This is a genomic window from Mesorhizobium sp. C089B (assembly GCF_030323125.1).
GTDB lineage: Bacteria > Pseudomonadota > Alphaproteobacteria > Rhizobiales > Rhizobiaceae > Mesorhizobium.
This window is the reverse complement of the sequence record NZ_CP100469.1, coordinates 4,293,026-4,404,699: the sequence shown is the minus strand read 5'-3', so window position 1 is coordinate 4,404,699 and position 111,674 is coordinate 4,293,026. Positions and strand designations below refer to the sequence as shown.

The following is a 111,674-nucleotide window of genomic DNA, read 5'->3' as shown; positions in this document are numbered from 1 at the left end:
ATGATGATTTCCCGTGCTATCCCAGATATCGACCCTCACCATAATGCAAGTCGCCCAAAAGTCCTTTGCGTTTTGGGCTTCCAAATGCACGAACGGCGCATATCGAATGAGCGTAAAGCCGATAAATTCCATACTCTTCGTCTGCCTCGGCAACATCTGCCGTTCACCCCTGGCCGAAGGCGTGTTTCGCGCCGTGCTGGCGGAGCGCGGCCGCGACATGGTGCTGGACGATATTGTGCTGGACTCTGCGGCGACCGGCGGCTGGAACCTCGGCGAAGCGCCCGACCCGCGCTCGATCGCGATTGCGGCCCGCCACGGCATCGACATATCAGGGCAGCGGGCACGCAAGGTCAGGCCGGGGGATTTTTCGCGTCCTCGGCATGGATCGGCAGAATGTCCGCGACCTCAAGGCGTTGGCGCCGGCCGGTGGGCGCGAACGTATTCATCTCTTGGCAGAGTTTGCGCAGGGCAAAACCCGCGACGTGCCGGATCCCTATTATGACGGGGCCGAAGCGTTCGCTTCGGTCTACCGCATGATCCGCGAAGCGTCGGAGGCGCTGGCGACGAGATTGGTGGCGCGGGCGTCGACGCCGGAGAGCGGCCACGCCTCCTCGACAATGTAGGGACCGCCGCCGACCGAATCGCGCGACGACATCAGCACGAAGCGGCCGACGCGAAACGGTAGCGTCGCAAAATTGCCGCGCGCCGACAGGTACTGGGCGACGTCGAGCGGGCTCGAATTGCGCAAGCGTGCCAGCGTAACATGCGGGGTGAACTTGCGCGGGTCGGCGGGCAGGCCGAGCCGCTGGCAGATGCGGTCGATTTCGCTCTGCAGCGCCGAAAGGTCGGGCGAGGCGAAGACGCCGGCCCAGACGGCGTGCGGCTTCTTCTGGCCGAAAGCGCCAACTCCGGACAGGGTGAGCGAGAAGGATGGGCGGTGCACCCGGTCGAGCGCGTTGGCGATTTCGTCGGCGATATGGCCTTCGACGTCGCCGATGAAGCGCAGCGTCAGATGGTAGTTTTCGACATCGATCCAGCGGGCTCCGGGCAGGCCGCCCCTGAGCAGGGACAGCGAAAGAGCGGCGTCACGCGGTATTTCGAGGGCGGTGAAAAGACGCGGCATGGTGAGCCTCCCTTCCTCGAATCGAACTGTGCCCCTAGCGAATCATCGATAGTCAAACGGGGCAAGTGGTTTGTTGGTTGCAGGCATTTTTACGAACAGGCGCCTCCAAGCGATGAATAAGCACTATTGCCGTGCCGCTTCGGCGCTTGCATTACCCAGATGCTGCATATGCTCTTCGAGCGCAGCATGAATGACTCGGGTCATCGGCAGCCCGGTCTTTTGTTTCAAAGTTCGCGCGAGGCGAACGCCGCGTTATTCTCGTCAGGCCGGCGTTCAACCGCCACCCTGAACTGCCGCAACAGCCTTCTCCACGGCGGGCAGGATGCGCTCGACCATCACTGCGACGCCCTTCGGATTGGGATGCAGGCCGTCCTCCAACTGCAGGCCGGACTGTCCGGCGACGCCATCGAGAAAGAACGGATAGAGCGGCACATCGTATTTCGCGGCCAGCTTTGGATAGATCGCATCGAAGGCGTTCTGGTAGTCGGCGCCGAGATTGGGAGCGGCGCGCATGCCGGCCAAAAGCACCGCGATCTTGCGCGCTTTCAGCTTCGCCAGCATGTCGTCCAGGTTCTTTTCCGTGATGCTGGGCGAGACGCCGCGCAGCATGTCGTTGGCGCCGAGTTCGAGGATAACCAGCCTTGTACCATCCGGTACCGACCAGTCAAGCCGTGCCAAGCCGCCGCTCGAGGTGTCGCCTGAAACGCCGGCGTTGGCTACGGTGACGTCATGGCCTTTGGCCCGCAGCGCAGCTTGCAATTTGTCGGTAAAGCCATCGCCAGGCCCGAGGCCGAAACCGGCCATCAGGCTGTCGCCGAACCCGACGATGGTGAACGTCTCGGCGCGAACCGACGAAATGGCGCCGCAAAGGGTGACGAAAAGGACGAGCCCTGCGGCATTCAAGCGTTTGAAAGACATGTGGCAGGCCCCATATACCCGAGGAATTCTTCCGGCGGCGGCTTCCGGCAAGCAGAGCCTTCATCCTGATATAGGACGCTTTAATTGTGACAGAAGCCGTCATCGCGCTGAAAGACATATCCCTGACCCTGGGCCAAGGGGCTTCGTCGGTGCATGTGCTGAAAGGCGTCAGCCTTGACGTGACGCGCGGCGAGGCGACCGGCATTGTCGGCCCTTCGGGTTCCGGCAAGTCGACCTTGCTGATGGTGCTTGCCGGGCTGGAGCAGGTCGATTCGGGGACGGTGCGGATCGCCGGCGAATTGCTGAACGGCAAAAGCGAGGACGAGACCGCATCGTTTCGGGGCCGAAACATCGGCATCGTCTTCCAGTCGTTCCATCTCATTCCCAACATGACGGCGCTCGAAAATGTCGCGGTGCCGCTGGAACTGGCCGGCCATGCCGATCCGTTCGGTGTCGCGGCGCGCGAGCTGGCAGCGGTGGGCTTGAGCGACCGCGTCACCCACTATCCGGGCGAGCTGTCCGGCGGCGAACAGCAGCGCGTGGCGATCGCCCGCGCGCTGGCGCCGTCGCCGCGCATTCTCATCGCCGACGAGCCGACCGGCAATCTCGACCAGGCGACGGGGCGGCAGGTTGCCGACCTTTTGTTCGCCAAGGCGGCCGAGCGCGGCATGACCTTGGTGCTGGTCACGCACGATCCGGCCCTTGCGGCGCGCTGCTCGCGCCAGGTGTCGATGCGCTCGGGCCGCATCGAGGATGCGCCGGTAGCGCAGGTCAAGGTGCCGGCCTGATGCCACTGTCGCAGACGCTGAAGCTCGCGTTCCGCTTCTCGCTGCGCGAGATGCGCGGCGGGTTGTCGGGTTTCCTGATCTTCCTTGCCTGCATTGCGCTCGGCGTCGCTGCAATCGGCGGGGTCAATTCGGTGGCGCAGGCGATCACCGCAGGCGTTGCAGACCAGGGCCAGACGCTGCTTGGCGGCGACTTGCGCTTCCAGCTCAACCAGCGCGATGCGACGCCAGCCGAAAGCACCTTCCTCGACCGCCTCGGCACTGTGTCGCACAGCGCCAATATGCGCTCGATGGCGCGGCTGGATGACGGCTCCGACCAGGCGTTGGTTGAGGCCAAGGCCGTCGACGACGCCTATCCGCTCTATGGCGCGCTCGATACCGCGCCGCAGCTTGGCAGAAAGGATTTGTTCGAGGAGAAATCAGGCGTCTTTGGCGCCGCCGCGCCCGACCTGTTGTTCGACCGGCTGAATGTGAAGATCGGTGACCGGCTGAAGGTCGGCAGCGCGACATTCGAATTGCGGGCCAGGCTGGTGAGCGAACCGGATGCGGTGTCGGACGGTTTCGGCTTCGCGCCACGGCTGATGGTCTCGACCGCGGGGCTTGCCGCGTCCGGCCTGATCCAGCCGGGCAGCCTGGTCGAGAATGCCTACAAGGTTCGGCTGCCGGCCGGCGCCAGCGAGGCCGATCTCAAGACCATCCAGGATCGGGCGGCGAGCGATTTCCCTGAAGCCGGCTGGTCGATCCGCACGCGTTCCAATGCGGCGCCGGCGCTGTCGGCCAACATCGAGCGCTTCTCGCAATTCCTGACGCTGGTCGGGCTGACGGCGCTGGTGGTCGGCGGCGTCGGCGTTGCCAATGCGGTGCGCGCCTATCTCGACGGCAAGCGCGGCGTCATCGCCACCTTCAAGAGCCTTGGCGCCTCGGGCGGCTTCGTCTTCACCGTCTATCTCGTGCAAATCCTGATGATCGCCGGCCTCGGCATCGCGCTTGGCCTCATCCTCGGCGCCGCCATGCCGTTTGCGGCGAGTGCGGCGCTTCAGTCGGTCATTCCGGTGCCGGCGCAAGGCGGTCTCTATCCGGACGCGCTGGCTATGGCGGCGCTGTTCGGGCTGCTGGTGACGCTTGCCTTCGCGCTGTTGCCGCTCGGCCGCGCCCGCGATGTGCCGGCGACCGCGCTGTTTCGCGAAATGGGTTTTGAGGGCCGCGGCTTTCCACGCCTGCCCTATCTTGCCACGGCGGTCGGTATCGCGCTCGCTTTGGCGGCGCTCGCCATCCTGTTTTCCGGCGACCGGCGCATCGCCTTGATCTTCGTCGGCGCGACGATCTTTGCCTTTCTGGTGTTGCGCCTGGTCGGTGCGCTGGTGCAGTGGGTGGCGCGCAAAAGCCCGCGTGTGCGCTCGGTCGCGCTCAGGCTCGCCATCGGCAATATCCACCGGCCCGGCGCGCTGACGCCGTCCGTCGTGCTGTCGCTGGGCCTCGGGCTGACGCTTTTGGTGACGCTGGCGCTGATCGATGGCAATCTCAGGCAGCAGATCTCCGGCAGTCTGCCGGAACGGGCGCCGAATTTCTTCTTCGTCGACATCCAGAATAGCGAGGTCGATGCCTTCTCGACACTGATCGGCAAAGAGGTGCCGAAGGGAACGCTGGTCAAGGTGCCGATGCTGCGCGGCCGGGTGATGGCGCTGAACGGCGTTAGTGTCGACAAGGCCAATGTGCCATCGGAAGGCGCCTGGGTGCTGCGCGGCGATCGCGGCCTGACCTACCACGCCAAACAGCCGGCCAATGCGACATTGACAGAGGGCAGCTGGTGGCCGGAGAACTACAGCGGCGAACCGCTGGTCTCGTTCTCCAACGATGAAGGCAAGGCGCTCGGCCTGAAGCTCGGCGATACCGTCACCGTCAATGTGCTCGGACGCAATGTGACGGCCAGGATCGCCAATTTCCGAGAGGTGCAATGGGAGACGATGGGCATCAACTTCGTCATGGTGTTCTCGCCTAATACTTTTGCAGGCGCGCCCCATGGCTGGCTGGCGACGCTGACCGAAAAGGATGCCACGGCAGCAGAGGATGCCCGCCTGCTTAACGCCGTCACCCGCGCCCTCCCGGCGGTGACGACAGTTCGGGTCAAGGACGCGCTCGATGTCGTCAACCGGCTGGTCGGCCAGCTCGGCACGGCGATCCGGGCGGCGGCCGGCGTGGCGCTGATCGCTTCGGTGCTGGTGCTGGCCGGCGCGCTCGCCGCGGGAAATCGCGCCCGCATCCACGATGCCGTGGTGCTGAAGACGCTGGGCGCCACGAGGCGCACGCTGATCGCGGCGTTTTCGCTGGAATACATGCTGATCGGCCTGGCCACCGCGGTGTTTGCGTTGGCTGCCGGCGGCATCGCCGCCTGGTACATCGTTGCCCGCATCATGACGTTGCCGTCGCATTTCATGCCGGAGGTGGCAGTGGCGACCTTGGTGTTTGCGCTGGTGATCACGGTCGGCATCGGCCTTGCCGGCACCTGGCGGGTGCTCGGGCACAAGGCGGCGCCGGTGCTGCGCGACCTCTAGGCCCCAAACGGCAAGGTTGGCCGAATCTGCCGTTTCCGATTAAATCTTGGTAATGTGCAGTCATGGAAGCCCAAGAAAACCGGCTTCCGGAGATTCACCAAGCGTTGCAGCCCGTTACGGTCTTGTTCTTGACGTCAAGAACCATCATATTTCGCCACAGGCATGCTGGAGCCCCGCCAGCGGCGCCCAGGTCCGAAAGGGCCTGACACCGTACGGGGCAGAAGCAACAGAGGATTCCAATGGCTGAGCCCATTCGCAACTACCAGACTTCGGCCGTGCCGGGCGCGCGCGCCGACATCGACCAAGGCCTGCGCACTTACATGCTCAAGGTCTACAATTTGATGGGGCTTGGCCTCCTCATCACCGGCGTCGCCGCCTGGGGCGCTTTCCAGCTCGCCGTCACCGGCGACGGACAGCTGACCGCTTTCGGCACGCTGATCTATGCCAGCGCCTTCCGCTGGGTGGTCATCCTGGCTCCGCTCGCCGCCGTCTTCTTCCTGTCGTTCAGGATCCAGTCGATGAGCGTGGCCGCGGCGCAAACCACCTTCTGGGTCTATTCGGGCCTGGTCGGCCTGTCGCTGTCGACCATCTTCCTGGTCTACACCGGCGCCTCGATCACTCAGACCTTCTTCGCCACGGCGGCCGCCTTCGGCGCGCTGTCGCTCTACGGCTACACGACCAAGCGCGACCTTTCGGCGTTCGGCTCGTTCCTGGTCATGGGCGTGGTCGGCCTGGTGATCGCCATGCTGATCAACATCTTCCTGCAATCGTCGGCGCTCGGCTTCGCCATCTCGGCGATCGGCGTGCTGATCTTCGCCGGGCTCACCGCCTATGACACGCAGACCATCAAGGAAATGTACTACGAAGGCGATCAGGCCGACGTTGCCGGCCGCAAGGCGATCATGGGCGCGTTGAGGCTATATCTCGACTTCATCAACCTGTTCATGTTCCTGCTGCAGTTCATGGGCGATCGCCGCTAGGCGGTCTTCCCATCAGGCAACTGGACCAGCTGATATCAAGAGGGCGGCCAACGGCCGCCCTTTTCTTTTGTGCCGGCCTTTGCTGTCATGGAGGCAGATGAATCGTCTGCATAAATCATGAGCACTATTTCCATCCGCGCGGCCTTGGAAGGCGACCTCGGCCGAATCACCGAGATCTACGGCGATGCCGTGACGCATGGCACCGCGAGCTATGAGCTGGAGCCGCCCAGCCGCACTGAGATGGGTGGGCGCTTCGACAGCCTGACGGCGGGGGGCTTTCCCTATCTGGTGGCGGAACGAGATGGCGCGCTGCTCGGCTACGCCTATGCCGGCGCGTTCCGGCCGCGCCCGGCCTACCGCTTCATCGTAGAGGATTCCGTCTATGTCGCGCCTGATGCGAAGGGCCAGGGCGTCGGGCTGCTGCTGATGCAGGCGCTGATTGAAGCCTGCCGTATGGCGGGCTTTCGCCAGATCGTCGCGGTGATCGGCGACGGCCATCCAGACAGCGCCTCGGTGCGGCTGCATGAAAAGCTCGGCTTTCGCCATTCCGGTCGCCTGGAAGGCTCCGGCTACAAGCATGGGCGCTGGCTTGACACGGTGTTCATGCAGCTGTCGCTGAATGGCGGCGTAACGGTTCCGCCCGATCCGCATTCGCTGCCGGAGCGGAAGTTTCGTGAGAGCCTGAGGAGGGGGAATTGAGGAGTTGAAGAACTGAAGAATTGAGGATTTGAATAGCTGAGAACAAACCCGGCGGTATTTCGACCGTTACATCCTCTTTCTTCAATTCTTCAGTTCTTCAATTCCCCAATTCTCAATTAGGCCTGGACAATCTTCAGCTTAGCATCGAAGACGTTGAGCACGCGACCGAGTTCCTGGCCGCGCTTGAGGATTCGGCCGCCGGCGGCGATGACGGCGAAGGCGCCTTGCCGGCGTGCCAGTTTCGGATCCTTGACGATCTGGAACAGCGGCACTTCGCTGGCCCGGCGGAAGACTGAAAACACAGCCCGATCAGACAGATGATCGATGGCATAGTCGCGCCATTCGTTGGCGGCGACCATGCGTCCGTACAGCCTCAGGATCTCGTCGAGTTCACGCCGGTCGAAACGGACCGGCTGGTCGAGGCGTTCGCGTCGCGCCTCGTGCAGCGGGATCAATATTGCGGATGCGTCCCCATCCTCCGTCCCACCGCTGCGATCGGTCATCCCGCGATCCCTTTGAAAATGAATATCGCTTGCAGAAGTTGGCGTGTTCGCCGGGGAATTGCAAGGCCCGGCTAACCATCCCGGGACTGCGCTGTTTTCGCAACGTCCAGTCACTTTTATAAAACGCGGTGTTTGAATTGGTGATGCCTCGCCACATTTCCGCCATTTTTTATCCGCGCTCATGCCCCAATGTCCGACGAATTTACCGGCGTTGCCTGAGACGGTTCGGTCCGGCACCGGCTCGTAAACCCCAAGCCCCCCGCCCACGGGTCTGCGTCGGATCGAACCAACCTCGGACTTTCCTCAGGGAGAGACCGGGTGCGACGATCCCAAAACCTAAATGACCGACGTCAGAAGCAAGCTGACGTCGGTTTTTTTGTTTTTGGCTGCTTGAAGAATTTGCTGGAGCTGCGGTGCCCAGTTTGCGGGCGCATCCCCTCACCCGGATTGCCAGCCGAATTGCAACAGCAATTCGGGCCAATCCGACCTCCCCCGAGCGGAGAGGAGTTCGCGCCAGCGCTGATTCAGCCTCTTCTCCCCTCGGGGAGAAGGTGGCCGAGAGCGGCCGGATGAGGGGGCCTCTTAAGGCTTGTGAATAAACGCCGCGCCCAGAATAGGCCCCGGCAGGCCGTCCTTGCCGACCGATTGCAGCAGCACGGCGCAGCCGCCTTTCTTGGCGATCTCGGTCATCGGCAATTCGTAGCGCTGCGCCTTGCCGTGCCACATGCCGGCGGTCTGGATGCCGGTGACGGCGTTCCAGTAGGTCATGCTGCGGCCGGTGTTCTCGCCCTTGGCGATGGTCACCGTCTGCGGTGGTTCGAAATAGACGATGACGACATGGGCGTCGCTGGGGCCGCTACCGGCGTCGCCGGCATCGATCATGACGCGATCGCTGGTGCGGCTGACCTTGACGCTGACCCGCATGCCTTCACCGGATTTCTCCATGCGGGCAAGCGCGCCGTCGACCTCCTTGCGGCTGGCGCCGTTGACATGGCTGCGACCATTGATGACGGCTTGCGGCGTGTAGACGGAGCGGGTGCCGAAGGCGCGCATATAGTCATATTGCCGGTCAGTATTGTCCTTGCTGCTCAGCGTGTCCTGCCAGCCGAGATAGTCCCAGTAATTGACGTGGTAGGCGAGCGCGACGACGTTGTCCTTGGCCGCCAGCTCGGCAAAGAACGCGTCCGCCGGCGGGCAGGAATTGCAGCCCTGGCTGGTGAACAGCTCGACCACGCCCAAGGGCCTGTCAATCTGCGGTTTGTCGGTCTGGGTCGTTCCCGATTCCTCGGCGAACCCGGTCCCGGCAAGCGCCGAGAAGGCCAGCGCAAAAGCCGCAAGCCGCAGAGGGTGTCGAGGTGCCATGATCGTTCCGATTCCCGCCGGTGACGCCGGCCTTGTTCTGGTTGCCCAGATTTGTGGCAGAAGCGACAGTCAACGGGAAGTCACGTTGCGGTGAAATTTTTGCTGCCGCAACCATGGGTATGGCCATCACAGGGGGAGCACTTCACCGCCCGGTTCGATCGGGAGCATGGCATCAGGAGCGTGGGGCAGATCTTGCTGAGCCCAGCCGGTTTTTACTCCTGTCGTACAGGGCGGGGCTTCGATCGGGTCGGGCAATGCTTTGGAAAGACTGGGAGTAGGGAGTAGGGAGTAGGGAGTAGGGAGTAGGGGATGTCGTTCCCCGCTACCGCCCAATCCCTACTGCCTAAGCCCTGGCCGCTACGCGGCCAGATCGCGCAGCACGTATTGCAAAATGCCGCCATTCTTGAAGTAGTCGAGTTCGTCCAGCGTATCGATGCGGCAGATGATCGGCACGTTCTTCACGGTGCCGTCGCCATAGGTCACCTTGGCGATCATCGTCTGGCGTGGCTTGATGGTGCTTATGCCGTCGATCTCGACCAGCTCGTCACCCTTGAGGTTGAGCGAGGCCCATGAGGTGCCTTCCTCGAAGACGAAGGGGATGACGCCCATGCCGACCAGGTTGGAGCGATGGATGCGCTCGAAGGACTGGGCGATGACGGCACGGACACCGAGGAGATTCGTTCCTTTAGCTGCCCAGTCGCGGGAGGAGCCGTTGCCGTATTCGACGCCGGCGAAGATGACCAGCGGCACGCCTTCCTTTTTGTACCTCATCGCCGCGTCGTAGATCGATTCCTCTTCCTTCGACGGGTAGTGGATGGTGTAGCCGCCCTCGCGGCCGTTCTCGCCCAGCATATGGTTGCGGATGCGGATGTTGGCGAAGGTGCCGCGCATCATCACCTCATGGTTGCCGCGCCTTGTGCCGTACTGGTTGAAGTCGGCAACGCCGACGCCATGGTCGGTGAGGTATTTGCCGGCCGGGGAAGCGGCCTTGATCGAACCCGCCGGTGAGATGTGATCGGTGGTGATCTTGTCGCCGAACAGGCCGAGCACGCGCGCGCCCTTGATGTCGCCGATCTTGCCGAAACCGGAGGTCATGCCGGCGAAATAGGGCGGGTTCTGCACATAGGTCGAGTTGTCGTCCCAGGCATAGGTCTGGCCTTCCGGCGCCTTGACGTTCTGCCAGTATTCGTCGCCCTTGAAGACGTCGGCATATTTGCGGGCGAACAGCTCACGTGTGACGTTCTTCTCGATGAACTCCTGGATCTCGGCCGAACTCGGCCAGATATCCCTGAGATAGACCGGCTTGCCGTCACGGCCTTCGCCGAGTGGCTCGGTGGTCAGGTCCTTGGTGACGGTGCCGGCCAAAGCATGGGCTACCACCAGCGGCGGCGACGCCAGATAGTTCGCCTGCACGTCAGGCGAAACGCGGCCTTCGAAATTGCGGTTGCCGGAGAGCACCGCGGCGGCGATCAGGCCCTTATCGTTGATGGTCTTGGAGATCGGCGCTGGCAACGGGCCCGAATTGCCGATGCAGGTGGTGCAGCCGAAACCAACCAGGTTGAAGCCGATCTGGTCGAGCTCCTTCTGCAGGCCGGACTTTTCCAGATATTCGGCGACCACCTGGCTGCCCGGCGCCAGCGAGGTCTTCACCCACGGCTTCTGCTTGAGGCCGAGCCGGTTGGCGTTGCGCGCCAAGAGGCCGGCGCCGATCAGCACGCTCGGGTTGGAGGTGTTGGTGCAGGACGTGATGGCGGCAATGACGACATCGCCATGACCGAGATCATGGTCGGTGCCTTCGACGGCATAGCGCTTGTGGATTTCGGCAGCCTTCTTGTACTCGGTTTCCATCGCCTTTGCGAAGCCGGCCGGAATGCCTTCGAGCGGAACGCGGCCTTCGGGGCGCTTGGGACCTGCCATCGACGGCACGACGCTGTCGAGCTCGAGTTCGAGCAGGTCAGTGAAGACAGGGTCGGCCGAGCCGGCGTCACGCCACATGCCTTGCGCCTTGGAATAGGCCTCGACCAGGGCGATGCGGCTTTCCTCGCGGCCCGACATTGTGAGGTAGCGGATGGTCTCGCCGTCGACCGGGAAGAAGCCGCAGGTGGCGCCATATTCGGGCGCCATGTTGCCGATCGTGGCGCGGTCGGCCAGCGTCATGTTGGACAGGCCCGGGCCGAAGAACTCGACGAACTTGCCGACGACGCCCTTCTTGCGCAGCATCTGGGTGACGGTCAGCACCAGGTCAGTGGCGGTGATGCCTTCCCTGAGTTTGCCGGTAAGGCGGAAGCCGATGACTTCGGGCAACAGCATGGAAACCGGCTGGCCGAGCATCGCCGCCTCGGCCTCGATACCGCCGACGCCCCAGCCGAGCACGCCAAGGCCATTGATCATGGTGGTGTGCGAATCGGTGCCGACGCAGGTGTCGGGATAGGCGGTCGTTTCGCCGTCTTCCGTGTTGGTCCAGACGACCTGACCGAGATATTCGAGGTTGACCTGATGGCAGATGCCGGTGCCGGGCGGCACGACGCGAAAATTGCGGAACGCCTGCTGGCCCCATTTCAGGAATTTATAGCGCTCTTCGTTGCGCTCATATTCGAGCTCGACATTCCTGGCAAAGGCCAGTGGCGTGCCGAATTCGTCGACGATGACGGAGTGGTCGATGACGAGGTCGACCGGCACCAGCGGATTGATCTTCTGCGGATCCCCGCCGAGCGCCTTGAGGCCGTCGCGCATGGCGGCAAGGTCGACCACCGCCGGGACGCCGGTGAAATCCTGCATCAGGACACGCGCCGGGCGATAGGCGATCTCGACGCCGGCGGTGCCCTTGTCCGTCAGCCAGCCGGCCACAGCCTGGATAGAGTCCTTGGTGACGGAGCGGCCGTCTTCATTGCGCAAAAGGTTTTCCAGCAGCACCTTCATCGAATAAGGCAGATGGGCAATGCCGGTGAGGCCGTTCCTCTCGGCCTCGACCAGATTGTAATAGACATAGTCCGCGCCACCCACGGTGAGGGTGCGGCGGCAATTGAAACTGTCGAGGGATTTTGACACGTGCGGTCCGTCCTTGTCTGTTCAGCCTGAAAGGGAACGGACGCCGATGGGCATGCAATCACGCGCAAAGGTGCGGGTACGGCCATTTCCGCTGTCCGTTCCCAGCCAACCCGAGCCGTTCAAGGCGGCGCGTGCGCTGGTTCGGCGCAAATTCTGTTCCCGTGCCGACCGCTGGCACGGATGTCCCGCATATAGAGAATTTTCTGGAATAGTTCTAGACAGTTGCGGAGCAAATTTGTGCGATGCGGCAGCTATCGCGCGGTAAAGTTTTCGGGACGGGCAGGCATGCGGCTGATTGCCGAAAATCTGGGCGGCGAACGCGGCGGCGAGACGGTCTTTTCCGGCATCGGTTTTGCGCTCGACAAGGGCCAGGTGCTGGTCGTCACCGGGCCGAACGGTTCGGGCAAATCGACGCTGCTCAGGGTCATCGCCGGGCTGCTGCCGAAGGCGCAAGGCGACGTGCGCATCGAGGGCGGCGGCGAGACGTTTCCGACGATCGCTTCGGCGGTCCACTATCTCGGCCACCTCAATGCAATGAAGACGGCGCTCAGCGTGGCGGAGAATCTGCGCTTCTGGCGCGATTTCAACGGCGATGGGCAGTCGGGTGTCGAAGAGGCGCTGGAGACGGTTGGTCTCGGCGGCATCGGCCATCTGCCTTTCGGCTATCTGTCGACCGGGCAAAGGCGGCGCGCGGCAATTGCGAAATTGCTGGTCAGTCATAAGCCGCTGTGGCTGCTGGATGAGCCGACGGCCGGGCTGGACAAGGCTTCGGAGGCGCGGTTTGCGGGGCTGATGACGAGGCATTGCGCAGAAGGTGGAATCATTGTCGCGGCGACGCATTTGCCGCTCGGATTGGATGGGGCGAAGGAATTGAGGATGGGAGCAACAGGGTGATGTCGGCATTCCCGCCCACCCCCCTCTGCCCTGCCGGGCATCTCCCCCGCAGGGGGGGAGATCAGATGTCATGCCGGCTTTCGCCAATCACCGGCATTGAAAAAGAGGCGTCAGCAGTGGAGCTGCCAATCTCCCCCCTTGCGGGGGAGATGTCCGGGAGGACAGAGGGGGGTGTGAAGGAACGCCACCTTCGGCAAGATGGCGATCAAACCGCAGGCGCGGCTTGGCAATGCTAGCCCTCTTCCTGCGCGACATCCGCCTCTCCGTCCGCGCCGGCGGCGGAGCGCTCACCGGCGTCATCTTCTTCCTCGCCGTCATCGCCACCATCCCCTTCGGTGTCGGACCGGACCTGAAGCTGCTCGCCCGCATCGGTCCGGCGATCCTTTGGATCGGCGCTCTGCTCGCCTGCCTGCTCGGCCTCGACCGGCTGTTTCAGGCCGATCGCGAAGACGGGTCGCTCGATCTTCTGGTGCTGGGCAATGACCGCCACATGCTGGCGTTGACGGTGCTGGTGAAGTGCCTGGCGCATTGGGCGGGCAGCGTTCTGCCGCTGGTGGTTGCGGCACCTCTGCTGAGCCTGTTCATGAACATGGAGCCGCTCAGCATCGGCGCCACCGCGCTCACGCTGCTGGTCGGCACGCCGGCGATCACTTTCATCGGCGCGGTCGGCGCGGCGGTGGCGGTGGCGCTGCCGCGTGGCGGGCTGCTGATCTCGGTGCTGGTGCTGCCGCTGACGATCCCGGTGCTGATCTTCGGGGTGTCGGCGAGCTACGGCGCGGTGGCCGATCCTGATCCGTTCCTGCAGCCCTTCCTCATTCTTGCCGCGCTGACGCTGTTTCTTGCCGTGCTGGGTCCGGTGGCGGCAGCACTGGCGCTGCGGCATGGAACGGATTGATATGACCGCTGCGGCGCGACGATCAATTGCGAAGCCCCAGCCGCAAAGCTAAGAAAGCCGCAAAGCTATGGGAAGGCCATGATCGAGCACGACGAAGTGACGGTGGAAGGGGAGCGAAGCGCATGAGTGCACACGCACTCTATGTCGCGGCCGCCTATGGCATCACGGTGATCGTGCTGGCCGGGCTGATCGGCTGGATCCTGCTCGACCAGCGGACCCGCAAGCGCGAACTGGCAGACCTCGAAGCGGCCGGCGTGCGGCGTCGCTCGGACAAAGCCGGTACTGGGGCCAGCACTGGGGCCAGCAAGCCATGAGCACGGAAAGCGAAACGCCGGCGTCGCCGCGCCGCCGCCTGATCGTGCTGTTGCCGCTGCTGGTTTTTCTCGGCCTCGCCGGATTGTTCCTGTCGCAGCTTTTGTCGGGACGCGATGAGGCGGCAGTGCCGTCGGCGCTGATCGGCCTGCCGGCGCCGCAGACCAACCTGCCGGCGCTGGAAGGGTCAAACCTGCCCGGGCTGGATTCGAAAGCCTTCGCCGGCAAGGTAACGCTGGTCAACGTCTTTGCATCGTGGTGCGCGCCGTGCCGGGAAGAGCATCCGGTGCTCTTGCAGCTGTCGCAGGACAAGCGCTTCGTCATGGCCGCGCTAAACTACAAGGACCAAGCGCAAAACGCGCGCCGGTTCCTTGGTGATCTCGGCAATCCGTTCCAGGCGATAGGTGTCGACGAGGCCGGCCGCACGGCCATCGACTGGGGCGTCTACGGCGTGCCGGAAACCTTCGTCATCGGCAAGGACGGCAAGATTGCCTACAAGCATGTCGGGCCGCTGACAGGGGAGTCGGCGAGGGATGTTCTGTTGCCGCAGATTGAAAAGGCGCTCGCGGCACCGGGCTGACGTTGGCGCCATGCCCCCTCATCGGGCCGCTACGCGGCCCCCTCCTCCCCGTGGGGGAGAAGAGGGAAGCATCGGCACAGGCTAGCTCCTCTCCCCGGGGGGAGAGGTCGGATTGCCCGAATTGCTCATGCAATTCGGTTTGGCAATCCGGGTGAGGGGGCGGTGCCCCGCTGAGGTCTGAAATGCTCAGCCGTAGATCTGCCTGTGGACCTGGTAGAGCATTTCCGAGCGGTCGGCGCGCAGGTCGGCCAGATCGCGGCTCGTCAGGTTTTCGATTTCCGCGACGAGGCGGTTGTAGTGGCGGCGCTTGGCCATCGAGGAGCGCGCGCGGGAGAAGAGGTTGTCAAAAGCCATAGCAAGGGTCCTTTCGTGCCGCATATCAGCGGTGAATTTGTTCCTCCCTTGGTCGTTCGCACCATGACATAGGAATGGTGCGATGCAAAAAGAAGATGTTGCAATGCACCATTGCACAGGGCGCATAGCGGGTTAATACAGCGCTACAGCACCATAAACGGCCGGACAGGCTGGCGGGCCATGCCGGCCGGGCACCTTTTGTCTTACAAATTGCGCCTGCGCCACCTTGCCATCGCGCCCGCAGGCTGGCTTGATCCGCGCGTCACGTGATGCCCGGAGGAAATGCATGGCGACCGCAGACTATTACGAAATTCTGGATCCGCGTTTCGCGCGGCTGTTCAACGGCAACGCCCAGGTGGAAAAGCTGTTTACCGGATGTCAGTGGGCGGAAGGGCCGGCCTGGTTCGCCGCCGGCCGCTATGTCGTCTGGTCCGACATCCCCAACAACCGCATGCTGCGCTATGACGAGACCGACGGCAATGTCAGCGTCTTCCGTCAGCCCTCCGGCAATTCCAACGGCAACACCGTCGACCGCCAGGGCCGACTGGTGACGTGCGAGCATTCCGGCCGCCGCGTCAGCCGCACCGAGCATGACGGTTCCGTCACCACCATCGCGGCCGAATGGAAAGGCAAGCGGCTGAATTCGCCCAATGACGCGGTCGTGAAATCCGACGGCTCGATCTGGTTCACCGATCCGAGCTACGGCATCGACACCGACTATGAGGGCGACAAGGCCGAAAGCGAGATCGGCGCTTGCAATGTCTACCGGGTCGATCCGGATACGGGCGAGGTCGAGGCCGTCATCACCGACATGGTCCGGCCGAACGGGCTTGCCTTTTCACTGGATGAAAGCCAGCTCTATGTCGTCGACACCGGCCGCACCCATGGCGCGCAGAACCCCGCGCATATGCGGGTCTTCAACGTCGGCAAGCACGGCAAGAAGGTCTCGGGCGGGAAGGTGTTCGCTGACTGCACGGCCGGCCTATTCGACGGCTTCCGGCTCGACGAGGCCGGCCGCATCTGGACCAGTGCCGCCGACGGCATCCATTGCTACGATCCCGACGGCACGCTGATCGGCAAGGTCAAGGTGCCGGAAGTGACCGCCAATTGCGTGTTCGGCGGCAACAAGCTGAACTGCCTCTACATCGCCGGCACCACGTCGCTCTACATGGTGCGGCTGATGGTGAACGGGGCGAAGACGTATTGAGGCTGCTGCAAACGCTTCTCTGGCGGCCTTGATGGCGTTTCTGCGCCTGCCGGCGGCGCCTGTTGCGCTGCGGCCGCCGGAACCACCGCCAAGCGGTTCGCCGGAGCGGATTTCGGAGCCGCGGCGCGGCGGTATCAGACACAATTCAAGGGAGGACATCATGCCATTCGTCAACATCCGCATCGTCAAGGAAGTGATCGCCGCTGATCCCGCTGGCAAGAAGGCCGACATTGCCAAAAAGGTCACGGCGGCCATCATGGACGCCACCGGGCTTAGCAATGACGACGTCTGGGTGGTGTTCGAAGAGGTCAACGCGCGCGACTGGTATGTCGGTGGGACCGATGTCGAGACGTTGCGGAAGGGGTAGCACTGCGGCACGTTGGGGTGCGCCGCACCCTTTCGTTCGTCATCCTAGGGTCTGCGCCGCGTCGCTTCGCTCCTTGCTCCGCCCTAGGATGACGAGGCAACGTTTGCGCGTATAAAACTCGCGAAAACCTGCACCGCTTCGCGCATGGCCCGCAGGTTCTCGTCCTCTCCTAGGATCGCTTCTATCTCCGGCGGTTTCTTGCCGAGCAAGGCAATCTCCAGAACCGCATTCTCACAAAGCGCGAACGACATGGTGCGCATGATCTCGGCCAGCGCGGCGCGGGCGTAGAGCGAGCGCGCGGAGGCGTGGGCCAGCATGGCGGGCTTGGCGACTGCGGCGTCGCGCGAGACCAGCCAGTCGAGCGCGTTTTTCATGCCGCCGGGCACGCCATGGGCATATTCGGGGCAGGAGAGGATGATGCCGTCGGCGCTGGTGACGGCCTCGATCAGCCGCATGGCCTCAGCCGGTGTGCGCTCGCCTTCGTCATCCGGGTTGAAGATCGGCAGCAGGCCGAGCCCGTCATAGACAGTTACGCGGCAATCCGAAGGCGCGTTCGCGGACAGCGCCGCCAGCAGCGCCGAATTGGTCGAGGCGGCGCGCAGGCTGCCGGAGATGGCGAGGAGTTCGATCAAGGGCAAACAGGGCTAGCGAAAACCGGCAAAGGACCGCAATGGCGAATCGTACCCGAAATCTACCACAGGGTCTTGCTGTAGGCTTCGTCCAGCGAGCGGTCGAAATCGTCGGCAGTTTCGGCATGCGCCATCTGATCGGACAGGATCTGACCGAGCGTCGGCAACGTCGCGCGGTCGTGCCAGCTGTCCGGCTTCCACAATTCGGAGCGCATGAAGGCCTTGGCGCAGTGCATGTAAGCGGCCTTGACGCTCACCACGACGACGCTTTGCGGTTGCTTGCCGTCGACGGCGAGGCGCTCGCGCAAACCGGCATCGACGGTTATGCGGGCGTCGCCATTGATGCGCAGCGTCTCGTTCATGCCGGGGATGAGAAAAAGCAGCCCGACCGAAGGGTTGAGCAGGATGTTTTCCAGCGTGTCCAGCCGGTTGTTGCCGGGCCGGTCGGGAATGGCGATGGTCCTGTCGTCGAGGACAAGGGCAAAGCCCGGCCTGTCGCCTTTCGGCGTCACGTCGGCATTGCCGGCGCCGTCGGAAGAACCGATCAGCACGAAAGGGCTCTTGCCGATGAAGGAGCGGCAGTGGCCGTCAAGCGCCCGGAGTTCCTTGCGCATTGAGGCGTCGGTCGGCCGCGGGGTCTTGTAGATCGTCCTCAGCTCGTCGCGCGTGGTGACGAATTCCATGGCCGTCTCCGTTTATTCGGACGCAATTCCGGACGGAAAACCGCTTCACACTTTTCCTGGAATTGCTCTACTTGCCGGCTTCTTCCACCTTCTCGGCCTTATCCTCGATCGAATGGTGCAGGATCAGCGGCATCTGGCTGAAGGTGAACAACAGGGTGATCGGCATGATGCCCCAGACCTTGAAGGTAACCCAGAAGTCGGTGGAAAAATTCCGCCACACCACTTCATTGGCAAGAGCCAGGAACAGGAAGAACAGGCCCCAGCGGAAAGTCAGCTTGCGCCAGCCTTCGGCATCGAGGCGAAAGGCCGAATCGAAGACATAGCCGAGCAGCGATCGGCCGAAATACAGACCGCCGAGCAGCACGCCGCCGAACAGGGTGTTGACGATGGTCGGCTTCATCTTGATGAACACGTCGTCCTGCAGATAGAGCGTCAGCGCGCCGAAGATGAAGACGACGACGCCCGAGACCATCGGCATGATCGGCAAGGTGCGCAGCAGCAGCCAGGAGGCGATCAGCGCGATCGCCGTCGCCGCCATGAACAGGCCGGTGGCGACGAAGATCGGCCCGCCGAATTCGGCCAGGACAGGAAATTTCTGCACCAGCCAGGCGCCGCGTGCATTGGCGAAGAAGAACACCATCAGCGGCCCGAGTTCCAGCACCAGCTTGAGCAGCGGATTGACGCTTTCTTTCTTCTTTCGCGGGTCGGACGGGTCGCGTTCGAGGATGGGAGGGTTCATGACTTCCTTCTGACGCATGATCTTGTCCAAAAAAGCCTGCAGCTCTTCGGGATCGTGCTTTTTACGCTACGCCCGCGATCGCCCTGGCGAATTCGCTGGCCGAGAATGGTTCGAGGTCGTCGACCTGTTCGCCGACGCCGATGAAGTAGACCGGCAGTTTGTGCTTTGCCGCGATCGCGACCAGAATACCGCCGCGCGCCGTGCCGTCCAGCTTGGTCATCACCAGGCCGTTGACGCCGGCGACATTGCGGAAGATCTCGACCTGATTGAGCGCATTCTGGCCGGTGGTGGCGTCGACCGTCTGCAGCACGGTATGCGGCGCTTCCGGATCGAGCTTGCCCAGCACGCGCACGATCTTTTCCAGCTCCGCCATCAGTTCGGTCTTGTTTTGCAGCCGGCCGGCGGTGTCGATGATCAGCACGTCGGAGCCGGCCTCCTTGGCGCGTTCGAAAGCGTCGTAGGCGAGGCCGGCGGCATCCGCGCCTATCTTCGAGGCGATGACCGGCGACTTCGTCCTCTCGCCCCAGATCTTCAGCTGCTCGATGGCTGCAGCGCGAAACGTGTCGCCGGCGGCCAGCATCACCGACAGGCCACCATCGGTCAGTTTGGCGGCGAGCTTGCCGATGGTCGTGGTCTTGCCGGTGCCGTTGACGCCGACCACCAGAATGACATGCGGCTTGTGCGACAGGTCGAGCTCCAGCGGCATGGCGACATGGGCCAGCACCTTCTCCACCTCGGCCGCCATGATGGTGCGGACATCCGCGTCGGAGACATCCTTGCCATAGCGGCTGGCGGCGAGCGCATCGGTGACGCGCAAGGCTGTTTCCATGCCGAGATCGGCGCGGATCAGCACGTCTTCGAGGTCCTGTAGCGTCTCTTCGTCGAGCTTTCGCTTGGTGAAGACGCCGGCAATGTTGCCGGTGAGTTCTTTCGAGGAGCGGGCAAGCCCGTCGCGCATGCGCTGGAACCAGGAGCGTCGCGGCGCCGGTTCGGGCGCCTTTTGCGGCTCGGCTTTCTGCTCGACCTTTTTGGTGACGGTGACTTTGCCGGGAGCTGGTTTTGACTGTGGCGAAGGTTGCGGGGCCGGCGCGGGCGCTAGCTCGGCAACGATGGTCTTGGCTTCGACCGGCGCGGGTACAGCTTCAACCGACGTGCGCTTTACCTCCCCCTTGATGGGGGAGGTCCCAAGCGAAGCTTGGGGGTGGGGGTGATTTGCGCTGGCGTCGGCGCCATCACCCCACCCCGCCGCTTCGCGTCGACCCTCCCCATCGAGGGGAGGGTGGGGCGCCTCGTCCTTCTCCCCGTGGCTATACGGGGAGAAGGTGCCGGCAGGCGGATGAGGGGCGGCGCTGACCTCTGAGGTAGGCTGTGCGGGAGGCGCGGACGGTTGCGGCACTTCGATCGGGGCGGCCGGTTCTGCTGGAGTCTCGGCAGGCGTCGGCACTTCGACGGGAGCGGGCTCCAGCTGCGGTTCCGGACGCGATGGTTCGATCTCCGGCTCGGCCGGCGCCGGCGGCACTTCTTGGGGCTGCGGCTCGGGAGCCGGCTCCGGAACGGCTGGCGGCGCAGGAACTTCTTCCGGTGCAGGCGGCTCGGGTATCTCCGGCTCAGGCTGCGGTTCTTCTACCGGCGCGGGCTCCGGCAACGGTTCCGGCTCGGATGGGACGACCGGTTCCGGCGCGGGCGGGATGGTCGGCGCGGGTTCGGGCTTCGGTTCTTCTGGCGCCGACTGCGGCGCAGGCTTTACCTCCCCCTCGATGGGGGAGGTCCCAAGCGAAGCTTGGGGGTGGGGGTGAGTGGCGCCGGCGTCGGCGCTCTCACCCCTCCCCGCCACTTCGTGGCGACCCTCCCCATCGAGGGGAGGGTGGGGCGTCGGCGGCTCGGGCTCCTCGCGCTTCAAGAACTCCGGAACGACCTGCTCGGCCGCCGGCTTCAGCGCCTCAAGCGCATCCCATTTGATCGGCGGCAGGGGAGCGGTTTCGTCGATGCGCTCCTCGACGACTTCCTTCTTGCCGAACGAAAATATGTTCTTGAAAAAACCGGCCATGCTTCAATCGTCTCAGGCGGCGCGGGCAGTGAGCGGGGCTGCTATCAGGCGCGCGCCGTCATGGCCGGTGATGTCTGCCTCGACGATCTCGCCCGGCGCGCCCGTGTCGAGCGCCGCAAGCGTGAACCCTTCGGTGCGGCCGAGGCCGTCGCGCTCGACCAGGATCGACTGGCGCGTTCCCGGGAGTGATGACAAATGGCGGCGATAGGCGGCCTCGCCGACGGCGCGCAGCCGGGCCGCCCGCTGCTTGACCAGTTCGCGGCGGACTTGCGGCATGCGCGCGGCGGGCGTGCCTTCGCGCGGTGAAAACGGAAATACATGCAGATGAGTCAGCCCGCACTCCTCGACAATTTTTGTCGAATTCTCGAACATTTCCTCGGTCTCGGTCGGGAAGCCGGCGATGATGTCGGCGCCGAAGACGATTTCGGGGCGCAGCTTGCGCACATCCTCGCAGAAGCGGATCGACTGGTCGCGCAAATGCCTGCGCTTCATGCGCTTCAGGATCATGTCGTCACCTGATTGCAGCGACAGATGCAGATGCGGCATCAGCCTGGGTTCGGTGGCGATGGCGTCGAGCAGATCATCATCCGCCTCGATCGAATCGATTGAGGACAGCCGCAGCCGCTTCACATCAGGCACCTGCTTCAGGATGGTCTTCACCAGCTTTCCCAGCTTCGGCGCGCCCGGCAGGCCGGCGCCGAAGCTGGTCATGTCGACGCCGGTCAGCACGATCTCGGCATAGCCGTTGCCGGCCAGACGCTTGACCTGCTCGACCACGGCGCCCATCGGCACCGAGCGTGAGTTGCCGCGGCCATAGGGGATGATGCAGAAGGTGCAGCGATGGTCGCAGCCGTTCTGCACCTGGACGAAAGCACGTGCCCGGCCCTCGATGGCGTCGACCATGTGTCCGGCGGTCTCGCGCACCGAGAAAATGTCGTTGACGCGCGCCTTCTCGCTGTCGTTGACGCCGAAATCCGGCAGCGCGCGGTAGGAGTTGGCCTTCAGCTTCTCTTCGTTGCCAAGCACGAGGTCGACCTCGTCCATGGCGGCAAAATTCTGCGGTTCGGTTTGCGCGGCGCAGCCGGTGACGATGATGCGCGCCGCCGGATTTTCGCGGCGGGCCTTTCTGATCGACTGCCTGGCCTGGCGCACCGCTTCGGCGGTGACGGCGCAGGTGTTGAAGATAATGGCGCCGCCTTTGAGCGCGCCGAGACCTGCGCTTTCGGCCTCGCGGCGCATCACTTCGGATTCATAGGTGTTGAGACGGCAGCCAAAGGTGACGACGTCTATGCCTTGGGAGTTGGGGCCCTTGGTATCGGCAAGTGCAAACATCAGGCCGCGCTTTCGGTGTCGCGGGCCCAGGTGCCGGTCGACGGATCGAAATTGCCGGAAAACTCCCATTCGGCAGCGCCGGTCAGGATGACGTGGTCGTCGTCGCGCCATTCCACATGCAGCGAGCCGCCGCCGGGCGTCATCAGCGTAACGCTGCGGCCGGTGCGCCGGGTGCGGGCAGCGGCGACGACGGAAGCGCAAGCGGCCGAGCCGCAAGCCTTGGTCAGGCCGGCGCCGCGCTCCCAGGTGCGGATGATCATCGTCTCCGGCGACGTTACCTGGGCGATGGTGATGTTGGCGCGCTCGGGGAAGATCGGATGGTTTTCGAGCAGCGGGCCGAAACGCTCGAGTTCGTAGGACCAGACATCGTTGTCGACCCAGAAGATGGCGTGAGGGTTGCCCATCGAGAGAACCGAAGGCGAATGCAGCACCGGCGCGTCGATGGGGCCGATCTGCAACTCGATCATGCGGGTGTCGCGGAATTCCTCGGCCAGCGGAATGTCCTGCCAGCCAAAGCGCGGAGTGCCCATGTCGACCGAGATGGTGCCGTCGGCATTTTCGACGGCGTTGAGGATGCCGGCGCGGGTCTCGAAGGTGAAAGTCTTCTGGCCGGTTTCGGCGGCCAGCGCCTGGACGACACAGCGCATGCCGTTGCCGCAGGCCTGCGCGCCCGAGCCGTCGGAATTCAAAATGTCGATGTAAAAGGCGGTGCCCGGCGTGCGCGAATCGTGGATCGCCATGATCTGGTCGAACCTGGTCGCCGCATCGGCGTTCAGCGCGACAGCCGACGCCGCCGTGACCCTATCGGCACGGCCACGCATGTCGGCGACGATGATTTCGTTGCCGATGCCGTTCATCTTGGCGAAGGGGGCAGTGCCTGCCATGATCTGAGGTAATTCCTGTACGTTTCGCCGCTATATGGCGGAAACGGGCGGGAATTACCAGTGTGGGCTGCGTTTAGGTTACCGCGAAAACGCCGAGCACGATCAGCAGGAAGATGACGAGAACGATGCCGATCAGCACGCGCGCGCCGGTGGCGGCGGCACCGGCCAGCGCCGGCATGCCGAGCAGGCTGGCGGCGGCAGCAACGATGAGAAGAATGATGATCCATTTGATCATGGACAATGCCTCGCAAATTGACTGGCCTGCAGCCGGCTTAAGAACGCATCTGCGGCGCTCTGGTTCCGTTGCCGCGAGGCTTTTTCCGACTGGGCGCGCTATTCGGCAATCTCGAAGTCGGTCGTGAAAGGCGCCGTCTTTGGCGAGTTCTCGTCGTGCATGAGGAAATCCGCGCGGTATTTGCCGGGGGGAACGCCATCCAGGGAGACGTTTAATTTGAAGAACATCTCTCGGTTATGCGAGCGCGAGGCGAGCTGGACCCGACCAAGCTTTTCGACGCTGCCCAGCTTCTCGCCCGACTGGGAAAGCACGGTAAGGTCAACGTAAAGCGCGATCTGGTTGTTGCCGAGCCCATCCGAGCCGTAGCCGTAACCGACCGGCTCCATATAAAGCACAATCTCTTCGCCCGGCTTGTAGACATGGTTCGGGCGCTCGGCGTAGGCGCCGAACCCGCTGGCCGACAGGATATGCTTCACATTTTGCACGCCAAGCGGCATCGCTTGCCACAGAGCGTCCTCGGCGCTGCGGAATTTGTCCAGCGCGCCGGCGCCATCACCCGCCTGCAGTGCCTTTTCGGCTTCAGCGGCGCGATCGGAGATTTCGCCCGCGAAAGCGGCCGGCGTCGAAATTACCAGCGCGATCAAAACTGCCAAGATTGATTTCATCTGTTCCCCCTGTTGCGATAGAACATCGGCTAAAACCGCAGTGCCGTAAACGGCCAAATGCAGACTTCAGCCGCGCTCGATCTCGGGAACGTCCCAAAGCTCGCCCGGACGGAAGGCGCGAAACCGCTCACGCGCCAGGCCTTGCGCCTCAAGCGCTTCAGTCAGTTTTGCGCCGGCAGTTGCGCTCGACCGCCGATGCGCCGACCTGCTGCGGGCTCCGGTGCCGCTTTCGCAACCAATGTACCGGTTGGAACCGCGCTAGAGCGAAGACATGCCTTTTGTCCGCCAGCCATTTTGCGACAAATTTACAACAATTCGTGGTGCAAACCCTATTTTAACCATATCGGGTTGAAATTTCGCCACCTTCTCCATCTTGGTGAGGGTGAGATTGTGCGGACGGCTTCCCCCCAGCCGGATCCGACGGAGGTTGGAATGATTTTTTCGAGAAGCGGGCTGATGGCCGTATCGCTGGCAGCGCTCGTTGCGAGCGGCTGTTCGACCTCGCGTTTTTCATCGATGGATGACCAGCAGCCCGCCCCGCTGCAGCCCGCGCCCGCCGGCACGGTGAGCGGAAGCCAACTGCCGCCCCCGGCAGCGCCGGGCACCACCGACCCATCGCAATTCCCGACCGCGCCGGCAGGCGCGCAGGTCGCCTCGCTGCCGCCGGACGGATCGGCGCCGGCCGGAGCCTCCGACCTTACCGCTGCGAGCGTTGCCGGCGTTTGGAACGCCAGCGTGTCCGGACAGAGCTGCAAGGTGGCGACGCCGCAGACCAAATTCGGCGCCGGCTTCCGCGCCGGGCCGCTGCATTGCCCGCCGCCCATCGACGGCATCAAATCGTGGAACGTCGCCGGCAAGCAGCTGACGCTCTATGACGAGAATGGCGGCACGCTGGCGCGGCTCTATTCCTCGGGCGGTTCGAAATTCGACGGCCAGACTACCAACGGCTTGCCGATATCGCTTACAAGATAGGCTGCCTATCCCTAGACAGCGACGTGACCGATGCATCTGCGTGACGGCCTCCAGACCCATGCGACCGTCAGGCAGCGCTACGACCATCTGGTCGCAACCGGCGCCATCGAGCGCGATGCGGCGCAGGAGCGCATCGCCGCCGCGCTCGACCGGCTGACAGACGAGATCTCGGTCAAGCGGCTGGCGCACAAGTCGAGCGCGCTCGGCTGGCTGTTTGCCCGCAAGCGCGAGACGCGCGAGGTCGTCAAGGGCCTCTACATTCATGGCGGCGTCGGTCGCGGCAAGACCATGCTGATGGATATGTTCTTCGAGCTGTTGCCGGTCAGGCGCAAGCGCCGCGTTCATTTCAACGACTTCATGGCCGATGTGCAGGACCGCATCCAGAAGCACCGGCAGGCGCGCAAGAACGGCGACGTCAAGGAGGACGACCCGATCCCGCCGGTCGCGCTTCAGCTTGCCGAACAGGCCTGGGTGCTGTGCTTCGATGAGTTTTCGGTCACCGACATTGCCGATGCGATGGTCCTGTCGCGGCTGTTTTCGGCGCTGTTCGCCAATGGCGTGGTTCTGGTCGCCACCTCGAATGTCGCGCCGCAAGACCTTTATCGCGACGGGCTGAACCGCCAACTCTTCCTGCCCTTCATCAGCATTCTCGAGCGCCACGCCCATGTGCTGACGCTCGATGCCGACAAGGACTACCGGCTGGAAAAGCTCGCCCGCACGCCTGTCTATGTCACGCCGGGGGATGCCGAAGCCGATCGTATGCTCGACGAAGCCTGGCAGGCGATGACGCACGGGGCGGCAACGGCCGAGACCGCGCTGACGCTCAAGGGGCGGCAGGTGAGAATACCGGCTGCTTCCGGCAATGCGGCGCGGTTTTCCTTCGCCGATCTCTGCGAAAAGCCGCTCGGCGCGCGCGATTTCCTGGCCATTGCCGGCCGCTTCTCGACCGTCTTCATCGATCACGTGCCGGTGCTGGGCGAAGGCAAGCGCAACGAGGCCAAGCGCTTCATCCTCCTGATAGACACGCTCTACGATCATCACACGCGGCTGGTGGTAAGCGCCGATGCCTCGCCCCCTGAGCTCTATACGGCCAGGCGCGGCAACGAGGTGTTCGAATTCGAGCGCACGGCCTCGCGGCTGATCGAAATGCAGAGCCGGGATTGGCTGGAGGACTGGGCGGAACGGCAGAAGGACAACGCGGAAGCGCAGGTCTGAGGGTTCCAGAAAGGTCATTATGTAGTGATCCTTCGCGCCCCCTCTGTCCTGCCGGACATCTCCCCCACACGGGGGGAGATTGGCGGTTTCGGCGCTCCGCTCATTCCTGCGGCCATTGGAGATTGGCGAAAGGTCGCGTGACGTCCGATCTCCCCCCTCGTGGGGGAGATGCCTGGCAAGGCAGAGGGGGCGCTGTCCCGCCGACGCCTAAAGCTCGTACACATACATCACAAACGACTCCGCCGGCCCATGCACCTCCTTGCGCGATTCATAAAGCGCGCGCTGGGACATTGTCCGGTTCGGTGCCGACCCAGGCTTCGCCGCATCCCTGCTCGCGGCCGAGCGCGAACATGGCGTCGAGCATCTTTCGCGCGATGCCATGGCGCTGGTAGGCGGGTGAGACGCCGACCTCGTCGATGTAGAGTTCGCTGACCTTGTCCAGGTGGCGGTGGATGACGGCAGCACACTGGCCGACGACGCCATCGGCCAGTGCCACAATCATCATATGACCTGAGGAGGCGAGGTAGGCGGACAGTCTGTCGGCCCGTACCGGTTCATCGAACACGTCTTCGGCGATGCGCTTCACAAGGGCGTCATCGCCTGGATATAGTCTTCTGATTTCCACGTTCATTGTGTAAAATCTCTCAAGTCGGCTTACAAACTTTGACGTTTACGTAAAGCCTAATGTTTCTAACCGATTGAAATTATTCACTCGAAAATAATCGATTGAATATATTTTCCACCAGGGCTACTGGATGCGGCGAAATCTCGCTGAGACCACAGCATTCCGGCCTCTTCCTCGACGCCGTCAACCAGATCACCAGAGATTGGGCGTCGTCACAGACAAAGGGAAAATTTCCTCACATGGCACGCAACAAGATAGCGCTTATCGGCTCCGGCATGATCGGCGGCACGCTCGCTCACATGATCGGCCTCAAGGACCTCGGCGACGTGGTGCTGTTCGATATTGCCGAGGGCATTCCGCAAGGCAAGGGGCTCGATATCGCGCAGTCTTCGCCGGTCGACGGTTTTGACTCCCGGCTGACCGGCGTCAATGATTATGCTGGGATCGAGGGCGCCGATGTCTGCATCGTCACTGCCGGCGTGCCGCGCAAGCCGGGTATGAGCCGCGACGATCTGCTGGGCATCAACCTCAAGGTCATGGAACAGGTCGGCGCAGGGCTGAAGAAATACGCGCCCAAGGCTTTCGTCATCTGCATCACCAACCCGCTCGACGCCATGGTCTGGGCGCTGCAGAAGTTTTCCGGCCTGCCCAAGACCCATGTCGTCGGCATGGCCGGCGTGCTCGACAGCGCGCGCTTCCGCTATTTCCTGGCCGAGGAGTTCAAGGTCTCGGTCGAGGACGTCACCGCCTTCGTGCTCGGCGGCCACGGTGATTCCATGGTGCCGATGATCCGCTACTCCACGGTTTCGGGCATTCCGTTGCCGGACCTCATCAAGATGGGCTGGACCTCGAAGGAAAAGCTCGACCAGATCGTGCAGCGCACCCGCGACGGCGGCGCCGAGATCGTCGGCTTGTTGAAGACCGGCTCGGCCTTCTACGCCCCGGCAGCCTCGGCCATCTCGATGGCCGAATCCTACCTCAAGGACAAGAAGCGCGTGCTGCCTTGCGCTGCGCATCTCTCGGGCCAGTATGGCGTCAAGGGCACCTATGTCGGCGTTCCCGTTGTCATCGGCGCCGGCGGCGTCGAGCGCATCATCGAGATCGACCTCAACAAGGCCGAGCAGAAGATGTTCGACGCTTCGGTGGCGACGGTGCAGGGCCTGACCGAGGCCTGCGTCAAGATCGCCCCGCACCTCGCCTCGAAGTAATCCCCCAAAGCAGCCGATCCGGAGACCGTCCAGATGAACATCCATGAATATCAAGGCAAGGCGCTGCTGAAGTCGTTTGGCGCGCCGGTGGCCGAAGGCGTGCCGGTGTTCAAGGCAAGCGAAGCGGAAGCCGCGGCACAAGCGCTTCCCGGTCCGCTCTATGTGGTGAAGAGCCAAATCCATGCCGGCGGCCGCGGCAAGGGGAAGTTCAAGGAACTGTCGCCCGACGCAAAGGGCGGCGTGCGGCTGGCTAAGTCGGTTGCCGAAGTCGTTGCCAACGCCAATGAGATGCTCGGCCACACGCTGGTGACCAAGCAGACCGGCCCCGCCGGCAAGCAGGTCAACCGCCTCTATATCGAGGACGGCGCCGACATCGATCGCGAGCTTTATCTGTCGATCCTGGTCGACCGCTCGGTCGGCCGCATCGCTTTCGTCGTCTCGACCGAGGGCGGCATGGACATTGAAGGCGTCGCCCACGACACACCGGAAAAGATCATCACCCGCGCCATCGATCCGCTGGCCGGCGTGACGACCATCGACGTCGACATATTGGTGGAAGCGCTGGGCCTCACCGGCGATGCCGCCAAGGATGCCGGCACGCTGTTCCCGATCCTCTACAAGGCCTTTGTCGAGAAGGACATGAGCCTGCTCGAGGTCAACCCGCTGATCGTGATGAAAAACGGCCGCCTGCGCGTGCTGGACGCCAAGGTGTCGTTCGACAACAACGCTCTCTTCCGCCACCCCGAACTGATGGAACTGCGCGACACCACCGAAGAGGACGAGAAGGAGATCGAGGCGTCGAAATACGACCTCGCCTATGTCGCGCTCGACGGCAATATCGGCTGCATGGTCAATGGCGCCGGCCTCGCCATGGCGACTATGGACATCATCAAGCTCTACGGCGCCGAGCCCGCCAACTTCCTCGATGTCGGCGGCGGCGCGTCGAAGGAGAAGGTGACGGCGGCGTTCAAGATCATCACCAAGGATCCGGCCGTCAAAGGCATACTGATCAACATCTTCGGCGGCATCATGAAGTGCGACATCATCGCCGAGGGCGTCATTGCCGCAGTCAAGGAAGTCGGCCTGGAAGTGCCGCTGGTGGTGCGTCTTGAAGGCACCAATGCCGAGCTCGGCAAGAAGATCATCAACGACAGCGGCCTGAACGTGGTGTCGGCCGACGATCTCGATGACGCAGCCAAGAAGATCGTGGCGGCGGTGAAGGGCTGAAGGCGAATGCCTCCGCGCAAGATAAACCTGGTCGAGGCGGCGGATCGAACGATCACCAAGGTCTTCGATCCGCATATCGCCGGCGACGTCAATGACAGCCAGGCGAAGGTCGCCAAGTTCGGCGAGACCTTCGACTGGCATGCACATGAGCATGAGGACGAGGCTTTTCTCGTGCTGCGGGGCAAGATCGCCATCGATTTTCGCGACGGCCCGGTCGAGCTCGGCGAGGGCGATTTCATTGTCGTGCCGAAGGGCGTCGAGCACCGGCCGCGGTCGCTGACCGCCGAGCCGGTGGTGCTGATGTTCGAGCCGGCAACGACGCTCAACACCGGCAACGCCAAGAGCGACCTCACCGTCTCCGACCTGAAGCGGCTCTGACCCATGAACGCGTTCTCCTTGCTCTCGGCCGATCACCAGCGCCTGCAGGCGCTGGTCGGCGCGTGGCGCGGCGAGGAAGAGGTGGCGGAAACACAATGGGCCGATGGTGGACCGGCGACGTCGGAAGTGCTGGGGGAGGCACAGTTCGGCGGCCTGTTCGTGGTGCAGCGCTATCGCCAGCGCCGCGACGGCACGGTCTCGTTCGGCTCGCACTCAGTGTTCGGATTCGATCAGCAAAACAGCCTCGTCACCATGCACCAGTTCGATTCCATGGGCTTTGTGCCGGCCTCGCCGGCCACAGGCGCATGGAACGGCAGCGAGCTCACTCTTGATCGGTCGTCGCCGCGCGGTTCCGCGCGGGTCACATATATTTTCGACAATGCCGATGCCTACCGCATGCGATTGCATTTCAAACCTGCCGGCAGCGACAGCTGGCAAGACATGGTGAGCGGCGTCTACCGGCGCGTCTCGCCTTCCTCGATCAACGGTTTTTAGAAAAGGGCTCCGATGTCCATTCTCATCGACAAGAACACCAAGGTGCTGGTGCAGGGCCTGACCGGCAAGACCGGCACGTTCCACACCGAACAGGCGCTGGCCTATCACGGCACCAGGATGGTGGGCGGTATCCATCCAAAGAAGGGTGGCGAGACCTGGACCGGCGCCAAGGGCGAAAACCTGCCGATCTTCGCCTCGGTCGCCGAGGGCAAGGAAAAGACCGGCGCCAACGCCTCGGTCGTCTATGTGCCGCCGACGGGCGCCGCCGAAGCCATCCTCGAAGCCATCGAAGCCGAGATCCCGCTGATCGTCTGCATCACCGAAGGCATTCCGGTGATGGACATGGTCAGGGTCAAGGCGCGGCTCGACCGCTCGACCTCGCGGCTGATCGGCCCGAACTGCCCCGGCGTGCTCACCCCCGACGAATGCAAGATCGGCATCATGCCCGGCAACATCTTCCGCAAAGGCTCGGTCGGCGTTGTTTCGCGCTCGGGAACGCTTACCTATGAGGCAGTGTTCCAGACCACAAATGTCGGCCTCGGCCAGACGACCGCCGTCGGTATCGGCGGCGACCCCGTCAAAGGCACCGAGTTCATCGACGTGCTCGAGATGTTCCTCGCCGACGACGAGACCAAGTCGATCATCATGATCGGCGAGATCGGCGGTTCGGCCGAGGAAGACGCCGCGCAGTTCCTCAAGGACGAGGCCAAACGCGGCCGCAAAAAGCCGATGGCGGGCTTCATCGCCGGGCGCACCGCGCCGGCCGGTCGCACCATGGGCCATGCGGGCGCGGTCATCTCCGGCGGCAAGGGCGGCGCGGAAGACAAGATCGCGGCGATGGAATCGGCCGGCATTAAAGTATCGCCATCGCCAGCGCGTCTGGGCACGACGCTGGTCGAGGCGATCAAGGCCAAGTGAGTAGCGAGTAGTGAATAGCGAATAGGGAAAAGAGAGTAACGGCGCGACCCGGGAAAAATCCCTACTCGCTATTCGCTACTCACTATTCGCTTTTGAAAAGGAGACGGAGCCAGGCTCCGCGGACAAAAATGGCAAGACAAGATCAGGCCAACGACCAATTTTCGCTCACCTCTTTCCTCTATGGCGGCAATGCCGACTATATCGACGCGCTGTACGCGTCCTATGAGGATGATCCAGAGTCGGTAAACCCCGAATGGCAGGATTTTTTCGCCGGGCTGAAGGACGACGCCGGCGATGTGCGCAAGAACGCCAAGGGCGCTTCCTGGGCAAAGCCCTCCTGGCCGCTGCAGGCCAATGGCGAACTGGTGTCGGCGCTCGACGGCAATTGGGGCATCGTCGAGAAGCATCTGGAAAAGAAGGTCAAGGACAAGGCGGTCACCAATGGCGTCGTGCTGTCGGATGCCGACGTGCATCAGGCGACGCGCGATTCGGTGCGCGCCATCATGATGATCCGCGCCTTCCGCATGCGCGGCCATCTGCATGCCAATCTCGACCCGCTCGGCATCGCCAAGCCGCTTGAGGACTATAACGAGCTGTCCCCGGAGAATTACGGTTTCACCGCAGCCGACTACGACCGGCCGATCTTCCTCGACAATGTGCTCGGCCTCGAATTCGGCACCATCCGGCAGATGCTGGAGATCCTGACCCGCACCTATTGCTCGACGCTCGGTGTCGAGTTCATGCACATTTCCGACCCCGAGGAGAAGGCCTGGATCCAGGCGCGCATCGAGGGTGCCGACAAGGAGATTTCCTTCACCGCTACGGGAAAAAAAGCGATCCTGCAGAAGCTGGTCGAGGCCGAAGGCTTCGAGCAGTTCATCGATGTCAAGTACAAGGGTACCAAGCGCTTCGGCCTCGATGGCAGCGAAGGCCTGATCCCGGCGCTGGAGCAGATCATCAAGCGCGGCGGCCAGCTCGGCATGAAGGAGATCGTGCTCGGCATGGCGCATCGCGGCCGGCTGAACGTGCTGTCCCAGGTGATGGCCAAGCCGCACCGCGCCATCTTCCACGAGTTCAAGGGCGGCTCGGCCGCTCCTGACGAGGTCGAGGGCTCGGGCGACGTCAAGTACCATCTCGGCGCCTCGTCGGACCGCGAATTCGACGGCAACAAGGTGCATCTGTCGCTGACCGCCAATCCTTCGCATCTGGAAATCGTCGATCCGGTTGTGATGGGCAAGGCGCGCGCCAAGCAGGACTATCTGTTCGGCCGCAGCCGCGAGGAGATCGTGCCGCTGGAAGAGCGCGCCAAGGTGCTGCCGCTGCTTCTGCATGGCGACGCCGCCTTTGCTGGCCAGGGCGTAATCGCGGAAATTCTCGGCCTGTCGGGCCTGCGCGGCCACCGCGTCGCCGGCACGCTGCATTTCATCATCAACAACCAGATCGGCTTCACCACCAATCCGCGCTTCTCGCGCTCGTCGCCTTATCCGTCCGACGTCGCCAAGATGATCGAGGCGCCGATCTTCCACGTCAATGGCGACGACCCGGAAGCGGTGGTGCATGCCACCAAGGTGGCGATCGAATTTCGCATGAAGTTCCACAAGCCGGTGGTGGTGGACATGTTCTGCTATCGCCGCTTCGGCCACAATGAGGGCGACGAACCGGCCTTCACGCAGCCGATCATGTACGCCAACATCCGCAACCACAAGACGACGGTGCAGATCTATGGCGACCGGCTGATCGCCGAGGGCCATATCAGCCAGGCCGAACTCGACAAGATGAAGGCCGACTGGCGCGCCCATCTGGAGTCCGAATGGGAAGTCGGCCAGCACTACAAGCCCAACAAGGCCGACTGGCTGGACGGCGCCTGGTCTGGTTTGCGCACCGCCGACAACCAGGACGAACAGCGCCGCGGCAAGACCGCCGTGCCGGTCAAGGTGCTGAAGGACATCGGCAAGAAACTGACCGAGGTGCCGAAAGGTTTCGAGGCGCACAAGACCATCATCCGCTTCCTCGAAAACCGCCGCCAGGCGATCGACTCCGGCGAAGGCATCGACTGGTCGACGGCCGAGGCGCTGGCCTTCGGCGCCATCCTGCTCGACGGCAATCCGATCCGGCTCTCCGGCCAGGATTCAGAACGCGGCACCTTCTCGCAGCGCCATTCCGTGCTCTACGACCAGCGCGACGAGACCCGCTACATCCCGCTCAACAATCTCTCGGCCGCACAGGCCGGCTACGAAGTCATCAACTCGATGCTGTCGGAAGAGGCGGTGCTCGGCTTCGAGTATGGCTACAGCCTGGCCGAGCCTAAGGCGCTGACGCTCTGGGAAGCGCAGTTCGGCGATTTCGCCAACGGCGCCCAGGTGGTGTTCGACCAGTTTATCTCGTCGGGCGAGCGCAAGTGGCTGCGCATGTCGGGCCTGGTCTGCCTGCTGCCGCATGGCTATGAGGGCCAGGGGCCGGAACATTCCTCGGCCCGGCTCGAGCGTTTCCTGCAGCTCTGCGCCGAAGACAATATGCAAGTCGCCAACTGCACCACGCCGGCAAACTACTTCCACATATTGCGCCGGCAACTGAAGCGCGACTTCCGCAAGCCGCTGATCCTGATGACGCCGAAGTCGCTGCTGCGCCACAAGCGGGCAGTGTCGACGCTGCCGGAGATTTCGGGCGAAAGCTCGTTCCACCGGCTGTTGTGGGACGACGCCCAGCTGTTGCAGAACCAGGCGATCAAGCTCACCAAGGATTCCAAAATCCGCCGCGTCGTGCTGTGCTCGGGCAAGGTCTATTACGACCTGTACGAGGAACGCGAGAAGCGCGGCATCAACGACATCTATCTCTTGCGCGTCGAACAGCTCTATCCGTTCCCGGCCAAGGCGCTGATCACCGAACTGTCGCGCTTCCGCAATGCCGAGATGGTGTGGTGCCAGGAGGAACCCAAGAATATGGGCGCCTGGTCGTTCATCGATCCGTATCTGGAATGGGTGCTGGCTCATATCGACGCCAAGCACCAGCGGGTGCGCTATACCGGACGTCCTGCGGCGGCATCGCCGGCGACCGGCTTGATGTCGAAGCATTTGGCGCAGCTCGCCGCCCTGCTCGAAGACGCGCTCGGCGAATAGAACAAACCCGGCGAATAGAACAGACAGAGAAGAAACGGAACAGGCACAATGGCTACCGAAATCCGCGTTCCCACTCTCGGCGAATCCGTCACCGAGGCGACCATCGGCAAGTGGTTCAAGAAGGTCGGCGATGCCATTGCCGTCGACGAGCCGCTGGTCGAGCTCGAAACCGACAAGGTGACGGTGGAGGTGCCTGCCGCCGCCGCCGGCACGCTGGGCGAGATCACCGCCAAGGAAGGCGAGACCGTCGGCGTCGGCGCGTTGCTGGGTTCGATCTCGGCAGGCGTCGCCACGGCCGCCCCGGCGTCCAAGCAGGAGACCAAGCCGCAAGCGGTGTCGCAGGCTTCGAGCCCGGACGCAGCGCACACGACCAGGCAGGCTGCGGCTGAGACCGCCAAGATAGCCGGCGACGCCGGGCCGGTCGAGCCGCGCACCATGCCGCCGGCGCCAGCTGCCGCGAAGCTGATCGCCGAGAACAATCTGTCGGTCGACCAGGTTTCCGGGTCGGGCAAGCGCGGCCAGGTGCTGAAGGGCGATGTGCTCGACGCGATTTCCAAGGGCGCGCCGTCGCAGCCGGCCGAAATTCCGAAGGCCGCACCGGCTCCGGTCGCCGTGCGTGCGCCGTCTTCGGGCGACGATGCGTCGCGCGAGGAGCGCGTGCGCATGACCAAGCTGCGCCAGACCATTGCGCGCCGGCTGAAGGAAGCGCAGTCGACCGCCGCCATGCTGACCACCTTCAACGAGGTCGACATGTCGGCGGTGATGGCGCTCAGGACCAAGTACAAGGACATCTTCGAGAAGAAGCACGGCGTGAAGCTCGGCTTCATGGGCTTCTTCACCAAGGCGGTTACGCACGCATTGAAGGAAATCCCCTCGGTCAATGCCGAGATCGACGGCACCGACATCATCTTCAAGAACTATGCCCATATCGGCGTTGCCGTCGGCACCGAAAAGGGTCTCGTCGTGCCGGTGGTGCGCAATGCCGACCAAATGTCGATTGCCGAGATCGAGAAGGATATCGGCCGGCTGGGCATCGCCGCGCGGGACGGCAAGCTGTCGGTCGCCGACATGCAGGGTGGTACGTTCACCATCTCCAATGGCGGCGTTTACGGCTCACTGATGTCGACGCCGATCCTCAATGCGCCGCAGTCCGGCATTTTGGGCATGCACAAGATCCAGGACCGGCCGGTCGTGGTCGGCGGCCAGATCGTGATCCGGCCGATGATGTACTTGGCGCTGAGCTACGATCACCGTATCGTCGACGGCAAGGAAGCCGTGACCTTCCTGGTCCGCGTCAAGGATAGCCTGGAGGATCCCGAACGGCTGGTGCTTGATTTGTGATCGGAGCTGATCCGTCATGAGCGGCTGGCTGGCGCGGTTTGGGTTCAAGCTCGGTCGAGTAGCGGGTAGCGTATTGAGGCGTTCCCGGCCGGCGGCTTCCGCCGCCATCTCTCCGCCGGCGACATCGACTGAATGGGATTCGGCGCCGGCGAGCAGCAATCTCGGTGTCTTCGCTCTCAGCGAAGCCGAAATGGCGGAGCGGAAGATCATCGTCACCGCGATCGGTGAGCTTGAGCTACCGACCGGCGAAATCATCGCTTGCGATCCACTGATTACCGGGCTGGAACGGCCTGTGTTTAGCCGTAAGGTCAGGCCGGGATGCTATCCAGTCACGTTGCTTGAGGCGCAAGGCCGTGTTGCTGCAGCGGTATTGCGGTTTGGCACTGGCTTGCCGGTGCGGTGGGAGTTGGCTGCCTTCGTCCGCGACGTCGGCACATCGTCCTGGAAGTCTGGATTTATTGTCGATGATAATGTTGCTTCGTTCATGGACAAGTCGGTTCTGACGCTGATGTCCAAGCAGGAGGAACTCGACAGCTATCTTGCTGACGTTGCATGCTCGTTCGACAAGTTCCGCATGGATAATCCGGTTGATGGAAATCCGCTTAATATAGCCATGTTCGACACTGGCTTCGGTGATGGGAACTATTATTCCTTCTGGGGACTGGATGCGGCCGGCGAGCCGCTGGTCTTGATGACCGATTTCGAGGTGCTCGAAAACGCCGACGGCCGCGAGAGCAGCCCGAGCAATTCATGACAAACATCGCTTCGCCAATGATCGGATTTATGGCCGGGCTGGCTGTTCTCGCAGCGGGTTACGAGGCGCATGCCGCCTGCCCGCTGGCGCTTGCTGTCTATGGCGATGCCGAAAGCGAGGCCGGCATTGATTTCCGGCCGACGACGGATGCGGTCACCGTCACCAACTCGTTCAAGATGGTGCTCGACAAGGGCATCGTTCTCGACGGCATTGTCATGTGGACATCCGGTGTTTCGCGACCGCAAGGGTCGCTGATGTACAAATGCCCGACCGGCGACGTCACCGGTGACGAGCTTGCCGCCTGCACGGTCTGGCATGGCGTCATCTACAGCGCCGACGACAAGGGCAACATCGCGCTCCTGGCGGCGGAAGGCACGGACGCGCCGCAGAGCCTGATCTTCCCCGATCTCGGGCCGTCGCTGCAGATGTCGACGGCCTTCGGCCCGAACGGTTTCTCAAAACTGCCATGGGACGTGTTTCTGCTGAAAGGTTGCCAGGAATGAGCGCGTCCAAGAAGGTGCTTCTGGTCACCGGCGGCAGTCGTGGCATTGGCGCGGCCACCTGCCGGCTTGCGGCAAAGGCGCGCTACCGGGTCGCGGTCAACTATGCCTCGAACGAGGCTGCCGCCAAGGCGCTGGTCGACGAAATCGAGGCGGCGGGTGGCGAGGCATTTGCCGTCAAGGGCGACGTCGGCGTCGAAGCCGACATCGTCGCCATGTTCGAAGCCGTCGATCGCGCCTATGGCCGGCTCGACGCGCTGGTCAACAATGCCGGCGTCGTCGACGTCAAGGCGCGCGTCGATGAGATGAGCCTGGCGCGGCTGGAGCGCATGATGCGCATCAACGTCATCGGCTCGTTCCTGTGCGCGCGCGAAGCGGTCAAACGCATGTCGAGCAAGCATGGCGGCCAGGGCGGCGCCATCGTCAACATCTCGTCGGCTGCGTCGCTACACGGCTCGCCAGGCGAATATGTCGACTATGCCGCGTCCAAGGCGGCGATCGACACCTTCACGCTCGGACTGGCGCGCGAAGTCGCGACCGAAGGCGTGCGGGTCAATGCGATACGGCCGGGCATCATCGACACCGAGATCCACGCTTCGGGCGGCCAGCCGGACCGGGTCGAGCGGTTCCGCGACATGCTGCCGATGAAACGAGCCGGCACGGCGGATGAAGTCGCGCATGCCGTTCTCTATCTTTTGTCGGATGAAGCGTCCTACACGACGGGCGCAATCCTGAATGTAAGCGGCGGCCGCTGAGCCCCAAGCTAAGGGAAACGAACATGGCTTATGATGTCGTTATCATCGGGTCGGGACCGGGCGGCTATGTCTGTGCCATCAAGGCGGCACAACTCGGGCTCAAGGTCGCGGTGGTCGAGAAGAACGCCACTTTCGGCGGCACCTGCCTGAACATCGGCTGCATCCCATCCAAGGCGCTGCTTTATGCCTCGGAGATGTTCGCCGAGGCCGGCCATTCCTTCGATGCGCTGGGTGTCGAGATACCGGCGCCGAAACTCAATCTGAAGAAGATGATGGCGCACAAGGACGCGACCGTTTCGGCCAACGTCAATGGCGTCGCCTTCCTGTTCAAGAAGAACAAGATCGACTCGTTTCGCGGCACCGGGAAGGTGGTCGCGGCCGGCAAGGTGTCGGTGTCGGCTGAGGATGGCAAGGTCGAGGAGATCGAGACGAAAAACATCGTTATCGCCACGGGCTCCGATGTCGCCGGCATTCCCGGCGTCAAGGTCGACATCGACGAGAAGGTGATCGTATCGTCGACCGGCGCGCTGTCGCTGGAGAAAGTGCCGGGACATCTGGTGGTGGTCGGCGGTGGGGTCATCGGTCTGGAGCTCGGCTCGGTCTGGGCACGGCTCGGCGCCAAGGTCACCGTGGTCGAATTCCTCGACACCATCCTGGGCGGCATGGACGGCGAGGTCTCCAAGCAGTTCCAGCGCCTGCTTTCCAAGCAGGGTTTCGAGTTCAAGCTCGGCACCAAGGTGACAGGGGTGACCAAGGCCAAAAAGGGCGCCGCCGTTACGTTCGAACCGGTCAGGGGTGGTGCGGCCGAGACCATCGAGGCCGACGCGGTGCTGATCTCGACCGGACGCCGGGCCTGTTCCGACAGCCTCGGGTTGAAAGAAGCCGGCGTCGAGGTCGACGAGCGCGGCCGGGTCAAGACCGACGGGCATCTCAGGACCAACGTGGCCGGCATCTACGCCATTGGCGACGTCATCGCCGGTCCGATGCTGGCGCACAAGGCCGAGGATGAAGGCGTGGCGGTGGCCGAGACCATTGCCGGCCAGGCCGGCCATGTGAATTACGACGTCATTCCGAGCGTCGTCTACACCAGCCCGGAAATCGCTTCGGTCGGCAAGACAGAGGAAGAGCTGAGGAAGGCCGGCATCGACTACAAAACCGGCAAATTCCCGTTCACCGCCAACGGCCGGGCGCGCGCCATGCTGCACACGGACGGCTTCGTGAAAATCCTCGCCGACAAAGCCAGCGACCGCGTGCTCGGCGTCCACATTGTCGGCTTCGGCGCCGGCGAGATGATCCATGAGGCGGCGGTGCTGATGGAGTTCGGCGGCTCCTCGGAAGACCTCGCCCGCACCTGCCACGCGCATCCGACAATGTCGGAAGCGGTCAAGGAAGCGGCGCTGGCGACGTTCTTCAAGCCGATCCATATTTAAGGAAACGCTGGAGGGACAGCACCCCCCTCTGGCCTGCCGGCCATCTCCCCCTCAACGGGGGAGATTGGACTTCACCGCCGCGTCGCGAGCCTTCAAGTTTCTCACGTTTCTAACCTGGGCTGTTCGTGAGACAGCCGATCTCCCCCTTGAGGAGAGATGTCCGGCAGCACAGAGGGGCGGTGAAGAATCGCGACGCTCGCCGATAGGTGCCCCAAACAAAACGGCCCGCTTTTCAGCGGGCCGTTCTTGGGTTGGAAGCAAGATGCCAGATCAGTTGGCCAGATTACGGGCTCGGCGCCGGAGCAGGCGCGGGCGCCGGGGCTGGCGCAGGAGCCGGTGCGGGCGCAGGGGCTGGTGCGGGAGCCGGTTCGGCGGGCTTCATCGGCTCAGCCGGTGCAGGTGCGGGCGCCGGTGTGCTGGCTGCCGGCGGCTCTGCGGGCGCAGGATGTTCGCCGCTTCTGCCGAAAACATAGTACGCGACAATCGCAAGGATGACGACGACCAGCGCAATCAGCCAGCCGCTGCCACCACCCGACCTGGGCGCTGGATCGTTAGGGTTCGCCATAAAAGTGTCCTCCGTGGATGAAAAGCATCAATCAACACCCCTCAACGCGCAACCGTTGAACGGGTTCATACTAGGCCTTCAAATTGACGAACGCAGGAAAATTCTGATTCGCAACCGCTTGTTGGCCTGTATTTCCCCCGCAAAATCAATCACGAACGAGGTAGAACGAGCTTAGCTGGCCTTTTCCGCCAAAAATAGGGCCAACCGCCTTCGCTTTGCGAATCAGTTGCGCACCGGACAGAGCCGGGCCTTACCTGATTCGGTATTCAAGACGGGCGCCGCTCAGTCGACGGCGGTGACGGTATAGCCGGCTTTGCGAAAATCCTCGATCAGGCCTTCGGGGCCGGGAAGATGCATGGCGCCGACGGCCATGAAGGCGTTGCCCTTGGCCAGGATAGGTGCGGCATGGTCGGCCATGACCTTGTTGCGGCCGGTGATCATCGTCTGGTCGAATTCGGCGTAACCTGCGTCCTCGTCTTCGTCGGGCGAGATCGAACGTAACAGCGGCCAGAAGGTGCCGGTATCGCCGCGCTGGTAAAGCACGATCATGGTTTCGTTGATGTCGTTGATCTTGTCGCCGAGCTTCAGGGTTTCGACCAGCCCCTTGATGTGGAACGCAAGCGGCAGCGAGGCCATGGCGCGCAGTTGGCTGGCGGCGGTCTCCAACCCTTCCACCGGCTTGCCCAAGGCCTTGGCGTCCTGCGCCAGCTTGACGTCCAGAACCGGTGCGCCGCCTGCCTGACGGGCGACCTCACAGACCGGCAGCGCGACCATGGCCGACAGCAGCCACGGCTTCATCTTGGAGACGCTCGCCGGCGGAATGCCGCGCGCATCGAGCCCTTTGTTCACCACCGCCGCATCCTCCGGCGACAACAGCGACGACAACGTCGTGTTGTCGGTGAACATCATCAGCTCGGGTTCCTTGAGCATGGCCTCCATCATCTTCTGCTTGTCGAGCACGTCGGTGGTCTCGATGATGATGGTGCCGGCAGCGTCATAGGCTTTCCTGGCTGCCGGCGGCAGAGTGGTCACGCGCGGGTCGGTCATGTGCATGGTGCCGAACAGGAAGGATGGCTTTTCGCCTGATTTCTCCAGCTTCCACAACAGGCCCTTGCCGTTCAGCGTCGCTGCTGCTTCCGTCTCGATCCTGGCATAGGTGGCGGGGCCTTCCTTCTGCAGGGCCGACAGCAGATCGGCGCCGGCGCAGGCCGGGGTTTCGGCATGCGCCCTGCCCATGGCAAGCAGCAGCACGATGAGGAAAGACAGGAAAAACAGGGCGTTGAGCGCGACGAGCAGCTTCAGCGACACAAGGGCGGCGCGGTCGGCGATGGCAAGGGCGCGTTTCATGGTGCGGTTCTAGGACTGAAAAGCGGCGAAACGGTTAACCGGCGTGGGGAAATTGTCCTGGACTTATACAGTGGTCACGCGCGGGGATGCGCGGATTCGTAAATCTCGAGCAGCCTTGCCGTGTCGACGCCGGTATAGACCTGCGTCGTCGACAGGCTGGCGTGGCCGAGCAGTTCCTGGATGGTGCGCAGGTCGCCGCCGCGCCCGAGCAGATGGGTGGCGAAGGAATGGCGCAACGCGTGCGGCGTCGCGGTGTCGGGCAGGTTCAGCGCCGAGCGCAGCCTGGCCATGTCGCGCTGGACGATGGCCGGGTTGAGCGGCCCGCCGCGGGCGCCGCGAAACAGCAGGCCCTTGGGATCGAGATGGTAGGGACACAGTTTTCGGTATTCGGCGATTGCCCTGAGCGCCACCGGCAGCACCGGCACCAGCCGTGTCTTGCCACCCTTGCCGGTGACGCGCAGCACGGTGTCGGCTTCCGATGCCAGGTCGGCGGCGCTGAGGCCCAGCGCTTCGGAAATGCGCAGGCCCGATCCATAAAGCAGCGTCAGCACGGCGGCGTTGCGGGCGGCGATCCAGGGCTCTTCAGCCAGCTGGCCTTCCACCGACACGACATGTTTGGCATCGCTGGCGGTCAGCGGCTTGGGCAGCGATTTCGGCTGGCGCGGCGCGCGCAACGCAGCGGCACCGGCGGCATTGGCGAGACCGCGCCGTTCGAGGAAGCGCAGCAGCGAGCGGATGCCGGCGAGGCCGCGTCCGAGCGTGCGGGCGCCGGCGCCGGCGTTGCGCCGCGCGGCAAGAAAGCCGCGCAGATCGGCCGGGCGCAGAGTGGCGATGTCGGAAAGACCAGGCGAGCCGCCGCAATGCCCTGTGAGGAAATGCAGGAACTGGCGCGTGTCGCGCTCATAGGCTTCGACGGTCGCCGGCGCCAGCCGGCGCTCGCGCGCCAGCATCTTCAGCCAGCTTTCGCGCGCTGCCTGGAGGTCGGGTTTTGCCGGGATGAGAAATTCCTGCATGCCGCCATTGTCAGGCAGCCGGGTTAGGAAGCGGTGAAGAACCTGTCATTGAAATGACGCCGGTAGGGCGTTAGAGCAGGGCAAAGGATATCAGCCATGTCGAAGCCCCAGAACCCCGTGCAAATGGCCGTGATCGGCGCCGCCCACGGCATCAAGGGCGAATTGCGGGTGAAGACTTTCACTGGCGAGCCGATGGCGCTGGCCGATTATGGGCCGCTCTATGCCAAGGACGGCCGCGTTTTCCAGATCACCGACATAAGGCCCGCCAACACCGTCGTGGTGGTGCGCTTCAAGGGCATTGCCGATCGCAATGCCGCCGAGGCGCTGGCCGGAACCGAGCTGTTCGTCGACCGCTCGATGCTGCCCGACGATGGCGAGGAGGACGAATTCTACCACGCCGATCTCGTCGGACTTGAAGTCCGCGACGATAAGGGCGCGGTCATCGGCAAGGTGGTGGCGGTGCATAATTTCGGCGGCGGCGACATTCTCGACGTTACCCTCGGCGGGCGCAAAGGCGTGCTGATCCCGTTCACCCAGGCCGCCGTGCCTCAGGTTTCGATCGCCGAAGGTTTTCTCCGCGTCGACCCGGCAGCCGCCGGCCTTGTCGAGGATGAGGATGGCGACGCGCCGCGCGAAGAAGATTTCGACGCGAAGGGCCGACCGCGCGGGCCGCGCGAAGCCGGAGGCAACCGGTGACGTTCAAGGCGTCGGTGCTGACGCTCTATCCCGAGATGTTTCCGGGCGGGCTAGGCCTGTCGCTGGCCGGACGGGCGCTCGAAGTCGGGACATGGTCGCTGGAAGCTATCCAGATCCGCGACTTCGCCAGCGATCGCCATCACACCGTCGACGACACGCCGGCCGGCGGTGGCGCCGGCATGGTGATGCGCGCCGATGTGCTGGCCAAGGCGATCGACCACACGTCGCCGGCGGGCGATCCGCGGCCGCGTTTGCTGATGAGCCCGCGTGGAAAGCCGCTGACGCAGGCGCACGTGCGCGAACTGGCTGGCGGGCCAGGCGCCGTCATCGTCTGCGGCCGCTTCGAGGGTGTAGACCAGCGATTGATCGAGGCGCGTGGGCTGGAGGAAGTCTCGATCGGCGATTTCATCCTGTCGGGCGGCGAGCCGGCGGCGCTTGTGCTGCTCGACGCCGTGGTGCGGCTGTTGCCCGGCGTCATGGGCAATGCGGTGTCGGGCGAGGAAGAAAGTTTCGAGAACGGCCTGCTCGAACACCCGCATTACACGCGGCCACAGGAGTTCGAGGGCAGGCCGATCCCCGACGTGCTGGTCTCCGGCAACCACAAGAAGATCGCCGCCTGGCGGCGTGCGGAGTCCGAGAAGCTGACCAGGGAGCGCCGGCCGGATTTGCTAAATGAGCTCGGCAAGAATGGCTGAGATCAGCCAGAGTTCAGCTTCGCTACGGTTCTTCGGCGATGATCTTGATCCAGCCGAACTCACGAAGCTTCTGGCTGGCCAACCGACCTATGCCGTTCGGAAAGGCGACCTGCATACCTATCCCCCAAGTCAGCCACCTCGCATCGCGCTGAAAGGGCTGTGGAGGCTGTCTTCTGAATCCGGCAAAGGCGATCAACTCGATCACCAGATTGCAAGCATCTTGAAGACGCTCACGTCGGACCTTGGCATCTGGGCCGATCTCGTCCGGAGGTTCAAGGTCGACATGTTTTGCGGCGTTTGGCTCGACGAGGAAAACCAAGGTCTGGGATTTACCCGGGTACTCTGCAAATGCTGGGCGAACGTGGCATCAAGCTCGATCTGGACATTTACTATGGTCTGGAGCCGGATTTGCTCGCCGCTCAGCCCTTGGCAAAATAGTAGACGGCGAGAAACAGGCCGACGGCGATGACGAAGCCGCGTACTGCGTTTTGCGGCACGCGCTTGGCGATCCAGACGCCGGCATAGCCGCCGAGCGCGCCGCCGGGGATCATGACGATTGCCTGAGGCCAGGCAACAACGCCGCCGGAAACGAAGACCAGTATGGCAACGGCGGCGATGACCACGGCCAGCATGTTCTTCAGCGCGTTCAGCCGGTGATAGTCGCCGGATTGCGTCAGGCCGAGCGTCGCCAGCATCATGACGCCCATGCCGGCGCCGAAGAAGCCGCCATAGATGGCGGTAGCGAACTGCGCCAGCGAACCGGCCAGAGAGCCGACCGTGGCTTCATGCCCAGGCTTCGGCGTTGGTTTCAGCCACGGCCCGGCGGCGAACAAGGCGGTTGCGGCCAGCAGCAGCCACGGCACGAGGGCGCGGAACGACGGATTTGAGAGCGCCAGCAGGATGAGCGCACCAGCCAGCGCGCCCAAAGCCGAGATCAGGCAAAGCAGCAGCGCGCCGCGCCAGAAATGCTTGATGTCGGTCCAGTAAGCCAGCGTCGAGGTGATGTAACCGGGAAACTGCGTTACCGAGGACGTGGCGTTGGCGACGATCGGCGGCAGGCCGGCCAGCGTCATGGCGCCGAAGGTTATGAAGGTGCCGCCGCCGGCAACGGCGTTGACGGCGCCTGACAGAAAACCCGCGAGGAAGAGCAGGACTGCGTCGAAAACAGACATTGTGAGGCCGCCGGACAAGTGTGCTGCTCCCGGATTAGGAAGCTTGAAGGGCCGGCGCAACCCTGCACTGGACGATTGCGTGGTGGCATGCGACCAAAAAAGACAGGGCCAAGGCGTGACAAGTCAGTGAAATAGCTGTATGTGCCCGCCCGTACTGGCGAGAAAAATCTCCCGGACCCGTCAACAATGACGGTGTAGTCGCCCCTGCCCAATGTTTCGAAGACAGATGTCTCGGGGACAAAGGGCATAGCCGAGCGGTCCATGGAACTGCAAGGCGAGTGTCGGACGCTCTGACTGTCGGAAGAACAAGAAGTGGACTATTGAGATGGATATCATCCGTCAGCTCGAGGCCGAACAGGCCGCCAAGATCGAAGCCAAGCGCAAGCTTCCCGAGTTTCAGCCCGGCGACACCGTGCGCGTCCAGGTCCGCGTGACCGAAGGCACCCGCACCCGCGTCCAGGCCTATGAGGGCGTCGTCATAGCCCGCGCCGGCGCCGGCTTCCAGGAAAATTTCACCGTCCGCAAGATCTCCTACGGCGAAGGCGTCGAGCGCGTTTTCCCGGTCTACTCGCCGATGGTCGAAGGCGTCGAGATCGTGCGCCGCGGCAAGGTGCGCCGCGCCAAGCTCTATTATTTGCGCGACCGTCGCGGCAAGTCGGCCCGTATTTCGGAAAACACCGGCGTGCGCGCCCGCAAGCTGAACGATGAGGAGCGCGACGCGCTGAACGCTGAGAAGGCCCGCATCGAGGCCGAGAAGATCGCCGCCGTGCAGGCGCTGGCAGCCGAGAAGGCCGCGCAGGAAGCCGCCGAGAAGAAGGCCGCCGACGAAGCCGCCAAGGCCGCCGACGAGGCTGCAAAGGCCGCGGAAGCGACCCCGGCCGAATAAACCTGGTCCAAGGATTTTGAAAAGGCGGCTTCGGCCGCCTTTTTTCGTTTCACCAGACTGTGAACGATTGCCGGCCGAGAGTTTGGCCATGGCTGTTGACTCGAATTACCTTGTACACTAAATGATAGTGTACAAATAAAATGGAGAACTGACATGGCACTCTACACCACACAGGCTCGCGTCACCGGCGGCCGCGCCGGCCACGGCGAGACCAGCGACGGCCTGCTGAAGGTCGACCTCGCTTTGCCGAAGGAGCTCGGCGGACAGGGTGGCGCCACCAATCCCGAGCAGCTGTTCGCGGTCGGCTATGCCGCCTGCTTCGAAAGCGCCATCCGCTTCGTCGCGCGCAAGCAGAAGCTGCCGCTGGACGATGCGGCGGTGAGCGCCACCGTCAGCCTGCTTCCCAATGGTGAAGGCTTCAAACTTGGTGTCGCACTGGCCGCCGAGACCAAAGGCCTTGATCAGGCGGCGGCGGAAGCGCTTGTATCGGCCGCGCATCAGATTTGCCCCTATTCCAATGCGATCAAAGGCAATGTCGAGGTGGCGCTTTCGACCGTGGCGCTTCCGGCAAAGGCAGCATGACGACGAAGACCGAAACCAGGGCCAGCGAAGTCCCGGCGGACACCGCCGGGAGGATCGCCGTTCCGCGCCTCGACCAGCAGCTCTGCTTCGCGCTCTATTCGGCGAGCGGGCTGATGACCAAGCTCTATCGGCCGCTGCTTGACCCGCTCGGCCTGACCTATCCGCAATATTTGGCGATGCTGGCGCTGTGGCAGCATGCGCCGAGCACGGTCGGCGAACTCGGCGAGGCGCTGGGGCTGGATTCGGCGACATTGACGCCTCTGCTCAAGCGGATGGAAGCGGCTGGTCTCGTCACCCGCCGTCGCGATCCGGCCGACGAGCGCCGCGTGCTGGTCGAACCGACTGCCAAGGGCCAGGCGCTGCGCGCCCGCATCAAGGACGTATCCGCAGGCCTTGCCTGCGCCATGCCGCTGGAAGTCGAGGAGCTGAAGTCGCTGCACCGGACCTTGACCGGATTTGTCGCCAAGCTGCGTGAGGCTACGTCACCATCCTGATCCGTCATCTGACGGGTTCCCGTGTCCAGGAGGGGCCTGGTTTGCCGGCGGCGCAATCACGGAATAAATTCCGACCACGGGGCGTTCTAAAACCGCGTTGGTTGAAGGCATTGGAATCCGCTTTCACCGGACGCTGAGCACCGGACCGGCTTGCAAGCCGTCTGCGGACGGCTAAAGTCGCGCCTGGATTTTCATGCGAGCCCGGCTGCAAGCGGGCTTCTCATCCTGGAGCGTGTCATGACCAAATCGAAGCTGCTGCTGGCCGCCCTCGCGGCCTGTTTCCTCGCGCCCGTCGCTGCATGGGCGGCCGATGCGCTGCCCGATCTCGGCGGCAAGAAGGTCGTGGTGGTGACGGAAAACGCCTATCCGCCGCTGCAGTTCATCGACGCCAAGACCGGCAAGCAGATCGGCTGGGAGTATGACGCGATGGACGAAATCGCCAAGCGGCTGAACTTCAAGGTGGAGTACCAGAACACCTCCTGGGACGCGATGATCCAGGCGGTTTCCGACAACCAGTACAACATTGGCATGACCGGCATCACCATCAAGGACGACCGAAAGGAGAAGGTCGATTTCTCCGACCCCTATATGCGTTCGGAGCAGTTCATGCTGGTGCGCGCCGATGAAAGCCGCTTCACCGACGCCAAGACCTTCGCCGCCTTCAAGGACGGGTTGATCGGCGCGCAGGCCGGAACGACGCCGTTCTACACCGCCGTCTACAGCGTGCTCGACGGCAATGAGCAGAACCCGCGCATCAAGCAGTTCGAGACCTTCGGCGCTTCGGTGCAGGCACTGAAATCCGGCGACGTCGATGTCGTCCTGACCGACGGCACCGCCGGCAAAGGCTATGTCGATGCCTCCGGCGGCAAGCTCAAGCTGATCGGCGGCCCGCTCGGCACCGAGGATTTTGGCTTCATCTTCCCGAAGGGCTCGGACCTGGTGAAGCCGGTCAACGCGGCGATCGCGGCGCTGAAGGCCGACGGCACGATCGAGGCGCTGAACAAGAAGTGGTTTCTCGACTACAAGATGGGGCAGTAGGCCGTCTTGGCGCGACGGCCGCTGACCCCCCTTGCGGGGGAGATGCCCGGCAGGGCAGAGGGGGGTGTGAAGGATCGCCTCCCTTTTGTTTTGAGCTTTTCCAAAGAGGCCAAAGGTTGTGACTGTAACCGTTTGACAGGTTGGAGGGACAGCACCCCCTCTGTCCTGCCGGACATCTCCCCCGCAAGGGGGGAGATCGGCAGATCTTGCGAGCGCAGCTGTTCACCAGCGTTGGGCATTGATGCTCGCCTCAACCCCAAAATCCGATTTCCCCTGGTGGCTTGCCGCTGCGATCGCGCTCGCCATCGTGGCTGCGCTCTGCATTGCCGCCAGCGATCTCTACGCCCAGGTTTTTGCCACCGTCGCCAAAGGCATCGGCATCACCATTCTTGTCACCGTGGTCGCCTTCGCGCTGGCTTCCGCCATCGGGCTCGGCATTGCGCTGATGGGGCTGTCGGGGTCGCGTTGGCTCAGGCAGATCGCTCGTTTCTATGTCGAGATCATCCGTGGCGTGCCGATCCTGGTGCTGTTGTTCTGGATCGCCTTCGCCGGCGCGCCGGCCTTCGTGACTGCGTGGAATGCGCTGACCGCGCCGCTGCAAAACGCCGGCTATCTCGGCGAGCTTTTGGTGCGCGACGTGTCGCTGTTGTGGCGTGCAATCATGGCGCTGACCATCGGTTATTCCGCCTTCATCTCCGAGGTCTTCCGCGCCGGCATCCAGTCGGTCGAGAAAGGCCAGATCGAGGCTGCCAAGGCGCTCGGGCTGACGCGCACGCAGCGCTTCCGGCTGATCGTGTTCCCACAGGCGATCCGCACCATCCTGCCGCCGCTCGGCAATGACTTCGTCGCCATGGTCAAGGATTCCTCGCTGGTCTCGGTGCTCGGCGTCGCCGACATCACGCAGATGGGCAAGATCTACGCCGCCGGCTCGTTCCGCTTCTTCGAGACCTATTCGATCGTCGCCTATATCTATCTCATCCTCACCGTCAGCCTGTCGCTGGCGCTGCGGGGGCTGGAGCAGCGACTTCGGCGGGCGCAGCAGGAATAGAAGTCGACGATCGCGGAGGACAGGATTCCGGAGGATGCAGGCGATGACGATCGACAAGGCCAATGCGGCGCTGGGTACCGTCTATTCGGCCGACACGCCGGAAGGGCTGGCCAAGGCCTATGCAGACTGGGCCGCGACCTATGACGGCGAAACCGCTTCACTAGGCTATCTGCTGCCGTTCCTGATCACCGCCTGGGTGGCGCGCCATGTGAAGGTGGGTGAAGGCCCGCTGCTCGACGCCGGCTGCGGCACCGGCCTGTCGGGCCCGTCATTGAAGGCGCTGGGTTATCAGGACATTGCCGGGCTCGACCTCTCCGACGACATGCTGAAGATCGCCGGCAGCCGCAATGCCTATGGCGATCTGAAGCAGGCAATGCTCGGCGGGCCGCTGCCCTGGCCAGACGGGCATTTCCGCGCCTTCTTCTCGACTGGCGTGTTCACCATCAGCCATGCGCCGGCGTCCGGCCTGCACGAGCTTGTCCGCATCACCAGAAAAGGCGGCCACGCCATCTTCACCGTGCGCGACCAGGTGTTTGACAGCGGCGGCTTCCAGGCCGTGTTCGACGGGCTGGAGCGGGCCGGGAAATGGCGGCCGGCCGAGCAAAGCCCATGGTTCCGCTGCTATGCGATCGCCGAGCCGGATGCGTTGGTAAAGACTTTTGTGTTCGAGGTGCTTTGAGCGCCGCCCTCTTCGCCTTCTCTCACAAGGGGAGAAGCGAAAACACGCCGCAATTGCCGAAAAGCCAAAACATTGGTATGAGCCACGCCATGGAAGAGCTTTTTGGCGATCCGGCCTATAAGGGTTTCGTGCTGCAGGACAGAAAACGCCTGCCGTCGCGTTTCTCTTCGCGCATTTCCGGCGCGCTCACCAGCCAACTTAGCTAAGCCGCTTTCGCCGGGCCGAAGGCTTCGGCGCGTCTGCCCTTCCCCTTTTTGCAAATCGACGGATTTACGCACATGAGCGCACCGCGCACCCTCTACGACAAGATTTTCGACGACCATGTCGTCGATCGCCAGGATGATGGCACCTGTCTGCTCTACATCGACCGCCATCTCGTCCATGAAGTGACCAGCCCGCAGGCCTTCGAAGGTCTGCGCATGACCGGCAGAAAAGTCCGGCATCCGGAAAAGACGCTGGCCGTGGTCGATCACAATGTCTCGACCTCGCCCGAGCGCAAGTTCGGCATCAAGAACGAGGAAAGCCGCATCCAGGTTGAGGCGTTGGCCAAGAACGCTAGGGATTTCGGTGTCGAATATTATTCCGAGAACGATATCCGCCAGGGCATCGTCCACATCATCGGGCCGGAGCAGGGCTTCACGCTGCCTGGCATGACGATCGTCTGCGGCGACAGCCACACCTCGACGCATGGCGCCTTCGGCGCACTGGCGCATGGCATCGGCACCTCCGAGGTCGAGCATGTGCTGGCGACGCAGACGCTGATCCAGCGCAAGGCCAAGAACATGCTGGTGCGTGTCGATGGCCAGTTACCGGAAGGCGTCACCGCCAAGGACATTATCCTCGCCATCATCGGCGAGATCGGCACCGCCGGCGGCACCGGCTATGTCATCGAATATGCCGGTGAGGCGATCCGCGCGCTGTCGATGGAAGGCCGCATGACGATCTGCAACATGTCGATCGAGGGCGGCGCGCGCGCCGGCCTGATCGCGGCCGACGAAACCACCTTCGCCTATGTCAAGGGCAAGCCGCGCGCGCCGAAGGGCGCGTCGTGGGACGCCGCGCTCGAATACTGGAAGACGCTGCAGTCCGACGAGGGCGCGCATTTCGACAAGGTGATCGTGCTCGACGCGGCCAAGCTGCCGCCGATCGTCTCCTGGGGTTCCTCGCCCGAGGACGTCGTTTCGGTGCAGGGCGTCGTTCCCAATCCGGAAGAGATCACGGACGAGAACAAGCGGACGTCAAAGATCCGCGCGCTCGACTATATGGGGCTGACGCCGGGCACGAAGATCACCGACATCACGCTCGACCGCGTCTTCATCGGCTCCTGCACCAATGGCCGCATCGAGGATCTGCGTGCGGTGGCCAAGGTGGTCGAAGGCAAGACGGTGAGTGCGCATGTCGATGCGATGATCGTGCCGGGCTCCGGTCTGGTCAAGGAACAGGCGGAGGCCGAGGGTCTCGACAAGATCTTCATTGCCGCCGGTTTCGACTGGCGCGAGCCGGGCTGCTCGATGTGCCTGGCCATGAACGACGACCGGCTGAAGCCGCATGAGCGCTGCGCCTCGACCTCGAACCGCAATTTCGAAGGCCGGCAGGGCTTCAAGGGCCGCACCCATCTGGTATCGCCGGCCATGGCGGCGGCGGCGGCGATCGCCGGCCATTTCGTCGACATCCGCGACTGGAAATAGCGCAGACTGGTTCAAGCCTGATCTGAGCGTATGCAAAACCCCGAACGGCAAAACCGTTCGGGGTTTTGTTTAAACCGCGCCGCTCTAAGACCCTTGGGGTATATGCCCTAGCCGGCACGGCGGATGATTTCATGAAATTCCTCCCGGCTGCCGGGTTCGTCGGCCGCGACCACCAGCGCCAGTTCGCGCTCGTCGAAGATCTTGAACCACTCGTCCCATTCGACCAGCTCGTAGCCGCCTGCGTTGACCGGGCGTTCAGGCTGATCCTGGTCCTGATAGGCGTGCTGGCCGAAGACGAGCCTCAGCAACGGCTGCGTTCCGGTCTCGGGCGATACATCGACGATCGCCGGAAATCCGGCGCGCCCTGCGGCCCATGAGCGAATTGCTTCGTGATCGGTCAGCGTGATCGTGTCGGCCATGAACAACTTCTCCTTGATTGCTGTCAGGAAACGCCGGCCTCAGGTCCCGGTTCCGTGCACCAGCTTCATGAGTGGCGACTTGCATATTCGTCCCGGCTTAACCGCTTGTTGGGGCTTGCGCTCTAAGGTCTTCCCTGACGTCAAGCGGGAAGTCACCGTCCTTTGGACACCGGCCTGTTCATAGCGCTGCTCAATCCGACGATCGCGCTGGCGCTCGGCGCGGCGTTCCTCGTGCTGTGGTTCTATCAGCGCCACCGGCCCTATCTGGCTGTGCTCGGCACGAGCTATTGCGTGTCCGCGCCCGGCTTCCTGCTGCAGTATTTCACGCTGCCCGGCGGCATGGTGCTGACCAAGCTGGTCTCCAACCTCTGCTTCACGCTCGCCGCCTGTTGCCTCGTCGGTGCGATCATCTCACGCTACGGCAGGCGCGTGCCCTATATCGCGATCGGCATTCTGGCGGGTGGCGGGATGGTGGCATTCTGCTGGTTCCTGTTCGTCCAGCCGGACTTGACTTGGCGCATCCTGTCGATCAATTTCGGCTTTGGCGGCCTCAGCCTGCTGGTCGCCGCCGAGCTGCGCGCCGTGCGCAAGAACGGCCCGACGGAAAAAATCCTGTTCGTATTGTCGCTGCTGTCCGGGCTGAACTTCATCGGCCGCACGCTGCTCGTCGTCATCTCGCACGGGCCGTTCACCAGCTATGACGGGTTTTATGGCTCGTCCTACTGGACGACGGCGCTTTTGACGCACGCGCTGCTGTCGTTGCTGATCGCGCTCTGCCTGTTCTCGGCAGCTGCGCTCGACGTGATGAAGGCGCTGAAGACCGAGACGCACACCGATCCGCTGTCTGGCCTGCTCAACCGCAGGGGTTTCGAGGAGCGCGCCTTGCTGGTGCTGCAGCATTGCGCTGTTACCAAGGTGCCGGTCGCGCTGGTGCTGGCCGATCTCGATCACTTCAAGGCGCTCAACGACAAATACGGACATGCCGCGGGCGACCAGGTGATCGCCGACTTCGCCGCCAAGCTTCGCGCGGCCGCCGGCACGCGTGCGGTTGCCGGCCGCATCGGCGGCGAGGAGTTCGCTGTGCTTCTGTCGCTGAGCGATCTTGCCACGGCGCGGCTGTTTGCCGAAGCCGTGCGCACGCACTATTCGGCCGGCAGTGTCGACGGGTTGCCGCCGGGCACCAGGGTGACCGCGAGCTTCGGCGTCGCGGCGCGCACCGGCGACGAAGGGCTGGAGCCGCTGATGCGGCGCGCCGACGAAGCGCTCTACAAGGCCAAGAAGAACGGCCGCGACAGCGTGCGATTGTCCTATGAGCGGGCGGAAACGGTGTTCATCCCGGATACAGGCAGCGTCGGTTAGCGTCTCGCTTAAACGGCCTCTCGGCCGTGCCGGAGCATCAGCGGCAAGGGCTGAGGTTGGGCATTTCGCCATCGGAGAGGCCGTACATATAGGAGCGGCCCTTCACGAACACCGGCGGCTGGTAGCAGCCACGCCTGGAGATGTGATCCGCCTCGTCTTCATAAAGGACTTCCGGTTCCGCTTCCGGCTGCCCGGCGCTGGTGTAGTCGGACAATTTCTTGGCCAGCCTGCCTTGGCCGACAATGATGCGCTTGTAGCCGGCGGCGCTGTCGATGACGAGATTGCCCAGGGAATCGGCATAGACGCGGTCATGATGGCGCGACCAGGCCATTGCCGGGGCGGCGAAGCCGAGACTGGCTGTCGCCAGCACAAGCGCCGCAAGGCGCGCTCTTCCTGAATTCGAAAGCATGGTGTCCTCTCTGCTGTGGACCCGATCGGATCGGAAATTAACCTTTTCTTAACCTTTGTTAAGAGGGCAGGCGCATCCGGCGGCGATCTCTCGCCAAACATGGTTAATATCCGACGGGATGGAAAACCCGGGCGTCATCATTCGGCCATGCTTGCCCGCACCATCGGCCGCGACGCACACAACTACGCTGATGTCGGGTGAGCTTGATCTTGGTGGAACATCGCGGCTAGTTAGCCGCGCAGGAGGACAGCATATGGCGTTACGCCGCACGTTTCGGGTGACGCGGTTGTCGATCCCCTTGCTGACTGCCGCAGCCTGCGTGCCGCAGAACGGCGCGCCGACGGCGGTGAATACCGTACCACCCACTGTCGCGCCCGCGCCGGCTCAGCAGTCCGCCCCACCTGTGGCGTCCCCGGCTTCCGCAACGGCTCCTGCAGCACCTGCCGCACCGCCAGCCAAGATTGTCACCGACCTTACGGCCCCGCGGTCTGCTGTCGGCACGGCGACTTACAGATGCGGCAATGGCGGTGTGATCACCATCCAGAACCTCGGCACGGCGTTGCGCGTTGTCAGGCCCGATGGCACGACCGAGGAGTTTGCCGCATCACCCGCCAACCAGTCCAGCCGCTACCAGGAAGCCGCGTCGCATGACGCAATCGTGATCGACGCGCGCGAGGCGCTGGTGATGAAGAGGGGCTCGACACCACAGACCTGCAAACGATAGCCTGGCGTCGATTGCAAAGGAAATGCCGCACTGCAGCGAACGGTGCGCCGGCTTTCGACGGTGGCCAAATCGATTGAAGCGAAACAGCAGCCTTTTGTCAGACTAAATGACGTTTTCAAAACGATTTTCCGGCTTTGACGCGGTGCAAAAAGAGCATTAGAAACCGGCTGTCTGAAGTCATATATCGAGGCGGTAAGTGCCGCTTTCCACCGCGGCTCCGGACATCGAACTGGGGCAGCCATGAGCAAATCACCAGCCACCCGAACCGCCAGACGTGAACGGCCGCTCTCGCCGCACCTGACGATTTACCGCCCACCGATCACCATGACGATGTCGATCATTCACCGCATCACTGGCGGGGCGCTGTATTTCGGCACGCTGCTGGTCGCCGCGTGGCTGATGGCGGCGGCGAGTTCGCAAGGCGCTTTCGATTGGATCAACTGGGCCTTCGGCACCTGGCTCGGCCGGCTCATCCTGTTCGGCTACACCTGGGCGCTGATGCACCACATGCTGGGCGGCGTGCGCCATCTCGTCTGGGACACCGGCGCCGGGCTGGAGAAACACACGGCATCGAAGATCGCCTGGGCGACGCTCGCCGGTTCCATCCTGCTCACGCTGCTGATCTGGGTCGCCGGCTACATGGCGCGGGGAACCTTGTGATGAGCGGCACGAACAACAACGATATGCGCACGCCGCTGGCCAAGGTCCGCGGTCTGGGCTCGGCCCGCGAAGGCACCGGGCATTTCTGGCGACAGCGGCTGACGGCCATTGCCAACATCCCGCTGATACTGTTCTTCGTCGGGTTCCTGATCGCGCTCAATGGCGCCGGCTTCGCCGAGGTGCGGGCGGCGCTCGCCAGTCCGTTCGTGGCGCTGGTGTTGGCGCTGGTGCTCGTTTCCGGTCTCACCCATATGCGTGTCGGCATGCAGGTCATTATCGAGGATTACGTGCATGCCGAAGGCATGAAGCTGGCGCTGATCGCACTCAGCACGTTTTCACCATAGCGGTCGGCGTCGCCTCGATCTTCGCCCTGCTCAAACTGGCATTCGGAGGCTGATTTGGCCAAGGACGCGAAATCGGCCACCGGCTATACCTTTGTCGACCACAAGTTCGACGTGGTGGTCGTCGGCGCCGGCGGCGCCGGCCTGCGCGCCACGCTCGGCATGGCCGAGCAGGGCCTGCGCACGGCCTGCATCACCAAAGTGTTCCCGACCCGCTCGCACACGGTGGCGGCACAAGGCGGCATTGCCGCGTCGCTGTCCAACATGGGTCCGGACTCCTGGCAGTGGCACATGTACGACACCGTCAAGGGTTCGGACTGGCTGGGCGACGTCGACGCCATGGAATATCTGGTGCGCGAGGCACCGGCGGCGGTCTACGAGCTCGAGCATTACGGCGTGCCGTTCTCGCGCACCGAAGAGGGCAAGATCTACCAGCGGCCGTTCGGCGGACACATGATGAATTATGGCGACGGCCCGCCGGTGCAGCGCACCTGTGCTGCCGCCGACCGCACCGGTCACGCCATCCTGCACACGCTCTACGGCCAGTCGCTGAAGAACAATGCACAGTTCTTCATCGAGTATTTTGCGCTCGACCTGATCATGGAACCGGACGGCACCTGCACCGGCGTCGTCGCCTGGAACCTCGACGACGGCACCATCCATCGCTTCTCCGCCAAGATGGTGGTGCTGGCGACCGGCGGATATGGCCGCGCCTATTTCTCGGCGACGTCGGCGCACACCTGTACAGGCGACGGCGGCGGCATGGCGGCACGGGCCGGCTTCCCGTTGCAGGATATGGAGTTCGTGCAGTTTCATCCGACCGGCATCTACGGCGCCGGCTGCCTGATCACCGAAGGCGCGCGCGGCGAGGGCGGCTATCTCGTCAATTCCGAGGGCGAGCGCTTCATGGAGCGCTACGCGCCGTCGGCCAAGGACCTGGCCTCGCGCGACGTCGTCTCGCGTTGCATGACGCTGGAGATCCGCGAAGGCCGCGGGGTCGGCAAGAACAAGGACCATATCTTCCTGCATCTCGACCATCTCGATCCGGCCGTGCTGCATGAGCGGCTGCCGGGCATTTCGGAATCGGCCAGGATTTTCGCCGGCGTCGACCTGACCAAGGAGCCGATCCCCGTGCTGCCGACGGTGCACTACAATATGGGCGGCGTGCCGACCAATTACTGGGGCGAGGTGCTGAACCCGACTGTCGAGAATCCTGACCGGGTGTCACCCGGGCTGATGGCGGTCGGCGAGGCCGGCTGTGCCTCCGTGCACGGCGCCAACCGGCTGGGCTCGAACTCGCTGATCGATCTGGTGGTGTTCGGCCGCGCCGCCGCAATCCGCGCCGGCCAGGTCATCGACCGCAATTCGGCGATCCCTTCGCCCAACGAAGCCTCGGTCGAAAACATCATGGACCGCTTCGACCGGCTGCGCCACGCCAATGGCTCGACGCCAACCGCCGTTCTGCGTGAGAAAATGCAGAAGGCGATGCAGGAAGACGCCGCCGTGTTCCGCACACAGGAGTCGCTCGAAAACGGCTGCAAGCGCATTTCGCAGATATGGACCGAGCTCAAGGACCTGAAAGTCTCCGACCGCTCGACGATCTGGAATTCCGACCTGGTCGAGACGCTGGAGCTGGAAAATCTGATGGCCAACGCCATCACCACGGTCTACGGCGCCGAGGCGCGCAAGGAGAGCCGCGGCGCGCATGCGCGCGAAGATTTTTCGGCCCGAGACGACATTATCTGGCGCAAGCATACGCTGGCCCGGCTAAGCGAGGACGGCCAGGTGAGCCTCAGCTATCGTCCCGTGCACACCGAGCCGCTGGTGGCGGAAAAGGACGGCGGCATCAGTCTTGCCAAGATCGCGCCGAAGGCCAGGGTATACTGACCATGGTGCCGAAGCCCGTCATCCGAAAGGATCTGAGGTAATGGTCGAACTCACGCTTCCCAAGAACTCCAAGGTGCAGCCGGGCAAGACCTGGCCGAAGCCGGAGGGCGCCACCAACCTGCGGGAATACCGCATCTACCGCTGGTCGCCCGACGATGACGAGAACCCGCGCATCGACACCTATTTCGTCGACATGGACGATTGCGGGCCGATGGTGCTCGACGCGCTGCTCTGGATCAAGAACAAGATCGATCCGACGCTTGCCTTGCGCCGCTCATGCCGCGAAGGCATTTGCGGCTCCTGCGCCATGAACATCGATGGCTCCAACACGCTGGCCTGCACCAAGGGCTGCGACGACATTTCCGGCGCCGTCAAGGTCTACCCGCTGCCGCATATGCAGGTGGTCAAGGACCTGGTGCCCGACCTCACCAATTTCTACGCCCAGCACGCCTCGATCCAGCCATGGCTGAAGACAGTGTCGCCAGAGCCGGCCAAGGAATGGCTGCAGAGCCATGAGGATCGCGAAAAGCTCGACGGGCTCTACGAGTGCATCCTGTGCGCCTGCTGCTCGACCTCGTGCCCGAGCTATTGGTGGAACGGCGACCGCTATCTCGGCCCGGCGACGCTGCTGCAGGCCTATCGCTGGCTGATCGACAGCCGCGACGAAGCCACGGGCGAACGGCTCGACGATCTCGAAGACCCATTCCGGCTCTACCGCTGCCACACCATCATGAACTGCGCCCAGACCTGCCCGAAGGGGCTCAACCCGGCCAAGGCGATTGCCGAAATCAAAAAGATGATGGTGGAGCGGCGGGTTTAGTTGAGGCGAGTTCGCTCGCGGCAATCTCGGACGCGGCGATCCTTCGCGCCCCCCTCTGTCCTGCCGGACATCTCCCCCACGGGTGGGGAGATTGGCCGTCATCGCGGCTTTCGCCAATCTCCAAGGTTGAAGGATGGCGCGCTGTCGGCGAAGCTGCCGATCTCCCCCGCGTGGGGAGATATCCGGTAGGACAGAGAGGGGGGCGCTGTCTCGCCGGCGCTAGAAAGGATACTCAACCCAATGAGCGAAGAGCTTCCAATCCTTAATCCGGTCGAAGCCCGTGTGCTCGGCTGCCTGATCGAGAAGAAGGAGCTGACGCCGGATGTCTATCCGCTGACGCTGAATGCAGCACTTGCAGCCGCCAACCAGAAGACGGCGCGCGAGCCTGTGATGGCGCTCGAGCCGACAGAGGTGCATCGGACGCTGAAGCTGCTCGAGCAGAAGGGGCTGGTGCGTCAGATGTTCGGCTCGCGCGTCGAGCGCTATGAGCATCAGATGGCGCAGCGCTTCTCGCTGACGAGGCCGCAGACTGCGGTGATCGGCCTGCTTTTGCTGCGCGGGCCGCAGACGGCGCATGAGTTGCTGGCGCGAGCTGAGCGCATGGCGCGGTTTTCGTCGATCGAAGACCTGCGCGCTGAACTCGACATGCTGATCGGCCGCCGACCGCCGCTCGTCCAGGAAATACCGCGCGGGCCGGGGCAGCGCGAGGACCGTTTTGTGCATCTGCTCGCAGGACCGGTGGACGTCGCGGCGTTATCGGTGCAGCGGAGCGCGCCGGCCTTGCCTGCTTCCGACCTGGAAGCGAGATTGGAGGCTCTGGAGCAGGAAGTCGCAGCCCTTCGCGCCCGGCTTGATGCGCTGGGCGCTTAATAGTTATCCGAGACGTTGGTGGGACAGCACCCCCTCTGGCCTGCCGGCCATCTCCCCCTCAAGTGGGGAGATCAGATGTCACGCCGGCCTTCGCCAATCACGAACGTCGAAAGAAAGTGCCAGCTACCGAGCTTCCAATCTCCCCGGGAGATGCCCGGCAGGGCAGAGGGGGCGCGAAGGATCGCTGCCCCGGGCAAAATCGGCGGATCACCCCAGTTTCGCGTCGAGCGACACTTTGATGGCGCCGAGCGCCTTCGAAACCGGGCATTCGGCCTTGGCCTTCTCGGCCAATTCCTTGAACTTCGCCGCATCGATGCCCGGTACCTTGCCGATCAGGGTGATGGCGCTGCCGGTGATGCCGGTGCCGGGGACCAGCGTCACCACCGCCTTGGCGTCGAGTTCAGTGGCGGGCGTGCCGTTCTCGGCCAGGAAATGCGACAGCTGCATGGCGTAGCAGCCGGCGTGTGCCGCCGCGATCAACTCTTCGGGATTGGTGCCGGATTTGCCGCTCTCGTCCTCGAAGCGAGCCTTGAACGAATAGGGCGTGCCCTTCAAGGTGCCGCTCTGGCTGTCGAGGGTGCCCGTGCCCTCCTTCAGATTGCCTTTCCAGACGGCGTTTGCGGTGCGGTCCATAAGATTCTCCTTGATTACAGCGACAGCGCCGGCCACGCGGCGTTCCCTCCAACTATAGCGCGGCGGCAGGGGAAGACCACCGCGCTGTTTCGGCCGGATGCGACGCCGGCGTGCCCTGCGAATTTTTTCTGAAAAAATGTGCGTGCAAAAATGTCGACTTGCATCGGCGCCGGCCGTCCTGCGAGCGTCCACGGATTCTCGTGGCGGATGGAGATCCAAGATGAACAATCTGTTTTCTGCCCATTGGAACGACGCCGACAAAAGCGCGCGTCTACGCGAGATCGAGTGCTCGCGATCTTCCGGCTTCGGCCGGCTGCTTGCTGCGGTCGCCGTGATCGGCATTGCGGTCTGCGTGCTCGACCACGCTGCTGCCGGCAAGGATGCCGCCGGCACCGTGATCGCCTATGGGTCGTCACAGCAAGGGAGCTGGAAATGAAATATGTCTGTCTGGTCTACGGCGAGGAAAAGGACCTCCATGCCATGACGCCGGAGCGTCTGGCCAAGCTCGACGCCGATTCGATGGCCTATGACCGGTCATTGGACCAGCAAGGCAAGCTGATCATCGCGCAGGCGCTGCAATCGGTGAAGACGTCGAAGACGGTGCGGCGGCGCCAAGGCAAGCGGCTGATCACTGACGGTCCGTTTGCCGAAACCAAGGAGCAGTTGCTTGGTTTCGTCATGATCGAAGCCGACACTCTCGACAAGGCGCTGGAGATCGCCGGCAAAATTCCGCTGGCTGAAATCGGCACCGTCGAAGTCAGGGCGATCTACGACGTGCCGGGGTCATAGGCGGCGGCGAGGTCATGCAGGCCGGCGGATCATATCCGCCGCCTTCTCGGCGATCATCACCACTGGCGAGGCGGTGTTGCCGGAGACGATGCGCGGCATGATCGACGCGTCGACGATCCGCAGCCCCTCGATACCGGTCACGCGCAGGTCCGGGCTGACGACGGCGCGGTCATCGATCCCCATCCGGCAGGTGCCGACCGGGTGGAAGATGGTCGTGGCGATCGAGCCGATCTGGTGCAGCAGGTCATCATCGGACTGGTGGGTGAGGCCCGGCAGGATCTCCTCCGGCTGGAAACCGGCAAGCGCCTTGGCGGTCATGATACCGCGCGCCTGGCGCACCGAGCGCAGCGCGATCTCGCGGTCGCGCACCGTCGAGAGGTAGTTCAGCCGGATATCGGGCTGCACTGCCAGCTCGCGCGTCGTGGCATGCACGGAGCCGAGGCTGTCGGGGCGCAAATTGCAGACCGACATGGTGATTGCCGGGAACGGGTGCAGCGGGTCGCCCAGCCGGTCGGTAGACAAGGGCTGGACGTGGTACTCCAGGTCCGGCGTCGCCATCGACGGATCGGATTTCGAGAACATGCCGAACTGGCTCGGCGCCATCGACATCGGTCCCGAGCGGCCAAAGGCATATTGCAGCGCGATCTTCGCCTTGCCGCTCAGGCTGTTGGCTAGCGTGTTGAGCGTCAGCGCCGACGACACTTTGTAGACAGTGCGGATCTGCAGATGGTCCTGAAGGTTCTCGCCGACATCAGGGCTGGCGTGAACCACATCGATGCCGAGCGCGGCGAGGCGATCCGGCTCGCCGACCCCGGAAAGCTCCAGCAGTTTCGGCGTGTTGATCGAACCGGCGGTCAGCAGCACCTCGCTCCTGGCCTTTGCCTCTATGGCTTGGCCGCCGGCGCGGTAGCGGACGCCGATAGCACGCTTGCCCTCGAACAGCACTGTCTCGACATGCGCGTTGACGACCAGCCGAAGGTTGGGCCGTCGCAGCGCCGGGCGCAAGAATGCCTTGGCTGTGTTCCAGCGCACGCCCTTGCTCTGGTTGACTTCGAAGAAGCCGGACCCCTCATTGTCGCCGTCATTGAAATCCTCGCGCGGCATGATGCCGAATTCCTTGGCCGCCTCCTGCACCGTGTTCAGGATCGGCCAGGACAGGCGTTGCCGCGCCACTTTCCATTCGCCGCCGGAGCCATGCAGCTTGGTCTTGCCGCCATGATGGTCCTCGGATTTGAGGAAGTAGGGCAGCACATCGTCCCAGCCCCAGCCGACATTGCCCATCTGCCGCCAGCCATCGTAGTCCGCCGCCTGGCCGCGCATGTAGATCATGCCGTTGACCGAGGTGCAGCCGCCCAGCACCTTGCCGCGGGGATAGACCAGCGAGCGGCCGTTCAGGCCGGCTTCGGGGGCAGTCTTCATCATCCAGTCGGTGCGCGGATTGCCGATGCAATAGAGATAGCCGACCGGGATATGCACCCAGTGATAATTGTCGCTGCCGCCGGCCTCAAGCAGCAGCACGCGCGTCGCCGGGTTTTCGCTCAGCCGATTGGCCAGCACGCAGCCCGCCGTGCCTGCGCCGACGATGATGTAGTCGTAGTCGCCATCGAGCCGTTGGGTCATTGCGGTGGTTTACTCGGCGGTGTTCTACTCGGTTCTGCCGCCTGTTCGGCCCAGAACGATCGCAGCGTATCGGCAAGGCCGCAATAGGCGCGATAACGCCTGTTGTAATGGTCCTGCATGGCCGGGTTCGGACGGTAGGCGGCGCTTGACCGGGTCATGGCGTCAACGCCGGCCTCGTAGTCGGCGAACAGGCCGGCCGCGACCCCGGCGCCGATTGCCGCGCCAAGCGCGCCGGTCTCGCGCGCTTCGGGGACGGTGATCGGCACGCCAAGCCCGTCGGCGAAGATCTGCGGCCAGTGTTCGCTGCGCGAGCCGCCGCCGGATAGCACGGCTCTGTCGAAGCCGACGCCGGCTTTTTTCAAGACTTCGATGTGGCGCCTATGCTCGAACATCACGCCCTCGAACAGCGCGCGCAGCATATGGCCTTCCTTGTGCCAGCCGGCAAGGCCGTAGAAGCCGGCGCGGTATTCCGCCCCTTGCCCCGACCCGTAGAGAATCGGGTGGAACATCGGATCGTCCCAGGCCGGCGTCACCGCGCCGACAGCCGCATTGCAGTGGCCGAACGGATCGTCATGATGGGCACCGCGCTCGATGCGAAGTCGGCGTTATCGCCAAGCGGTTGCACCATCAGATGCCCGTGACGAGCGACCTGAACCCAGGACGTCCGATCTCGGCGTCTGGATGATTAGGGGGCCAGCTCTGTTTTCTCATCAGATACAATTCTTGCGTGTTGAAGCAACGCCGGAGTTCTCCTATCGTCGCCGCAATTTTCGGGGGAATTCGACATGCCTTTCCTGATTGCTATTCTCGGCGTGCTGGGAGCCGGGGCGTTCTGGTGGTATCGCATGAAGGCCATGAACGAAGCCGCGCGCGAGGTCGCCGACGTCGTCGGCCGCGTCCAGGGCAACATAAGGCGCAAGAAGCTGCGCAAGCAGGCGGCGCTGTCGCCGCTGACGGCGATCGACGATCCGGTGGTGGCGGCGGCAACGCTGATCACCGCACTGGCAGCGGAGCACGGCCCGATCCTGCCGAAGCGTGAAACGGTCATCCGCGAGGTGATCTCGCAGATTGCGGACAACCAGAAGAAGACCGATGAAGCCGTCGTCTACGCCAAATGGGCCGCGGCGCAGATCGACGACACGACGATCGTCATCGACAAGCTGGCGCCCTTCCTGCGCGAGCGCCTCGATCCGCATGAGCGCGAAGACCTGCTGCAGATGCTGGATCGTGTTGCCAAGAGCGGCGAGCAGAGTTTCAAGGTCGCCGACCAACGCATGCTGCGACTGCGGCAGAAGCTGGGGTTTGAGGTCAACTGAGAAACAGCCCGGGCGCATGTCATTCTGGATAGCGAGCGTGGTAGGATCGGCTGCCGCTTACCTTATCGGCTCTACGCCTGCCGGCTACCTGGCGGGGAAACTGCTTAAGGGCATCGATATCCGGGAGCACGGCTCCAAGTCCACCGGTGCGACAAATGTATTGCGCACACTCGGGAAATGGCCAGCATTGGTGGTGCTTCTGGTGGACGTGCTGAAAGGGGCGGCAGCGGTCATCTTTGCCCGTTGGTTTTGTTTCTGGTCTTCCGCAACGCCGCCGTCGGCAATATCTGATATGCCCGTTTGGGCTCCTTGGGTTGTATGCCTGGCCGGACTCGCTGTTTTGCTTGGGCATAGCCGTTCGATCTGGCTGAATTTCACCGGCGGCAAATCGGCTGCGACGGGGTTGGGTGTTTTGTTGGCGATGTCCTGGCCTGTGGGTCTAGGCGCGGCGACGGCATTTGCCGTGGTGTTGGCAGTTTCCCGAATTGTGTCCCTGAGTTCGATGCTGGCGGCGCTCACCGCGATCGCCCTCGTCGGCGGCATGGAACAACCATTGCCCTACCGGTTGCTGGTCATCGCCGGCGGCATCTACGTGATCGTGCGCCACCGCGCCAACATTGCGCGGCTGATGTCAGGAGCCGAGCCGCGTCTATGACAAAGCGGCACTCATTCCCGGCCTAAATCGCCTCACCCTTGAGCAGCCGTGGTGTGCCGTTGGACAACCCCGACGCCTGGCGGATGAAGAACTCCTTCAGCCTGGGCATCCGTTCGACAAGGCCGAGGCCTATGTCGCGGAGCTGGCGCAGCGGGCCGATGTCGTTGGAAAACAGCCGGTTCAGCACATCTGTGGTGACGCCCATCTGCACCGTGTCGAAGCGGCGCCATTGCTGGTAGCGCTCGAGCACGTCGAGCGCGCCGATATCCTGTCCCAAGCGATCGGCCTCGACCACCACTTCAGCAAGGGCCGCCACATCCTTGAAGCCGAGATTGAGGCCCTGGCCGGCGATCGGGTGGATGCCGTGCGCGGCGTCGCCGGCAAGTGCTACGCGCGGGGCGACAAAGGCGCGCGCGATGGTCAGGCCGAGCGGCCAGGCGCGCGGCTTGTCGGTGACGCGGATTTCGCCGAGCTTCAGGCCGAAGCGCAATTCAAGCTCCTGCTCGAAGACGAGGTCGTCGCCCGAGACCAGCTTTTCGGCATCCTCGGAACGTTCGACCCAGACCAGCGACGAACGGTTGGTGCCGTCCTCGGTGGGCTTGAGCGGCAGCGTTGCAAACGGGCCGGCCGGCAGAAAATGCTCTTCGGCGCGGCCATTGTGCGGGCGCTCATGCGCCACCGTGCAGACGATGCCGGACTGGCCATATTCCCATTTCACCGTCTTGATGCCGGCCATGTCGCGCAATTTGGAATTGACGCCGTCGGCGGCGACCAGCAGCCGCGCCTCAATCGCCGCGCCGTCGGCCAGATGCACGGTGATGCCGGCGCCATTGCCGTCGAACGATGCGACCGCGACACCTTCGATGATGTCGATGCCGAGCTTTTGCGCGCGGCGGCGCAAGGCGCCGTTCAGGTCCTTGTTGGCGACCATGTGGGCGAACGGTTCGCCCGGCGCGACCTCGCCATCGAAGGTGAGAAACACCGGACGCACCGGATCGGCGGTGCGCGAATCGGTGACGATCATCTCGGTGATCGCCTGCGATTGCCCGACGATTTCCTGCCAGACGCCGAGCTGGTCGAGCATGCGGCAGGCGGCGGCGGCGATCGCCGAGGCGCGGCGGTCCTTCTGCCAGACGCCGGCGGGGCAGCATCAACGACCGCCACGGCGAGGCCCGGCCGCGCCTGTTTCAGCGACACGGCGGCGGCGAGGCCGACATAGCCGGCGCCAGCGACCAGCACGTCGAGCGGGGTTTTTGCGTCCGGGTTGCGGTTCGCCATGTCAATTCCTTTCGAAGTCTCGACCATCCCCGCCCACTGGGGCATTCCGGCCTTGACTGCCCGCCATTCCTGTCGGAAACCGCCATAGCATCTTACGGCGAGGTCACGAAGCATGACGGCGGCCATGGACGAGCTTCTCAGCATTCTCGACCTCGAGCAGCTGGAACACAATCTGTACCGTGGTCGCAGCCCCAAGCTCGACTGGCAGCGCGTTTTCGGCGGCCAGACCATCGCCCAGGCGCTGGTCGCCGCGCAGCGCACCGTCGAGCCCGAGCGCCACGTGCATTCGCTGCACGGCTATTTCATGCGGCCCGGCGACACCAAGGTGCCGATCGTCTACGAGGTCGACCGCATCCGCGATGGCGGCTCCTTCACCACGCGGCGCGTGGTGGCGATCCAGCACGGCCAGGCGATCTTTTCGCTGGAAGCCTCGTTCCAGCAGGACGAGGTTGGCCTTGAGCATCAGCTGCCGATGCCGCGCGACGTGCCGCCGCCCGACAGCCTGTTGTCGCAGCGCGAATTGCTGGGCAAGTTCGGCGAGGCGGTGCCGGACGGCATCAAGCGCTACTGGGAGCGTGACCGGCCGATCGAGATGAAGCCGGTGATGCTGAAGCATTACACCAGCCGCGAAAAGCTGGAGCCGCAGCAGAACATCTGGATCCGCACCACCGGCCCGGTGCCGGCCGACCGCGGCATCCAGGCGGCGGTGCTTGCTTACCTCTCCGACATGACGCTGCTCGACACCTCGACCTTTGCGCACGGCCGCGCCATTTTCGACCGCGACATCCAGGCGGCGAGCCTCGACCATGCGATGTGGTTCCATCGCAGCCATCCGCTCGATGACTGGATCCTGTACACGCAGGACAGCCCGTCGACGCAGGGGTCGCGCGGCTTCACCCGCGGCTCGCTGTTTGCCCGCGACGGCACCCTGATCGCCTCGGTTGCCCAGGAAGGCCTGATCCGGCTGAAGCGGCCGCCTGCGGAATAGGCATTTTCGAAAAATTGCCTACTTTTTAATCAGTGACTGTCCGTTGACAGTGCGCACCGTGGCGCCGGGACTCGAGCGATCCGTTTATTTACAATGAGTTAACACCCTGCTTCGGCAACTGGCACGGAGCTTGAATCCTGTTGGGCACTCTCCGGGCTTTTTGGGATCGGTGAAGGTGTGCAAACGCGGGGGACCGCAACAGCAAAGGGTGAAACCTTATGAAAATCGTGATGGCAATCATCAAGCCGTTCAAGCTCGACGAGGTGCGCGAAGCGCTCACCGCCGTCGGCATCCAGGGCCTGACCGTCACCGAAGTCAAAGGCTACGGGCGTCAGAAGGGACACACGGAAATCTATCGCGGGGCGGAATACGCGGTCAGTTTCCTGCCGAAAATCAAGATCGAAGTCGCGGTTAGCACAGACCTGGTCGACAAGGCCGTCGAAGCCATCACGGCGGCGGCCAAGACCGGCCAGATCGGCGACGGCAAGATCTTCGTCTTCGGCATCGATCAGGCGGTGCGCATCCGTACCGGCGAAACAGACACCGACGCACTTTGAGCGGCGAACACGTATTCCAATGGAGAGTTCAATGAATATACCTTCCACCTTGAAGTCAGTGGCGCGCTCCGCGCTGCTGGGCTCCTTAGCGCTCGGAGCATTGGGCACGGTTGCTGCCTTCGCGCAGGAGGCGGCTCCCGCCGTCGCGGCGGCAGCGCCAGCAGCGCCGGCTTTTACCGTCGACAAGGGCGACACCACGTGGATGATGATTTCCACCGTGCTGGTGCTGTTGATGACCATTCCCGGCCTTGCGCTTTTCTACGGCGGCCTGGTTCGTACCAAGAACATGCTGTCGGTGCTGATGCAGGTCTTCACCATCACCAGCGTGGTCATGATCATCTGGGTCTTCTACGGCTACAGCCTCGCCTTCACCCCGGGCAACGCCTTCGTCGGCGGCCTTTCGAAGATGTTTCTCTCCGGCGTCAACGTATCAACGCTTTCGGAAACCTTCAGCAAGGGCGTCGCCATTCCTGAACTGGTGTTCGTCGTCTTCCAGATGACCTTCGCCTGCATCACGCCCGCCCTGATCGTCGGCGCATTCGCCGAACGCGTCAAATTCTCCGCCTTGATCCTTTTCGTTATCCTATGGGTGACGTTAATCTACTTCCCGATCGCGCACATGGTCTGGTTCTGGGGCGGCCCGAGCGCCTATGCCGACCCGTCCGGCCTGATCTTCAGCTTCGGCGCCATCGACTTCGCCGGCGGCACGGTCGTTCACATCAATGCGGGCATTGCCGGTCTCGTCGGCGCGCTGATGATCGGCAAGCGCATCGGCTACAAGAAGGACATCATGGCGCCGCACTCGATGACGCTGACCATGGTCGGCGCTTCATTGCTGTGGGTCGGCTGGTTCGGCTTCAACGCCGGTTCGAACCTCGAAGCGAACGCCTATGCGGTGCTGGCGATGATCAACACCTTCGTCGCCACGGCGGCGGCGGCAGTGGCCTGGATCGTGCTTGAATCGCTGCTGCGCGGCAAAGCCTCCATGCTCGGCGCTGTTTCGGGCGCGGTCACCGGCCTCGTCGCGATTACGCCGGCTGCAGGTTTTGCCGGCCCGATGGGCGCTATCGTGCTTGGCATCGTTGCCACCTTCGTCTGCTACTTCTTCGTCTCGGTGGTGAAGAACACGTTCGACTATGATGACAGCCTCGATGTCTTCGGCGTCCACTGCGTCGGTGGCATCATCGGTGCGCTAGGCACTGGCATTCTGGTCAATCCCGCCCTCGGCGGCGCCGGCATCGTCGACTATTCGACGGCCGACTTCGCCGCCGGCTATGCCGGCACGGCCACGCAGCTCCTGGCGCAGGGCAAAGGCGTCCTGGTAACCCTGCTGTGGTCGGGCATCGGCAGCGCAATCCTCTACAAGGTCGTCGACTTGATCATCGGTCTGCGTCCGACAGCCGACGCCGAGCGCGAAGGCCTCGACCTGACTTCGCATGGCGAAGCGGCCTACCACTCGTAAGCCTTGCGGGGCGGCTCGGCCGCCCCGCATGCTCCCATCCCGTCGTGACGCTCCCGAAAGGAGTTCACGCTTTGAGGCCCGGGTCATTCCGGGCCTCTCTTTTTGGCAACCGTGCTGGCAGGCCTCGGTCCCTGCGCAATCACGTTCTAGTGATGGCCGCCGGCGGGGAGACGTCGACCGGATTGGTTCTGAACTGTTGAGACTGCCTACAGTGGAGTGAGCAAGATCCGTGGCTCTGGGTGCGTATAGTTAATGCGGCCTTAACCTTCCCCCCGATAGTCTGACATCCGAATCTGCCGGAGTGCGTCATGCGCCCGGCCAGTCCATGACAGACGGGGAACGAAGCATGCGTTCAGGGGCTTCAGCACCGCTCGCGCTGACCGATACGGGGCACGGCATCCAGGCATTCGCGCGGCGCCAGGTCGGGCGGCTGGTCGGCGCCGGCCTGTTTGCGCTGGTCGCCTTTGGCGTCGCGGCGCTGGCGACCTGGAACGTCGCCGATCCCAGCTTCTCGCACGCCACCGCCAACATCGTCACCAACGCCATGGGTTATGCGGGCGCGGTATTCTCCGACCTCGCCATGCAGTTCTTCGGCCTTGCCGCGGTCGCCGCCCTGGTGCCGGCGGTGATCTGGGGCTTTCTCCTGTTTTCGGCGCGCGGCGTCGACAGGCTGCCGAAGCGCGGCCTTGCGTGGTTCGGCTTCGCGCTGCTCGCGGCGGCGATGGCCGGCTGCGTGGTGCCGCCCAAGACGTGGCCGTTGCCGACCGGCCTCGGCGGTGTGTTCGGCGACATGGTGCTCAATATTCCGGGCGTGGTCATTGGCGGCTACCCGACCGGCATCGTTGCCAGCATCATTGCCATGGTGCTCATTGCGCCGGCGCTGTGGCTGTTTGCCTATGGCTCGGCGCTGATTGCGCGCAAGAACGGCTTTGCCGTCATGGAGCGCACCGCGGAGCCCGATCCCCGAGAGGACGATCTGCTCTTCGACGAAGACGAGGACGAGGGCGACGAGGGGATACTGGCGCTCGGCGCCGTTACCCACTGGTGGCTGTCTTTCCGCGCCTGGATGCATCGCCGGGCTGTGCGCCGCCAGCAGGAGCGCGACGAGTTCGAGCCGGAGATGGAGCAGCGCTCCACCGCATGGCGCCGCGCCGCCGAACGGGTCGAATCGGCGGAATTCGCCGAAGCGCGGATGAGCCCGGATGGCCGCGCCCGCGTCGAGCCGGAATTCTTCGCCGCCATGGTCAATGACCGCAGCGTTTCCGTCGATCCGGACGATGACGACGTCCTCGATGCCGGTTTCGACAATGGCGACGAGGAGGTCGAACTCGACGACGAGCCGGTCCAGCGCCGTGCCGCGCCGAACGCCAAGGTGCAAAACTTCCGGTCAGATGCGGCGACCCGCGTCGCCGCACCTGCGCCGCGTCCCGCTCCGGGCGCGCGCGTCCAGCGCGAGGCGCAGACCTCGCTGATCGGCTCGGAAACATTCGAAATGCCGTCGCTGCATTTCCTGTCGGAGCCGAAGAACGTGGTGCGCGACGCCAGCCTGTCCAAGGACGCGCTGGAGCAGAATGCGCGCCTGCTCGAAGGCGTTCTGGAGGATTTCGGCGTCAAGGGCGAGATTATCGCGGTACGGCCCGGCCCGGTGGTCACGCTCTATGAACTGGAACCGGCGCCCGGCATCAAATCGTCGCGCGTCATCGGCCTGTCCGACGACATCGCCCGCTCGATGAGCGCCATTGCCTGCCGCGTCGCCGTGGTGCCCGGCCGCAACGCCATCGGCATCGAATTGCCGAATGCCAAGCGCGAGACCGTCTATCTCCGGGAGATCCTGGCCAGCCGCGATTTCGAGACGACCAAGTCCAAGCTGGCGCTGGCGCTGGGCAAGACCATCAATGGCGAGGCGGTGATCGTCGACATCGCCAAGATGCCGCATGTGCTGGTCGCCGGCACCACCGGCTCCGGCAAGTCCGTCGCCATCAACACCATGATCCTGTCGCTGCTCTACAAGCTGACGCCGCAGGACTGCCGGCTGATCATGATCGACCCGAAGATGCTGGAACTTTCGGTCTATGACGGCATCCCGCACCTTCTGACGCCGGTGGTCACCGACCCGAAGAAGGCGGTGGTGGCGTTGAAATGGACCGTGCGCGAGATGGAGGACCGCTACCGCAAGATGTCCAAGGTCGGCGTGCGCAACATCGACGGCTTCAACGCGCGCGTGCAGTTGGCTGAAAAGAAGGGCGAAAAATCTCGCGCACCGTGCAGACCGGCTTCGACCGCCAGACCGGCGAGGCGATCTACGAGACCGAGAACCTCGATCTCGAGCCAATGCCCTACATCGTCGTCATCATCGACGAGATGGCCGATTTGATGATGGTCGCCGGCAAGGACATCGAAGGCGCGGTGCAGCGCCTGGCACAGATGGCGCGCGCGGCCGGCATCCATGTCATCATGGCGACGCAGCGTCCGTCGGTCGACGTCATCACCGGCACCATCAAGGCCAATTTCCCGACCCGTATCTCCTTCCAGGTGACGTCGAAGATCGACAGCCGCACCATTCTGGGCGAGCAGGGCGCCGAGCAGCTGCTCGGCATGGGCGACATGCTGTACATGGCCGGCGGCGGCCGCATCCAGCGCGTGCACGGCCCGTTCGTCGCCGACGACGAGGTCGAGAAGATCGTCGCCCATCTGAAGCTGCAGGGCGTGCCCGAATATCTCGACGCCATCACCGAGGATGACGGCGAGGACGATGACGAGCCGTCGGGCAAGGGCGGCGCTGGCGGTGGCGGCAACAGCAATTTCGAGGATTCCGACGATCCCTACGACCAGGCGGTCTCGGTCGTGCTGCGCGACGGCAAGGCGTCGACCAGCTATATCCAGCGCCGGCTCGGCATCGGCTACAACCGCGCCGCCTCGATCATCGAGAAGATGGAGAAGGAAGGCATTGTCGGCCCGGCCAACCATGCCGGCAAACGCGAAATCCTGGTGCCGACCGAGGACGACAAGTTCTGATCAGCCGATACGGCCCGGCGGCAACCTTGAACCTTTTGGCGCGTTACAGCGACTGAGCGCTGTCCGGCCCGCCAAACTTAAGTCTAACTGGGGGTCCACGGACTGCAACGAGACACACACCACACGAGAGTGACCGGCATGAAAAACGATCTTTCCGCGATCAGCGATTTCGCTCCAAACCGTCGCCAGTTGCTCGGCCTTGGCCTGATGCTTGCCGGCGCCGCGGCCATCAACGTCGTGCCGGGGTTCCAGCTCCTGGCCTCGGCGCAGGCGGCGGTGCCGCCGACGGCGCAAAAGATCGCCGACCATTTCTCCTCGGTCAAATCGATGAGCGGCGAGTTCGTCCAGTTCGGCCCCAACAACCAGCAGACCGGCGGCAAGTTCTTCCTTGAGCGGCCAGGCAAGATTCGCTTCAACTATGACGGCAAGTCGAATTTCCGGGTGATTTCCGACGGCAAGTCGGTGGTCATCCTCAACAAGCGGCTGAAAACGTCCGATCTCTATCCGTTGTCGAAGACGCCGCTGAAGCTGTTGCTCGACACCAAGATCGACCTCTCGGGGGCCGCGTGAAATCGATCAAGGAAGAGAGCGACCTCACCACCATCCAGCTTGCCGACAAGTCGGTGTTCGGCAATTCGAAGATCACTATGATGTTCGATCCGAAATCCTATGATCTGCGCCAGTGGACCATCACCGACGCGCAGGGCAAGGACACCACGGTGATGATCTACAACACCAAGGAAGGCGTCAGCTTCCCTGCGGACACCTTTGCCATCGACTATGCGGCGAACCGCGAGCTGAACACCAACCAGCGCTAGATGCGGTGAGGCCGGCCTGCCAATGGCGATCTCCTGCGCTTCCGGTGCTCACGTGGTTTAAGTACGCTCCGCTCCGGTTCTCGGAGACCGCCATTCGACTCGGCCTGACCTGAATCAGAGCCGCCGCCCGCAAAGGCTGGCTTGTGTTTGTGGCGCTAGGCTGGCAGTAGATCGGCGACCTTGTTCGGACCGCCGCATGCCCTTCTCCATCGCCACCTGGAACATCAACTCCGTGCGCCTGCGCATGCCGATCGTCGAGCGGCTGCTGACGGAGCAGGCGCCCGATGTGCTTTGCCTGCAGGAGACGAAGGTTCCCGACGAGCTGTTTCCGGAAAAGGCGTTCCGCAAGGCCGGCTACGAGCACATCGCATTCCATGGCCAGAAGGGCTATCACGGCGTTGCGACGGTGGCGCGGCGGCCGATCGAGATTGTCGAGAAACGGCGCTTCTGCGAGATCGATGACAGCCGGCATCTGTCGGTCAAGGTGCAGGCCGGCGGCAAGGCAATCCTGGTCCACAATTTCTACGTGCCGGCCGGCGGCGACGAGCCCGATCCGGAGATCAACCGCAAGTTCCGCCACAAGCTCGATTTCGTTGCCGAGATGAACGCCATCCGCGCCGCGCATGACGAGGTGTCGGCCTCGATCCTGGTCGGCGACCTCAACATCGCTCCGCAGGAGCACGATGTCTGGTCGCACAAGCAATTGCTCAACGTCGTCAGCCACACGCCGGTCGAGACGCAAAATTTCGACGCGATGCGGATCGCCGGCGACTGGGTCGACCTGATGCGGCTCGACGTGCCGCCAGAGCAGAAGCTCTACACCTGGTGGAGCTATCGCGCGCGGGACTGGGAAGCCTCGAACCGCGGCCGCCGGCTCGACCATGTCTGGTCGTCACCGAACCTGGTGCCGAGCTTTGCCGGCTATGAGATCCTGCGAGAGGCGCGTGGCTGGGAGCGGCCCTCGGACCATGTGCCGGTGATTGCGCGGTTCGACCTGGATTAGGCGGGCCGATATTCAGGTGAGGCCGGCCTGCAAATGGCCGATACCTGCGCTTCCGGTGCGTACTTTGAGTACGCTCCGCTCCGGTTCTCGGTATCAGCCATTTTCGACTCGGCCTGACCTGAATCTCGACACACCCAAGCGTGAGCGCGGTCGCGGGGACCTACCCGCCAAACCTTGGGGCCAACTTCTCGATGCGGGCGATCATGGCCTGAAAATCATCGAGGATTCGCTGGTGCAGTTTCACCGCCACCTCGGGATATTCCTCCAGGATGCGGCGAAACATCTTGCGGCTCAACCTTATCACTTCCGAATCGGTCTCGGCCGAGGCGCTGGTCAGCCGTCTTGAGTCGGCGATCAGCGCCAGTTCGCTGAGGATCGTGCCGGGGCCGGCGGTGCCGATCGGGATGCGGTCGCCGTCATGCTCGCGGTAGAGCACGATGCGGCCACTGACCACGATATAGGCCGAGTCGGCTTCGTCATCCTCGCGGTACAGCTTGCGGTCGGCCTGCAGATGGGTGGCTTCGGCGCCGAAGGCGAGCAGGCGCAGCTGTTCCTGCGTGAAACCCTCAAAGAGCTTCACGGCGGACAGGATGCGGATGTCGTCATCCAGCGCCATCTCTAGCTGCGTCCCCGAACGGTCAGTCCAATCCCTCCCTTAGAGCGCCGCGTGTCCAATTGAACGCGCAAAGGACGCTCTAACACTTCAATCTGCGCAGCGGGCCAATCCAGGCTCCCCCAGCCGGATCCTCCCCGAAACAGTCCCGCCCCGACCGCTTATCGAACAATGAAAAGTTTAAGGAACCAGCTTGTAGCCGCCGCTTTCTGTCACAAGAATTTCAGCATTGGAAGGATCGCGCTCGATCTTCTGGCGCAGCCGGTAGACGTGAGTTTCCAGCGTGTGCGTGGTGACGCCGGAATTGTAGCCCCACACTTCCTCGAGCAGGACGTCGCGCGTCACCACCTTCTGGTCGGCTCGATAGAGATATTTGATGATCGAGGCTTCCTTCTCGGTCAGCCGCACCTTGCCGCCGCGCTGGTCGATCAGAAGCTTCTGGCTGGGCTTGAACGTGTAGGGCCCGACCGAAAAGGTGGCGTCTTCGCTCTGCTCGTGCTGGCGCAGTTGTGCGCGTATGCGGGCGAGCAGCACGGCGAAGCGGAACGGCTTGGTGACATAGTCGTTGGCGCCGGCCTCGAGGCCCAGAATTGTGTCGGAATCGGTATCGTGGCCGGTCAGCATGATGATCGGCGCCTTGTAGCCGCCCTTGCGCAGGATCTTCACCGCCTCGCGGCCATCCATGTCGGGCAGCCCGACGTCCATGATGAGCAGGTCGATGAGCCCGCCGCGCGCCGCGGCGACGCCTTTGGCGGCGGTCGCTTCCTGCAAGACGTCGAATTCTTCGTAAAGGGCCAGTTGCTCGACGAGGGTTCCGCGCAGGTCGTCATCGTCGTCAACGATCAGAATGGTACGTGATGTCATGGATCAATCCATTGTTTTGAAAAGAATTTTCAGTTGACCGCCCCCCATTTATGCGGAAGCTGACCGGCGCAACAGTCCGATCACAGTGATTTGTTCCGTGATACGATCATACAAGAAAAAACGCGATCGCAATGCAGCCGGCGCAATTTTGCCGAAAGGGCTGCGTGTGCTGGTGGTTCGGGCGAGGCCGGGCAACCCCAGCCAGGGGATATTGCAGGCCGGCAGCAAGGTGTTTGCCTGCGCGCTCGGACGCGGCGGCATCTCAGCCAACAAGCGCGAAGGCGACGGTGCGACGCCGCTTGGCGAGATGCGGATTTTGTCAGGATATTTTCGGGGCGATCATTTCGCGGCCGGCCGCAAAACCCGGCTGGCGATGGCGCCGATCGGCGCCGATCTCGGCTGGTGCGAGGTGCCGGACGACCGCAACTACAACCGGCCGGTGAAAATCCCCTATGGCGCCAGCCATGAGCGAATGCGGCGCGACGACCGCCTCTATGACGCCTGCCTGGTGCTCGACTGGAACATGGCGCCGCGCCGGCGCGGCCGTGGCAGCGCCATCTTCTTCCATCTGGCGCGCCCAGGCTTCAGACCGACGCAAGGCTGCGTGGCGGTGACAGCGCGGACAATGGCGCGGCTGTTGCCGCTGGTGTCGGACCGGACGGTGGTGAGGGTGGTGAGGTAGGGAGTAGGGAGTAGGGAGTAGGGAGTAGGGAGTAGGGAGTAGGGAGTAGGGAGTAGGGAGTAGGGAGTAGGGAGTAGGGAGTAGGGAGTAGGGAGTAGGGAGTAGGGAGTAGGGAGTAGGATGGTCTCGGCGTCGTTTCAATCCTTCACTACTCACTACTCACTACTCACCATTGCCTAACGCCTTCTCGGCTTCTGCCACCCAGCGTCCAGCAATCCAAGCCGGCCGAGTTCCCGGTCCACGGCCCGCGTCACGTCCTTGCGTTGCGCGCCGACGTCGCGCAACTGGCGATCCGACAGATCCTCCACGTCCTGGCGCGGCAGGTTGATGGCGACTTTCGCCTGGCGAAGCCAGTCCGTTACGGCATGCAACCAGTTCGAGCGAGCTGCTGGCGAGTTCAAAACGAAGATGGACATGATGCGCTCCCGTGTTCCGCCGGATATCAAATCCGGCTTGATGGTGTTTCGATGGATGCATCATGCCGCATTGAAATCCATGAGAGAAACGAGTAGTTCTTTTCGGATCGTCAAGTTTTATTTGAGGATACGTTGATGTCCCGTCTGTTGCCCGGAACGCGCGCGCTGAGGACTCTGGAAGCCGCCGCCCGCCACCTCAATTTCACCCGCGCTGCCGACGAGCTCGGGCTGACGCCGGCGGCGGTCAGCCACCAGATCAAGGAAATCGAGGATCAGCTCGGGCTGGTGCTGTTCACGCGAACCAGTCGTACCATCCGGTTGACCGAGGCAGGTACGGTGCTGTTCGAGGCCTCGATCGATGCGCTCGACCTGCTCAACCGGGCGGTGTCGCGGGCGCGCAAGCTGACGCGCGGCACGGCATTGCTGAAGGTAACGCTCGACGCGCAGTTCGCGTCAAAATGGCTGATGCGGCGCGTCGACGATTTTCGCAAACTTCAGCCCAGTATCGAGCTGAGGTTCGACATCGGCTACGAAGTGCGCGATTTCGAACTCGACGACGTCGATGTCGGCATCCGGTTCGGGATCGGCAAGTATCCGGGGCTTCGCGCCCATCGCCTGTTCGACAACATCCTCATTCCGGTGTGCAGCCCGAGCCTGCTGACCTCCGGCCCGCCGCTGCGCGAACCGCGCGACCTCTTCAACCACACGCTTGCCCATATCGAATGGTCGCGCCAAGGCGTGACATGGCCGAACTGGCGCATGTGGATGGCGGCGGCCGGCATCAACGATTTCGACGACAGCCGGACTATCGTGTTTGGAACCTCTACCGATGCCGTGCAGGCGGCGCTCGACGGCAATGCCGTGGCGCTCGCCGAGTTCGCCATGGTGGCAAACGACCTTTCCCAGGGAAGGCTGGTGCAGCCCTTTGAACTCGGTCTGCGCGTGGGGCCGGAGTTCGGCTACTTCCTGGTCTATCCCGAGAGCACTGCCAACGATCCGCGCATCATCGCTTTCCGCGAATGGATCCTCGACGAAGTCGCCAGGACGCAGACCTGACGACTTCTGCAGGCCTCAGCCGGCGACCGGCGTCCCGAACCAGCCGATCACCGCGCCGATGATCAACAGCACGCCGAGCCAGTGGCCGCCGTCGATCAGTGTCAGGTCCCAGCCGAAATTCTCATAGCGATGGTTGGCCGTCAGCGTCGTGGCGACGAAACCCAGCCAGAGGACGAAGCCGAAGACCAGCCCTGCGACAAGGACCGGCTCGCCGCCCGTCATCGCGCCGACGACCAAGGCCAAGACCAGCGCCATGATCAGCTCGGCGATGAAGGAGATGATGAAGGGCAATATTGATTTCTTTGACGTTGACGGATCGATCCTGGCCGCCCTCATCCAAGGCTTGCTGAGGACCGTGTACCAGACCGCGCCAAACAGCCACGCCGCGACGGCCGCGACAACCACCGCCAGCCAGTTCACCACTGAAAAATCCATAAAGCCCTCCCCTCAAGCATGCCGCCCAAAGCCTGACGGTTCTGGGATAACGACATGCGTATTCTTCAAATCAATGCGCGATGGAACGCCTGTTCGGCAATGCCGTCAAGCGAAGCGCCACACCGTGGTGCGCTTGACCAGGGCGTCCTCCAGCGCCCGCGTCACCGCCACTTCGTAGACGGCGAGCGGCTCCAGTCCCGCCTTCGGCATGTAGGAGCGGCCCGGATCGCCGACGAGGATGTCAGCGCCGCGCGCCTTCAGTGTCGAAAACCACGGCATCAGCGTGTCGGCGAAGGATTTGTCGTAGAAGACGTCGCCGGCCAGCACCACGTCCCAGCCGGCGTCGGTGCCGATGCAGTCCGTGCCGCAAAAGTCGATGGCAACGCCATTGGCCTCTTCGTTGAGGCGGATCGCCGTTTCGCAGAACGGGTCGATGTCGGCGGCGATCACGTGCGCCGCACCCGCCTTGGCGGCGGCGACGGCGACAAGGCCGGAGCCGGAGGCGAAGTCGAGCACGCGTTTGCCCCGCACATCCGACGGATTGTCCAGCACGTAACGGGCAAGGCCCTGACCGCCGGCCCAGGCAAAGGCCCAGAACGGCGGCGGCAGGCCGATTTCAATCAGCTCGTTCTCCGTGCGCTGCCAGAGGTCATGCGCTTCGTCGGCAAGATTGAGGACAATCTCCGGCACATGCGGCGGCGACATAAGCGCCGTGTTGTCGAGAATGAACTTTTTCGCGCTGTTCGGCGTGAGGACCGTCACGGAGCCGGCGTCAGGCCGCCCATGCGGCAGACTTCCTTCCATTCGGCCGGCGTCACCGGCTGTACGGAAAGCCGTCCAAGCCGCACCAGCGCCATCTCGGCAAGCTTCGGATTTGCCTTGACCTGCTCCAGCGTCGGCGGGTTCGGCACGTCCTTGAAGGCGCGGATGTCGACGCATTCCCAGCGCGGATCGTCGGTGGTGCTGTCGGGATGGGCAAGCCCGCAGACTTCGGCAATGCCGACGACGTTCAGCCCTTCATTGGAGTGATAGAAGAAGCCGAGATCGCCGATCTGCATCGCCTTCATGTTGTTGCGCGCTGCATAGTTGCGCACGCCGTCCCACTGCGTGCCGGCCTTGCCCTTGGCCTTCAGCGCCTCGAAGGAGAAGACCGAAGGTTCGGATTTGAACAGCCAGTAGTTCATGTCTTTGCTCCAACTACTATTTTTTGCGCAATTCCGGACGGAAAACCGTTCCACACTTTTCCTGGGATCGCTCTAGGCGCCGTCGGAACTAACTAGCCGCCGGCTTGTTGAAGGTCCAGTTCCACTGGCGGATTTCGACACTTTCGAACAGCCCGGCCTTGGCATAGGGGTCGGCAGCCGACAGCGCCTGCGCACCGGCGAGGTCGGGCGCTTCCACGACGACGAGGCTGCCATTGGGCTTGCCCTCGGCGTCGAGGAACGGGCCGGCAAAGGCCAGTTTGTTGTCGGCGTTCAGGCGTTCGAGAAAGGCGACGTGGACCGGCCGCGTATCGACCCGCACCTGCAGGCTGCCCGGCTTGTCCTTGCAAATCAACGCAAACAGCATGTTAAACTCCGGTTTGTTTGGGGATCAGAGGTCGGTTTCGGTTTTCAGGGGTCGCGTCATCAGCGCGGACACAGCCTGCCGAATGGTGATCGTGCCGTCCAGTATCGCCGACACCGCAGCGATGATCGGCGCGTCGATGTGGCGCTCGGTGGCGATGCGGGCGGCGATCGCCGCCGTCGGCACGCCTTCGGCGAGCGGCAGTCCGGACAAGGGCTTACCTTGCCCCAGCGCCAGCCCATAAGCGAAATTGCGCGACTGGGCCGAAGAGCAGGTGAGCAAAAGGTCGCCGAGGCCGGAAAGCCCCATCAGCGTCTCCGGCTTGGCGCCGAAGGATGCCCCGATGCGGCGCAGTTCGACGAAGCCGCGTGTCACCATGGCGGCCTGGGCGCTGGCGCCGAGCCCGGCGCCGGTGACCGCACCGGCGGCAATGGCGAAGACATTCTTCAGCGCGCCGCCGATCTCGACGCCGATCAAATCGTCGCTGGAATAACAGCGCAGGTTTTCAGCCGAAAAGCGGGCGGCAAGCTCGGCCGCCAAGGCATCGTCGCGGGCGGCGACCACGACGGCGGTCGGCAGGCCCCTGGCGACATCGGTGGCAAAGCTCGGGCCGGACAGAGCGGCGACCGGGGTGCCGGGCAGGATGTCTTCGACAATGGCCGACAGCAGCGCGCCGGTATCGCGCTCGATGCCCTTGGCGCAGAGAACCAGCGGGATGCCTTTCGGCATATGAAGCTTTGCCGTCGTCAGCATGGCGCGCAGCGCCTGCGCCGGCGCCACGGCCAGCACGCAATCGGCATCGGTCAGGGCGGCGCCGATATCGCTCGTCGCCGCAATGCCTGTTTCAATGGCGATGCCGGGGAGATAACGCGGGTTCTCGCCGCGGCGGATCGCGGAAACCGTCTCTTCGTCGCGGGCGTAGAGCTGGACATCGTGACCGGCGCGCAGCATCGCCAGCGCCAGCGCCGTGCCCCAGGCGCCGCCGCCAAGCACGGCAACGCGCCAGCCGGTTCTGTCCCTGCCGCTTGTCTTGCCGGCGCTCATGCTTTCGCTCCACGCCGGCCGGAGCCGACCATCGGCGCCGAAATGCTGTCCAGCGGCCAGCGCGAACGTGGCACGAAATCGAAGCCGTTCTCTTGCGATAGTCCCGCCCGCAACCGCTCGATGCCGGCCCAGGCGATCATCGCCGCATTGTCGGTGCACAGTTTCAGCGGCGGCGCGATGAAGGAGAAGCCGGCCTCGGCGCACTGCTTCTGCAGTGTCGCCTTGATGGTGCTGTTGGCGGCGACGCCACCGGCAACGACCAGCGACGGCGTAGCCTTGTCGGGAAATTCCTGCCGGAAGCGGGCCAGCGCGCGGGCCACGCGGTCGCCAAGCGCGTCGGCCACCGCCGCCTGGAACGAGGCGCAGATGTCGGCGACATCCTGCTCGCTCAGCGGCTGGATGGCGGTCGCCGCCTGGCGCACGGCGGTCTTGAGGCCGGAGAAGGAGAAATCGGGCTGCGCCGAGCCCTTCATCGGCCGCGGAAAGGCAAAGCGCGTCGCATCGCCCGCGATTGCCGCTTTCTCGACATTCGGCCCGCCGGGATAGGGCAGGCCGAGCATTTTCGCCGTCTTGTCGAAAGCTTCGCCGAGCGCGTCGTCGATGGTGGTCGCCCAGCGCTGATAGTCGCCGACGCCGCGCACGGCGACGATCTGGGTGTGGCCGCCGGAGACCAGCAGCAGCAGATAGGGGAAGTCGAGCCCGTCGGTCAGCCTGGCGGTCAGCGCATGGCCTTCGAGGTGGTTGATGGCGATCAGCGGCTTGCCGGCCGCCGCCGCAATCGCCTTGGCCGTCATCAGGCCGACGATCAGCCCACCGACAAGGCCGGGGCCGGCGGTGGCAGCAATGGCGTCGATGTCGGCAAGGGCTACGCCTGAATCGGCAACGGCGGCCTCGACAATGCCGTCCAGCGCCTCGACATGGGCGCGGGCGGCGATCTCGGGCACGACGCCGCCGAAAGCGGCATGCTCCTCGATCTGGCTGAGCACGATGTTGGACGCAATCACCGGCACAGAATCGCCGCCCAGCGTTACCACGCTGGCGGCGGTCTCGTCGCAACTCGTCTCAATGCCCAGAACGCGGATCAATTCGTCGCTGTCTCCAGAGATTGTGTCGCCGGACTTTCCTAGTTAGTAGAGGCGGGCCTCGTTAGGGAGAGCGCCGGAAACGCAAAGCCAGCCGGGGTTATCACGGACCGCGCGCCATGCAAACTTTGAAAATAGGAACACGCGGCAGCCCGCTGGCGCTCGCCCAGGCGCATGAGACGCAGGCGCGGCTGATGGAAGCGCATGGCATGCCGGCGGAAGCCTTCGAGGTCGTCGTCATTTCGACCAGCGGCGACCGCATCCAGGACCGGCCGCTGTCGGAAGCCGGCGGCAAGGGGCTGTTCACCAAGGAAATCGAAGAGGCGCTGCTGGCCGGCACGATCGATATCGCCGTGCATTCCTCCAAGGACATGCCGACAGTGCTGCCGGTCGGGCTGGAGCTGTCCGCCTTCCTGCCGCGCGAGGATGCGCGGGACGCCTTCATCGGCAAGGCGGTGGAGCGCATTGTTGATTTGCCGCAAGGCGCCAAGGTCGGGTCGTCTTCGCTCAGGCGCCAGGCGCTGATCCGGCGCATGCGGCCGGACCTAGACGTGGTCATGTTCCGCGGCAATGTGCAGACCAGGCTGCGCAAGCTGGAGGAAGGCGTCGCCGAAGGCACGATCCTCGCTTATGCCGGGCTGAAGCGGCTCGGGCTCGGCCATGTCGTCACCGATCTGATGCCGCTCGATGCTTTTCCGCCGGCGCCGGGACAAGGCGCAATCGGCATCGAAACCCGCATCGGCGACAGCGAGGTCGAAAAGATGCTGGTGGCCATCCATGATGTGCCGACAGGCCAGGCGCTGGCCTGTGAGCGCGCCTTCCTGGCGGCGCTCGATGGCTCCTGCCGCACGCCGATCGCCGGCTATGCGATGATATCGGGCGGCAGGCTGGTTTTCGCCGGCCTGATCATTTCGCCCGATGGCACGCAATCGCATGAGGTCAAGGCCGAAGGCTTGGCGCTGGATGCCGCTGACATCGGCACGGACGCGGCCAGGATGGTGCGGGTCAAAGCGGGCGAAACCTTCTTCGACGGCTGGGTCTGATATGCGTGTCCTGGTGACCCGGCCGCAACCTGGGGCGTCGCGAACCATGCGGCGGCTGCAGGAATTGGGATTTGAGCCGCTCCTTCTGCCGCTGACCGAAACGGTGACACTGCGGGTTGGCGCCGATGCTGCGAGCGACAATGCCGTGGCCGTCGCTGTGACCAGCGCAAATGCGGTGCGGCATGCGCCGAAAGAACTCATTCGTGCGCTCGCCGCCTTGCCTTGCCATGCCGTCGGACGCAGGACGGCTGAAGCGGCACGTTCGACAGGGTTCTTGTCGGTCAGCGAAGGGGCGGGCGACGCCGAGCGGCTGGCCGAGGCGATTGCTGCCGGCCTTTCCGGCAAGGCGGTCGTCTATCTCACAGGGCGCGTGCGGTTTCCGGCATTCGAGGCGCGGCTGCGAAAGGCCGGCGTCGAGGTCCGCACCGTCGAAACCTACGACACGATTTCGCTCGATTATTCCGATGCTGAAATCCGTACACGCCTGTCCGATCAGGCGGTCGACGCGGTGCTGCTCTATTCAGCCAAGGCGGCGGCAGCGTTGCAGGCCTTGGCCAGCCGGGCGGGACTGCGCGATCTCTTTGAAAACATGCAGGCTTTTGCGCTCTCCGAGCGCGTGGCAGCGGCGTTTGACAATGCCGCCGGCAAAAAAATACGCATTGCGCGGGAACCGCAGGAGGAGGCGCTGCTTGAGCTGTTGCACCGCGGCGACTGAGCGCCGTGTCATCACGCCGCCCCTTTTCACCTGATGATGATGTGCTAGACCATTTTTCAAACCATCACGCGCCGTCGGGCGCCCAGACGAAGCAGGATTGCGGAGCCCAGGCATGGTCAAGACGCCGAAGATGCGACATTCGAAAAGCCACCGCGAGCCGGTGACCATCGAACTCGAACCCGGCGCTGTCTCGCGCATTGCCGATGCGGATGCCGCCAAGACGGATGTCGCCAACTCGGACGACGCCGGGGCCCCGGCAGGGTCGGTTGCGGCCGAGGATGCCGCTGCCATGGCCAATGCGCAGCCGGAGACGCCTGACGAGCCCGTTCATGCCGATCAGGCCGATCTCGAGCCGTGGGAGCACTCCGATGCCGCGGCGCAGGCCGCTCCCGAAAGCGCCGATGCGAAGGCGTCCACCCAGGCGGAGCAGCCTTACCCCACCGCTTCGGATGCGCCACCGCGCGCCAGAACCTCCGACTACAGTTTCGAGGATGCCTCGCCCAAGCCGGGTGCACCCAAGGAAACCCCAAGGACAGCCGGGAACCAGCCCATGGCCGCGCAACCGAAGCGCACGAACGGCATTGCCGCCGGCATCATCGGCGGTGTCATCGCGCTGGCTGCCGCCGGGGGGCTGCAGTTTGCCGGCGTGCTTGGCGCTCCGGGCTCAGGGGCGGGCACGGTCTCGCTCGACGGCGTCAATGGCGAGATCGCTTCGCTGAAGCGCGAAATCGCCGACCTCAGGGAAGCCAGCGGCAATGGCGCCGCAACGGCCAAGGTCGACGGGCTGTCTTCGGCGCTGGATCAGGTCAAGGCCGATGTCGCATCGCTGAAATCGGCGGTCGAAAGGGGCGGCGCCGGCGACAATGCCGGGCTTGCCTCGCTTGGCGACAAGGTCAAGCAGATCGAGACCGCGGTCGCCGCCCTTGGCCAGGCCGGTGGTGCAGCGCCCGTCGATCTCGCGCCGCTCAATGAAAGACTGGCGGGCCTCGACGCACTGGTGAAATCGGCCGGTGAGGCAGCCAAGACGCAGGAAGGCAAGATCGCCGCGCTGGAGCAGTCGGTGACGCAGCTCGCCGGCAAGGTCGATGCGCAGGCCTCGCAGCCAAAGATCGCGATGGCCATCGCCGCTTCGGCCTTGAAGGCGGCGCTTGACCGCGGCGCGCCGTTCGCCGCCGAGTTGGAGACCTTCGCAGCGATCTCGCCCGATGCACCGCAGATTGCGGCGCTGCGCCCCTACGCTGAAAAGGGCGTCCCGACCCGCACCGAGATTGCCGGCGAGGCCGACGCCGCGGCCAATGCGATGGTCGCGGCGGCGACGCCGGTCGATGAAAATGCCGGCTTCTTCCAGAACCTTTTGTCGAGCGCCGAATCGCTGGTCAAGGTTCGGCCGATCGGCGCCGTCGAAGGCGCCGGCGCGCCGGAAACCGTGGCGCGCATCGAAGTGGCGGTCAATCAGGGCGACTACGCCAAGGCGCTCAGCGAATACGCAACGCTGCCGGATGCGGTCAAGGCCGCCGGCGCCGACTTTGCCGGCAAACTGAAGGCGCGCATCGACGTCGAGACGCAGGTCGACGCGCTGATTGCAGGTGCGATGAAGGCATGAGGACGACACGATGATCCGCATTCTCATCTTTCTCGGCGCCGTCTTCGCCCTCGGTCTTGGCTTTGCCTGGCTGGCCGATCGTCCCGGCGAGATGGTCGTCACCTTCAACGGTTACCAATACCAGGTCAGCCTGATGGTGGCTGCGGTGGCGATCGTTGCCGTCGTCGCAGCGGTGATGATCGTCTGGTGGCTGATCAAGTCGCTGTGGAACAGCCCATACACGATCTCGCGCTATTTCCGCGTGCGCCGCCGCGACCGCGGCTACCAGGCGCTGTCGACCGGCATGATCGCAGCCGGCGCCGGCGACGGCGCGCTAGCCCGCAAGAAGACCAAGGAAGCCGCCAAGCTGATCCGCTCCGACCAGGAGCCGCTGATCCAGTTGCTCGAAGCGCAAGCCTCGCTGCTCGAAGGCGACCATGAGGGCGCGCGCGAAAAATTCGAGGCCATGCTCGACGACCCCGAAATGCGGCTGCTTGGCCTGCGCGGGCTCTATCTCGAAGCCGAACGGCTCGGCGACCGCAACGCCGCGCGTCACTATGCCGGCCGCGCCGCTTCCGTCGCGCCGCAACTGGCTTGGGCCGCCGAATCGACGCTGGAGGATCTGACCGGGCGCGGCGACTGGGACGGCGCGCTGAAGCTGGTGGAGGCGCAGAAGTCGACCAGGCAGATCGAACGCGACGCCGCCAATCGCCGCCGCGCTGTGCTGTTGACCGCCAAGGCGCAGGCGCTGACCGACAGCGACCCCAATGCAGCCAAGGCAGCCGCTCTCGAGGCCAACAAGCTCGCGCCCGATTTCGCGCCGGCCGCGGTTGCAGCCGCCAATCTTCTGTTCAAACAGAACGATGTGCGCAAAGGCTCGAAGATCCTTGAGGCAGCCTGGAAGGCTGAGCCGCATCCCGAGATCGCCGAGCTCTACACCCATGCAAGGCCGGGAGATGCCGTGGTCGATCGTCTCAACCGGGCGAAGAAGCTGCAGGAGCTGAAGCGCAACAATGCCGAATCGTCGATGACGGTGGCGCGCGCCGCGCTCGATGCGCAGGATTTTTCCACCGCCCGCGGCGAGGCGGAAGCGGCGATCCGCATGGATCGCCGGGAAGGCGCTTACCTGCTGCTGGCCGATATCGAGGAGGCAGAGACCGGCGACCAGGGCAAGATCAGGCAATTGCTGTCCAAGGCGGTCAGGGCGCCGCGGGATCCGGCCTGGGTCGCCGACGGCGTCGTCTCCGAACGCTGGGCGCCGGTATCGCCGGTCAGCGGCAAGCTCGATGCTTTCGCCTGGCGCGCGCCGATGGAGCGGCTGGGCCAGCTCATCGACAGCCATGAAGACGAAGCCGATGTGCCGGTGCTTGCGGCACCTGCCAAACCGGCAAAGGAAGCCGAAGTGATCGATCATCCGGCCATCGCCAGGACGAGCAGCGAGGCGCCGATCGAGCCGAAGCCCGCTGTGGGCGATGACCAGGTCACGCCGGTCACCGCCGCCGCTTTCGCCGCAATACCAAACGACGCCGAACCCGTCGAACCTGCCGAGGAACTGGCGCGGCTGCCCGACGACCCCGGCGTCGACCCCGATGACGAAGCGGAGAAGTCACCGCGCCGCTTCCGCCTGTTTTGATCCCTGAAGCATGATCCCAAAAAGTGGATACCGGTTTTTGGAAAAGATCATGCTCCAATAATGTGAAGTGAGCACCATGTTCGAACGCGTCCTGGCCTTTCTGAAAGACCTGCCCTCCGGGGCTGGGGCTCGCGCCAATGCGGACGATCCGCGCGTTGCGGCGTCGGCTTTGCTCTATCATGTGATGAATGCCGACGGCGTGCGCCAGGATGTCGAGTGGGAGCGGTTCAAGCAGGTGCTGGCGCAGAGCTATTCGATCAGCGGCGACGAGCTCGATGCACTGGCTGCCGCCGGCGAGCGCGCCGACAATGAGGCGATCGACCTCTATGCCTTCACCAGCGTCTTGAAGCGCCATCTCGACGCCGAGGCGCGCAAGGCTTTCATCGGCCTGATGTGGGAAATCGTCTATGCCGACGGCGAACTGCATGAACTGGAGGACAACACCGTCTGGCGCGTCGCCGAACTGATCGGCGTCGAGCGCCAGGATCGCGTCGAGGCGCGCCGCAAGGCGGCGGCCGCCGCGCCCGGCGCCAGCGGAACGTCGAGCGACGAATAGGATTCCGCCTTTCCATGCCGCCCAGACCGAGCTCGAAACCAAAAGTCCTGATCGTGCTGCATCAGGAGACTTCGAGCCCCGGCCGGGTTGCCACATGCTGCTCGAGGAAGGTTTCGACCTCGACATCCGCCGGCCGCCTCTCGGCGACAGCCTGCCGGAGACGCTGGAGGGACACGCCGGCGCCGTGGTGTTCGGCGGGCCGATGAGCGCCAATGACGAAGATGAGTTCGTCCGCCGCGAGACCAACTGGCTCAATGTTCCGCTAAAGGAGAACCGGCCCTTCCTCGGCATCTGCCTTGGCGCGCAGATGCTGGCCAATCATCTCGGCGGCAAGGTCGAGGGGCATGGCGAGGGGCTGGTCGAGATCGGCTGGTATCCGCTGAAGCCGACCGAAGCCGGCAAGAAGCTGCTGCCTTGGCCCGACATGGTCTACCAGTTTCACCGCGAAGGCTTTTCGCTGCCCAGGGATGCGACGCTGCTGGCGACGGCGGAAACCTACCCCAACCAGGCTTTTCGCTATGGCGACAATGCCTGGGGCATCCAGTTCCATGGCGAACTGACCCGGTTGATGATGCAGCGCTGGGTGGTGCGCGGCGCGCACCGTTTCGAATTGCCCGGCGCGCAGCCCGGCCGCGACCATCTCGGCGGCCGGCTGATCTGGGATATGCACCTCAAGCGCTGGCTGAGCGAATTTTTGAGCCTGATCTTCGGCAAGCCTACTGAGGGATAGAGCAAAATCCAACTACTCTGAACGGCCGAGCTTGCCCAAAGACGACTTACCTCTGGGAGGCGTGTACGATGGATCCGGGACCTTAGCCCGTTCCCGCAGATTTGGATTGCGCCCCAAACACTCCGATGGATCGAAAAACTCCGTGGCGCATTTAAGCTTCGGCTAATAACGGCCCCAGGAGAGAACCAATGAAGAAGACGCTGCTCATTTTGAGCCTACTCATTCCGCTCGCGGCATGCTCCCGCACCGAACAAGGCGCTGCCGTCGGTGGTTTGGGTGGCGCAGCTGTAGGCGCAGCAGTGGCCGGCGACCCGGTAAAAGGGGCGGTTGTTGGCGGGGCGGTCGGAGCGCTGGCCGGGGCGGTCATCGGGCACGCCAGCGAAGCCGGCCAGTGCAGATATCGCGGTCGGAACGGTCGAGTTTACGTTGCTCAGTGCCCGGACGGCTACTGATCTCAAAGGCGCGTGATCTCTTTCGATCACGCGCCTGCTCGGGGTAGGATAACTGAATGGCATATAACAGCAAAAGACTGCTGGCTTTCTGGTTCGCCGTTGTCAGCGCTGTCGCGATAAACGCCGAACTTTCGACCGCGGCCTTGGCCGCACCTGTAGAAGCGAAGACGATTGCCGATCACTTCTCATCGGTAAAGTCCATGTCCGGGGACTTTGTCCAGTCGGGCCCAAGAGCGGAAAGGACCAAAGGGAAATTTTTCCTCCAGCGGCCGGGCAAGATCCGGTTCAACTATGCAGGCCAATCAGGGGTCAGCGTAATTGCAGATGGAAAATCCTTGGTGGTCTATAACAAGAAGCTCAAGACATCGCGGCTTTATGCTCTCTCGAAGACGCCGCTCAAGCTGCTCCTCGACAATCAGGTCAACTTTTCCGGCAATCGCCTCAAAAGTATCAGGGACGATGGCGCCCAGGTGATCATCAGGCTGGCCGACAAGTCGGCCTTCGGCAATTCGAATATCACTATGGTGTTTGACAGGGAATCGCTCGATCTACGCAGATGGACCCTGACTGACGAGAGGGGCCTTACCTCGACAGTCACCATATCCAACGTGAAGCAGGGCGTTCGCGCTCCTGCGGGCACCTTCACTATCGACTATGCCGCAAACCGTGAATTCAACACCAAAACGAAATAGTCGGCAGCGCCACGAACTGCCCGTGTAACACTACTCGGCGGCCGTCTCCGACGGCACCTCTGCCGGTGCCGAAGGCTCGGCCTCGGCATGCGGCTTGCGCCGTGAAAACAGCGACCTTAGCGTGACGTAGAACACCGGCGTCAGGAACAGGCCGACGAAGGTGACGCCGAGCATGCCGGAGAACACCGCGGTGCCGAGCGACTGGCGCATTTCCGCGCCCGGGCCTGTCGCGATCATCAGCGGCACGACGCCGAGGATGAACGAGAAGGCGGTCATCAGGATCGGCCGCAGCCTGAGCCGGCAGGCTTCGACGGCAGCCTCGGCGGCCGACAGGCCGCGTTCCTGCGCCTGCCGCGCGAATTCGACGATGAGGATCGCGTTCTTGGCGGCAAGTCCGATCAGCACGATGAGGCCGATTTGCACGAGGATGTTGTTGTCCAGCCCTCGGAACGACACGCCGAGCAACGCCGCGAGCACGCCGAGCGGCACCACCAGCACGATGGCGAACGGCAGCACCCAGCTTTCATATTGCGCCGCCAGCGCCAGGAACACGAACAGCACCGACAGTCCGAAGATATAGACAGCGGCATTGCCGGTGTTGCGCTCCTGATAGGCGAGTTCGGTCCATTCGTAGGAGGTACCGGCCGGCAACGTCTGTGCCGTGATCGCTTCCATCTTGGCAAGCGCATCGCCGGTGGAAACACCGGGCGCGGCGTTGCCCTGCAGCGGCACGGAGACGTACATGTTGTAGCGCTGGACCAGCGCCGGGCCGGTGACGTCGCGGATCTCGATCAACGTGCCCAGCGGAACCAGCGCGCCGGTCGCCGAGCGCACCTTCAGTTTCAAGATGTCGGCGCGATCGAGGCGGAACGCCTGGTCGGCCTGCGCGCGCACCTGGTAGACGCGCCCGAAAGCGTTGAAGTCGTTGACGTAGGCGGTGCCCAGATTGATCGACAGCGTCTCGAAGATGTTGGGGATCGGCACGTTCAGGATGCGCGCCTTGTCTCGATCGATCGCCAGGAAGAATTGCGGGCTGGACGCGGAGAAGGTGGTGAACACGCCGGTCAGCCCCGCCGTCTTGTTGGCCTTGCCGGCAATTTCATAGGCAAGCGCCAGGATCTGCCGCATGTCGGCGCTGTTGCGCTCCTGGATCTGCAGCTTGAAGCCGCCGGCATTGCCGACGCCGCGGATCGGCGGCGGCGGCAGTGCGATAATGAAGGCTTCCTTGATGCTTTGCAGGCTGCCGAACAAATTGCCGATGACCTGGGTCGCGGACTGGCCGGCTTCCAGTCGCTCGTCAAACGGCTTGAACCTGGCGAAGATCACGCCCGCGTTGCTGGCATTGGTAAAGGTGGCACCGGAGAAGCCGGCGAAGGCGACCGCGTAGTCGACGCCCGGCGTTTTCTGGATGATCTGCGACGCCTGCTGGATGACGGCATCGGTCCGCGATAGCGAGGCGCCGTCCGGCAACTGGACGACGACGATCGCATAGCCCTGGTCGAGCGACGGAATGAAACCGCGCGGCACCGTCTGAACCATACAGACCGTGGCGTAGATGAGGGCCGCGAAAACGGCCAGCGTGGCGGCGATCGCTATTCGCGAGCCGACCAGCACGCGCACGATGCTCGAATACCAATGGGCGACCTTGTCGAAGCCGCGATTGAAGCCGTCGGCGAGCGCCCGTCCGAACCGCGCCAGGAAAAAGCGCGGCGGCGCCGCAGCAGTGTGGTGCGGCTTGAACAGCAGCGCGGCCAAGGCCGGCGAGAGCGTCAGCGAATTGAATGCCGAGATCGCCGTCGACACCGCGATGGTGATCGCAAACTGCAGGTAGAACTGCCCGGAAATGCCGGGAATGAAGGCTGTCGGCACGAACACCGCTATCAGCACCAGCGAGATCGCGATGACCGCCGTTCCGACTTCGTCCATGGTCAGGTGCGACGCCGGATTGGGCGCCAGCCCGCTGGCGATATTGCGCTCGACGTTCTCGACCACGACGATCGCATCGTCGACGACGATGCCGATGGCCAGCACGAGGCCGAACAGCGTCAGCATGTTGAGGGAGAAGCCGGCGGCGTAAAGCACCGCCAGCGTGCCGATCAGCGACACCGGGATCGCCACGATCGGCACGATCGCCATGCGCCACGATTGCAGGAAGACGATGATGACGATGATGACCAGCACCATCGCCTCGAGGATCGTCTTGTAGACCTCCTGGATCGACTCGGCGACGAACTCGGTCGGATTGTAGACGATGTCGTAGCTCAACCCCTTCGGGAAGTCCTGGGAAAGCTCCTTCATCTTGTCCTGGATCTCCGCGGCTGCGGCGAGCGCATTGGTGCCTGGCCGCTGGAAGATGGCGAGCGCCACCGCCGGTTTGCCGTTGAGATAAGAGTTGGTGACGTAATCCTTGGCGCCGAGCTCGATGCGCGCCACGTCCTGCAGCTGGATCAGGCGGCCGTCTTCGGCCGATTTGACGATCACGTATCGGAAGTCGCGTGCGTCGTTGAAGCGGCCTTGCGTGGTGACCGTGTACTGGAACGCCGTGCCGGTATTGGTCGGCGGCGCGCCGATGGAGCCGCCCGACACCTGGACGTTCTGGTCGCGCAGCGCCTGCACCACATCGCCCGAGGTCATCCCCAGGGCGGACAGTTTTTCCGGATCGAGCCAGATGCGCAGCGAATATTCGCGTTCGCCAAAGATGATGAGGTCGCCGACGCCGTCCAACCTGAGCAGTATGTCGCGCACCCGCGAGCGGGCGTAGTTCGAGACGTAGAGCTGGTCGTAGGTATTGTCGGGCGACAGCATGTGCACGACCATCATCAGGTCGGGCGAGCTCTTGATGGTGGTGATGCCGAGGCGGCGGACTTCTTCGGGCAGGCGCGGCTCGGCGACCGAGACGCGGTTCTGTACCAGCACCTGCGCCTGGTCGAGATCGGTGCCTAGCTTAAAGGTGATGGTCAGCGCCATCGCTCCGTCGCCGGACGAATAGGACGACATGTAAAGCATGCCCTCGACGCCGTTGATCTCCTGCTCGATCGGCGTTGCCACCGTCGCTGCGACCGTCTCGGCGTCGGCGCCCGGGTACTGGGCGCGAACGACGATGGTCGGCGGCGCGATCTCGGGATATTGCGCGATCGGCAGCTGGGTATAAGCAATCCCGCCGAGGATCAGGAGGACGATCGAAACCACCGATGCGAAGATCGGACGGTCGACGAAGAAATGGGCGAACCTCATTGCTGCAACCCGGCGGTCTCGACCTTGGGCGGCAACGTCACCATCTCGACCTTCACCTTGGTGCCGGGCCTGGCGTGCATCAGCCCGTTGACGATGATCGTCTCGTCGCCGGTCAGGCCCGCGCGGATCACCCGGTAGCCGTCGAGAAGCGGGCCGGTGCGCACGGGCTTCGCCGACACCATCCCGGCCTCATCCACCAGGTACACGATGCGGCGATCCTGATCGGCGCCGACCGCCTCGTCGGGCACCAGGACGCCGCTATGCGGCAGCGACCCCGGCACGTTGATGCGCCCGAACATGCCTGGCTGGAGAACGCCGTCGGCGTTGGCAAACCTTGCACGCACCCGCATGGTGCCGGTCGCGTTGTCGATCCGGTTCTCGGCAAAATCGAGCTTGCCCTTGAATACCGCCTCCGCGCGGTCGGCAACGCGAACCACCACCTCGAGCCCGCCGGCGCCTTCCTGCATGCTGCCGCCGCGCTCCTTCGCGTCGCGGGCGTAGCTGAAATACAGGCGCTCATCGACGTCGAAATAGAAGTCGATCGGATCGCGCGTGACGATGGTCGTCAGCAAGGTGGAATCCGGCTGCACGAGGTTGCCGACCGACACCAGCCGGCGGTCGATGCGGCCGGACAAGGGCGCCTTGATCTCGGTGAACTCCAGGTTCAGGTTGGCCGTCGTCAGCGCAGCCGTCGCGCCTTGCATCTGCGCCTGCGCCGAAAGGTATTCCCGCCGGCGGTCGTCGACCGTCGCGGCCGAGATATTGCCGGTCTTGGCGAGTTCATCGGCGCGATCCAGCTGCATCTTGGAGAATTCGAGCAGGGACTTGGCGACGTCTACTTGCGACTTGGCGGCATCGTAGGCCGCCTGGTACGGACGCTGGTCGATGGTGAAGAGCAGGTCGCCCTTGTTGACCAGTGCGCCGTCCTGGAAGCTGATCTTGTCCAGATAGCCGCTGACGCGCGAACGGATGGCGACCTCGTCGACGGCTTCGAAGCGCCCGACGAACTCGTCGTCTTCGACGATTTCACGCACCACCGGCTTGGCCGCCGTCACCACCGGCAGCTGCTGGTCCTGCGCAAACGCGTTGCTGCTGAAAGCCATACCGAGCAGGAATGCCACTGGGACGGCGGAGCGGGCCAGCCAGCCGACCGATCGGCTGGGTCGCCCGCTTGCGTCGCGATGCGATTGCCGATTCCCTGAAGTGTCCATTTGCGTCCCCGCTAGCTGGACCCGGAGGTCGGGTGGTTCTCTTCTATATTTAAGGTTTCTCGTCGAGACCAGAGCACTGCAGTATTGTGCATGGCAACATAATCATTTTCCATATGGACTAAAATGTCCACCCTGTGGCTGCCCCGCCATCTGGCTAGTTCGCCCAGAACCGGCCCATCCGCTTCCGGCCCATCTCAGCCGTCATCGGCGCAAGCTGATTTGGACCGAGCGCCGGATCCTGCGGCTTACTCGATCAGTTGCGGCTGTTGAGATGCCGCACCCTTCGCAGTTGCGGAAACAGCACCGCCCACAGTCCGGCGACGGCAATCGCACCGACGCCGCCGATCACCACCGCCGGCACGGTGCCGATCAGCGCCGCCATGGTGCCGGCGCGGAACTCGCCGACTTCGTTGGAGGCGCCGACGAAGACCTGGTTGACGGCGTTGACGCGGCCGCGCACCTCGTCGGGTGTCCACAGCTGGATCAGCGTCTCCCGGATATAGACGCTGAACATGTCGGTGGCGCCGAGGCCGGCAAGGGCCAGGATCGACAGCCAGGTGATGGTCGAGACGCCGAACAGCACGGTGAAGGCGCCGAACCCGGCGACGAAGCCGAGCATGATCTTGCCGGCACTGTCGCGCAGCGGATGCCCGGCAAGCCAGACCGCGACACAGATGGCGCCGATGCCGGGCGCCGAGCGCAGCAGGCCGAGGCCCCACGGGCCGAGTTCCAGAATATCGCGGGCATAGACCGGCAGCAGCGCCGAGGCACCGGACAGAAGCACGGCGAAGAGGTCGAGCGAGATGGCGCCCAGGACGATCTTCTCGCTCCAGATGTATCGGAAGCCGGCAAACAGCGTCTCCATCGTCGGCTTGTCGGTGGCGCTCTGCTGGGCCGGTTTCGGAATGGTGAAGATCAGCAGACCGGCCACCAGCATCAGCACGGAGGCAACGGCGTAAGCGGCTTCGGCCGAGACGCCATAGAGCAGGCCGCCGGCGACCGGGCCGACAATGGTCGCCGTTTGCCAGGCGGACGAGTTCCAGGCGATCGCATTGCCGAAATCTTCCGGCGGAACAAGGTTGGCGAACAGCGAAGACGAGGCCGGCCCATAAAAAGCGCGCGCCAGGCCGAACATAGCCAGCACGATGAAGATCGGCAGCGGGCTGACGAGACCGCGCAGCGTGAAGTACAACAGGACAAGCGCACAACCTGCCTCGACTACCGTCGCCAGCGCCATGATCAGGCGGCGGCCGAAACGGTCGGCGACAACGCCGGTGACCAGCACCAGCAGCAGCGACGGCAGGAACTGGACGATGCCGACAATGCCGAGATCGAAGGGATCGCGCGTCAGATCATAGATCTGCCAGCCGACGGCGACGGACACGATCATGGTGGCGAAGGTGGTCAGGAAACGCGCCGCCCAATAGCTCAGGAAGGAGCGATGGCGGAAGGCGGCGTAACGCCGGTCAGGCGGTGTATGGGAATGGGATGTCATGGATACAGGCCCCGTTGCTTGCATTGGCCGGCGGGGCACTTCCCGGAAATGGGCGCTGTTCCGGCCAATGAAACTTATCAAAGTTCGGAGCGCGTATGCGTGAAAATCGGGCCTGGATCAAGCGGTTTTCCAGCCGCTCGCCCGATTGCACGCGGACGTTACTGCCTCAGCGCGGCGGTGATGGCGTCGAGGCCGCCCTGTAATTCCGCCTCTTTCGGCCAGCCGAAACCGACGCGGAAGAAGCGCTTGGGCATATCGAACCAGTGGCCGGGACCGACATAGGTGCCGTGGTTTTCCAAGAGATTGACGTAGAAACGGTCGAGGTCGAAGTCTGGACTGACATTGAGCCTTGGAAATCCGACGACGCCGCCTTGTGGCCGCACCCAGTCGACCAGCGGCTCGCGGTCGATCCAGTCTTGCACGATGTCGCGGCGTTTCGCCATCTCGGGCAGCAGCGCGGCCAAGAAAGTGTCGCGGCGCCCCAGCATGCCGCGCGCAATGCCTTCGTCGATGACGCTGCCGCAAATGCCGATCTGCTCCTTGGCGGCGAGGAAGCGCTCCTGCAGTTCGGCATCGCTGGTGATCAGCCAGCCAATGCGGATGCCGGGAATGCCGAAGGCTTTCGACAGCGACGAGACGCTGATCGCTTTGGGGCTGAGAGAAGCCGCCGCCGGCAGGCGCTGTCCATAGGAGAGGTCGCGATAGGTCTCGTCGACCAGCAGATGGCAGCCGCTCGCTTCGGCCAGCGCAATCAGCGCGTCGAGATCGGCCCGGCCCATCATCGTGCCGGTCGGGTTGTGCGGGCAGGTGACGCTGATCAGCTTGGTGTTCGGTTGCATGCTGGCGGCGACGCGGCCGAAATCGATGGCAAAGCCTGCGTCGAAATCGAGATCGACATAGGAGATGGCGCAGCCGATCGCCTTGGGGGTCTCGATGTTGGTGGCGTAGTTCGGCCGGACGACGACAAGGTGGTCGCGCTCCGACAGAAGCGAGGTCGAAATGATGAAGAGCGCGCCCGCCGCACCGGCGGTCACAAGAACATCGTCAGGCGAAATGCCGGAATCCTGCGCCGCGATCAGCGCCCGCAACTCCTTGTCGCCGCGATGCTCGCCGTAGAACAGCGTGAGATCCGGCAGCGACAGGCCGACGTCGGAGAGTTTCTGATCGGCGATCGAGCTTTCGGAGAGATTGAACCGAATGCGATCGTAGCCGTATTCCTCCGGCGCCTCTTTCTCGATCACCATTCTGGCGTAGTTCATGGCTGCTCCCCCAAAGTCCTGACACTCAGAGGTACAAGCCATAAAAGCACGAAGCCTGCCAAGGCTCATTCGCCGGCAGGCTTCTGTTCCAGTCGTCCAAACGATTGGCTCAGGGCCGAGGCGCTGATCCCACTCAGGCCGGAACTTTGGCCTTCCGGCCCTTGGCTTTCGCCGGCGCGGCAACTGCGGCCTTGCGGCCGAGGCCGATCGACTTGGCCAGCTCGGAGCGCGACGCCGCGTAATTGGGGGCAACCATCGGATAGTCGGCCGGCAGGGCCCATTTGGTACGATAGGCTTCCGGCGTCAGGTTGAAATGGACGCCGAGATGGCGCTTCAGCGATTTGAATTTTTTGCCGTCCTCGAGGCAGATGATGTAATCCGGCGTCACCGACCGCTTGGGATTGACGGCCGGGATCTGCGGCGCCGCCACTGGGGCCGGCGGCTGGCTGAGCCCGCCGATCGACGCCGCAACGCTGGCGATGAGATCGCTCAGGCCGGCAACGGGCAAGCGGTTCTTCTCGACGTAAGCGGACACGATATGGGCGGTAAGCTCGAGCAGGTCGATGTCCTTGTCAGAGTCGTTGCTGTCGTCGGCCAATTTATCTCTCCGTCGCTAGGGGGGTGGCGGAAACTCCCAGAGTGGTCCCAGCGGAGCCGGAAATCCGCTCTAGTCATTTGTCTTGCCGCATATGTGCGGTTGCGCCAGATGATTCCATCCGGTGCCACCGATCTAATCGCCAAATCTGCGTAACGCAATGACTTCGTATCGCGCCACACGTCATTTTGAACAACTATACTGAATTTTAATACTATCAGACGATCAGCGCCTTGTCGCGCCATAGTCGAAAACCGCCCTCGAAAGCGCGCGTATTGTCGCCGCGCCTGGATGTGGCGGGCAATTCATCCAGTCTGTCGACATTGCCGCCGCCGATGACGACATAATCCGGCTGCAGCGCCGCACGCAGCCGCCCCACGACGTCGAAAACGTACTTGCGCCATTTTTTCTTGCCGTATTTCTCCAGGCCGCGCTCGCCGACATAATCTTCGAAACTGCCGCCCTTGCGGTACGGCAGATGCGCCAGTTCCATCGGCTGGCCGACATTGTTGAGGATCATCGCCGCGCCCAGGCCGGTGCCGAGGCCGAGGAACAGCATGCGCCCGCCATCGTAGCTGCCGATCGCCTGCAGCAGCGCGTCGTTGACGACCTTGACCGGCTTGCCGAAGGCGGCAGCAAAATCGTAGCCGTCCCAGCCCTTGCCGAGATTGGCGGGATCGAGCGAAGGCCTGTTCTGCCTGACCGGGCCGGGATAGCCCATCGAGATCAGGTCATAGGCCAGCCCTTCGGCCAGCGTCTTCACCGTGGCGACCATCTGCTGCGGCGTCAGGTCCGGTCCGGAATCGGCGCGGCGCATCTCGCCGCCTGCGCTGGTGAGGATTTTCACATGCGAGCCGCCGACATCGATCGTCAGCACGATCGGTTCGGCCTTGGCCTTCGCGGGCCTGGTTGCCTTGGCCATGTCGTTTCCTCCGCTCACTTGGCGCATTCCCGCGTTTCAGGGAAACGGGGGAATGCTCCAACTCTTTGTTTTTACCCAATTTCGGACGGAAAGACCGCTCGCACTTTTCCTGGAATTGCTCAACTCGGATTGATCCAGCCGTTGGGCGGCCCGAAGCTGGCCATGGCGTCGGCAGGCCCCCAGGTCTTCGGCTCATACATATGCGGCGGCGTGGTGTCGCCCAGCACCGGGCCGACGATGCGCCAGGCAAGCTCGCTGGCATCCTGGCGGGTGAACAATTGGCCATTGCCGTTCATGGCATCGCCGATCAGCCGCTCATAGGGCGGCATGTCGCCCTTCGAATCGTCCAGCGCGGTGAGCTCGACCTGCTCGCCGACCATGTCGTCGCCGGGCGCCTTGCGCTGCGCGCCGATCGAGATCGCCACCTGCGGGTCGATGCGGAAGCGCACGTAATTGGCGTCGCTGGGCTTGATCGGATCGAAGACGTCGAGCGGCGGCCGCTTCAGCCGCACGATCACTTCGGTCACATGCACCGGCATGTTCTTGCCGGTGCGGATGAAGAAGGGCACGTCCTGCCAGCGCCAGGTGTCGACCATGAAGCGCACCGCGGCAAAGGTTTCGACCGGCGAGTTCGGCTTCACGCCGGGTTCAGCGAGGTAGCCGGTGAACTGGCCGCGCACGACGTCGTCCTTGGTCAGCGTGCGGATGGCGCGCAGCACCTGCACCTTCTCGTCGATCAGATCGTCGGCCGAGCGGCCGACCGGCGGTTCCATGGCGAGCAGCAAAAGGATGTTGAGCAGATGGTTCTCGATCACGTCGCGGATAGCGCCGACATCGTCATAGAATTTGCCACGGCCTTCAACGCCGAAGTCCTCGGCCATGGTGATCTGTACGCTTTCGACGAAGTTGCGGTTCCAGATCGGCTCGAGAAAGGAATTGGCAAAGCGGAAATAGAGCAGGTTCTGGATCGCCTCCTTGCCGAGATAGTGGTCGATGCGGAAGATCGACTGCTCTTCGAACACCAGATGCAGCACGCGGTTCAGCCAGCGCGCCGATTGGAGATCGTGGCCGAACGGCTTTTCCACCATCAGCCGCGCGCCATGCGCGGTACCGGATTGCTCCAGCCCCTGGACGACGGTCTCGAACATGGTCGGCGGCACCGCCATATAGTGCAGCGGCCGCTGCGCCGAGCCGAGCGCCGTCTTCAGCTTCTCGAAGGTCGCGCCGTCGCGGTAGTCGCCGCTGACATAGCGCAGCAGATTGGCGAATTTGGCGAAGATCTTTTCGTCGATCTTGCCGACAGCGTTGACGATGCCGTCGCGGGCCCGCGCCTGCAATTGGTTGATGTCCCAGGCATCGAAGGCGACGCCGATCACCGGCTCTGCCAGCGTCCCCTTGGCTACCATCTGGTAGAGGGCCGGAAATATCTTCTTGTGGGCAAGGTCGCCGGTTGCTCCGAAGAGCACCAGCGTGTCGGACCGTTCCGGGCTCATCTTGCGCGTCTCCCCTGCGGCCTTCACTTGCCGGCCTTCGGCTTTTCGACATGGCCGCCAAAGGCATAGCGCATGGCCGACAGCAGCTTGTCGGCGAATTCGGATTCGCCCTGCGAGGAGAAGCGGTCGAACAAAGCCGAGGACAGAACCGGCGCCGGCACGCCGGTGTCGATCGCCGCCTTCAGCGTCCAGCGGCCTTCGCCGGAATCGGAGACGCGGCCGCCGAACTGGGCCAATGCCGGGTCGCTCTTCAGAGCGCCGGCGGTGAGGTCGAGCAGCCAGGAGCCGATCACACTGCCATGGCGCCAGACCTCGGCCACTTGCGGCAGGTCGATGTCGAACTGATAGTATTGCGGGTTTTCCAAAGGGCTGGTCTCGGCGTCCGCCGTGCGCTGTCTTTTGCCGGCATTGGCCGATTTCAGGATGTTCATGCCTTCGGCGTAGGCGGCCATGACGCCATATTCGATGCCGTTGTGGATCATCTTAACGAAATGACCGGCGCCGCTCGGTCCGCAATGCAGGTAGCCAAAGGGTGCGGTTCCGCCCGCTTTGTCGGGCGTGGCGCCGGCATCGGCGCCGGGCGCCAGCGTGGCGAAGATCGGATCGAGGTGTTTGACCGCCGTATCGGGGCCGCCGATCATCAGGCAATAGCCGCGCTCCAAGCCCCAGACGCCGCCGCTGGTGCCGACATCGACATAGTGCAGGCCCTTGGCCGCAAGCTCGGCCGCCTGGTCGACAGCGTCGTGATAATAGGAATTGCCGCCGTCGATAATGATGTCGCCGGGCTCCATCAATGCTGCCACCTGGTCGGCGATCTTGCCGGTGATCGCCGCCGGCAGCATCAGCCAGGCGCTGCGCGGCTTGGAAAGCTTGCCGACGAACTCCTCCATCGATGCGGCGCCGATGGCGCCATCGGCAACCAGGGCGGCAACGCTTGCCGGGTTGATGTCGTAGACGACGCATTGATGGCCGTCGCGCATCAGGCGGCGCACCATGTTGGCGCCCATCCTGCCCAGTCCCATCATTCCGATCTGCATGGTGTTGTCCTAGTCGCTTGAGGAAAGAAATTGCTGGCGAGTTAGTTCTCAATGCCGACGGTGAAGTCGACATTCTCCCAACGGCCGCCGTCGGGCCAGAAAAAAGTGAAGACGATCGTATTGCCTCGCGGAATATCGGTCACCGGCAGATCCGCCATATGGACGCCAAAGACATTCACGGACGTGTTGATTTCGTGGCTGGTCTGCCACTGGTCGCCGCTCCAGCGGATCAGTGCCGGCTGCAGCAGTTCAACCCGCAGCGTCTTGCCGGCTTCCATGGTGCGCAGCCTGTTGTTGAAGCGCCATATCCTCAGCGGCGAGCCGGTCTTGTCCCTGACATAGCGCTTGACGCCTTGCGGCGGCATGTCGAAGACGGCGCCGTCGCGGAGCGAGCGCAACAGCTTGATGTGTTCCGAATGCGCCCAGACCAGCGGCATGGCGCTGCCCGACGGCCTGCCCAGCCACAATTCGCGCTCCGGTATGTCGGCGCCGTCCCAGACCTGTTCCGGCAGCAGACCGCCCACGCCAGCCGAAGCCTCGAATGTCCTGAGCAGGCTTGCCGCCTTGGCCTTGTTACCGGCGGCCAGCTCGTAGTGGGCGCGTTCGCCGGCCAGCAACGGCCAGGGCCGGCCCTGGCCGTTGCCGTCGAAGGGGGCGCCGTCGGCGTGTTCGCCATAACCGTCGCTGGTGTAGCGGTACCATATAGGCCCTTGCGGCAGGTCGCAGCGCAGTTGCGCGTCGATGATCTTGACCGTGCCGACGATGCGCGGATCGTCCGCGGCCCTGAGGCCGAAGCGGACCAGCGCCAGCGCGTCCGGGCTGACAATCGCTTCGGCCGGCTTGTCGGTATCGCCCGGCGGACGGTTCTTGATCGGTACGAAGCCGTCCTTCGGCGATGCGGCGCCTGAACCGTCGGCCGGCGCGATGCGGATGTAGTAGCCGTCGACGCCAGCCTCGTGGCACGCCGGTGTGCCGCTGACATAGGTCCAGCGCTCGATCTGGTCGTTCCAGCAATCTGCGACCTCGCGCAAATAGTTAGCCGGCTCGGGTTTGCCGTTGACGTCGAACAGATCGGCGGCGCCAAGCAGTGCCGATATTTCGACGGCGAGCGTGAATGGGCTGTAGCCCGCGTCCTCTTCCCAGCGGTCCTGCCCGGTGACGGGGCCATTGCGCACGATATAGGACGCTGCTTTCTCGACCATCGGCATGAAGGCGGCGAGCTTTGCGCGCGGCAGGTGGCCGGCGCGGTGCAGCGCATCGGCAAGCAGCAGCGGGAAGGCGCATTCGTCCATCTGGATGCCCGGCCAATAGAGCGAGCCGTCGAGCCACACATTTTGTGGCCAGTGGCCGTCCGGCTGCTGGATGGAACGGAGATAGGCGAGGATCTCAAGCGCCTGCGCCGGATCGCCGGCGGCGAGGAAGCCGCCCGCAGTTTCTACGAGGTCGCGCGGCCAGACCAGATGATATCCGCCAAGGTCGTCGTCGCCCTTGCTGAACCCCCAGGGGATCGACAGGCTGGCGACGGCCGCACCGGGCCTCGCCAGCGACAGGTGTGTCGCCAGCACCGCTGTGCTGACGCGGTAGGTGTTGAGGCCGGATGCATCATGGTGGTCGAGCGCCGTCAGGCCTGCCTGCCATTTCCGCCATTTCGCGACATAGACCTTTGCCGCCGGCTCAAACCCGCGTTTCAGGCTGGCGGCGGCGTTTTCGGCCGCTTCATCCGGCGTTGCCCCAAACCCAAGCGCAAGCAAGGCTTTGCTGTTGCGTAAGGAAAAGCCGATCTCGCCGGTCAGCGCGACATTGCCGTCCTCCGCCCTTTGGCAGGCCGGATTGAGCCGGCCGGCGCGGCTGAGTTGCTGCCAGCCGTCGGAAAAGCCTGCATAGCCGGCCGAGCAATCACCCCAGGGCAGCGAGGATGCAAGCGCCAGGCAGGTGCCGCGCCCGGACGCGAACAGCATCGGCCTCCCCTTGTGCTCGTCGGTCCAGGCGGTGTTGCCCATGCCGGCATTGACCAGATGCGGCGCCAGCAGGGCGTAGACGCGGTAGTCCGTGGCCACGCCCTCGAGTGCCGTGAAGCTGGTTTCCTGCAGCAAGGCCGGGCGCGCCGGATCCGCCAGGATGCGCTTTTCGATCTGGTAACGCGCCGTCGCGTTGATCAGCCGGTAGGCGGGCACGCCGTCCTCGAACGGCTCGATGGCATGCGTGGCGTCACGCTTCTCCTCGGAGAACCAGCCGCCGGGACCGGTGACCAGCAGTCCCATGTCGCGCGTGCAGGCGCTGTCGAGGCCGGGATAATAGACCTCGTTGACGATGCCATGGCTGAGCGTGAACCAGACGCGGCTCGCCGGCGAAAGCGCGGCACCTACGCCGCTCTTGGCGCTTGACGTCCAGCGCGCCGGAATTCCGGGGGCGCCCATTCTTTTGGGTGCACTGGGGGAAGGGTCGGCGGCATCGCTGCCATGCATGGTCTCCTGGACCCTTCCCTAGACCAGCACGCGAAGGCTTTTCAACCGCCGCACCTGAAGTTGATCGTCCAAGCGTGATCGATCGCAGTTGACAAGCGGGCGTATCTGAATTTGTCTGACAATAGATAAAAAACAGGCAGACAACGCCAAAACCATCTGCAACAGTCGGCGGGGCCGACAATCCATGGGAGGATTATGACATGAAGACACTGCTCGTCCTGAGCGCTCTGGCGGCGATGCTCGCCTCGGGCACGGCGCTTGCCGACACCAGCGGCAAGAAGATCGCCTTCTCCAACAATTACGCCGGCAATTCGTGGCGCCAGGCGATGCTCGACAGCTACGGCATCGTCACCAAGAAGGCGGTGGAGGATAAGATCGTCGGCGCCGCCGACATCTTCACCACCGCCGACAAGGAAGTGCCGACCCAGGCTGCCCAGGTGCAGAACCTGATCCTGCAGGGTTATGACGCCATCGTCATCAATGCCGCATCGCCGGATGCGCTGAACGGCGCCATCAAGCAGGCCTGCGATGCCGGCATCGTCGTCGTCTCCTTCGACGGGACGGTCACCGAACCTTGCGCCTACCGCGTCGTCGTCGACTTCAAGGACATGGGCAAGCAGGAAGTCGAGCAGATGGCCAAGTTCCAGCCCAAGGGCGGCAATTTGCTGGAAATCCGCGGCCTTGCCGGCACCTCGATCGACGATGCCATCCATGCCGGCATCCTCGAAGGCGTCGCCGCCCATCCCGAGTTCAAGATCGTCGGTTCGGTGACCGGCGACTGGGACCAGACGACGGCGCAGAAGGCGGTCGCGACGATCCTGCCTTCGTTGCCCGACATCGTCGGCATCGTCGACCAGGGCGGTGACGGTTATGGCGCGGCACAAGCCTTTGCCGCCGCAGGCAAGCCGCGTCCGACCATCATCATGGGCAACCGCCAGGACGAGCTGAAATGGTGGAAGGAGCAGAAGGACAAGGATGGCTACCAGACCTGGTCGGCCTCGATCGCGCCCGGCGTGTCGTCGCTGGCCTTCTGGGTGGCGCAGCAGGTGCTCGACGGCCGCACCGACATTCCGCATGACCTTTTGGTGCCGTATCTCGCCTTTACCCAGGACAATTTCGAGACCGAGCTGCCGAAAATCAAGGAGGGCGGCGTCGCCACCCACGAATACAGCCAGGAAGACGCAATCGCGGCGATCAAAGCCAATATCAAGTGATGCATTGCATTCATTGCCAGCGGCATGACCGACCGGATATCGTTGAGCATGCCTGAGGCCAATACGGACATCATCAGACTGGGCGGCGCCGAAAAACATTTCGGCGCCGCCCATTTGGACATCATCAGGCTGAACGGCGCCGAAAAACATTTCGGCGCCGTTCGGGCGCTTAACGGCGTCGACTTCCATGTTGTATCAGGCGAATGCGTCGGGCTGGTCGGCCACAACGGAGCCGGCAAATCGACGCTGATGCATATGGTGGCCGGTACGCTGCAGCCCGATGGCGGTGAGATCGCGGTGCGTGGCAATGCCGAAACCGACTACTCGGTGGCGCGCGCGCTGAAACTCGGCATACGCTGCGTGTTCCAGGAACTGTCGCTCTGCCCTAACCTCAGTATCGCGGAGAATACGCGCATCAACCATCCGGCGCTCACCGGCTTCGGCTGGCGACGCAAGGCGGCTGCTCTCATTGCCGCCAAGCTGGACGAAATCTTTCCGGATCACGGCATCTCGGCAGACGACATTGCCGGCGATCTCTCCATCGGCCGGCGGCAGATGGTCGAGGTGGCGCGCGCCTTCACGGTGACGCGCGATCCGCTCGACCTGGTCATTCTCGACGAGCCGACCTCTTCGCTGGACGCGCATACTGCGGGCCAGCTGCTTGCCTTCGTGCGCCGTTTCGTAGCCACCGGGGGCAGCTGCATCCTGATCTCGCATGTGCTGGGCGAGGTGCTGCAGAATGCCGACCGCATCGTGGTCATGCGCGACGGCAAGGTGGTCGCCACGGACGTTGCAAAAGCGTTCGACCGCGACCGGCTGGTGGCCACCATGGGCGGCGCGGAAGCGCGCGAGAAGATCGCGGCGGAGATCGCCGCCAGGCCGGCGGCGGGCCCGCTCAGGGTGCGGGCGCGGCCCGAGCGGCAGCAGGATGGCAAGGAGCTTGTCGCTCGCGCCGGCGAGATCATCGGGCTTGCCGGGCTTGCCGGCCATGGCCAGACCGACCTGTTGCTGGCGATCTTTGCCGCCGCGACGCGTAGAAGGCTTGATATCGAGGTGACCGCCCCGGTGGCGCTGGTGGCCGGAGACCGCCAATCGGACGGCATTTTCCCGCAATGGTCTATTGCCGAAAACATCGGCATCCGCTCGCTGGCGCGGCTGCGCAAAGGGTTGCTGATCTCGCCGCAGCGCGAGGCCGAGCTTGCTGAGTTTTGGAAGCAGAAGATCGGCATCCGCACGCCTGACATGACCAACAACATCTTCTCGCTGTCCGGCGGCAACCAGCAGAAGGCGCTGTTTGCCCGCGCACTGGGTTCCGATGCGCAGATCGTGCTGATGGACGATCCGATGCGCGGCGTGGACATCGGCACCAAGCTTGAGGTCTACGATCTCGTGCGCGAGGAGGCGGCCAAGGGCCGGACCTTCCTCTGGTACACCACCGAGACCGAAGAGCTCGACAATTGCGACCACATCCATGTCTTCAAGAACGGCCGCATCGTCGCCAATCTCACGCGCGACGAGCTGACCGAGGAAAAGATCATCCAGTCCTCATTCGGCGACGCGGCCTGAGATGACGGCAGTCGCTCTCGGCCCTACGTCCTCGCCGCGCAGCAGCGCGGCCCGCGCGCGCCTGCTGCGCAGCCTGTTGCCGGCGCTGTCGCTGGCGCTGGTGGTTATCGCCATCGCCTGGCTCAACCCACGCGCCATCAGCTATTTCGGCTTCAGCCTGATGTTGAACCTCGCTATTCCGATCGCGCTGGCGACGATCGCCCAGATGTTCGTCATCGCCGGCAATGAGCTCGATCTGTCGATCGGCACCTTTGTCGGCTTTGTCGGCTGCGTCACCGCGACCTGGCTGAAGGACGCGCCGCTGCTCGGCGTGATCATCCTGCTCGGCTCCATAGGCGTTTATGCGCTGCTCGGCGCACTGATCCATCTGCGCAATCTGCCGTCGATCGTGGTGACGCTGGGCATGAGCTTCGTCTGGCAGGGGCTTGCCATTCTGGTGCTGCCCAAGCCCGGTGGCAAGGCGCCGGACTGGCTCTTGTCGCTGATGGCCTTCAAGCCGCCCTTCATTCCGTTCCCTATCATCGCCGCGCTGGCGATCGCAGCGGTGGTGCATTTTGGGCTGATGCGCACCTCCTATGGCGTCATCCTGCGGGGATCCGGCGGCAATCCGGCGGCGCTCAGGCGCGCTGGCTGGTCGCTGCTTCGAACCAAGATCGTGCTGTTTGCGCTGACCGGCCTATTCGGCGTTCTGTCCGGCATGGCGCTGATCGGCATCACCACCTCGGCCGACGCTAATATCGGCAATGGCTACACGCTGCTGGCGATCGCCGGCGTCATTCTCGGCGGCGGCGAGTTCGTCGGCGGCCGGGTGTCGCCGATCGGCACCGTGCTCGGCGCGCTGACACTGGCGCTGGCGGCATCGCCTCTGCTCACCTTCATGCACATTCCGCCGGATTGGCAGGTCGCCGCCAACGGCGCCATCCTGATCATCGTGCTGGCAGCCCGCGTCCTGATCAGCCGCAGGGAGAGGTAGCGATGACATTGGTTAAATCGCTTGTCGCCAAACCCTGGATCTGGTCGTTTATCGGCGCGATGTTCGTCTGGCTGGCGACCATCGCTTTCACCGGCGGCTATGGCGGCGGCGGCATGATCACGGCGGCACTTTCGCTTGCCGTGTTCACCGTCATCGTCGGCGTCGGCCAAATGTTCGTCATCACGCTCGGGCCAGGCAATGTCGACCTGTCGCTGCCGGCCAATATCGGGCTCGCCAGCGCCGTCGCCATGAAGGTCATGGGCGGCAGCGATTCCATGATCGTGGTCGGGCTGCTCGCCGCGCTCGCCTGCGGCGCTGCCATCGGTGCCGTCAACTATCTCCTGATCTGGGCGCTGAGGATCCCGCCGATCATCGCCACTCTGTCGGCCAGTTTCATCATCCAGTCGATCGACATCAGCTATGGGCGTGGCCTGCAGATCAAGCCGCCGCCCGGCTTTGCCGATTTTGCCAACTGGCAAATCCTGGGCATTCCAGTGCTGGCGATCCTTACCGTATTGTTCACCATCGGTGCGGCCATCGCCTTGCAGCGCATGATCTATGGCCGCTCGGTGCTGGCGATCGGCCAGAACATCCGCGCCGCGTGGCTTGCCGGCGTCAATGTCGGCCGCACCCGCTTCCTCACTTACACGCTGTCGGGCGCGCTCGGCGGCATGGACGGGGCGCTGCTCGCCGGCTATTTCCGCGGCGCAAATGTCGATATCGGCAACGAGTACCTGCTGGCCTCGATCGCCGTCGTCGTCATCGGCGGCACCTCGGTCGCCGGCGGCAAGGCCAATGTTCCCGGTGTCTGGGGCGCGGCGCTGTTCCTGGTGCTGCTTCTGACCATGCTCAACACGTTCGGCGTCAGTGCCGGCGTTCGGCTGTTGCTGACCGGGCTGATCATCGTCGGCGTCATCACCGTAGCCGGTGGCGAGAAGGCGGTACGCTAGCGCCGGCTCCTGCCAGCGACACCGCCAAATTTGACCATGTGGACAAAAGTCCGCACCCGTTCCATAGTTCCGCGTCTGATTTCGGAACAGCCGGCTCGACACGGCTGTCAAACAGAGGGGCACTAGATGGAAAACCGGAAAAACAAATCGCAATCGACCGGCCTGTCGCGGCGCGACGTGCTGGAACTCGGCGCACTTGGCCTGGCCGCAGCCATGCTGCCGGGTGCAGCCTTCGCCAAGGACAAGAAGCTGAAGGTGGCGGCGATCTTCGCCACGCCGATCGAGGAGCCGTGGGACAACCAGATCCACGTCGCCCTGCAGAAGGCCGAGAAGGAACTCGGCATCGAATACAAATGGTCGGAAAAGGTGCAGACCGCCGATTTCAGCCGCGTCATGCGCGAATATGCGCAAGGCGGGTATCAGCTGGTGCTGGGCGACGCCTTCGCCGCCGAGCGTGAATCGCGCCGCACGGCAAAGCAGTTCCCGAAGACCGCTTTCCTGTTTGGCTCCGGCGCCGGGCCGGCCGAACCCAATTTCGGCGTCTTCGACAACTGGATCCACGAGCCAGCCTATCTCTCCGGCATGATCGCCGGCAAGATGTCGAAGTCGGGCACGATCGGCGCGGTGGCGGCGATGGGCATTCCGGAAGTGAACCGGCTGGTCAACGCCTTCTTTGCCGGCGCCAAGGAGGTCAATCCCAACATCAAGAAGAAGGTCGCCTTCATCGGCTCGTTCTTCGATCCGCCCAAGGCCAAGGAAGCTGCGGTCGCCCAGATCGACGCCGGCGTCGACGTCATCTATGCCGAGCGCTTCGGCGTCATCGAAGCGGCGGTGGACAAGAAGATCCTCGCCATCTCCAACATGTCCGACCAGTCGAGCCTCGGCCCCGACACGGTCATCACCGGGCCGGTGTGGGACATGTATCCGACGGTCGAGCAGGCGATCAAGCTGGTCAAGGCCGGCGTCTTCACCGCGCAGGACTATGGCGACTTCTCGCGCATGGCCAAGGGCGGTTCGTCGCTGGCGCCCTATCACAAGTTCGACAAGACGCTGCCGGCGGATGTGAAGGATCTGGTCGAGAAGAAGAAGGCCGAGATCCTGGAAGGCAATTTCCGGGTGGATGTGGATGAGAACACGCCGGTTTCGGATTAGCTCGGCGCACCCCCTCCCCCTTGAGGGAGGGTGGCCCGCAGGGCCGGGTGGGGTCCTCCGCGAAGTGCTCCATCCTGCTAAGTCATGGGTTGAGGCAGTTGAGGTGACCCCACCCGCCTCGCTTCGCTAGGCACCCTCCCCTCGAGGGGGAGGGGTATCTCCGCAGGAGCATCCTTGTCCGCCCCTCTCATCGAAATGCGCGGCATCACCAAGAGCTTCGGCGCCGTCAAGGCGAACGAGGGTGTCGATCTCAGCGTCGCGCCAGGTGAAATCCTCGGGCTTCTGGGCGAGAACGGGGCCGGCAAGACGACGCTGATGAATGTGCTGTTCGGCGCCTATGCGCCCGACGCCGGCGAGATCCTGATCCAGGGCAAGCCGGTGCGGATCACCAGTTCGGCCGATGCGCTGGCCGCCGGCATCGGCATGGTGCATCAGCATTTTCACTTGGCACCGCGGCTGACGGTGCTGGAAAACCTGCTGATCGGCATATCAGGCAAATCCGGCCGCATCGACCGCGCCGGCGGACTTGCCCGGTTGTCCGACATCAGCCGCCGGCATGGGCGGACACTCGACCCCAACCTGCCGGTCTCGGCGCTGTCGGTCGGCGAGCAGCAGCGGCTCGAAATCGTCAAGGCGCTGTTTCGCGGCGCAAAATTACTGATCCTCGACGAGCCAACCGCGGTGTTGGCGCCGGGCGAGGTCAACGGGCTGTTTTCGGCGCTGCGCTCGATGGCGGCGCAGGGGCTCGGCATCATCTTCATCTCGCATAAATTGAACGAGGTGCGGGCGCTCACCCATCGCTGCACCGTGTTGCGGCACGGCCGCGTCGCCGGCCGTGTCGACGATCCGGCGAACACGACATCGGCAGAAATGGCGCAGCTGATGTGCGGCCATGAGATCGTGCCGCCGGCAAGAGGACCTTCGACCCAAGGCGCGGCGGTGCTGACGCTCGACGGTATTTCCACCTCACGGCATTCGGGGACGCCGCTGCGCGATGTATCGCTTGCCGTTCGCGCGGGCGAAATCCTCGGCATTGCCGGGGTCTCCGGCAATGGCCAGCGGGCGCTGGCCGAGGTGATTTCCGGCACGCGCGCGCCCGACGCCGGCGCGATGACGATAGCCGGCAAACCTGTTACGCGGTTCTCGCCGCGCGAGGTGCAGGCGCTCGGCCTTGGCCGCATCCCGGAAGACCGTATGACGACCGGGCTGGTCACCAATCTGCCGCTCGCCGATTCCATGGTGTTGCCGCGCATTGGTACTGCGGCTTTCAGCAGCCGGGGCCTGCTCAAGCCAGATGCGATCCGCGCCTTCGCCGAAGAACAGATCAAGGCCTATGACATCAGGTGCCCCGGGCCGATGACCCGCGCCGGCGCGCTGTCGGGCGGCAATCTGCAGAAGGCGCTGCTGGCGCGCGAACTGGCTTTCGACCCGAAGGTGCTGATCGTCTCGCAGCCGACGCGCGGCCTCGACATCGGTGCCGCCCGCTTCATCCACGAAAATTCCTCGACATGCGTGCCAAGGGCTGCGGGATCATCGTCATCGGCGAGGATCTCGAAGAGCTGCTCGTGCTCTGCGACCGCATCGCGGTGATGTATGAGGGCCGCATCGCCGGCACGCTGGACAGCGCCGATGCGACCATCGCGCGGCTTGGGCTGCTGATGACCGGGGCGGAGGGCAGAGCCTAGATGGACTTTCTCGCTCGGTTCCTCGCAGAAACTTCAAATAATACTGCCCGCTTTTGGCTGACTTTAAGCGTCAGCGCTGCCCCTCACCTGCCTGCCGGCATCCTCTCCCCGTATAGAGACGGGGAGAGGGGCTCTCACCCATGGTTTCGCCAATCGCCACAGCTGCAAGAGGGGAGTTGCCATAGGGCCCAGATCCCTTCTCCCCGTGTCTATACGGGGAGAAGGTGCCGGCAGGCGGATGAGGGGCGGCGCGACTGTCTGGGCGGCGGAGGGGCATAGCTGATGTTCCGCCTCGAAGCCCGCAGTTCCACCCCCGCCTGGTTCAATCTCGCTTTGCCGCTGCTGGCCATCGGCGCAGCGCTGGTCCTGTGCAGCGGCCTCATCGCGCTGGCCGGCGCCGGCGTGCTTGAGGCCTATGGCGTGATGCTGTCGGCCTCGTTCGGCGACAGCTATGCCATCACCGAAACGCTGGTGCGCGCCGCCCCGATGATCTTCACCGGGCTGGCTGTGGCCGTCGCCTTCCGGGCCAAATTCTGGAACATCGGCGCCGAGGGCCAATTGCTGGCCGGCGCCGTGGCCAGCTGCTTCGTCGGCGCCATCCCAATGCCGGGCGCGCTGGCGATCCTGTCGATGGCGCTGGCGGGCGCTGCTGCCGGTGCCGCGGTAGCGCTGGTGCCCGCGACGCTCAGGGTCAAATTCAAGGTGGACGACGTCGTCAGCTCGCTGCTGCTCAATTCGGTCATCTACTATGCGCTGATGGCGCTGATCGAGGGGCCGTGGAAGGACTCGTTCAGCGGCTATCCGATCTCGCCGCCGATCGAGGATTCGGCGAATTTCCCGGTGCTGCTCGAAGGCACAAGGCTGCATCTGGGTGTCATCGCCGCGTTGATCGCAGCACCGTTGATCTGGTTCCTGATCGTGCGGACCACGCTCGGCTTCCGGATCAGGGTCACCGGCGAAAGCCCGGAAGCCGCCCGCTATGGCGGCATCCACGTCGAGCGGGTGCTGATCTCGACGGCGCTGCTGTCGGGCGCGCTGGCCGGGCTTGCCGGCGTCGGCGAGGTCGGCGGCGTGCATTTCCAGGTGATGAGCGACATTTCGCCGGGCTATGGCTATTCCGGCATCGTCGTTGCCATGCTGGCCAGGCTCAATCCGCTCGGCGTCGTACCGGCGGCGATCTTCCTGGCCGCCGTGATGACCGGCGCCGAAGCGATGTCGCGCGCCACCGGCGTGCCGGCGTTCCTCAGCGATGTCATCCAGGGCACGGCGCTGCTCGCCATGCTGGTGGCGCTGCTGTTCACGGCCTATCGCATCCGCCGCGTCGGCGCCTTATGAGCGCGGTGTTCGAACAGATCTTTCAGGTCGGCTTCCTCGCCGCCATTATCCGCATCGCCACGCCGCTGGCATTTGCCACGCTGGGCGAGATGTTCTCCGAGCGGGCCGGCGTGCTCAATCTCGGTATCGAAGGCATCATGCTGCTCTGCGCGATGACCGGCTTCACCGCCGCCAGCCTCAGCGGCAGCCTGTGGCTCGGCGTGCTGGCCGCGGTGTTGACCGGCATGGCGATGAGCGCGCTGCATGCGCTGTTCACGGTGGCGCTCGGCCTCAGCCAGCATGTCTGCGGCATCGGCGTTACTTTGTTCTCGTCCGGCCTTGCCTATTTCCTCTACCGTCTGACCTTCGGCCAGCAATCGGTGCCGCCCAGCATCAAGGGTTTTCAGACGGTGCCGATCCCGCTGCTGTCGGATATTCCGGTTCTGGGGTCAGCGGTTTTCAACCAGTTTGCGCTGGTCTACTTGGCAATCATTGCCATCCGCTCGCTGCTTTCGTGCTCTACCGCACGCCTTGGGGGCTGTCGGTGCGGATGGTCGGCGAGAACCCGCGCGCCGCTGATTCCGCTGGGGTCAGCATCATCGCCACGCGCTTCCAGGCGGTCATCCTCGGCGGTGCGCTGATGGGGCTTGCGGGCGCCTTCCTCACCATGGCACAGTTCAACGCCTTCACCTTTGGTGTGGTGTCGGGCCGTGGCTGGGTGGCGATCGCGCTGGTCGTGTTCGGCCGCTGGGACCCGTGGCGCTCTGCGGGCGCGGCGCTGCTGTTCGCCTTCGTCGATGCGCTACAATTGCGCATGCAGGCGAGCGGCCTCGGGCATATTCCCTATGAGGCGTTCTTGATGCTGCCCTTCATTTTCACCATCGTCGCGATGGCCGTGATGTCACGCAACGCGGTTGCGCCGTCGGCGCTGCTGAAGCCGTTTCGACGAGAAGAGCGGTAAGCGAGTAGGCCAAGCCTGGGATACTCACATCGCCGTAAAACCATTATCGACAAACAGATGCGTCCCGTTAACGAAGCTGGACTCATCGCTGGCGAGGTACAGCGCTGCCTTGGCCACTTCCTCCGGCTCACCGATGCGGCCCTGCTGTGCGGCCAATGCGGCGTCCGACACGTCGACGCCGAGCTTGCCGAGATCGGCGACCTCGCGCAGGCCGTGCGGCGTGCGGATGAAGCCGGGACAGACGGCGTTGCAGCGTATGTTGCGGTCGCGGAATTCGACTGCGATGGCGCGCGCGAACATGTGGCAGGCGCCCTTGGTGGTGTCGTAGAGCACCTCCATGGGTGTGGCCGCCACAGCCGAGATCGACGAGGTGCAGACGATCGAACCGCCACCGGCAGCGATCATGCCCGGCAACACGGCGCGCGTCATCAGGAACATCGAGCGGACATTGACCGCATGCAGCCAGTCCCATTCCTGCACTGTCGTCTCCAGGAACGGCTTTATCACGATGGTGCCGGCATGGTTGAACAACACCGTGGCCGGGCCGAGCCTGGCAGTCGCCGCCTTCACTGCGGCCTCGACCTGCGCCTCGTCCGAGACGTCGGCCACCCAGTGTTCGGCGATATGTCCCCGCGCGCGTATCGCCGCCGCAGTGGCTGCCGCCGCCTCGCCATTGCGGTCGATGATCGCCACCTTGGCGCCTTCGGCGGCGAACAATTCCGAGGCCGCTCCGC

The 111,674-nt window shown here is 63.8% G+C and carries 105 protein-coding genes and 9 pseudogenes (2 of these 114 running past the window's edge); 70 read left to right on the top strand and 44 right to left on the bottom strand.

Features of this window, described 5'->3' with window-relative positions:
- Positions 1 to 2: a 2-nt sliver of a 4a-hydroxytetrahydrobiopterin dehydratase gene (locus NLY44_RS21790; RefSeq protein ID WP_023698863.1), read on the bottom strand. It extends 295 nt beyond the left edge of the window; just 2 of its 297 coding nucleotides fall inside the window; only part of the start codon is in view: it crosses the left edge, with 2 bases visible at positions 1 to 2; the stop codon falls past the left edge of the window.
- Positions 3 to 106: 104 nt separating this feature from the next.
- Between NLY44_RS21790 and NLY44_RS21785 the strand changes: the two are divergent.
- Positions 107 to 623, top strand: a pseudogene (locus NLY44_RS21785) (low molecular weight protein-tyrosine-phosphatase).
- Here NLY44_RS21785 and thpR read toward each other — a convergent pair.
- Positions 527 to 1,123 (bottom strand): RNA 2',3'-cyclic phosphodiesterase, encoded by a 597-nt coding sequence (gene thpR, locus NLY44_RS21780; protein WP_023671722.1) that lies wholly within the window; start codon positions 1,121 to 1,123, stop codon positions 527 to 529. The pseudogene NLY44_RS21785 and the gene thpR sit on opposite strands and share 97 nt — an antisense overlap.
- 273 nt (positions 1,124 to 1,396) lie before the next feature.
- Positions 1,397 to 2,041: an arylesterase gene (locus NLY44_RS21775; protein ID WP_023687672.1), complete on the bottom strand. Its 645-nt coding sequence runs from the start codon at positions 2,039 to 2,041 to the stop codon at positions 1,397 to 1,399.
- An 86-nt stretch (positions 2,042 to 2,127) separates the two neighbouring features.
- On the opposite strand from NLY44_RS21775, the gene NLY44_RS21770 reads away from it, so the two are divergent.
- The 4 genes from NLY44_RS21770 (at position 2,128) to NLY44_RS21755 (ending at position 7,057) form a co-directional block, all read left to right on the top strand.
- Positions 2,128 to 2,829 carry an ABC transporter ATP-binding protein gene (locus tag NLY44_RS21770; protein WP_023805925.1) on the top strand — a complete coding sequence of 234 codons (702 nt, stop codon included), beginning with the start codon at positions 2,128 to 2,130 and terminating at the stop codon, positions 2,827 to 2,829.
- Complete coding sequence (locus NLY44_RS21765; protein WP_286454984.1) at positions 2,829 to 5,378, top strand: ABC transporter permease; 2,550 nt, start codon at positions 2,829 to 2,831, stop codon at positions 5,376 to 5,378. The genes NLY44_RS21770 and NLY44_RS21765 overlap by 1 nt, the downstream gene beginning before the upstream one ends.
- A 239-nt stretch (positions 5,379 to 5,617) precedes the next feature.
- Positions 5,618 to 6,358: a Bax inhibitor-1/YccA family protein gene (locus NLY44_RS21760; protein WP_023671726.1), complete on the top strand. Its 741-nt coding sequence runs from the start codon at positions 5,618 to 5,620 to the stop codon at positions 6,356 to 6,358.
- Between the two features lie 117 nt (positions 6,359 to 6,475).
- Positions 6,476 to 7,057: a GNAT family N-acetyltransferase gene (locus tag NLY44_RS21755; RefSeq protein ID WP_023747387.1), complete on the top strand. Its 582-nt coding sequence runs from the start codon at positions 6,476 to 6,478 to the stop codon at positions 7,055 to 7,057.
- A 116-nt stretch (positions 7,058 to 7,173) separates the two neighbouring features.
- Here the strand turns inward: NLY44_RS21755 and NLY44_RS21750 are convergent, their stop codons facing one another.
- The 3 genes from NLY44_RS21750 to acnA all read right to left on the bottom strand — a co-directional run bounded on the left by NLY44_RS21750 (position 7,174) and on the right by acnA (position 11,970).
- Positions 7,174 to 7,560: a DUF2794 domain-containing protein gene (locus NLY44_RS21750; protein WP_023683844.1), complete on the bottom strand. Its 387-nt coding sequence runs from the start codon at positions 7,558 to 7,560 to the stop codon at positions 7,174 to 7,176.
- 582 nt (positions 7,561 to 8,142) lie between these two features.
- The gene (locus NLY44_RS21745; protein ID WP_023683845.1) at positions 8,143 to 8,922 is read right to left on the bottom strand and encodes a DUF1223 domain-containing protein; all 780 of its coding nucleotides are present in this window, start codon (positions 8,920 to 8,922) and stop codon (positions 8,143 to 8,145) included.
- A gap of 357 nt (positions 8,923 to 9,279) precedes the next feature.
- Positions 9,280 to 11,970, bottom strand: coding sequence for an aconitate hydratase AcnA (gene acnA, locus NLY44_RS21740; protein WP_023687676.1), 2,691 nt, complete (start codon positions 11,968 to 11,970; stop codon positions 9,280 to 9,282).
- Between the two features lie 285 nt (positions 11,971 to 12,255).
- Here acnA and ccmA point away from each other — a divergent pair, with 285 nt between their 5' ends.
- From ccmA to NLY44_RS21720, 4 genes are all read left to right on the top strand, one after another.
- Positions 12,256 to 12,864, top strand: a complete 609-nt coding sequence (gene ccmA, locus NLY44_RS21735; RefSeq protein ID WP_023687677.1) for a heme ABC exporter ATP-binding protein CcmA — start codon at positions 12,256 to 12,258, stop codon at positions 12,862 to 12,864.
- Positions 12,865 to 13,093: 229 nt separating this feature from the next.
- Positions 13,094 to 13,759: a heme exporter protein CcmB gene (gene ccmB, locus NLY44_RS21730; RefSeq protein WP_023687678.1), complete on the top strand. Its 666-nt coding sequence runs from the start codon at positions 13,094 to 13,096 to the stop codon at positions 13,757 to 13,759.
- A 122-nt stretch (positions 13,760 to 13,881) separates the two neighbouring features.
- Positions 13,882 to 14,073: a heme exporter protein CcmD gene (gene ccmD, locus NLY44_RS21725; RefSeq protein ID WP_023671735.1), complete on the top strand. Its 192-nt coding sequence runs from the start codon at positions 13,882 to 13,884 to the stop codon at positions 14,071 to 14,073.
- On the top strand, positions 14,070 to 14,651 hold the full coding sequence (locus NLY44_RS21720) for a DsbE family thiol:disulfide interchange protein (RefSeq protein ID WP_023687679.1): 582 nt from the start codon (positions 14,070 to 14,072) through the stop codon (positions 14,649 to 14,651). Before ccmD ends, NLY44_RS21720 begins: the two co-directional genes overlap by 4 nt.
- A 186-nt stretch (positions 14,652 to 14,837) precedes the next feature.
- On the opposite strand, the gene NLY44_RS21715 is transcribed toward NLY44_RS21720, so the two are convergent.
- Complete coding sequence (locus NLY44_RS21715; protein WP_023687680.1) at positions 14,838 to 15,005, bottom strand: hypothetical protein; 168 nt, start codon at positions 15,003 to 15,005, stop codon at positions 14,838 to 14,840.
- A 286-nt stretch (positions 15,006 to 15,291) separates the two neighbouring features.
- On the opposite strand from NLY44_RS21715, the gene NLY44_RS21710 reads away from it, so the two are divergent.
- Both NLY44_RS21710 and NLY44_RS33000 read left to right on the top strand, forming a co-directional pair.
- The gene (locus NLY44_RS21710) at positions 15,292 to 16,212 is read left to right on the top strand and encodes an SMP-30/gluconolactonase/LRE family protein (RefSeq protein WP_023671738.1); all 921 of its coding nucleotides are present in this window, start codon (positions 15,292 to 15,294) and stop codon (positions 16,210 to 16,212) included.
- A 160-nt stretch (positions 16,213 to 16,372) separates the two neighbouring features.
- Positions 16,373 to 16,579 (top strand): tautomerase family protein, encoded by a 207-nt coding sequence (locus NLY44_RS33000; protein ID WP_023805926.1) that lies wholly within the window; start codon positions 16,373 to 16,375, stop codon positions 16,577 to 16,579.
- Positions 16,580 to 16,662: 83 nt separating this feature from the next.
- On the opposite strand, the gene NLY44_RS21700 is transcribed toward NLY44_RS33000, so the two are convergent.
- The 8 genes from NLY44_RS21700 to NLY44_RS21665 all read right to left on the bottom strand — a co-directional run bounded on the left by NLY44_RS21700 (position 16,663) and on the right by NLY44_RS21665 (position 23,850).
- Positions 16,663 to 17,211, bottom strand: coding sequence for an NADPH-dependent FMN reductase (locus NLY44_RS21700; protein WP_023687681.1), 549 nt, complete (start codon positions 17,209 to 17,211; stop codon positions 16,663 to 16,665).
- A gap of 59 nt (positions 17,212 to 17,270) precedes the next feature.
- Positions 17,271 to 17,891, bottom strand: a complete 621-nt coding sequence (locus NLY44_RS21695) for a pyridoxamine 5'-phosphate oxidase family protein (RefSeq protein WP_023687682.1) — start codon at positions 17,889 to 17,891, stop codon at positions 17,271 to 17,273.
- A 67-nt stretch (positions 17,892 to 17,958) separates the two neighbouring features.
- Positions 17,959 to 18,630 carry a septation protein A gene (locus NLY44_RS21690; protein WP_023687683.1) on the bottom strand — a complete coding sequence of 224 codons (672 nt, stop codon included), beginning with the start codon at positions 18,628 to 18,630 and terminating at the stop codon, positions 17,959 to 17,961.
- Positions 18,631 to 18,691: 61 nt separating this feature from the next.
- The gene (gene ftsY, locus NLY44_RS21685) at positions 18,692 to 20,677 is read right to left on the bottom strand and encodes a signal recognition particle-docking protein FtsY (RefSeq protein ID WP_023805927.1); all 1,986 of its coding nucleotides are present in this window, start codon (positions 20,675 to 20,677) and stop codon (positions 18,692 to 18,694) included.
- Between the two features lie 12 nt (positions 20,678 to 20,689).
- Positions 20,690 to 22,009 carry a tRNA (N(6)-L-threonylcarbamoyladenosine(37)-C(2))-methylthiotransferase MtaB gene (mtaB, locus tag NLY44_RS21680; protein ID WP_031356115.1) on the bottom strand — a complete coding sequence of 440 codons (1,320 nt, stop codon included), beginning with the start codon at positions 22,007 to 22,009 and terminating at the stop codon, positions 20,690 to 20,692.
- On the bottom strand, positions 22,009 to 22,893 hold the full coding sequence (dapF, locus tag NLY44_RS21675; protein ID WP_023805928.1) for a diaminopimelate epimerase: 885 nt from the start codon (positions 22,891 to 22,893) through the stop codon (positions 22,009 to 22,011). Before dapF ends, mtaB begins: the two co-directional genes overlap by 1 nt.
- Before the next feature lie 73 nt (positions 22,894 to 22,966).
- The gene (locus NLY44_RS21670) at positions 22,967 to 23,128 is read right to left on the bottom strand and encodes a DUF1328 family protein (protein WP_023683859.1); all 162 of its coding nucleotides are present in this window, start codon (positions 23,126 to 23,128) and stop codon (positions 22,967 to 22,969) included.
- Positions 23,129 to 23,226: 98 nt separating this feature from the next.
- Positions 23,227 to 23,850: a hypothetical protein gene (locus NLY44_RS21665; protein ID WP_245263842.1), complete on the bottom strand. Its 624-nt coding sequence runs from the start codon at positions 23,848 to 23,850 to the stop codon at positions 23,227 to 23,229.
- A 375-nt stretch (positions 23,851 to 24,225) separates the two neighbouring features.
- Between NLY44_RS21665 and NLY44_RS21660 the strand changes: the two genes are divergently transcribed.
- Positions 24,226 to 24,765 carry a protease inhibitor Inh/omp19 family protein gene (locus NLY44_RS21660; protein WP_023687689.1) on the top strand — a complete coding sequence of 180 codons (540 nt, stop codon included), beginning with the start codon at positions 24,226 to 24,228 and terminating at the stop codon, positions 24,763 to 24,765.
- Between the two features lie 30 nt (positions 24,766 to 24,795).
- Positions 24,796 to 25,980 (top strand): cell division protein ZapE, encoded by a 1,185-nt coding sequence (gene zapE, locus NLY44_RS21655; protein WP_023805929.1) that lies wholly within the window; start codon positions 24,796 to 24,798, stop codon positions 25,978 to 25,980.
- Between the two features lie 268 nt (positions 25,981 to 26,248).
- Here the strand turns inward: zapE and NLY44_RS21650 are convergent, their stop codons facing one another.
- A complete protein-coding gene (locus NLY44_RS21650) occupies positions 26,249 to 26,611 on the bottom strand; it encodes a GNAT family N-acetyltransferase (protein ID WP_286454978.1) in 363 nt (120 codons plus the stop codon).
- 233 nt (positions 26,612 to 26,844) lie between these two features.
- Between NLY44_RS21650 and mdh the strand changes: the two genes are divergently transcribed.
- The 11 genes from mdh to lpdA all read left to right on the top strand — a co-directional run bounded on the left by mdh (position 26,845) and on the right by lpdA (position 38,727).
- Complete coding sequence (mdh, locus tag NLY44_RS21645; protein ID WP_023670541.1) at positions 26,845 to 27,813, top strand: malate dehydrogenase; 969 nt, start codon at positions 26,845 to 26,847, stop codon at positions 27,811 to 27,813.
- A 33-nt stretch (positions 27,814 to 27,846) separates the two neighbouring features.
- Positions 27,847 to 29,040 (top strand): ADP-forming succinate--CoA ligase subunit beta, encoded by a 1,194-nt coding sequence (sucC, locus tag NLY44_RS21640; RefSeq protein WP_023726041.1) that lies wholly within the window; start codon positions 27,847 to 27,849, stop codon positions 29,038 to 29,040.
- Between the two features lie 6 nt (positions 29,041 to 29,046).
- Positions 29,047 to 29,418, top strand: a complete 372-nt coding sequence (locus NLY44_RS21635) for a cupin domain-containing protein (protein ID WP_023706740.1) — start codon at positions 29,047 to 29,049, stop codon at positions 29,416 to 29,418.
- Between the two features lie 3 nt (positions 29,419 to 29,421).
- Positions 29,422 to 29,913 carry a DUF1579 family protein gene (locus tag NLY44_RS21630; protein WP_023699238.1) on the top strand — a complete coding sequence of 164 codons (492 nt, stop codon included), beginning with the start codon at positions 29,422 to 29,424 and terminating at the stop codon, positions 29,911 to 29,913.
- A gap of 12 nt (positions 29,914 to 29,925) precedes the next feature.
- Complete coding sequence (gene sucD / locus NLY44_RS21625; protein WP_023805930.1) at positions 29,926 to 30,831, top strand: succinate--CoA ligase subunit alpha; 906 nt, start codon at positions 29,926 to 29,928, stop codon at positions 30,829 to 30,831.
- A gap of 128 nt (positions 30,832 to 30,959) precedes the next feature.
- Positions 30,960 to 33,947 (top strand): 2-oxoglutarate dehydrogenase E1 component, encoded by a 2,988-nt coding sequence (locus NLY44_RS21620; RefSeq protein WP_023670536.1) that lies wholly within the window; start codon positions 30,960 to 30,962, stop codon positions 33,945 to 33,947.
- A gap of 48 nt (positions 33,948 to 33,995) precedes the next feature.
- Positions 33,996 to 35,288, top strand: a complete 1,293-nt coding sequence (gene odhB / locus NLY44_RS21615) for a 2-oxoglutarate dehydrogenase complex dihydrolipoyllysine-residue succinyltransferase (RefSeq protein WP_023670535.1) — start codon at positions 33,996 to 33,998, stop codon at positions 35,286 to 35,288.
- Between the two features lie 16 nt (positions 35,289 to 35,304).
- Positions 35,305 to 36,042, top strand: coding sequence for a DUF4241 domain-containing protein (locus tag NLY44_RS21610; protein WP_031251241.1), 738 nt, complete (start codon positions 35,305 to 35,307; stop codon positions 36,040 to 36,042).
- Positions 36,039 to 36,545: a hypothetical protein gene (locus tag NLY44_RS21605; protein WP_023736766.1), complete on the top strand. Its 507-nt coding sequence runs from the start codon at positions 36,039 to 36,041 to the stop codon at positions 36,543 to 36,545. The genes NLY44_RS21610 and NLY44_RS21605 overlap by 4 nt, the downstream gene beginning before the upstream one ends.
- Complete coding sequence (locus tag NLY44_RS21600; protein ID WP_023805931.1) at positions 36,542 to 37,297, top strand: SDR family oxidoreductase; 756 nt, start codon at positions 36,542 to 36,544, stop codon at positions 37,295 to 37,297. The genes NLY44_RS21605 and NLY44_RS21600 overlap by 4 nt, the downstream gene beginning before the upstream one ends.
- A gap of 23 nt (positions 37,298 to 37,320) precedes the next feature.
- Positions 37,321 to 38,727 carry a dihydrolipoyl dehydrogenase gene (gene lpdA, locus NLY44_RS21595; RefSeq protein WP_023805932.1) on the top strand — a complete coding sequence of 469 codons (1,407 nt, stop codon included), beginning with the start codon at positions 37,321 to 37,323 and terminating at the stop codon, positions 38,725 to 38,727.
- An 847-nt stretch (positions 38,728 to 39,574) separates the two neighbouring features.
- On the opposite strand, the gene NLY44_RS21590 is transcribed toward lpdA, so the two are convergent.
- A complete protein-coding gene (locus tag NLY44_RS21590) occupies positions 39,575 to 40,639 on the bottom strand; it encodes a TraB/GumN family protein (RefSeq protein WP_023694507.1) in 1,065 nt (354 codons plus the stop codon).
- Between the two features lie 74 nt (positions 40,640 to 40,713).
- Entirely contained in the window at positions 40,714 to 41,652 is a 939-nt protein-coding gene (locus tag NLY44_RS21585; RefSeq protein WP_023747380.1) for a tyrosine recombinase XerC, read from the bottom strand.
- Between the two features lie 96 nt (positions 41,653 to 41,748).
- Between NLY44_RS21585 and rimM the strand changes: the two genes are divergently transcribed.
- Genes rimM through NLY44_RS32995 form a run of 3 tightly spaced genes read left to right on the top strand, consistent with a single transcriptional unit; the run spans position 41,749 to position 43,512 of the window.
- A complete protein-coding gene (gene rimM / locus NLY44_RS21580; RefSeq protein ID WP_023730247.1) occupies positions 41,749 to 42,348 on the top strand; it encodes a ribosome maturation factor RimM in 600 nt (199 codons plus the stop codon).
- Complete coding sequence (trmD, locus tag NLY44_RS21575; protein ID WP_023806437.1) at positions 42,345 to 43,043, top strand: tRNA (guanosine(37)-N1)-methyltransferase TrmD; 699 nt, start codon at positions 42,345 to 42,347, stop codon at positions 43,041 to 43,043. The genes rimM and trmD overlap by 4 nt, the downstream gene beginning before the upstream one ends.
- On the top strand, positions 43,021 to 43,512 hold the full coding sequence (locus NLY44_RS32995; protein WP_353654442.1) for a DUF4279 domain-containing protein: 492 nt from the start codon (positions 43,021 to 43,023) through the stop codon (positions 43,510 to 43,512). The genes trmD and NLY44_RS32995 overlap by 23 nt, the downstream gene beginning before the upstream one ends.
- Here the strand turns inward: NLY44_RS32995 and NLY44_RS21565 are convergent.
- Positions 43,463 to 44,215: a sulfite exporter TauE/SafE family protein gene (locus NLY44_RS21565; RefSeq protein WP_023683874.1), complete on the bottom strand. Its 753-nt coding sequence runs from the start codon at positions 44,213 to 44,215 to the stop codon at positions 43,463 to 43,465. The two genes, NLY44_RS32995 and NLY44_RS21565, sit on opposite strands and share 50 nt — an antisense overlap.
- 325 nt (positions 44,216 to 44,540) lie before the next feature.
- On the opposite strand from NLY44_RS21565, the gene rplS reads away from it, so the two are divergent.
- From rplS to leuC, 8 genes are all read left to right on the top strand, one after another.
- The gene (gene rplS / locus NLY44_RS21560; protein WP_023670525.1) at positions 44,541 to 45,101 is read left to right on the top strand and encodes a 50S ribosomal protein L19; all 561 of its coding nucleotides are present in this window, start codon (positions 44,541 to 44,543) and stop codon (positions 45,099 to 45,101) included.
- Between the two features lie 153 nt (positions 45,102 to 45,254).
- On the top strand, positions 45,255 to 45,683 hold the full coding sequence (locus NLY44_RS21555; protein ID WP_023670524.1) for an organic hydroperoxide resistance protein: 429 nt from the start codon (positions 45,255 to 45,257) through the stop codon (positions 45,681 to 45,683).
- The gene (locus tag NLY44_RS21550) at positions 45,680 to 46,177 is read left to right on the top strand and encodes a MarR family winged helix-turn-helix transcriptional regulator (protein WP_023683877.1); all 498 of its coding nucleotides are present in this window, start codon (positions 45,680 to 45,682) and stop codon (positions 46,175 to 46,177) included. Before NLY44_RS21555 ends, NLY44_RS21550 begins: the two co-directional genes overlap by 4 nt.
- Before the next feature lie 237 nt (positions 46,178 to 46,414).
- On the top strand, positions 46,415 to 47,215 hold the full coding sequence (locus NLY44_RS21545) for a transporter substrate-binding domain-containing protein (RefSeq protein WP_023687705.1): 801 nt from the start codon (positions 46,415 to 46,417) through the stop codon (positions 47,213 to 47,215).
- Positions 47,216 to 47,456: 241 nt separating this feature from the next.
- Positions 47,457 to 48,263 (top strand): amino acid ABC transporter permease, encoded by an 807-nt coding sequence (locus NLY44_RS21540; protein WP_023737993.1) that lies wholly within the window; start codon positions 47,457 to 47,459, stop codon positions 48,261 to 48,263.
- Positions 48,264 to 48,306: 43 nt separating this feature from the next.
- On the top strand, positions 48,307 to 48,942 hold the full coding sequence (locus NLY44_RS21535) for a class I SAM-dependent DNA methyltransferase (protein ID WP_023806435.1): 636 nt from the start codon (positions 48,307 to 48,309) through the stop codon (positions 48,940 to 48,942).
- Positions 48,939 to 49,148, top strand: a complete 210-nt coding sequence (locus NLY44_RS21530) for a hypothetical protein (RefSeq protein ID WP_197031338.1) — start codon at positions 48,939 to 48,941, stop codon at positions 49,146 to 49,148. The genes NLY44_RS21535 and NLY44_RS21530 overlap by 4 nt, the downstream gene beginning before the upstream one ends.
- A gap of 72 nt (positions 49,149 to 49,220) precedes the next feature.
- Positions 49,221 to 50,630, top strand: coding sequence for a 3-isopropylmalate dehydratase large subunit (leuC, locus tag NLY44_RS21525; RefSeq protein ID WP_023670518.1), 1,410 nt, complete (start codon positions 49,221 to 49,223; stop codon positions 50,628 to 50,630).
- A 107-nt stretch (positions 50,631 to 50,737) separates the two neighbouring features.
- On the opposite strand, the gene NLY44_RS21520 is transcribed toward leuC, so the two are convergent.
- Positions 50,738 to 51,049: a hypothetical protein gene (locus NLY44_RS21520; protein ID WP_023670517.1), complete on the bottom strand. Its 312-nt coding sequence runs from the start codon at positions 51,047 to 51,049 to the stop codon at positions 50,738 to 50,740.
- A 162-nt stretch (positions 51,050 to 51,211) separates the two neighbouring features.
- Here NLY44_RS21520 and NLY44_RS21515 point away from each other — a divergent pair, with 162 nt between their 5' ends.
- On the top strand, positions 51,212 to 52,408 hold the full coding sequence (locus tag NLY44_RS21515; protein WP_023698369.1) for a GGDEF domain-containing protein: 1,197 nt from the start codon (positions 51,212 to 51,214) through the stop codon (positions 52,406 to 52,408).
- 37 nt (positions 52,409 to 52,445) lie between these two features.
- Here the strand turns inward: NLY44_RS21515 and NLY44_RS21510 are convergent, their stop codons facing one another.
- Positions 52,446 to 52,817, bottom strand: coding sequence for a hypothetical protein (locus NLY44_RS21510; RefSeq protein ID WP_023687709.1), 372 nt, complete (start codon positions 52,815 to 52,817; stop codon positions 52,446 to 52,448).
- Positions 52,818 to 53,070: 253 nt separating this feature from the next.
- Between NLY44_RS21510 and NLY44_RS21505 the strand changes: the two genes are divergently transcribed.
- The 6 genes and pseudogenes from NLY44_RS21505 to NLY44_RS21480 all read left to right on the top strand — a co-directional run bounded on the left by NLY44_RS21505 (position 53,071) and on the right by NLY44_RS21480 (position 58,119).
- Positions 53,071 to 53,541: a hypothetical protein gene (locus tag NLY44_RS21505; RefSeq protein ID WP_023806434.1), complete on the top strand. Its 471-nt coding sequence runs from the start codon at positions 53,071 to 53,073 to the stop codon at positions 53,539 to 53,541.
- Between the two features lie 240 nt (positions 53,542 to 53,781).
- A complete protein-coding gene (sdhC, locus tag NLY44_RS21500) occupies positions 53,782 to 54,201 on the top strand; it encodes a succinate dehydrogenase, cytochrome b556 subunit (RefSeq protein WP_023683884.1) in 420 nt (139 codons plus the stop codon).
- Positions 54,201 to 54,598, top strand: a pseudogene (gene sdhD, locus NLY44_RS21495) (succinate dehydrogenase, hydrophobic membrane anchor protein). Before sdhC ends, sdhD begins: the two are co-directional and overlap by 1 nt.
- 1 nt (position 54,599) lies before the next feature.
- The gene (sdhA, locus tag NLY44_RS21490; protein ID WP_023694495.1) at positions 54,600 to 56,429 is read left to right on the top strand and encodes a succinate dehydrogenase flavoprotein subunit; all 1,830 of its coding nucleotides are present in this window, start codon (positions 54,600 to 54,602) and stop codon (positions 56,427 to 56,429) included.
- A gap of 40 nt (positions 56,430 to 56,469) precedes the next feature.
- The gene (locus tag NLY44_RS21485; RefSeq protein ID WP_023670510.1) at positions 56,470 to 57,249 is read left to right on the top strand and encodes a succinate dehydrogenase iron-sulfur subunit; all 780 of its coding nucleotides are present in this window, start codon (positions 56,470 to 56,472) and stop codon (positions 57,247 to 57,249) included.
- Between the two features lie 240 nt (positions 57,250 to 57,489).
- Positions 57,490 to 58,119, top strand: coding sequence for a YceH family protein (locus tag NLY44_RS21480; RefSeq protein ID WP_023806433.1), 630 nt, complete (start codon positions 57,490 to 57,492; stop codon positions 58,117 to 58,119).
- A 207-nt stretch (positions 58,120 to 58,326) separates the two neighbouring features.
- On the opposite strand, the gene NLY44_RS21475 is transcribed toward NLY44_RS21480, so the two are convergent.
- Positions 58,327 to 58,752 carry an OsmC family protein gene (locus NLY44_RS21475; RefSeq protein WP_023670508.1) on the bottom strand — a complete coding sequence of 142 codons (426 nt, stop codon included), beginning with the start codon at positions 58,750 to 58,752 and terminating at the stop codon, positions 58,327 to 58,329.
- Positions 58,753 to 58,972: 220 nt separating this feature from the next.
- Here NLY44_RS21475 and NLY44_RS21470 point away from each other — a divergent pair, with 220 nt between their 5' ends.
- Positions 58,973 to 59,188, top strand: coding sequence for a hypothetical protein (locus NLY44_RS21470; RefSeq protein ID WP_023726056.1), 216 nt, complete (start codon positions 58,973 to 58,975; stop codon positions 59,186 to 59,188).
- Positions 59,185 to 59,541, top strand: coding sequence for a YciI family protein (locus tag NLY44_RS21465; RefSeq protein ID WP_023698373.1), 357 nt, complete (start codon positions 59,185 to 59,187; stop codon positions 59,539 to 59,541). Before NLY44_RS21470 ends, NLY44_RS21465 begins: the two co-directional genes overlap by 4 nt.
- 12 nt (positions 59,542 to 59,553) lie before the next feature.
- Here the strand turns inward: NLY44_RS21465 and NLY44_RS21460 are convergent, their stop codons facing one another.
- Together NLY44_RS21460 and NLY44_RS21455 are read right to left on the bottom strand one after the other, a co-directional pair.
- Positions 59,554 to 61,161, bottom strand: coding sequence for a GMC family oxidoreductase (locus NLY44_RS21460; RefSeq protein WP_023806432.1), 1,608 nt, complete (start codon positions 61,159 to 61,161; stop codon positions 59,554 to 59,556).
- Positions 61,158 to 61,748, bottom strand: a pseudogene (locus tag NLY44_RS21455) (FGGY-family carbohydrate kinase); the annotation flags it as partial. The pseudogene NLY44_RS21455 and the gene NLY44_RS21460, both read right to left, overlap by 4 nt.
- A 198-nt stretch (positions 61,749 to 61,946) precedes the next feature.
- On the opposite strand from NLY44_RS21455, the gene NLY44_RS21450 reads away from it, so the two are divergent.
- Positions 61,947 to 62,477, top strand: a complete 531-nt coding sequence (locus NLY44_RS21450) for a hypothetical protein (protein WP_023670503.1) — start codon at positions 61,947 to 61,949, stop codon at positions 62,475 to 62,477.
- 16 nt (positions 62,478 to 62,493) lie between these two features.
- Positions 62,494 to 63,132: a glycerol-3-phosphate 1-O-acyltransferase PlsY gene (plsY, locus tag NLY44_RS21445; protein WP_023670502.1), complete on the top strand. Its 639-nt coding sequence runs from the start codon at positions 62,494 to 62,496 to the stop codon at positions 63,130 to 63,132.
- Positions 63,133 to 63,154: 22 nt separating this feature from the next.
- Here the strand turns inward: plsY and NLY44_RS21440 are convergent.
- Positions 63,155 to 64,410: pseudogene (locus tag NLY44_RS21440) on the bottom strand (ubiquinone biosynthesis hydroxylase).
- A 112-nt stretch (positions 64,411 to 64,522) separates the two neighbouring features.
- Between NLY44_RS21440 and tesB the strand changes: the two are divergent.
- The 6 genes and pseudogenes from tesB (at position 64,523) to xth (ending at position 72,253) form a co-directional block, all read left to right on the top strand.
- Positions 64,523 to 65,398, top strand: a complete 876-nt coding sequence (tesB, locus tag NLY44_RS21435; protein ID WP_023687727.1) for an acyl-CoA thioesterase II — start codon at positions 64,523 to 64,525, stop codon at positions 65,396 to 65,398.
- 218 nt (positions 65,399 to 65,616) lie between these two features.
- A complete protein-coding gene (locus NLY44_RS21430; RefSeq protein WP_023670499.1) occupies positions 65,617 to 65,955 on the top strand; it encodes a P-II family nitrogen regulator in 339 nt (112 codons plus the stop codon).
- A 31-nt stretch (positions 65,956 to 65,986) separates the two neighbouring features.
- Positions 65,987 to 67,417, top strand: a complete 1,431-nt coding sequence (locus tag NLY44_RS21425) for an ammonium transporter (protein WP_023670498.1) — start codon at positions 65,987 to 65,989, stop codon at positions 67,415 to 67,417.
- Positions 67,418 to 67,763: 346 nt separating this feature from the next.
- Positions 67,764 to 70,432 (top strand): annotated as a pseudogene (locus NLY44_RS21420) (DNA translocase FtsK).
- Positions 70,433 to 70,570: 138 nt separating this feature from the next.
- A pseudogene (locus NLY44_RS21415) lies at positions 70,571 to 71,250 on the top strand (outer-membrane lipoprotein carrier protein LolA).
- 196 nt (positions 71,251 to 71,446) lie between these two features.
- Positions 71,447 to 72,253 carry an exodeoxyribonuclease III gene (gene xth, locus NLY44_RS21410; RefSeq protein WP_023670495.1) on the top strand — a complete coding sequence of 269 codons (807 nt, stop codon included), beginning with the start codon at positions 71,447 to 71,449 and terminating at the stop codon, positions 72,251 to 72,253.
- A 160-nt stretch (positions 72,254 to 72,413) separates the two neighbouring features.
- On the opposite strand, the gene NLY44_RS21405 is transcribed toward xth, so the two are convergent.
- Together NLY44_RS21405 and NLY44_RS21400 are read right to left on the bottom strand one after the other, a co-directional pair.
- Positions 72,414 to 72,869, bottom strand: coding sequence for a cyclic nucleotide-binding domain-containing protein (locus NLY44_RS21405; RefSeq protein ID WP_023670494.1), 456 nt, complete (start codon positions 72,867 to 72,869; stop codon positions 72,414 to 72,416).
- 177 nt (positions 72,870 to 73,046) lie between these two features.
- Positions 73,047 to 73,730 (bottom strand): response regulator transcription factor, encoded by a 684-nt coding sequence (locus tag NLY44_RS21400; RefSeq protein WP_023670493.1) that lies wholly within the window; start codon positions 73,728 to 73,730, stop codon positions 73,047 to 73,049.
- A gap of 145 nt (positions 73,731 to 73,875) precedes the next feature.
- On the opposite strand from NLY44_RS21400, the gene NLY44_RS21395 reads away from it, so the two are divergent.
- Positions 73,876 to 74,412, top strand: coding sequence for a L,D-transpeptidase family protein (locus tag NLY44_RS21395; RefSeq protein ID WP_196815010.1), 537 nt, complete (start codon positions 73,876 to 73,878; stop codon positions 74,410 to 74,412).
- 176 nt (positions 74,413 to 74,588) lie between these two features.
- Here the strand turns inward: NLY44_RS21395 and NLY44_RS21390 are convergent, their stop codons facing one another.
- Positions 74,589 to 74,828 carry a hypothetical protein gene (locus tag NLY44_RS21390; RefSeq protein ID WP_023806427.1) on the bottom strand — a complete coding sequence of 80 codons (240 nt, stop codon included), beginning with the start codon at positions 74,826 to 74,828 and terminating at the stop codon, positions 74,589 to 74,591.
- Between the two features lie 135 nt (positions 74,829 to 74,963).
- On the opposite strand from NLY44_RS21390, the gene gcvA reads away from it, so the two are divergent.
- Complete coding sequence (gene gcvA, locus NLY44_RS21385; protein ID WP_023806426.1) at positions 74,964 to 75,884, top strand: transcriptional regulator GcvA; 921 nt, start codon at positions 74,964 to 74,966, stop codon at positions 75,882 to 75,884.
- 15 nt (positions 75,885 to 75,899) lie between these two features.
- On the opposite strand, the gene NLY44_RS21380 is transcribed toward gcvA, so the two are convergent.
- The 6 genes from NLY44_RS21380 to tsaD all read right to left on the bottom strand — a co-directional run bounded on the left by NLY44_RS21380 (position 75,900) and on the right by tsaD (position 80,011).
- Positions 75,900 to 76,319, bottom strand: coding sequence for a DUF1761 domain-containing protein (locus NLY44_RS21380; protein ID WP_023694478.1), 420 nt, complete (start codon positions 76,317 to 76,319; stop codon positions 75,900 to 75,902).
- 105 nt (positions 76,320 to 76,424) lie between these two features.
- Positions 76,425 to 77,123 (bottom strand): class I SAM-dependent methyltransferase, encoded by a 699-nt coding sequence (locus NLY44_RS21375; RefSeq protein WP_031356197.1) that lies wholly within the window; start codon positions 77,121 to 77,123, stop codon positions 76,425 to 76,427.
- On the bottom strand, positions 77,078 to 77,503 hold the full coding sequence (locus NLY44_RS21370; protein WP_023683904.1) for an EVE domain-containing protein: 426 nt from the start codon (positions 77,501 to 77,503) through the stop codon (positions 77,078 to 77,080). Before NLY44_RS21370 ends, NLY44_RS21375 begins: the two co-directional genes overlap by 46 nt.
- A gap of 88 nt (positions 77,504 to 77,591) precedes the next feature.
- Positions 77,592 to 77,888 (bottom strand): YciI-like protein, encoded by a 297-nt coding sequence (locus tag NLY44_RS21365; RefSeq protein ID WP_023687732.1) that lies wholly within the window; start codon positions 77,886 to 77,888, stop codon positions 77,592 to 77,594.
- A 24-nt stretch (positions 77,889 to 77,912) separates the two neighbouring features.
- Positions 77,913 to 78,929 carry an NAD(P)H-dependent glycerol-3-phosphate dehydrogenase gene (locus NLY44_RS21360; protein ID WP_023806424.1) on the bottom strand — a complete coding sequence of 339 codons (1,017 nt, stop codon included), beginning with the start codon at positions 78,927 to 78,929 and terminating at the stop codon, positions 77,913 to 77,915.
- Positions 78,926 to 80,011, bottom strand: coding sequence for a tRNA (adenosine(37)-N6)-threonylcarbamoyltransferase complex transferase subunit TsaD (gene tsaD, locus NLY44_RS21355; protein ID WP_198029009.1), 1,086 nt, complete (start codon positions 80,009 to 80,011; stop codon positions 78,926 to 78,928). Before tsaD ends, NLY44_RS21360 begins: the two co-directional genes overlap by 4 nt.
- Positions 80,012 to 80,130: 119 nt before the next feature.
- Here tsaD and hemC point away from each other — a divergent pair, with 119 nt between their 5' ends.
- From hemC to NLY44_RS21315, 8 genes and pseudogenes are all read left to right on the top strand, one after another.
- Complete coding sequence (gene hemC / locus NLY44_RS21350; RefSeq protein WP_023730223.1) at positions 80,131 to 81,054, top strand: hydroxymethylbilane synthase; 924 nt, start codon at positions 80,131 to 80,133, stop codon at positions 81,052 to 81,054.
- Between the two features lies 1 nt (position 81,055).
- The gene (locus NLY44_RS21345) at positions 81,056 to 81,769 is read left to right on the top strand and encodes a uroporphyrinogen-III synthase (protein ID WP_023806422.1); all 714 of its coding nucleotides are present in this window, start codon (positions 81,056 to 81,058) and stop codon (positions 81,767 to 81,769) included.
- A 112-nt stretch (positions 81,770 to 81,881) separates the two neighbouring features.
- Positions 81,882 to 83,372, top strand: a complete 1,491-nt coding sequence (locus NLY44_RS21340) for a COG4223 family protein (protein WP_023730221.1) — start codon at positions 81,882 to 81,884, stop codon at positions 83,370 to 83,372.
- Between the two features lie 10 nt (positions 83,373 to 83,382).
- Positions 83,383 to 84,984: a heme biosynthesis protein HemY gene (locus NLY44_RS21335; protein WP_023806421.1), complete on the top strand. Its 1,602-nt coding sequence runs from the start codon at positions 83,383 to 83,385 to the stop codon at positions 84,982 to 84,984.
- Positions 84,985 to 85,060: 76 nt separating this feature from the next.
- Positions 85,061 to 85,540, top strand: a complete 480-nt coding sequence (locus NLY44_RS21330) for a tellurite resistance TerB family protein (protein WP_023702389.1) — start codon at positions 85,061 to 85,063, stop codon at positions 85,538 to 85,540.
- 14 nt (positions 85,541 to 85,554) lie between these two features.
- Positions 85,555 to 86,270, top strand: a pseudogene (locus NLY44_RS21325) (glutamine amidotransferase).
- A gap of 188 nt (positions 86,271 to 86,458) precedes the next feature.
- Positions 86,459 to 86,722: a YMGG-like glycine zipper-containing protein gene (locus NLY44_RS21320; RefSeq protein ID WP_023670477.1), complete on the top strand. Its 264-nt coding sequence runs from the start codon at positions 86,459 to 86,461 to the stop codon at positions 86,720 to 86,722.
- A 56-nt stretch (positions 86,723 to 86,778) separates the two neighbouring features.
- Positions 86,779 to 87,414: a LolA family protein gene (locus tag NLY44_RS21315; protein WP_023747360.1), complete on the top strand. Its 636-nt coding sequence runs from the start codon at positions 86,779 to 86,781 to the stop codon at positions 87,412 to 87,414.
- Between the two features lie 30 nt (positions 87,415 to 87,444).
- On the opposite strand, the gene NLY44_RS21310 is transcribed toward NLY44_RS21315, so the two are convergent.
- From NLY44_RS21310 to NLY44_RS21270, 9 genes are all read right to left on the bottom strand, one after another.
- The gene (locus NLY44_RS21310) at positions 87,445 to 90,648 is read right to left on the bottom strand and encodes an efflux RND transporter permease subunit (protein ID WP_023806418.1); all 3,204 of its coding nucleotides are present in this window, start codon (positions 90,646 to 90,648) and stop codon (positions 87,445 to 87,447) included.
- Entirely contained in the window at positions 90,645 to 91,751 is a 1,107-nt protein-coding gene (locus NLY44_RS21305; RefSeq protein ID WP_023687741.1) for an efflux RND transporter periplasmic adaptor subunit, read from the bottom strand. The genes NLY44_RS21310 and NLY44_RS21305 overlap by 4 nt, the downstream gene beginning before the upstream one ends.
- 361 nt (positions 91,752 to 92,112) lie before the next feature.
- A complete protein-coding gene (locus NLY44_RS21300; protein WP_023670472.1) occupies positions 92,113 to 93,354 on the bottom strand; it encodes an MFS transporter in 1,242 nt (413 codons plus the stop codon).
- Positions 93,355 to 93,512: 158 nt separating this feature from the next.
- A complete protein-coding gene (locus NLY44_RS21295) occupies positions 93,513 to 94,613 on the bottom strand; it encodes a pyridoxal phosphate-dependent aminotransferase (protein ID WP_023806417.1) in 1,101 nt (366 codons plus the stop codon).
- A 133-nt stretch (positions 94,614 to 94,746) separates the two neighbouring features.
- Entirely contained in the window at positions 94,747 to 95,211 is a 465-nt protein-coding gene (locus NLY44_RS21290; RefSeq protein ID WP_023670470.1) for a Ros/MucR family transcriptional regulator, read from the bottom strand.
- Positions 95,212 to 95,425: 214 nt separating this feature from the next.
- A complete protein-coding gene (locus tag NLY44_RS21285; protein WP_023806416.1) occupies positions 95,426 to 96,130 on the bottom strand; it encodes an ROK family protein in 705 nt (234 codons plus the stop codon).
- 119 nt (positions 96,131 to 96,249) lie between these two features.
- Complete coding sequence (gene zwf, locus NLY44_RS21280) at positions 96,250 to 97,623, bottom strand: glucose-6-phosphate dehydrogenase (protein ID WP_023806415.1); 1,374 nt, start codon at positions 97,621 to 97,623, stop codon at positions 96,250 to 96,252.
- Positions 97,624 to 97,646: 23 nt separating this feature from the next.
- Positions 97,647 to 98,660, bottom strand: coding sequence for a phosphogluconate dehydrogenase (NAD(+)-dependent, decarboxylating) (gene gnd / locus NLY44_RS21275; RefSeq protein ID WP_023683928.1), 1,014 nt, complete (start codon positions 98,658 to 98,660; stop codon positions 97,647 to 97,649).
- 41 nt (positions 98,661 to 98,701) lie between these two features.
- Positions 98,702 to 101,077, bottom strand: a complete 2,376-nt coding sequence (locus tag NLY44_RS21270; protein ID WP_156941051.1) for a glucan 1,4-alpha-glucosidase — start codon at positions 101,075 to 101,077, stop codon at positions 98,702 to 98,704.
- Between the two features lie 248 nt (positions 101,078 to 101,325).
- Between NLY44_RS21270 and NLY44_RS21265 the strand changes: the two genes are divergently transcribed.
- The 8 genes and pseudogenes from NLY44_RS21265 (at position 101,326) to NLY44_RS21230 (ending at position 110,940) form a co-directional block, all read left to right on the top strand.
- Positions 101,326 to 102,339, top strand: a complete 1,014-nt coding sequence (locus tag NLY44_RS21265; protein WP_023670464.1) for an ABC transporter substrate-binding protein — start codon at positions 101,326 to 101,328, stop codon at positions 102,337 to 102,339.
- 48 nt (positions 102,340 to 102,387) lie between these two features.
- Complete coding sequence (locus NLY44_RS21260) at positions 102,388 to 103,905, top strand: sugar ABC transporter ATP-binding protein (RefSeq protein ID WP_023732918.1); 1,518 nt, start codon at positions 102,388 to 102,390, stop codon at positions 103,903 to 103,905.
- A gap of 1 nt (position 103,906) precedes the next feature.
- The gene (locus tag NLY44_RS21255; RefSeq protein WP_023670462.1) at positions 103,907 to 104,878 is read left to right on the top strand and encodes an ABC transporter permease; all 972 of its coding nucleotides are present in this window, start codon (positions 103,907 to 103,909) and stop codon (positions 104,876 to 104,878) included.
- 2 nt (positions 104,879 to 104,880) lie between these two features.
- On the top strand, positions 104,881 to 105,828 hold the full coding sequence (locus tag NLY44_RS21250; RefSeq protein WP_023698400.1) for an ABC transporter permease: 948 nt from the start codon (positions 104,881 to 104,883) through the stop codon (positions 105,826 to 105,828).
- A 126-nt stretch (positions 105,829 to 105,954) separates the two neighbouring features.
- Positions 105,955 to 106,980: a BMP family protein gene (locus tag NLY44_RS21245; RefSeq protein ID WP_023806413.1), complete on the top strand. Its 1,026-nt coding sequence runs from the start codon at positions 105,955 to 105,957 to the stop codon at positions 106,978 to 106,980.
- Between the two features lie 174 nt (positions 106,981 to 107,154).
- Positions 107,155 to 108,665: pseudogene (locus tag NLY44_RS21240) on the top strand (ABC transporter ATP-binding protein).
- 282 nt (positions 108,666 to 108,947) lie between these two features.
- Positions 108,948 to 110,000 carry an ABC transporter permease gene (locus NLY44_RS21235; RefSeq protein WP_023806411.1) on the top strand — a complete coding sequence of 351 codons (1,053 nt, stop codon included), beginning with the start codon at positions 108,948 to 108,950 and terminating at the stop codon, positions 109,998 to 110,000.
- Positions 109,997 to 110,940: pseudogene (locus NLY44_RS21230) on the top strand (ABC transporter permease). The gene NLY44_RS21235 and the pseudogene NLY44_RS21230 overlap by 4 nt, the downstream one beginning before the upstream one ends.
- Before the next feature lie 24 nt (positions 110,941 to 110,964).
- On the opposite strand, the gene NLY44_RS21225 reads toward NLY44_RS21230, so the two are convergent.
- Positions 110,965 to 111,674 carry the 3' portion of an SDR family NAD(P)-dependent oxidoreductase gene (locus NLY44_RS21225; protein ID WP_023686096.1) on the bottom strand. The gene runs 58 nt beyond the window's last position, so only the last 710 of its 768 coding nucleotides appear in the window; its start codon lies off the right edge, out of view — the gene reads right to left on this strand; the stop codon is at positions 110,965 to 110,967.

Excerpts from the sequence above, each read along its gene's own strand:
- thpR (WP_023671722.1), bottom strand. The coding sequence starts at position 1,123 with ATGCCGCGTCTTTTCACCGCCCTCGAAATACCGCGTGACGCCGCTCTT.
- NLY44_RS21775 (WP_023687672.1), bottom strand. The coding sequence starts at position 2,041 with ATGTCTTTCAAACGCTTGAATGCCGCAGGGCTCGTCCTTTTCGTCACC.
- NLY44_RS21765 (WP_286454984.1), top strand. The coding sequence starts at position 2,829 with ATGCCACTGTCGCAGACGCTGAAGCTCGCGTTCCGCTTCTCGCTGCGC.
- NLY44_RS21760 (WP_023671726.1), top strand. The coding sequence starts at position 5,618 with ATGGCTGAGCCCATTCGCAACTACCAGACTTCGGCCGTGCCGGGCGCG.
- NLY44_RS21755 (WP_023747387.1), top strand. The coding sequence starts at position 6,476 with ATGAGCACTATTTCCATCCGCGCGGCCTTGGAAGGCGACCTCGGCCGA.
- NLY44_RS21750 (WP_023683844.1), bottom strand. The coding sequence starts at position 7,560 with ATGACCGATCGCAGCGGTGGGACGGAGGATGGGGACGCATCCGCAATA.
- NLY44_RS21745 (WP_023683845.1), bottom strand. The coding sequence starts at position 8,922 with ATGGCACCTCGACACCCTCTGCGGCTTGCGGCTTTTGCGCTGGCCTTC.
- ccmA (WP_023687677.1), top strand. The coding sequence starts at position 12,256 with ATGCGGCTGATTGCCGAAAATCTGGGCGGCGAACGCGGCGGCGAGACG.
- ccmB (WP_023687678.1), top strand. The coding sequence starts at position 13,094 with ATGCTAGCCCTCTTCCTGCGCGACATCCGCCTCTCCGTCCGCGCCGGC.
- ccmD (WP_023671735.1), top strand. The coding sequence starts at position 13,882 with ATGAGTGCACACGCACTCTATGTCGCGGCCGCCTATGGCATCACGGTG.
- NLY44_RS21720 (WP_023687679.1), top strand. The coding sequence starts at position 14,070 with ATGAGCACGGAAAGCGAAACGCCGGCGTCGCCGCGCCGCCGCCTGATC.
- NLY44_RS21715 (WP_023687680.1), bottom strand. The coding sequence starts at position 15,005 with ATGGCTTTTGACAACCTCTTCTCCCGCGCGCGCTCCTCGATGGCCAAG.
- NLY44_RS21710 (WP_023671738.1), top strand. The coding sequence starts at position 15,292 with ATGGCGACCGCAGACTATTACGAAATTCTGGATCCGCGTTTCGCGCGG.
- NLY44_RS33000 (WP_023805926.1), top strand. The coding sequence starts at position 16,373 with ATGCCATTCGTCAACATCCGCATCGTCAAGGAAGTGATCGCCGCTGAT.
- NLY44_RS21695 (WP_023687682.1), bottom strand. The coding sequence starts at position 17,891 with ATGGAATTCGTCACCACGCGCGACGAGCTGAGGACGATCTACAAGACC.
- NLY44_RS21690 (WP_023687683.1), bottom strand. The coding sequence starts at position 18,630 with ATGAACCCTCCCATCCTCGAACGCGACCCGTCCGACCCGCGAAAGAAG.
- ftsY (WP_023805927.1), bottom strand. The coding sequence starts at position 20,677 with ATGGCCGGTTTTTTCAAGAACATATTTTCGTTCGGCAAGAAGGAAGTC.
- mtaB (WP_031356115.1), bottom strand. The coding sequence starts at position 22,009 with ATGTTTGCACTTGCCGATACCAAGGGCCCCAACTCCCAAGGCATAGAC.
- dapF (WP_023805928.1), bottom strand. The coding sequence starts at position 22,893 with ATGGCAGGCACTGCCCCCTTCGCCAAGATGAACGGCATCGGCAACGAA.
- NLY44_RS21670 (WP_023683859.1), bottom strand. The coding sequence starts at position 23,128 with ATGATCAAATGGATCATCATTCTTCTCATCGTTGCTGCCGCCGCCAGC.
- NLY44_RS21660 (WP_023687689.1), top strand. The coding sequence starts at position 24,226 with ATGATTTTTTCGAGAAGCGGGCTGATGGCCGTATCGCTGGCAGCGCTC.
- zapE (WP_023805929.1), top strand. The coding sequence starts at position 24,796 with ATGCATCTGCGTGACGGCCTCCAGACCCATGCGACCGTCAGGCAGCGC.
- NLY44_RS21650 (WP_286454978.1), bottom strand. The coding sequence starts at position 26,611 with ATGAACGTGGAAATCAGAAGACTATATCCAGGCGATGACGCCCTTGTG.
- mdh (WP_023670541.1), top strand. The coding sequence starts at position 26,845 with ATGGCACGCAACAAGATAGCGCTTATCGGCTCCGGCATGATCGGCGGC.
- sucC (WP_023726041.1), top strand. The coding sequence starts at position 27,847 with ATGAACATCCATGAATATCAAGGCAAGGCGCTGCTGAAGTCGTTTGGC.
- NLY44_RS21635 (WP_023706740.1), top strand. The coding sequence starts at position 29,047 with ATGCCTCCGCGCAAGATAAACCTGGTCGAGGCGGCGGATCGAACGATC.
- NLY44_RS21630 (WP_023699238.1), top strand. The coding sequence starts at position 29,422 with ATGAACGCGTTCTCCTTGCTCTCGGCCGATCACCAGCGCCTGCAGGCG.
- sucD (WP_023805930.1), top strand. The coding sequence starts at position 29,926 with ATGTCCATTCTCATCGACAAGAACACCAAGGTGCTGGTGCAGGGCCTG.
- NLY44_RS21620 (WP_023670536.1), top strand. The coding sequence starts at position 30,960 with ATGGCAAGACAAGATCAGGCCAACGACCAATTTTCGCTCACCTCTTTC.
- odhB (WP_023670535.1), top strand. The coding sequence starts at position 33,996 with ATGGCTACCGAAATCCGCGTTCCCACTCTCGGCGAATCCGTCACCGAG.
- NLY44_RS21610 (WP_031251241.1), top strand. The coding sequence starts at position 35,305 with ATGAGCGGCTGGCTGGCGCGGTTTGGGTTCAAGCTCGGTCGAGTAGCG.
- NLY44_RS21605 (WP_023736766.1), top strand. The coding sequence starts at position 36,039 with ATGACAAACATCGCTTCGCCAATGATCGGATTTATGGCCGGGCTGGCT.
- NLY44_RS21600 (WP_023805931.1), top strand. The coding sequence starts at position 36,542 with ATGAGCGCGTCCAAGAAGGTGCTTCTGGTCACCGGCGGCAGTCGTGGC.
- lpdA (WP_023805932.1), top strand. The coding sequence starts at position 37,321 with ATGGCTTATGATGTCGTTATCATCGGGTCGGGACCGGGCGGCTATGTC.
- NLY44_RS21590 (WP_023694507.1), bottom strand. The coding sequence starts at position 40,639 with ATGAAACGCGCCCTTGCCATCGCCGACCGCGCCGCCCTTGTGTCGCTG.
- NLY44_RS21585 (WP_023747380.1), bottom strand. The coding sequence starts at position 41,652 with ATGCAGGAATTTCTCATCCCGGCAAAACCCGACCTCCAGGCAGCGCGC.
- rimM (WP_023730247.1), top strand. The coding sequence starts at position 41,749 with ATGTCGAAGCCCCAGAACCCCGTGCAAATGGCCGTGATCGGCGCCGCC.
- NLY44_RS32995 (WP_353654442.1), top strand. The coding sequence starts at position 43,021 with ATGAGCTCGGCAAGAATGGCTGAGATCAGCCAGAGTTCAGCTTCGCTA.
- NLY44_RS21565 (WP_023683874.1), bottom strand. The coding sequence starts at position 44,215 with ATGTCTGTTTTCGACGCAGTCCTGCTCTTCCTCGCGGGTTTTCTGTCA.
- rplS (WP_023670525.1), top strand. The coding sequence starts at position 44,541 with ATGGATATCATCCGTCAGCTCGAGGCCGAACAGGCCGCCAAGATCGAA.
- NLY44_RS21555 (WP_023670524.1), top strand. The coding sequence starts at position 45,255 with ATGGCACTCTACACCACACAGGCTCGCGTCACCGGCGGCCGCGCCGGC.
- NLY44_RS21550 (WP_023683877.1), top strand. The coding sequence starts at position 45,680 with ATGACGACGAAGACCGAAACCAGGGCCAGCGAAGTCCCGGCGGACACC.
- NLY44_RS21545 (WP_023687705.1), top strand. The coding sequence starts at position 46,415 with ATGACCAAATCGAAGCTGCTGCTGGCCGCCCTCGCGGCCTGTTTCCTC.
- NLY44_RS21540 (WP_023737993.1), top strand. The coding sequence starts at position 47,457 with ATGCTCGCCTCAACCCCAAAATCCGATTTCCCCTGGTGGCTTGCCGCT.
- NLY44_RS21535 (WP_023806435.1), top strand. The coding sequence starts at position 48,307 with ATGACGATCGACAAGGCCAATGCGGCGCTGGGTACCGTCTATTCGGCC.
- leuC (WP_023670518.1), top strand. The coding sequence starts at position 49,221 with ATGAGCGCACCGCGCACCCTCTACGACAAGATTTTCGACGACCATGTC.
- NLY44_RS21520 (WP_023670517.1), bottom strand. The coding sequence starts at position 51,049 with ATGGCCGACACGATCACGCTGACCGATCACGAAGCAATTCGCTCATGG.
- NLY44_RS21510 (WP_023687709.1), bottom strand. The coding sequence starts at position 52,817 with ATGCTTTCGAATTCAGGAAGAGCGCGCCTTGCGGCGCTTGTGCTGGCG.
- NLY44_RS21505 (WP_023806434.1), top strand. The coding sequence starts at position 53,071 with ATGGCGTTACGCCGCACGTTTCGGGTGACGCGGTTGTCGATCCCCTTG.
- sdhC (WP_023683884.1), top strand. The coding sequence starts at position 53,782 with ATGAGCAAATCACCAGCCACCCGAACCGCCAGACGTGAACGGCCGCTC.
- NLY44_RS21485 (WP_023670510.1), top strand. The coding sequence starts at position 56,470 with ATGGTCGAACTCACGCTTCCCAAGAACTCCAAGGTGCAGCCGGGCAAG.
- NLY44_RS21480 (WP_023806433.1), top strand. The coding sequence starts at position 57,490 with ATGAGCGAAGAGCTTCCAATCCTTAATCCGGTCGAAGCCCGTGTGCTC.
- NLY44_RS21475 (WP_023670508.1), bottom strand. The coding sequence starts at position 58,752 with ATGGACCGCACCGCAAACGCCGTCTGGAAAGGCAATCTGAAGGAGGGC.
- NLY44_RS21470 (WP_023726056.1), top strand. The coding sequence starts at position 58,973 with ATGAACAATCTGTTTTCTGCCCATTGGAACGACGCCGACAAAAGCGCG.
- NLY44_RS21465 (WP_023698373.1), top strand. The coding sequence starts at position 59,185 with ATGAAATATGTCTGTCTGGTCTACGGCGAGGAAAAGGACCTCCATGCC.
- NLY44_RS21460 (WP_023806432.1), bottom strand. The coding sequence starts at position 61,161 with ATGACCCAACGGCTCGATGGCGACTACGACTACATCATCGTCGGCGCA.
- NLY44_RS21450 (WP_023670503.1), top strand. The coding sequence starts at position 61,947 with ATGCCTTTCCTGATTGCTATTCTCGGCGTGCTGGGAGCCGGGGCGTTC.
- plsY (WP_023670502.1), top strand. The coding sequence starts at position 62,494 with ATGTCATTCTGGATAGCGAGCGTGGTAGGATCGGCTGCCGCTTACCTT.
- tesB (WP_023687727.1), top strand. The coding sequence starts at position 64,523 with ATGACGGCGGCCATGGACGAGCTTCTCAGCATTCTCGACCTCGAGCAG.
- NLY44_RS21430 (WP_023670499.1), top strand. The coding sequence starts at position 65,617 with ATGAAAATCGTGATGGCAATCATCAAGCCGTTCAAGCTCGACGAGGTG.
- NLY44_RS21425 (WP_023670498.1), top strand. The coding sequence starts at position 65,987 with ATGAATATACCTTCCACCTTGAAGTCAGTGGCGCGCTCCGCGCTGCTG.
- xth (WP_023670495.1), top strand. The coding sequence starts at position 71,447 with ATGCCCTTCTCCATCGCCACCTGGAACATCAACTCCGTGCGCCTGCGC.
- NLY44_RS21405 (WP_023670494.1), bottom strand. The coding sequence starts at position 72,869 with ATGGCGCTGGATGACGACATCCGCATCCTGTCCGCCGTGAAGCTCTTT.
- NLY44_RS21400 (WP_023670493.1), bottom strand. The coding sequence starts at position 73,730 with ATGACATCACGTACCATTCTGATCGTTGACGACGATGACGACCTGCGC.
- NLY44_RS21390 (WP_023806427.1), bottom strand. The coding sequence starts at position 74,828 with ATGTCCATCTTCGTTTTGAACTCGCCAGCAGCTCGCTCGAACTGGTTG.
- gcvA (WP_023806426.1), top strand. The coding sequence starts at position 74,964 with ATGTCCCGTCTGTTGCCCGGAACGCGCGCGCTGAGGACTCTGGAAGCC.
- NLY44_RS21380 (WP_023694478.1), bottom strand. The coding sequence starts at position 76,319 with ATGGATTTTTCAGTGGTGAACTGGCTGGCGGTGGTTGTCGCGGCCGTC.
- NLY44_RS21375 (WP_031356197.1), bottom strand. The coding sequence starts at position 77,123 with ATGGAAGGAAGTCTGCCGCATGGGCGGCCTGACGCCGGCTCCGTGACG.
- NLY44_RS21370 (WP_023683904.1), bottom strand. The coding sequence starts at position 77,503 with ATGAACTACTGGCTGTTCAAATCCGAACCTTCGGTCTTCTCCTTCGAG.
- NLY44_RS21365 (WP_023687732.1), bottom strand. The coding sequence starts at position 77,888 with ATGCTGTTTGCGTTGATTTGCAAGGACAAGCCGGGCAGCCTGCAGGTG.
- NLY44_RS21360 (WP_023806424.1), bottom strand. The coding sequence starts at position 78,929 with ATGAGCGCCGGCAAGACAAGCGGCAGGGACAGAACCGGCTGGCGCGTT.
- hemC (WP_023730223.1), top strand. The coding sequence starts at position 80,131 with ATGCAAACTTTGAAAATAGGAACACGCGGCAGCCCGCTGGCGCTCGCC.
- NLY44_RS21345 (WP_023806422.1), top strand. The coding sequence starts at position 81,056 with ATGCGTGTCCTGGTGACCCGGCCGCAACCTGGGGCGTCGCGAACCATG.
- NLY44_RS21340 (WP_023730221.1), top strand. The coding sequence starts at position 81,882 with ATGGTCAAGACGCCGAAGATGCGACATTCGAAAAGCCACCGCGAGCCG.
- NLY44_RS21335 (WP_023806421.1), top strand. The coding sequence starts at position 83,383 with ATGATCCGCATTCTCATCTTTCTCGGCGCCGTCTTCGCCCTCGGTCTT.
- NLY44_RS21330 (WP_023702389.1), top strand. The coding sequence starts at position 85,061 with ATGTTCGAACGCGTCCTGGCCTTTCTGAAAGACCTGCCCTCCGGGGCT.
- NLY44_RS21320 (WP_023670477.1), top strand. The coding sequence starts at position 86,459 with ATGAAGAAGACGCTGCTCATTTTGAGCCTACTCATTCCGCTCGCGGCA.
- NLY44_RS21315 (WP_023747360.1), top strand. The coding sequence starts at position 86,779 with ATGGCATATAACAGCAAAAGACTGCTGGCTTTCTGGTTCGCCGTTGTC.
- NLY44_RS21310 (WP_023806418.1), bottom strand. The coding sequence starts at position 90,648 with ATGAGGTTCGCCCATTTCTTCGTCGACCGTCCGATCTTCGCATCGGTG.
- NLY44_RS21305 (WP_023687741.1), bottom strand. The coding sequence starts at position 91,751 with ATGGCTTTCAGCAGCAACGCGTTTGCGCAGGACCAGCAGCTGCCGGTG.
- NLY44_RS21300 (WP_023670472.1), bottom strand. The coding sequence starts at position 93,354 with ATGACATCCCATTCCCATACACCGCCTGACCGGCGTTACGCCGCCTTC.
- NLY44_RS21295 (WP_023806417.1), bottom strand. The coding sequence starts at position 94,613 with ATGAACTACGCCAGAATGGTGATCGAGAAAGAGGCGCCGGAGGAATAC.
- NLY44_RS21285 (WP_023806416.1), bottom strand. The coding sequence starts at position 96,130 with ATGGCCAAGGCAACCAGGCCCGCGAAGGCCAAGGCCGAACCGATCGTG.
- zwf (WP_023806415.1), bottom strand. The coding sequence starts at position 97,623 with ATGAGCCCGGAACGGTCCGACACGCTGGTGCTCTTCGGAGCAACCGGC.
- gnd (WP_023683928.1), bottom strand. The coding sequence starts at position 98,660 with ATGCAGATCGGAATGATGGGACTGGGCAGGATGGGCGCCAACATGGTG.
- NLY44_RS21270 (WP_156941051.1), bottom strand. The coding sequence starts at position 101,077 with ATGGGCGCCCCCGGAATTCCGGCGCGCTGGACGTCAAGCGCCAAGAGC.
- NLY44_RS21265 (WP_023670464.1), top strand. The coding sequence starts at position 101,326 with ATGAAGACACTGCTCGTCCTGAGCGCTCTGGCGGCGATGCTCGCCTCG.
- NLY44_RS21260 (WP_023732918.1), top strand. The coding sequence starts at position 102,388 with ATGCCTGAGGCCAATACGGACATCATCAGACTGGGCGGCGCCGAAAAA.
- NLY44_RS21255 (WP_023670462.1), top strand. The coding sequence starts at position 103,907 with ATGACGGCAGTCGCTCTCGGCCCTACGTCCTCGCCGCGCAGCAGCGCG.
- NLY44_RS21250 (WP_023698400.1), top strand. The coding sequence starts at position 104,881 with ATGACATTGGTTAAATCGCTTGTCGCCAAACCCTGGATCTGGTCGTTT.
- NLY44_RS21245 (WP_023806413.1), top strand. The coding sequence starts at position 105,955 with ATGGAAAACCGGAAAAACAAATCGCAATCGACCGGCCTGTCGCGGCGC.
- NLY44_RS21235 (WP_023806411.1), top strand. The coding sequence starts at position 108,948 with ATGTTCCGCCTCGAAGCCCGCAGTTCCACCCCCGCCTGGTTCAATCTC.